The sequence below is a fragment of the Agromyces sp. NSFZ genome, assembly GCF_056156205.1.
On the sequence record NZ_CM149585.1, the window covers coordinates 3,878,169 to 3,988,308 of the forward strand.

The window sequence follows — 110,140 nt, forward strand, 5'->3', positions numbered from 1 at the left end:
GGTGCGACTGCGCAAACGCGACTTCTCGATTGAGCGCGGGCGGAATGGGTGCCCGCAGGTCGCGGAGCTGCAGCGTGCCATAGCGACAAGTCGCGTTTACAGGGTCGCACCGTGCAGCTGCGACTTCTCGATTCTGCGGCAGGTGGAGTGGGCGACCGACGCGCAATGGGCACGCGCGACGGGCGAGCGCCCGGCCCCTCGAGGAGACCGGGCGCTCGGGACATCCGCGAGACCGGTTACGCGGCGGATGCCTCGGTGCCGACCTGTGCGCGCAGCGCAGCGCCGAGCTCGGCGTCGACGTTGGTCCAGTACTGGAAGAACCGCTCGCGGATCGCGTCGACCGTGATCGCGTTGCCCTGGCCGGTCAGGGTCGCGAGGAAGCGCGCCTTCGCCTCGGCCGTGAACACGTCGCGGTAGAGGGTGCCGGCCTGGCCGAAGTCGTCGTCCTCCGCGTGCAGGGTGGCCGCGGCCCGCGTGAGCGCACCGTCGGACTCCCAACCGCCCTCGCCGGCGCGGGCCGGGTCGGCGACGGGCCCGCCGAAGGAGTTCGGCGCGTACACCGGCACGTCGGGGTGGTTGAAGCCGTGGCGCTGGGCGCCGTCCTGCGAGTAGTTGTGCACCGGCGCGGCGTGCGGCGCGTTCACCGGGATCTGGTTGTAGTTCGTGCCGACGCGGTACCGCTGCGCGTCGGGGTAGCTGAACACGCGAGCCATGAGCATCTTGTCGGGGCTGATGTCGATGCCCGGCACGATGTTCGCGGGCGAGAAGGCGGCCTGCTCGATCTCGGCGAAGAAGTTCCGCGGGTTGCGGTTGAGCGTGAAGTGGCCGACCTTGATGCGCGGGTAGTCCTGCTTCGACCAGGTCTTCGTGAGGTCGAACGGGTTGAAGCGGTAGGTCTTCGCCTCCTCGTACGGCATGACCTGCACGTACACGTCCCACGTCGGGAACTCGCCGCGCTCGATCGCCTCGTACAGGTCGCGGCGGTAGTAGTCGGCGTCGGCCCCGGCGATCGCCTCGGCCTCGTCGGCGCCGAGGTGCAGGTCGCCCTGGCGGCTGAGGAAGTGGTACTGCACCCAGAACCGCTCGCCGTCGGCGTTGATCCACTGGTACGTGTGCGAGCCGTAGCCGTTCATGGTGCGCCACGACTGCGGCAGCCCGCGGTCGCCCATGAGGTAGGTCACCTGGTGCGCCGACTCGGGCGAGAGCGTCCAGAAGTCCCACTGCATGTCGGCGTCGCGCAGGCCCGAGCCCGGGAGGCGCTTCTGCGAGTGGATGAAGTCGGGGAACTTGATGCCGTCGCGGATGAAGAACACGGGCGTGTTGTTGCCGACGATGTCGTAGTTGCCCTCGGTGGTGTAGAACTTCAGCGCGTACCCGCGCACGTCGCGCCACGTGTCGGGCGAGCCCTGCTCGCCGGCGACCGACGAGAAGCGCAGCAGCATCTCGCTCGTCGCGCCGGGCTGGAACACGGCCGCACGCGTGTAGCGGGAGACATCCTCGGTCACGACGAACTCGCCGAACGCGCCGCCGCCCTTCGCGTGCACGATGCGCTCGGGGATGCGCTCGCGGTTGAACTGGGCGAGCTTCTCGACGAGGTAGCGGTCGTGCAGCACGGTGGCGCCGTCGGCGCCGGCCGTGAGGGAGTGCGCGTCGCTGGCGACCGGGGCGCCCGTCTGCGTGGTCGTATAGTCCGTCATGACTTCCTCTTCTCTCGTGGCCCGGCGGGGTTTCCGGGCACGTCGGGGCGACCGGGTCGACGGTGATCCGGTCAGGTCTTCGGGGGTGCGGATGCCGCAGCCGCGGGTTGACGTCGGCTACGTCGGCTCGGCGATGGCCGCGGCCGCCGCAGCCGCCGCCTCCGCGTCTTCGACGCAGGCGGGGCAGGTGCCCCAGAAGGTGACCTCGGCCTCGGCGACCCGGAACCCGCGCGTGCTGCTCGGGGTCAGGCAGGCGGTCTCGCCGACCACGCAGTCGACGTCCTCCACCCGGCCGCACTCGCGGCACACGAGATGGTGGTGGTTGTCGCCGACACGGCGTTCGTACCGAGCGGAGGACCCGGCCGGCTCGATACGGCGCACGAGCCCCGCGTCGGCGAAGGCGCCGAGCACACCGTAGACGGCCTGCAGCGACGTGGTCGGCAGCCCGGCGCGCACGACGCGGAACACCGTGTCGGCATCGGCGTGCGGATGCTCCGAGAGCGCGCGCAGCACGGCGACGCGCGGAACCGTGACCTTGAGGCCGGCGTCGCGGAGCGTCTGCGCGAGATCGTCGGCCGCGTCGGCCGGACCGGTGCCGGCGGCGCCGTCGACGGCGACCGTCGTGCGCGGCGCAGCCGCGGTGGCATCCGACCTCGTCATGGACTCACCGTAGCGCGAGTTTTGAATGACTCAAAACAACTGGGGAACGCTCAGGTCTGTCAGTAGCGGAGCAGCGAGAAGACCTCGTACCGGTCGCCGAGTGCGGCCCGACCCCCGAGCGCCTCGAGCTCGAGCACGACCGAGATGCCCGCGACCTGCCAGCCCGCGCGCTCCACGAGTCGTGCCGCCGCGCCGACCGTGCCGCCGGTCGCGAGCACGTCGTCGACGATGAGCACGCGCGATCCGGGCGGCAGCTCTCCCTCGTGCACCTCGAGCGCGGCCTCGCCGTACTCGAGCGCGTACTCCTCGCGCAGCACCGCACGCGGCAGCTTGCCCGCCTTGCGCACGGTGAGCACGCCCGCCCCGGTGAGCGCGGAGGCGGCGCCCGCGATGAGGAACCCGCGCGCCTCGACGCCGCCGATGTCGTCGAACCGGCCGGCGAACGGGTCGGTCAGGCTCGTGGCGAGGGCGTGCAGGGCCGGGCCGCTCGCGAACACCGGGGTGAGGTCGCGGAACGTGACACCCGGCTCGGGGAAGTCGGGAATGGAGACGATGAGGCGCTCGACGAGCTCGCGCGCGGATGGCTCGGTCACCGGCACAGGCTATCGCGCGGCCTCGGCCGCAGACGTGCCGCCGGCCGGTCAACCCTTCGTACGATGCGGCACCCAGGAGCCACCTGCGACGATGGACGGACCCCGACCTTGGAGCATCCGTGTCCCCGAAGCGCCTCTTCCGCACCCTCGCCTTCGCCGAAGCCGTCACCTGGACCGGCCTCATCATCGCCCTCATCCTGAAGTACGCCGCCGGATTCGACGGCGCCCTCTTCCCGGCCGGAGCGGTGCACGGCTTCGTCTTCCTCGGCTACGCGTTCACGGCGGTGCTCGTGGGCGTCAACCAGCGCTGGAGCATCGGCCTGATCGTGTTCGGCGCGCTCACCGCGATCGTGCCGTACGCGACCATCCCGTTCGAGCTGTGGCTCATCCGTCGAGGCCGGCTCGAGGGCGACTGGCGACGTGAGTCCACCGAGCATCCGGCCGACGGCAACTGGGTGAACCGGATGCTCCGCTGGTTCCTCGCCCGGCCGGTGCTGCTCTCCGTGGTCGCCGTGGTCGGCATCGCCGCGGTGTTCACGGTACTGCTCATCATCGGGCCGCCCGGGGGACGCGAGGCCTGAACCGCAAATGGCGGCCAAGCGGCGGGCGCTGCGGTGCCGCGCACGTTATGGGCGTGTCCGCCACTTGAGTTTGGCGTCCGGCCGCGGGAACGCATCCCTTGCGTTTCCGATCGCCCCGTCCACACCGCTGCCGAGTTGGCTCACGACACCGTCCCCTGAAGGACGAAGTTGCAGAGAGCGAATGATCGTCAATCGACATCAGTGATGCTACAGTGACCGATCACTGAACTACAGTGATCCCACTGCAGCGGAGGCGCAATGGAGACGAGCCAAGGAGAGCTGACCGAGATCGTCCAGCAGCTTCAAAGAGCGGGCACCGACCTCCGCCATATCGAAGCGAAGGCAGCGGTCGGCGGCCTACCGAAGAGCCTGTGGCCGACCATCAGCGCGTTCAGCAATCACGGGGGCGGCGTCGTTCTGCTGGGACTCGACGAGTCCAACGGTTTCGTGCCGGCCGAGGGCTTCGATGCGATCGCGATTCGGGATGCCGTCTCCGACGCCTTTCGGCCGCGCCGTTCCGCGGATGGCGCAGGCCCGGTCACGCCCCGACCCCTCGGGACCATCGACGTCGATGAAGTGGGCGGCTCGCCGGTGGTGGTCATCGACGTGGCCGAACTCCCCCCAAGTCAGAAGCCGTCTTTCGTTACTGCCCAAGGAAAGGAAGGGGGAACCTATGAACGCGTCGGCGACGGCGACCGACGAATGAGCACTTACGGCGCATTCCTCCTTTCCACCGATGGTGCGCAGCCGCACGAGGATTCGATGATGGTCGATGGTGCTTCCATCGACGACCTCGACCCTGGCCAGGTTTCACGATTCATCACACGAGTCCGACGAACACGCCCCAGGTCCGTCGCGGATCTGAGTCACGACGCCGACATACTGCATCGGCACAATGTGCTCGCCGCTGATCGGAGCACTCCCACGCTGGCGGGCCTCTTGGCGCTCGGGCGCTATCCCCAGCAGTTCTATCCGCAGGCGATCATCACCTTCGCGGTCTATCCCGGACGGACCAAGGCGGACGTGATCGGAGACGTACGCATGTTGGATCGGCGAATCATCGAAGGATCCATTCCCGTGATGGTCGATGATGCCGTCCTCGCCATCTTGGAGAACCTGAAGACGCGGCGGATCTCGCGTGGTGCCGGTGCCGTCGATGAACCTGAAGTACCCGTCGATGCACTTCGTGAGGCTGTGACCAATGCACTGACCCATCGCGACTACAGCGCGTGGGCGCTCGGTGAGCAAGTCAGAGTCGAGATGTTTCCGGACCGAATCGAAGTGTCCAATCCCGGAGGAATCTGGGGAGGCCGACGTGTCGTGGATCTCTATGATGGCAGCTCGCGTTCCCGTAACCAGGTCCTCGCCGCGCTGCTGACCGAAGTCCCTCTGCCTGGGCGGGACGAATCGGTTTCCGAGAATGCGGGGTCGGGAATTCCGCGCATGACAGGGGTTCTCGGCAGGGCCGGGCTCCCAGCGCCGAAGTTCCTTCCCACCGTGACGAGCATGACGGTCGTACTCGACCGGCATGGCCTCTTGAATCCCGACAGCTCGGATTGGCTGCGGTCCATCGGCGCCGACAGCCTCGAGCCGGACCTTCAACGCGCGCTCGTACTCGTTCACCGCGGAAATGCCGTGGACGATCAGATTCTGCGCGCCGCGCTCGTCATGGACAGCGAAGACGCAAAGCATGTACTGCGTCGCCTGGTCGACGAAGGCTGGCTCGCGTTTCCCCCGCGGATCGGGGAGGCGTACCGACCAGGACGAAGACTGATCGCCGGCGAGCTCAACGCACGCTCGCTCTTCGAAGGCTTTCCCGCGGAGGCCAACGAGCTACAGGCTGCGAGCCCGCTCGACGAGAGGATACTGAATGCCGTTCGCGAGCGTGGTGAGCTAGGTATCAACGAGCTGGCGCGCTATGCGCAGAGCACGCCGGGAGCCCTGCGTCCCCGGCTCCGGGTTCTCGTAGCGCAGGGTGCGCTCATCGCAACGGCGCCGGCACAAAGCAAACACCGCAGGTATCGCATCGGCGACTCGACCGCACTGTGACTGGCCACCGGGCCGAGGACGCCACGGCATCCGGCCTGCTCACGTGAGCGGCGCGGGTAGACTTGCACGGTCAGGCATCCGCCCGCGGCATCCGCCCGCCGCCGTTCTCTGGAGCTCGCCACTCGTGACCACCGAAACCTCCGCCACGACCGCTGCCCCGACGCCGGTGCTCGACACCGTCGAGGTCGCCGCATCCACTCCCGAGAAGGAGCAGCCCTACGCCGCGCTGGGCCTGAAGCCCGACGAGTACGAGCGCATCCGCAACATCCTCGGGCGGCGACCGACGAGCGCCGAACTCGCGATGTACTCGGTCATGTGGAGCGAGCACGCCTCCTACAAGTCGAGCAAGATCTACCTGCGCCAGTTCGGCAAGAAGGTCACGCCCGAGATGAAGCAGCATCTCATGGTCGGCATCGGCGAGAACGCCGGCGTGCTCGACATCGGCGAGGGCTGGGCGGTCACGTTCAAGATCGAGTCGCACAACCACCCGTCGTTCATCGAGCCGTTCCAAGGGGCGGCGACCGGGGTCGGCGGCATCGTGCGCGACATCATCTCGATGGGCGCGCGCCCCGTCGCCGTCATGGACGCGCTGCGCTTCGGCGCCATCGATCACCCCGACACCGCTCGCGTCGTGCACGGGGTCGTCTCGGGCATCAGCTTCTACGGCAACTGCCTCGGCCTGCCGAACATCGGCGGCGAGACGTGGTTCGACCCGACCTACCAGAAGAACCCGCTCGTCAACGCGCTCGCGGTGGGCGTGCTCCGGCACGAGGACCTGCACCTCGCCAACGCGAAGGGACCGGGCAACAAGGTCGTGCTCTTCGGCGCCCGCACGGGCGGCGACGGCATCGGCGGCACGTCGATCCTCGCGTCCGACACGTTCGCCGAGGGCGGGCCGACGAAGCGCCCGGCCGTGCAGGTGGGCGACCCGTTCGCCGAGAAGGTGCTCATCGAGTGCTGCCTCGAGCTGTTCGAGGGCGACCTCGTCGAGGGCATTCAAGACCTCGGGGCCGCGGGCATCTCGTGCGCCACCTCCGAACTCGCGGCGAACGGCGACGGCGGCATGTCGATCGTGCTCGACGACGTGCTGCTGCGCGACCCCTCGCTCACGCCCGAGGAGATCCTCATGAGCGAGAGCCAGGAGCGCATGATGGCGATCGTGCGACCCGAGAAGCTCGACGGCTTCATGGAGGTCGTGAAGAAGTGGGATGTCGAGACCAGCGTGCTCGGCGAGGTCAACGACTCGGGCCGCCTGTCCATCACGTGGCGCGGCCAGGAGATCGTGAACGTCGACCCGCGCACCGTCGCCGTAGACGGCCCCGTGTACGAGCGCCCGGTCGCCTACCCGTCGTACCAGGACGCGCTGCAGGCCGACGGGGCATCCGGCCTCGCCCGCCCGGCCGACGACGCGGGCGACGAGCTGCGCGCGCAGTTCCTGCAGCTGATCGGCTCGGCCAACCAGGCGGATGCCGCGTGGGTGACGAACCAGTACGACAAGTACGTCATGGGCAATACCGCGCTCAGCTACCCCGACGACGGCGGCATGATCCGCGTCGACGAGGAGTCGGGGCTCGGCGTCGCCCTCGCGACCGACGCGAACGGCCGCTACTCGCAGCTCGACCCGCGCGAGGGCGCGAAGCTCGCGCTCGCCGAGGCGTACCGCAACGTCGCCGTGACCGGCGCCAAGCCCATGGGCATCTCGGACTGCCTGAACTTCGGCTCCCCCGAGAACCCCGAGGTCATGTGGCAGTTCTCCGAGACGATCGAGGGGCTGAGCGACGGATGCCTCGAGCTCGGCATCCCCGTCACGGGCGGCAACGTGTCGTTCTACAACCAGACGGGTGACGTGCCGATCCACCCGACCCCTGTGATCGCCGTGCTCGGCGTGATCGACGACGTCGCGCGTCGCGTGCCGAGCGGCTGGCAGGACGACGGCCACAACATCTACCTCCTCGGCGACACCCGCGCCGAGCTCGACGGCTCCGCGTGGGCCGACGTCGTGCACGACCACCTCGGCGGACGCCCGCCGGCCGTCGACCTGCAGCGCGAGAAGGCGCTCGCCGAGCTGCTGCAGGCCGCGGCGCTCGAGGGACTCGTCGACTCGGCGCACGACCTCAGCGACGGCGGCCTCGCGGTCGCGCTCGCCGAAGCCGTCGGCCGCTTCGGCGTCGGCGCGCGCATCGTGCTCGACGAGGTGCGGGAGGACGCCGGCGTCGACGCGGCCACCGCGCTGTTCTCGGAGTCGACGGGCCGGGTCATCGTGTCGGTTCCCCGTGAGGACGACGTGAAGTTCCGCGGGCTCTGCGAGGGCCGCGGCTACCCGGTGCGCCGCATCGGCGTGACGGATGCCGCGTCGGGCGCGCTCGAGCTGCAGGGCCTGTTCACCGTGCCGCTCGACGAGCTGCGCACCGTGAACCGCGCTCCGCTCGCCGACGCGTTCGGCCCGATCGTCGGATACTGAGCGACCGGTGAGCGACCCGCGCACCGCCCGCCAGACGTACCCCGCGCTCTACGCGGCGGAGCACGGCGGGTTCAGCGTCGTGCCGGCCGCGTACGTGTTCCTCGTCGACGGCGGCCGCGTGCTCCTGCAGTTGCGGGCCGACACCGGCTACTACGACGACTGGTGGGCCGCGTCGGCCGCCGGCCACGTCGAAGCAGGCGAGCCGGTGACCCGGGCGATCGTGCGCGAGGCATCCGAGGAGCTCGGCGTCACGCTCGCCGAACGCGACCTCGAACCGCTCACCACGATGCATCGCACGGCCCCTACCGGACTCGCCGTCGACCAGCGCGTCGACTTCTTCTTCGCGTGCCGCGCGTGGAGCGGCACGCCCGCCCTGCAGGAGGAGAAGGCCGCCGACCTGCGCTGGTTCGATCTCGCCGCGCTGCCCGAGCGGACCGTGCACCACGAGCGGTTCGTGCTCGAGGGCTGGCGCGACGGCACGCTCCCCGCCATCACCGCGTTCGGGTTCTGAGCATGGAGCTCGTGCCGCCGATCCTCGCCGGGCTGTTCGCGGCGGCGCTCGCGGTGGGCACGACCGTGCGTGCGGTGCGAGCGCCGCACGGCCAGCGCCTGCGCGCCGCATTCGGCCCGATCATGGGCGCCGGCGAGGTCTACCAGGAGTTGCACACGGGTCAGCAGGGCCTGCAGGACTCGGTCATCGAGTCGATCCAGGAAGCCGAGGCGCGCCCGTCGCGCACCGACGGACGCGCCGACGACGACTGACGGGAGCATCGCGGCTCGTCCGGCCGGATTCGGTTTCCCCAGGGCTCGCGTCGAATCCCCTCACATGAGGCCGCTTCGACACGAGGGGGAAGCACAGCGGATCTCCCCACCTGCGACACTCCGGGTGATGCTCAGGCACCCTCTGGCGGGTGCGCGAGCAGGTCGGCGCGGTCGCGCAGGTACGCCTCGAGCGGCGTGAGGGCATCGGGCTGCGACGGGCTCCAGCGCACGCGCACCTCGCCCGTGGCGGCGTCGACCACGAGCGGGCCGGATGCCCCGGCGCGGCCGAGCTCGTCGAGGTCGACCGGCGCCGCATCGAAGCTCACGGTCTCGCCCTCGGGGATCCCGCCCTTCACGGCGGCCGCGCGGAAGGCCCTCTGCTGCGCCACGGACTCGGCGGTCACGCTCTTGCGGGCCGGTCGCTCGGCCCGCACGACACGTCCGGTCGCGTACAACGCGCCGCCGTCCTCGGCATCGAGGAGCAGCACGCCGAGCCGCCACACCCGGCCGGTCGGGGTCATCCGGGCGGCGCGCGGAATCCCGAGCACCCGCCGTTCGGGCACGAACTCGGCGAGGACCTCGGAACGGGCGCCGCTCGACCGCAGCTCCTCCGCGACCTGCGCGACGAGGTCGCGCACCCGGGCGACCGCCGGGCCCGCGGCATCCGGCCCCGCGGCATCCGGCCCCGCGGCATCCGTCATCGCGACCTCCCGACGAGCTCGAGGAGCGCCAGGCCGTAGGCCTCCGCGACATCCGGATGCTCGAACCGCAACTCGTCGCCGGCCACCTCGATGCGCACCTCGAACGCGTCCTCGAGCCGGCTGAGCGACCGGAACGTCGCCCGCAGCAACTCGCGAAGCTGGTCTTCGCGCGGCAGCCACACCGCATCGGCGAAGGCGACCGAGTCGAGCGCCCACTCGGTCGTGCCGTTGAACGCGAGGATGGTGCCGGTGGGATATCGCCGCGCCTCGATCGTCATCTCGCTCACCGTGAACACGTCGGCCTCGACCTCGGAGTCGACCTGGTCGGGCAGGTCGAGTTGGAAGCGGTCGCCGGACTCGGGATGCCACACGAGACCGGCATCGCGCAGTGCGAGCGCGAGGTCCCGGGAGATCATCACCCCATGGTCACACGGCGCGGCGTCCGGGCGCCACGCCCACCCGCACGTGGACGCCCGACGCCGCCTCGGCGACAGCCTGGTCGAGGTCGGCGAGCGGATGCGTCGAGCCGACGAGCTCGTCGAACGGGTACGAGCGCCACGACCGCTCGAGGAACGCCAACGCGTGCCGCAACTGCTCGCCCGTCGCATCCCGAACCGACTCGATCGTGACGAGCCGGCGCACGAGCGAATCGGCGTCGAGGCACACCTCGGACCCGCGTGGCACGCTGCCGACGAGCACCGCGACGCCGCCGGCACCGAGCACCTGCACGGCGGTGCGCACCGCCGAGGCGGCTCCGGAGGCCTCGATCGCCACGAGCACCTCGTCGCGTCCGCGCCGCTCGAATCCGACGAGGGCGGTGCCGAGGCTGTCGGGTGACGTGGGGCGCGCGCCGGGGTCCACGGGCACCGCACCGAACCGGCGGGCGAACTCGCGGCGCGAGGCATCCGGATCGGACACGATCACTTCGGCGCCCGCCTCGATCGCCATCGCCGCCGCCGTGAGTCCCGTCAGGCCGGCGCCCGTCACGAGCACGAGCGCGCCGGCGAGATCGACCCGCGCGGATGCCGCGTCGATGGCCGCCATCGCCGTCGCCGCCGTGCACGCGGCGGGCGCCAGCACACGGCTCGGCACGTCCTCGGGCGCGCGCACGATCGCGGTGCCCGGTCGCAGTTGCACATGGGTGGCGAATCCGCCCGAGAGCTCCCAGCCGCGGTGGACTCGTTCGTGGCCGTAGCGTCCGAGGGTGCGGCACGCCTGCGGAACCCCGCGCGTACAGCGATCGCACTCGCCGCAGCTCACGGTCGTCGACCAGACCACGCGGTCGCCGAGCTCGAGCGGCACGCCGTCGACGCGGCTCACGCCCTCGCCGACGGCGACGACACGCCCCACCTGCTCATGGCCGAGCACGAGGGGCGCGGGCGCGGGCTGCTCGCCGTGCACCACGCGCAGGTCGGCGCCGCAGATGGTGGCGAGTTCCACCTCGACGAGGGCCCCGCCCGGCGCGAGACGCACGCCCGGCGCGGCGAGGGCGTCGTGCGGCCGCCCCGGTTCGTTCCACACCATCGCGACGGGAGAGGGCTTCACGATGACGTCCAGGTCGCCGACCCGGGTGATGGTGTGCATGGGACGCTCCGGCTATCGGCGACGGCGGCGCAGGCCCGGCGCGAGCCCGAGCAGGTCGACCATGACGTCGACGTCGTGCTCGTCGACCTCGCCGGCCCCCCATCGCTCGAACAGGTCGACGATCGCGGCGTCCGCCGCACTGCGCTGTGTGGACATGCCGATCACCGTATGCAACCGGCGGCAACACCACCCGACGCAATGGTTGCCCGCAGGTGAACCGCGTGCGACCGTCGCGGGTCGCGGGCGGTCGTCCGAATGGAAAGGTCGCAGATGCACGGTGCGACCCTGCAAACGCGACTTCTCGATTCAGGTGCTGCCGTGCGACCCGTCGGAGCCACCGCGGATGCGCGCGGGCCCGAGCGCGGCGCCGAGCCCGACGACGATGACCCCGGCGAAGAGCAGGCCCCACCGGGCGGTGAGCACTCCGATCAGGCCGAGCACGACGCCGATCACCACGACGACGCGCGCGAGGACTCGCCGCACTCGCGGCGACGAGAACCATCCCCGACGCGTGCCCTGGGTCATCCGCCGACCGTGAACGCCCGGTCGGTCACCTCCTCGGCGAACGTCCAGACGCGCGCCCCGAGGTCGGCGTCGGTCGAGACCCGCGTGGGCCGCTGCAGCACCGGCGCGCCGCGCGTGAGGTACCGCGGCCCCCAGTACTGGCCGCCCGCGACGTCTGCGGCGGTGAGCGCGTACAGCGGCACCTCGGCGCCGCGATGCTTGCCCTGGGCGAACGGCGACTGCAGCGCATCGGCGAACCGGCTGCTGCGGCTCGGCTCGTTGACTCCGGGAACGTGCGGCGTGCGTCCGCTGATGGAGTAGCCGGGGTGTGCGACGACGCTCACGATCGAGGATCCCGCGGCCCGAAGCCGCCGGTCGAGCTCGAAGCCGAGCACCTGCGTCGCGATCTTCGACTGCGCATACGCACGCCAGGCGTCGTAGCCGCGCTCGAGCTGCAGGTCGTCGACGCGGAACGTCGACAGCCGCGTCGAGAGCGACCCGAGCGAGACGATGCGAGCGCCCGGCGTCAGGTGCGGGAGGAGCCGGCCGAGCAGCGCGAAGTGCCCGAGCACGTTGGTCGCGAGCACCAGCTCGTTGCCGTCGACCGACGCACGCCGGGTCATCGGCGTGTGCACCATGCCCGCGTTCGCGACCACGCCGTCGAGCCGAGGCTCGCGCAGGAGGCGTTCGGCACCCTCGGCGACCGAGTCGAGCGAAGCCAGGTCGATCACCACGGTCTCGACGGATGCCGCGGGCCGCACGCCGCGGATCGCGGCGGCCGCCGCCTCGAGCCGCTCGGCACTGCGCCCGCTCAGCAGCACGTGCGCACCCGCGCCGGCGAGCCGCGCCGCCGTGAAGAAGCCCAGACCGGCGTTCGCGCCGGTCACGAGCACCCGCCGCCCGGCCTGGGGCGGCAGGGCGACGGGGTACCAGCTCACAGTTCGCCGGTCGTGCCGTTGGCCAGTTCCTCGTGGTGCTGGATGACCTCGGCGACCACGAAGTTGAACCACTTCTCGGCGAACGCGGGATCGAGGTGCGCGTCGACGGCGAGCGCTCGGAGCCTCGCGATCTGGCGGCGCTCCCGTTCAGGATCGCTCGGGGGCAGGCCGTGCTCGGCCTTCAGCCGGCCCACCTGCTGGGTGAACTTGAAGCGCTCGGCGAGCAGGTGGATGAGGGCGGCGTCGATGTTGTCGATGCTCGACCGGATGCCGAGCAGTTCGGTCATCGCGGCATCCCGTTCGTCGATGGGTCCGTCGCTCATACCTCGACCCTACCTTCGCCGCACGCGACCGACTCCCCTGATGGGCCCGCGGATCAACCCGCAGCGGCGCGCGCCAGCAGCGGGCGTGTCGCGGCGAGCCCGAGCCACACCACGCCGATCCCGGTCGCGAGCACGGCCCCGATGACGAGCAGCGAGACCGGCGCCACGATCAGCGTGATCCCCGTGAGCGGCAGCATCACCACCGCGGCAGCGAGCGCGGCCCCGATCGCGGTGATGCGCAGCGGCGACATCACCGAACGTCGGCGCGCGGCATCGGCGGTGCTCAGGGGCATGCCGAGCTTGCCGAGCGCCTCGTGCAGGTCGCGACGGTCGAGGATGGCCGCCGCCTGGTTCACGCCCACCGAGCACGCGACCATGAGGAACGAGCCGATGACCGTGATCAGGATACCGGTGCGGATGTCGGCGAGCAGCAGTTCCGACTCCCGGTCGGGCACGCCTTCGCCGAGCGAGCTCACGACGGCGACGCCCGAGCCGGCGAACACCGCCATGAAGCTCGTCATCGCGACCCCCGAGACCTGCCGCCACGCGGCCTTCGGCGATTCGAGCACGGCCCGCGCGGCGAGGAGCTTCGCGGGCGTCTTCGCCGAGCGCGCCTGCGCCTGCGCGACCAGCCGGATGACCCAGGGCCCCACGAGGTTCTGCACGGCGAGCGCCCCGCCGAAGGCGACCGCGAGCATGCCGAGGATCATGATGGCGGATGCCGCGACCTGCAGCACGGCCATCAGGCCAGCGCCGACCGCGACCACCACGAGGGCCACGGCCGCGCGCAGCCAGTGCAACTTCGGGGCATCCTGCCGGGTGCGCACGCCCAGCGGCGAGATGACCACCAGCCGAAGCCCGAGCACCGCGCTCACCACGGCCAACAAGACGACCCCGACGGGCACTCCGACCAGCACGGCCCAGCCGAGCAGCACGCCCTCGACCCCGAGCGCCTCGCCGCGGAACGGGATGAGCGCGAGCGCCGGCACCAGCGCGCCGTACAGGACGACGCCGATGACCGAGCCGATCGCGGCGAGCGCCGCGAATTCGATCACGGCGAGCGCCGACACCATCGCGGGCGTCGCGCCGAGCAGCCGCAGGGTCGCGAGCCGATCGTCGCGACGCCGCGCCGAGAGCCGCGCCGCGGCGCCGCCGAGCGAGGCGAGCGGCACGACGAGCAGCACGAGCGCGATCACGGCGAGCGCTTGGTAGGTCACGGCCCACTCGTCGTTCCACGTCCAGAACGTCTGGGCGCCGCCGAGCACGGTGAGCAGCAGCGCCGTCACGATCGCGAACGCGGCGATCGGCAGTGCCGTGGCCGCCACCCCGGTGGTGCCGGGCCGCGCCAGCAGCCAGGCGACGCGGCCGACTCGGCCGACCCGGCCGACGCGACCGGTCCGGCCGATCACGCCGCCACCCGCTCGCCCACGATGCGGCCGTCGCGCATGTCGACCGTACGCGAGCAGCGCGCGGCGACGCCGGGGTCGTGCGTCACGAGCACGAGCGTGCGCCCCTGCCCGGTGGTCGAGTCGAGCAGCGCGCTCATCACGTCGGCCGACGTCACCGAGTCGAGCGCCCCGGTGGGCTCGTCGGCGAAGATGACGGATGCCCCGGTGACCTGCGCCCTGGCGATCGCCACGCGCTGCGCCTGGCCGCCCGAGAGCTGTCCGATGCGCCGGTCCTCGAGTCCGGCGAGCCCGAGGGCGGCGAGCCAGCCCCGGCCGTACTCCTCGGCCCTGGCACGGGGCATGCCGTTCAGCATGAGTGCGAGCGCGACGTTCTCGACCGCAGTGAGCTCCGGAATGAGGAGCCCCTGCTGGAAGACGAACCCGAACGCCTCCCGGCGCAGTCGGGAACGTTCGCGCTCGCCGAGTCCCGTGACCTCCACGCGACCCGTGCCCGACAGGAAGCCGACCGTGCCGGCGTCGGGCCGCGTGATCCCCGCGAGGCAGTGCAGCAGCGTCGTCTTGCCCGAACCCGATGCGCCCATGATGGCGAGCGACTCGCCGGTGCGCACCGTGAGGTCGACGCCCGCGAGCGCGCGCGCCTGACCGAATGACTTGCTGAGGCCGGATGCCTCGATCACGAAGGAACTCATGTCATCGAGACTGCCGGGGCGGGCCGTTCCGCCGCGTCGCACCGGAGGCGGATCCGAGGCGCGGCGCGTCATCCTCCGGAATGAGATGCGGCGCGGCATCCGACCCCCTGGGATGCCGCGCCGCGGCCTGTGCGCGCCGCCTCAGCGCGGCGTGGCGCGCCTGATCACCACGTACCCGACGGCGGCGAAGATCGCGGCGAATCCGAGCACGATCGTGAACCCACCCACGACGCCGATGCCCGCGAACCACGCGACCACGGCGGGCCAGCCGCCGGTGAGCGTCACCACCGCGAGCAGCGCGAGCGCCAGGGCGATGGCCGCGCCGGAGAGGATCATCAGGCCGCGCATGCGCCAGCGCAGGTACGCCGTGGTCACGCTCGCGCCGATGAACAGCACGAGCAGCTGGAGCGCGAGGGTCGTGTACGCGTCCACCAGCCAGCCGCTCTGCCCGTACCAGAGCGCGTCGAACATCGCGATACCGATCCACCAGCCCCCGGTCGCCTGCTCGATCTGCACGAGCGTGGCGATGGCCGCGGCGTTCAGCACTGAGACGATGGCGAACATGAGGCTCGTGCCGAGCCAGAAGTCGCGCCTCGTGGCACCGAATCCCAACGCGAAGGAGAAGGTCATCGCGACGGCCTGCACGCCGACGGCGACGAGATACCACTGGGGCGACAGCACCGCCCAGCTGTAGCGCATGCCCTCCATCACCTGCGCCTGGTCGGCACCGGCGCCCGACGTGATGAGCCCGATCGTGATCATCACGAGCAACGCGCCTCCCAGGATCAGCCAGGGGATGCCGAAGAAGACGGACGGCGTCACGGCGTGCAGGCGTACGATGCGCCAGATCTCCCCCGCGCGCGAGCGTGGCTCGGTACCGACGATCGACTGGTCGATGACGGCGGTCATGCGGCGACCTCCTCCTGGGTCGAATGGGCACGCAGGTCGGTGCCGGTCATGTGGATGATGAGCTGCTGCAGCGAGACGGGAGCGAGTTCGAGCCCCAGCTCGGCGGCGCGGATGCGGTCGGACTGGTCGAGGCGGCCGTCGACGGTCACCGAGGCGAGCCCCCCGAGCCCCTCCCGGCCGATGACCGCGCGGTCGGCGACGAACGATTCGACCGCCGCCTTCGCCCCCGCCACCGTGGTCGCCGACCCGCGCACCTCGTCGGCGTCGCGATCGAGCAGGATCCGGCCCTGGTCGATGACGACGACGTGCTCGAGGAGGTTCGCCACCTCGTCGATCAGGTGCGTCGACAGCACGATCGTGCGCGGGTGCTCGGCGTAGTCCTCGAGGAGGCGGTCGTAGAAGACGTGGCGCGCGACCGCGTCGAGCCCGAGGTAGGGCTCGTCGAAGAAGGTGAGCGGCGCCCGCGAGGCGAGGCCCACGATCACGCCGACGGCTGACAGCTGCCCGCGAGACAGCTTCTTCACGGGGCGCCTGGTCGGCAGCCGGAAGTCCTCGACGAGGCGCTCCGCGAACTCGGCGTCCCAGTGCTCGAAGAACCAGGGCGCCGCCCGCAGCACGTGCGAGGCGTGGAAGGCGTCGGGGTAGCGCTGCGCCTCGGCGATGAAGCAGATGCGGCGCAGCACGTCGGCATGCTCGGCCGGTGTTCGGCCGAACACCTCGAGCTCGCCGCCGTCGGGGAACAGCTGGCCGGTGAGGAGCTGCATGACGGTGGTCTTGCCGGCGCCGTTGCGCCCGAGGAGTCCGTAGATGCGGTTCTCCTCGAACGCGAAGTCGACGGCGTCCACCGCGGTGAACGAGCCGTAGCGCTTGGTGAGCCCGCTGGCGCGGACCACGGTGCGGGTCATGACTGGATCCTTTCCGCGCGGAGCAGCTCCGCGAGTTCGTCGATGTCGATGCCGAGCTTCTCGGCCTCGACGATGAGCGGCCGCAGGTACTCGGCGGCGAAGTCGCCGCGCCGACGCTCGATGAGCCGAGCACGCGCGCCCGGTGTCACGAACATGCCGATCCCCCGTCGCTTCGCCACGATGCCGTCGTCGACCAGACGATTCACCCCCTTCAACGCGGTCGCCGGGTTGATGCGGTGGAACGCGGCGAGCTCGTTCGTCGAGGGGATCTGCTCGTCCTCCTCGAGGACGCCCTCGATGATGTCGTTCTCGACCTGCTCCGCGATCTGCAGGAAGATCGGCCGCGATTCGTCCATGTCACCCGGTTCATTGGTTCATTACTTGTGTAACTAACCAACCATGCGAGCGTGATCGTGTCAAGCCCGGTTCCACACGCCGCTCAGCGCCACTTCGCCGCGCTCTGCGCCAGTTGAAGTGGCGCAGGAGTCGCAGAAGTGGCGCAGAGGCGGATGCCCGCGGGCGGGGGCGGGCGGCCGCCGGGCACGGGACGGTCAGGCGGTGTCGGATGCCGCGACGCGGCGCCGAGGCATCCGGAGCCGTCCCTGCGCCAGCAGGATGCCGAGCAGCACGAGGAGCGCACCCACCGGTTCGTGCCAGGAGAACCGCTCGCCGAGCAGGAGCACGCCCAGCGCGACGCCGACCACGGGCGTCACGTACGTGACCGTGGACACGCCCGTCGGACCCCACGCGCGCAGCACGTTGATGTTCCAGATGTACGCCAGCCCGGTGCCGAGCAGGCCGAGCGCGAGCAGGGAGCCGACGATCGTCCAGTCGAGCTCGACCGGGGCGAGGGCCACCCACGGGGTGAGCGCCAGCATGACCACCGCCGAGACGCCGATGGACAGGAACGCGAACGTCGCCGGCGCGATCGGCCGGTGGCTCAGGAACCGCCGCTGGTAGCCGAAGGTGAAGCCGTAGCAGAGGGTCGCCACGAGGCAGGCGAGTTGTCCGGCGAGGCTTCCGGTGAGCGCCTGGACCTGCCAGGGCCCGATGATGACGAGGACGCCGAGGATCCCGACGCCGACCCCGACCCACCGGCTGAGACCGAGCCGCTCCACTCGGAACACGAGCGTGGCCATGATGGCCGTCATGATCGGCGTCGTGGCGTTGTAGATGGACGCGAGGCTCGACGATACGTACTGCTCGGCCCAGGCGAACGCGAGGTACGGGATCACGCACGTCGTCAGCGAGACCACCAGGAAGTGCAGCCACACGACACGATCGCGCGGCAGGACGGGGCCGGGTGTGCCGTCGGCCCGAGGCACCCGCGGACGCGTGATGAGCACGATGGCACCGAGCGCGAACGCGCCGAGCAGCGTGCGCGACCACGCGATCTGTCCGAACGAGACCCCGTCGAGCGCGACCTTCATGAACAGGAAGCTGGCACCCCACACGGTTCCCATGGCGAGGAACTGCGCCCAGGTCGAGAGCCGGCCCGGTCGCTTCGGGGCGGATGCCGCGGCCGGAACGGCGGAGGAGCGAGGGGTCGTGGTGCTGGTCACGGGTCGAGGCTACGCCGCACGCCCACGAGCCGACGAGGGCCTCGGACAGCATGTCCGGAATCCGCCGAAGGTCGGCAGCGTGGAGTCCGCCGGCCCCCGGCCTGCCGCCGGTGCGCCTGCGACTTTCCGATGCGAGCGCGAACGCGCCTAGGCTGCTAGGCATGACCAGCCACTTCGATGTCGTCGTCCTCGGCGCCGGCCCCGGCGGGTACGTCGCCGCCGTCCGCGCCGCCCAGCTCGGTCTCCGCACCGCGGTGATCGAGGAACGCTACTGGGGCGGCGTCTGCCTCAACGTCGGATGCATCCCCTCGAAGGCGCTCCTGCGCAATGCCGAGCTCGCCCACATCTTCCACGCCCAGGCCGACACGTTCGGCATCTCGGGCGAGGCGACGTTCGACTACGGGGTCGCATTCGACCGCAGCCGCAAGGTCGCCGATGGCCGGGTCAAGGGCGTGCACTTCCTCATGAAGAAGAACGGCATCACCGAGTTCGACGGTCGCGGCACGTTCCGCGACGCGAACACCATCGACGTCGCCAAGGCCGACGGGTCGACCGAGACCGTCACGTTCGACAACGCGATCATCGCCACCGGTTCGCGGGTGCGTCTGCTGCCGGGCGTGCAGCTGTCCGACAACATCGTCACCTACGAGACGCAGATCCTGAGCCGCGACCTCCCCCGATCGATCGCGATCGTCGGCGCCGGCGCCATCGGCATGGAGTTCGCCTACGTGCTGCGCAACTACGGCGTCGAGGTGACGATCATCGAGTTCCTCGGCCGCGCGCTGCCCAACGAGGACCTCGACGTGTCGAAGGAGATCACCAAGCAGTACCGCAAGCTCGGCGTGCCGATCCTCACGTCGACGAAGGTGCAGACCGTCACCGACAACGGTTCGAGCGTGACGGTCACCTACGAGGGCGCAGACGGCCAGCCGGGCTCGCTCGAGGTCGACCGCGTGCTCATGGCCGTGGGCTTCGCGCCGAACGTCGAGGACTTCGGCCTCGAGAACACGGGTGTGCAGCTCACCGACCGCGGGGCGATCGCCATCGACGACGTCATGCGCACGAACGTGCCGCACATCTACGCCATCGGCGACGTCACCGCGAAGCTCATGCTCGCGCACGTCGCCGAGGCGATGGGCGTCGTCGCGGCCGAGACCATCGGCGGTGCCGAGACCATGGGATTCGACGACTACCGCATGATGCCGCGTGCGACGTTCTGCTCGCCGCAGGTCGCGAGCTTCGGCCTCACCGAGCAGCAGGCCCGCGACGAGGGCTACGACGTGAAGGTCGCGACGTTCCCGTTCTCGGCCAACGGCAAGGCGCACGGACTCGGCGACCCTGTCGGGTTCGTGAAGCTCGTCGCCGACGCGAAGTACCTCGAGCTCCTCGGCGGCCACATCATCGGTCCGGATGCCTCGGAGCTCCTGCCCGAGCTCACGCTCGCGCAGAAGTGGGACCTCGGCGCCCTCGAGCTCGCGCGCAACGTGCACACGCACCCGACCCTGTCGGAGGGTCTGCAGGAGGCGTTCCACGGACTCGTCGGCCACATGATCAACATGTAGCGGCCCTTCGATGGGCTCAGGGACCGGCTGGTCGCCGAGCCCGGCGAAGCGAGGGCCCGGTTCTCTCGTTGCGGGCTCCACCCGAACAGATCGAGAATCTGAACCGGGGGCATCATGGAGACCGAGCTGTTCGTGCACTTCGCCGAGATCGCCGGCGTCTTCGTCGGATTCGGGGCACTCATCGGCCTGCGCAGCACGCGCCCGTCCGACCTGCACGACGTGATCTACCTGAGAGCCGTGCTCATCCTGGGCGTGTGGGTGGTCATCGCCGCCCTGCTCCCGATCGCCGTGAACCGGTACGGCGTCGACGGCCACCCGCTCTGGCTGTCGTGCGCCACTGCGGTCGGCACGGTCTGGGTCGTCGGATTCTTCGCCCTGAACCTCAGCGCCGATATGCGCGCCTTCAACCGGACGACCGAACCCGTCGATCGGCTCTTCCCCGTCGTCGGCCTTCCGTTGCACCTCATCATCGCCGGCAGCATGATCCTCATCATCATCGGCGTCTGGCCCCACCTCGACGAGGCACTGTACGTGACGGCGCTCACCGCCTGCGTGATCTTCGCGGGCTACACCCTGCTCGCGAGCGTGCTCAGCCAGAGACACCTCTCGTCGTCGGATCGCGAGGGACGCTGACGGTGACGAGGTCGCCGAGCACGAGCAACGGGGGCGGATGCCACGACTCGCCGTCGTGGCATCCGCCCCCGTCTGTTCATTCGACGCGGCTCGGGCAGGCGTTCCCGCCGCGTCGAAGCCGTGCTCGCTAGTGGCTGACCGCCTTCTCGGCGCCGATGCCCGTGAGCGAGCGGACCTCCATCTCGGACTGCTTGGCGGCGTCTTCACGACGGTTGTCGATGACGCTCACGATCCAGCCGAGGAGGAACGCGAGCGGGATCGAGACGATGCCCGGGTTCGACAGCGGGAAGATCGCGAAGTTGATCGCCTCGGTCTTCAGCATCGAGGTCGCCGAACCCGACACCACCGGCGAGAACGCGATGAGCACGATCGCCGAGATGAGCCCGCCGTACATGCTCCAGAGGGCGCCACGGGTGGTGAAGCGCTTCCAGAAGAGCGAGTACACGATGGTCGGCAGGTTGGCGGATGCCGCGACGGCGAACGCCAGCGCCACGAGGAACGCGATGTTCTGGCCGTTGGCGCCGATGCCGCCGAGGATCGCGACGATGCCGATGATGACCACCGTACGACGGGCGACCTTCACCTCGGCACCCGGTTCGGGCTTGCCCTTCTTCACGACCGACGCGTAGATGTCGTGCGCGAACGAGGCCGCCGCCGTGATCGTGAGGCCCGCCACCACGGCGAGGATCGTGGCGAACGCGACCGCCGAGATGATGCCGAGCAGCAGCGGACCGCCGAGCGCGAACGCGAGCAGCGGGGCCGCCGAGTTCGGGCCGCCAGGAGCCGCCGCGATGACCTCGGGGCCGACGAGCGCCGCGGCGCCGTAGCCGAGCACCAGCGTGAACACGTAGAAGATGCCGATCAGCCAGATCGCCCAGACGACCGATTTGCGGGCCTCCTTCGCGGTGGGCACCGTGTAGAAGCGCATGAGCACGTGCGGGAGCGCCGCGGTGCCGAGCACGAGGGCGAGGCCGAGCGAGAGGAAGTCGACCTTCGCGAGCTCGGAGACGCCGTACTTCAGGCCCGGGTCGAGGATGGCGGGGTTCTCGGCGACCGCGACGGCACGGTCGAGCAGCGCCGAGAAGTCGAACCCGTTGAGCGCGAGCACCCAGACCGTCATGATGCCGGCACCGGCGATGAGCATCACGGCCTTGATGATCTGCACCCAGGTGGTGCCCTTCATGCCGCCGACGAGCACGTAGAGGATCATGAGGCCGCCGACCACGGTGATCACCACGGCCTGGCCGACGCCGTCGCCGATGCCGAGGAGCAGCGACACGAGGCCACCGGCGCCCGCCATCTGCGCGAGCAGGTAGAAGAACGACACCGCGAGCGTCGTGACGGCTGCCGCGATGCGGACTGGACGCTGCTTGAGCCGGAACGAGAGCACGTCGCCCATCGTGAACTTGCCCGTGTTGCGCAGCAGCTCGGCGACGAGGAGCAGCGCGACGAGCCAGGCGACGAGGAAGCCGATCGAGTAGAGGAATCCGTCGTAGCCGGTCATCGCGATGGCGCCGACGATACCGAGGAAGGATGCGGCAGACAGGTAGTCGCCCGCGATGGCCGAGCCGTTCTGGCCGCCGGTGAACGAGCGGCCGGCCGCGTAGTAGTCGGCCGCGGTCTTGTTGTTCCGGCTGGCGCGGAACACGATCACCATGGTGATCGCGACGAACGCGCCGAAGATACCGATGTTGAGCCAGGGATTGCCGGGCGAGGTGCTCGCCGCTTCGAGGTGCAGCATCAGCGCGTCACCCCCTCGTCGGCCTTGTCGAAGAACACGCCCGACTCGATCTCGTCGCGGATCTGCTCCGCCTTGGGGTCGAGGTGCGTGTTGGCCCAGCGCACGTACCACATGGTCACCGCGAAGGTCGTGACGACCTGCGCGAGACCGAGGAGCATGGCGACGTTGATGCTGCCGAACACGCGCGTCGACATGAAATCGACCGCGTACACCGCGAGCAGCACGTAGGCGAGGTACCAGACCAGGCACGCGGCGAGCACGGGGAAGACGAAGCTCCGGTGAGTCCGTCGGAGCTGTTGGAACTCTGGCGATTGCTGCACGGCGTGGTAGTCGACCTTGCTGAGGTCGACCTCCGCGCTCAGGGCGTCGTTGCCCATGGCGTCTCTCCTTCGAGGGGTTTCGGCGGGCCGTCGGACGCGCCGCCTGCGTTCGCAGTGGACCCATGCTCGCTTCCCCGCGCGGCGGCCGGGGGCGTCGACCGTTCGTCGTCGGTGAGCGGCGTCCACGGTGCGACGAACGGCGACCGGGCGACGACGAACGACGGCTACGCTGGCCTCCATGCCCGAGTCGATGCTGCTCGCCGCTGCCGCCGGCGTCGTCGCCGGGGCGCTCGCCGTCGGCGTCGTGCTGCTGCTCCGGCGGCTCGTGGTGACGTCGCGCGAGCTCGGCACCGACGTCGAGCGGGCGACGTACCAGACCCTGCACCTCGCGAGTCGTGCCGCGAAGCACCTGCGCGGCGGCATCGGCGAGACCGACGCGAATCGTGCGGGGCGGCACCTGCGGGCGCTCCTCGGCTGCGAGAGCCTCGCGCTCGTCGATCCTGCCGGCACGGTCACCGTCGAGGGCGACGACGCCGTGCGCGCGGTGGCCGGGCGGCTCGCCGCCGAGGCGAGCGCGTCGGGGAAGCCCCAGGTGCAGCGGCGCATCCGCATCGGCGACGAGGAGACGGATGCCGTCGCCGCACCGATCCGGGCGAGCGGCGTGCCGGCCGGGGCCATCGTGGCCTTCGCGGCGCCTGTGCGAGCTGGGCTCGTGCGCGCGACGGGCGAGGTCGCCGAGTGGGTCGCGGCGCAGGTCGAACTCGGCGAACTCGACGCCTCGCGAGCCGCGCTCGCGGAGGCCGAGGTGCGCGCCCTCCGCGCGCAGATCAGCCCGCACTTCATCTACAACTCGCTCAACGCGATCGCCTCGTTCATCAACACCGACCCCGCGAAGGCGCGCGAGCTCGTGCTCGAGTTCGCCGACTTCACGCGATACTCGTTCCGACGGCACGGCGACTTCACCACGGTCGCCGAGGAGCTGCGCTCGATCGACAGCTACCTGAAGCTCGAGCGGGCGCGGTTCGGCCAGCGGCTGCGCGTGTCGCTGCAGATCGCGCCAGAGGTGCTCTCGACGGTCGTGCCGTTCCTCTCGATCCAGCCCCTCGTCGAGAACGCGGTGCGGCACGGCCTCGAGTCGAAGGAGGGCGGCGGGCGCATCTCGATCACGGCCGCCGACTCCGGCGCGTTCGCCGAGATCAGCGTGGAGGACGACGGCGTCGGCATCGATCCCGCCGTGCTCGAGACGGTGCTCGCGGGCGGCGCACCCGGCGAGCACGTCGGCCTCCGCAACGTCGATGCACGGCTCCGGCAGGTCTACGGCGATGAGCACGGCCTCGTGGTGGAGACGAACGTGGGCGCGGGCACCCTCGTGCGCATGCGCATCCCGAAGAGCCAGCCGGGCCGTGTCGCGGACTCGCTCCCCGAGCCTGGCGGGTTCCCCGAGCCTGTCGAAGGGAGCGGCGCCCGCGGGACCGCTTCGACGAGGTCCGCTTCGACGGGGTCCGCTTCGACAGGCTCAGCGACCGGGAACACCGATGGGAGACTGGAACCGTGATCTCCGTGCTCATCGCCGACGACGAGCAGCCCGCGATCGACGAGCTGGCGTTCCTGCTCGGCCAGGATCCGCGCATCGGGGTGATCCACCAGGCGAGCTCGGGATCCGAGGCGATCCGGCTGCTCACGCGCGAGCCGGTCGACGCGGCGTTCCTCGACATCCACATGCCCGGACTCACGGGCTTCGACCTCGCGCGGGCGCTGCAGCGCTTCGAGCGCCGACCCGCGCTCGTCTTCGTCACGGCCGACGAGGAGGGCGCGCTCGAGGCGTTCGACCTCGCGGCCGTCGACTACCTGCTGAAGCCCGTGCGGGCCGAACGCCTGCACCGTTCGATCAGCCGTGTCGTCGAGGCCTTGAAGGCGTCGGCTGCGCCGGCACCGGATGCCCCGGGCGCCGCCCAACCCGAGATGATCGCCGTGTCCCTCGGCGGCACGACCCGCATGATCCGGCGCGACGAGGTGCGCTACGTGCAGGCGCAGGGGGACTACGCGCGGCTGCACACCGAGGAGGCGAGCTACCTCGTGCGCGTGCCGATGTCCGACCTCGAGCGCCAGTGGGCCGACACGTTCGTGCGGATCCATCGGTCGTACCTGGTGGCGATCCCGCATCTCACCCGCATCCGGCTGGGCGCCGACCACCCGAGCGTCACCGTCGGCGCGGCCGAGCTGCCCGTGAGCCGGCGGCTGCTGCCCGCGCTCCGGGAGCGGCTCGAGCAGGCCACGATCCGGCCGCGGCCATGAGCGACGAGAGGCGCCCTGAGCCCGTCGAAGGGGCCGGCGCTTCGACGGGCTCAGCGCACGCTGATGGCCCGCCCGCGCGCGTGCGGGTCACCGCGCCGCGAGCCGGGGCTGCGGCATCCGTCCGGCCGACGCCGCATGTCGGCACGGAGGCCCCGACGAGCGACATCACCGGGGTCTACGTGCGGTCGCTCATCCGATCGCAGCTCCGGCTCGGCGTCGTGATGGCGGTCGGGTTCGTGGCGGCGACGGCGCTCTTCGTGCTGGCCATCGCGTTCACGCCCGTGCTCGACGGGACGTTCGTCGCCGGCGTGCCCCTGTCGTGGCTGCTCCTCGGCGTCGGCGTGTATCCGCTCGCCATCACCGTCGGGGCGCTCTACGTGCGCGCCGCCGCCCGCAACGAGGCGCGGTACCGATCGCTGACGGAGGACGAGTGAACCCCGCGATCGGATACGCGGCGATCGTGGCCGTCGCCGTGGCATCCGCCCTCATCGGCTTCTACGGACTGCGGGTCTCGCGCACGACGAGCGACTTCTACGTCGCCTCGCGCACCGTGCGCCCGTGGTGGAACGCGTCGGCGATCGGCGGCGAGTACCTTTCCGCGGCGTCGTTCCTCGGCATCGCGGGGCTCATCCTGCTCACGGGCTCGGCCGGCCTGTGGTTCCCCATCGGCTACACGGCGGGATACCTCATGCTCCTGCTGTTCGTGGCGGCGCCGCTGCGCCGCTCGGGCGCGTACACGATCCCCGACTTCACCGAGGCCAGGCTCGAATCGGTGTGGGCGCGCCGCGTGACGAGCACGCTCGTCATCGTGATCGGCTGGTTCTACATCGTGCCGCAGCTGCAGGGCGCCGCGCTCACGGTGCGCATCACCACGGGCCTGCCCGCGTGGGCCGGCTCGCTCGCGGTCGCGGTGATCGTCGCGGTCGTGGTCGCCGCAGGCGGCATGCGCTCGATCACGTTCGTGCAGGCGTTCCAGTTCTGGCTGAAGCTCACGGCGCTCGCCGTGCCGGTCGTGGTGCTGCTCATCATGGTCGGTGGCGTGGAGCCCGAGCTGCCGCCCATCGAGGCGTTCCCGACGACGGCGGGGCCCGCCGACCTCGACGTCTACCGCACGATCTCGCTCATGGTCGCGCTGCTGCTCGGCACCCTCGGCCTGCCGCACGTGCTCGTGCGCTTCTACACGAACCCCGACGGCACGGCCGCCCGGCGAACGACCGTCATCGTGCTCGTGCTGCTCTCGGTGTTCTACCTGTTCCCCACCGCGTTCGGGTTCCTCGGACGGGCGTTCGCGCCCGACCTCGCGGCGTCGGGCGAGGCGGACGCGCTCGTGCTGCTGCTCCCCGGACGACTCGTCCCCGGCCCCCTCGGAGACCTGCTCACGGCGTTCGTCATCGCCGGGGCGTTCGCGGCGTTCCTCTCGACCTCGTCGGGACTCGTCGTGTCGCTCGCGGGCGTGATCAGCCAGGACCTCATCGGCGGCAGTGTGCGCGGCTTCCGCATCGCGGCCGTCGCGTCATCGTTCGTGCCGCTGCTCGTGGCGCTCGCGACCGAGTCGGCGGGCCTGGCGGGGAGTGTGGGGCTGGTGTTCGCGTTCACGGCGTCGACCCTGTGCCCCATGCTGCTGCTCGGCATCTGGTGGCGCGGCCTCACCGCGCGCGGCGCCATCGCGGGCATGCTGACCGGCGCCGTGCTCTCGGGGGCGGCGATCTTCGGCGGATCGCTGCTCGCGGCGTCGGCGGGCGGCATCCGCCCGTTCCTCGAGCAACCGGCCGCTTGGACGGTGCCGCTCGCCGTGCTCGTCACGGTGCTGGCGTCACGCGCCGATCGCCGGGGCGTGCCTCGCGGCGCGGATGCGTTCCTCACCCGGCTGCATGTGCCCGAACCGGCGCGCCGGCGGCGCGAGGCCTGATCGGAGAAGTCGCAGATGCAGGGTGCGACCCTGCAGACGCGACTTCTCGACCCTGCGCGATGGTGCGCTCCACGATCTGAGCCGCACCCCCACCCACCACCGGAACAAGAAGTCGCAGATGCACGGTGCGACCCTGCAGACGCGACTTCTCGAGATGCGAGGTTCGCGGCATCCGTCACCGCTCGCGAAAAGTCGCCGCTGCAGGGTGCGACCCTGCAAACCGGACTTCTCGAGATGCGAGACTCGGATGCCTCAGCCGGCGGATGAGGCCGCAGCCGCCCCGGCCCGCCGCTCACCCAGCACGACCGGCCGGTCGCCCCAGGCCGCCAACCGCGCCTCGAGCCCGGCTCGCACCGCTGGCCAGTCGTCGATGATCACGGAGTAGACCGCGGTGTCGCGCCACGACCCGTCGGCGCGCTGCCGATCGCGCCGCGCGATGCCCTCGAAGTGCGCCCCGAGCTTCGCGATCGCCGCGCGCGAGCGCGCGTTCACGGAATCGGCCTGGATCTTCACTCGACCGAAGCCGTGGTCGAAGGCGAGCCCCAGCAGCAGCAGCTTGGCCTCGGGGTTCACCGATGTGCCCCAGACGCGGGGATCGTAGCCGGTCCACCCGATGTGCCCGTACTCCTGCCGGAGGTCGAAGTCGGCGAACTTCGTGGCGCCGACGACGGTGCCGTGATCGGGTCCGCCTTCGAGGCGCAGCGTCCAGGGCATCGCGCCAGGACCGCCCGTGTACGACGTGATCGCGAATCGCTCGAACGCCTCGAGGTCTCGCGTGAAGCCGGCCGGCCCGCCGCCGTACCCGCCCGCGAACACCTCGGGGTGTCCGAGGGCCCGGTACAACTCGGGGATGTCGGCCTCGGTGAACGGCGTCAGGCTGATGAATCGGCCGATGAGGGGCTCGTCGGCGGGTCGGATGGCGGTCACGCCACGAGTCTTCCACGATCGGGCGACACCTTCGTGCGACACCTTCGTGCGACACCTTCGGGCGACACATTCGGGCGCCGCCTTTCGTCGCCGCTGCCACGCCCGTACGATGACGAGCGAGGACGACCGATTGGATGGTGGGGACATGGGAGCGCTTGACGATCTCACGGGCAAGGCGAAGGACTTCGTCGAGGAGAACAAGGACGCGATCGAGGAGGCACTGAACAGCGAGAAGGCCGAGGAGATCAGCGACAAGGTGCTCGGCGCCGTCGCCGACGCGGCCAAGAAGGTCGTCCCCGAGGAGCACCACGACAAGATCGACGACGTCCGGGCGAACATCGACACGTCGATCGGCACCGAGCCGTAGACCGGTCACGCGTCGCGAAGACGGGAGAGGGGTCGGATGTCGCGAAGCCGCGGCATCCGACCCCTTCTCGTTCCGAAGCGGAGCGTCCGGCGCTCAGTCGAGGAGGTCGTGCAGCTGCACGATCTCGTCGCGCCCCGGCCCGACGCCGATCGCCGAGATGCGCGACCCGCTCATGGCCTCGAGCTCGCGTACGTAGCTCTGCGCGTTCGCGGGCAGCTCGTCGAACGAGCGTGCCGCTGAGATGTCCTCGGTCCAACCGGGGAACTCCTCGTACACCGGCGTAGCATGGTGGAAGTCGGACTGCGAAACGGGCACCTCGTCGATGCGCTGCCCGTCGACCTCGTAGGCGACGGCCACCGGGATGCGCTCGAGGCCGGTGAGCACGTCGAGCTTCGTGAGCACGAAGTCGGTGACGCCGTTGATGCGCGCGGCGTACCGGGCGATGGGCGCGTCGTACCAGCCGGTGCGACGACGGCGGCCCGTGGTGGTGCCGTACTCGTGGCCCTTCTCGGAGAGGAACTCGCCCCACTCGTCGAACAGCTCCGTCGGGAAGGGACCCGCGCCCACCCGGGTGGTGTAGGCCTTCACCACGGCGATGACCCGGTCGATGCGGTTCGGTGCGATGCCCGATCCGGTGACGGCGCCGCCGCTCGTCGCGTTCGACGAGGTCACGAAGGGGTACGTGCCGTGGTCGACGTCGAGCATGGTCGCCTGGCCGCCCTCGAACAGCACGGTCTCGCCGCGCTCGAGCGCCTGGTGCAACAGCAGCGAGGTGTCGGTGACCATGGGACGCAGCCGCTCGACGTAGCTGAGCAACTCGTCGACGACCTCGTCGACGGAGATGGCCCGGCGGTTGTAGACCTTGAGGAGCAGGTGGTTCTTCTGGTCGAGCGCGCCCTCGACCTTCTGGCGCAGGATGTTCTCGTCGAAGAGGTCCTGCATGCGAAGGCCCACGCGGTTGATCTTGTCGGCGTACGCCGGGCCGATGCCGCGCCCGGTGGTGCCGATCTGGCGCTTGCCGAGGAATCGCTCGGTGACCTTGTCGAGCGTGCGGTGGTACTGGGTGATGAGGTGGGCGTTCGCCGAGACCCGCAGCTTCGAGACATCCACGCCCCGCGTCTCGAGTGCCTCGAGCTCCTCGAAGAGCACCTCGATGTCGACGACCACGCCGTTCGCGATGACGGGCGTGACGCCAGGGGTGAGGATGCCCGACGGCAGCAGGTGCAGGGCGTACTTCTCGTCGCCGACGACGACGGTGTGCCCGGCGTTGTTGCCGCCGTTGAACTTGACGACGTAGTCGAGGCGCGAGCCGAGCAGGTCGGTCGCCTTGCCCTTGCCCTCGTCGCCCCACTGTGCACCGATCAGTACGGCTGCGGGCATGGCTCAGTCCTCTCCTGCCGCATCCGCGGCGTGGGGTTCGTCGATCGGTTCGCCGATATGGGCGATGGTCTCGGCCGCGGGCACGAAGAGGCTCGCGGATGCCACGATCGGCATGAGCTGGGTCGGCGTGAACTCCGAGGCGATGCGCGCGGGGGCCTCCGCGTCGGCGGCCGCGAGCTCGTCGGCGAGCCGGGTCGCGTGGTCGTCGAGGCCGAGCTGCGTCGCCGCGCGTCGCTGTGCGTCGAGTGCCCGCAGGTACGCGCGGTTCGGCTCGTCGGACCACTGCACGGGGTCGCCGGGCGTCCACCCGGACGCGGCGAGCTGCTCGTGGGCGAGGTCGACGGCGACTGCGGCGAACGCGAACGCGCCGATGGAGTTGCCCTCGGAGTCGGCGAGGTCGGCGAGCTCCGCCCACGCGAGGGGCGATGACGGATGCTCCGCCACGACGGAGGCGACCGACGAGCGATCGGCTCCGGCGAGCGCCTGCCGCACCTCGGGCTCGTCGACGAGCGACGCGCCACTGCCAGGTGCTGATTCGTCTTGAGTCACACTCAACCTTATCGTGGGGGCCCTCCGCCGCCCCGGACGTCGACCGCGGCGGGGCATCCGTCGCCGTCGTCCTGCGCAGATGCGCACAAGTAGGCTTGAGGGCATGTCGAAAGTCCTCTCCAGCCTGCCCGTCGGCGAACGCGTCGGCATCGCCTTCTCCGGAGGTCTCGACACCTCCGTCGCGGTCGCCTGGATGCGCGAGAAGGGCGCCGTGCCGTGCACGTACACGGCGGACATCGGGCAGTACGACGAGCCGGACATCGCCGCGGTGCCCGGGCGGGCGAAGGAGTACGGCGCCGAGATCGCGCGCCACGTCGACGCGAAGGCGCCGCTCGTCGAGGAAGGGCTCGTCGCCCTGCAGTGCGGTGCGTTCCACATCCGTTCGGGCGGCAAGACGTACTTCAACACCACGCCGCTCGGCCGCGCGGTCACGGGCACGCTGCTCGTGCGCGCGATGAAGGAGGACGGCGTCGACATCTGGGGTGACGGCTCCACCTACAAGGGCAACGACATCGAGCGCTTCTACCGCTACGGGCTGATGGCGAACCCGCGACTGCGCATCTACAAGCCGTGGCTCGACGCCGCGTTCGTCACCGAGCTCGGCGGCCGCAAGGAGATGAGCGAGTGGCTCGTCGCACGAGGCTTCCCCTACCGCGACTCCACCGAGAAGGCGTACTCGACCGACGCGAACATCTGGGGCGCGACCCATGAGGCCAAGCGCCTCGAGGAGCTGAACGCCGGGCTCGACATCGTCGAGCCGATCATGGGCGTCGCCGCGTGGCGCGACGACGTGGAGGTGCGCACCGAGGAGGTGTCGATCCGCTTCGAGGCCGGCCGCCCCGTGGCGATCAACGGCGCGCACTTCTCCGACCCCGTCGCGCTCGTCTACGAGGCGAACGCCATCGGCGGTCGGCACGGCCTCGGCGTCTCCGACCAGATCGAGAACCGCATCATCGAGGCGAAGAGCCGCGGCATCTACGAGGCGCCCGGCATGGCCCTCCTGCACATCGCGTACGAACGCCTGCTCAACGCGATCCACAACGAGGACACCATCGCGAACTACCACGCCGAAGGCCGCCGACTCGGCCGCCTCATGTACGAGGGCCGCTGGCTCGACCCGCAGTCGCTCATGCTGCGCGAGTCGATCCAGCGCTGGGTCGGCTCGGCCGTGACCGGCGAGGTCTGGCTGCGACTCCGCCGCGGCGACGACTACACGATCCTCGACACGCAGGGCCCTGCCCTGAGCTACCACCCCGACAAGCTCTCGATGGAGCGCGTCGGCGACGCGGCGTTCGGCCCTGAGGACCGCATCGGCCAGCTCACGATGCGCAACCTCGACATCGCCGATTCGCGCGCCCGTCTCGAGCAGTACGCGGTGCAGGGCATCGTGGGCGGCGCGACGGCCGAACTGGTCGGCGACCTCCAGGCCGGTCAGGCGGCCGAGATCTCCGCGGGCGAGGCCGAGACCGATCTCGAGCTGGCGACGGATGCCGCGAACGAGGCCGCGGCGTTCGACCTCGGCACCGACTGATCGACTCCAGTTTGTGCGGGAGAAGTGGCCCCGTGCCCCTCCTGAGGGCAGGATTGGGCCTCTTCTGCTGCACGAGCTTTCGTAACGGAGCGGTCAGGGCGTCGCCTGCCCCGGCAGCTCGATGCCCTGCTCCGCCGCGTACTTCGCCATGTTCGGCATCATCACCGCGGTCTGCTGCTTCGCCTCCTCAGTCGGCGTGAACGAGACATACTCGGATCCGGCGTACATGATCGGCGTGTGCCCGGCCTCGACGACGAAGGCGTCACCGGCCTCGAACGTCTCCTCGACGCCATCCGATCCGCGGATTCCGAGCTTCCCCGCGAGGACGTAGCCGAAGTGGCTCGCCGGGCATTGGTCGTTCGGTCCGCCCTTGAAGAACGGCGCCATGTCCATGTCGATCAGGTTGCGTTCGATGGTGACGGTCCAGCCGCCGACCTCCTGTTCGTAGGCGTCGGTGTAACCCGGGACCACCGTATGCGTCGCGGTGGCTTTCGAGAGTTTCGACATGTTCTTCCCCCTTGGATGACATTCCGGTCTGAAGCCATCCTGATGCGAGGTGCATCCCTTCGGCGGGGCGTTGGTCCCACGGCCATAGCTGGTTTCGAGGCGGCGCCGCCGCGCCGCCTCGTCCCGCGGAGGGGTCAGGCCGGGGTCTGCTGGTGCGCGGCGACGCGCCAGGCGCCGTCGTCGTAGAGGTACGTCGTCGACATCCGCAGGTTCGCGGTGTCGTCGCCACGACGCGCTACCGCGCGGTAGACCAGGATGCCGGCGTGGTCGCCGAGCCGGATGACGGCGGGCTCGTGCAGCTCGTACGAGTCCCACGGCGGGGCGCTCCGGAACGCGGCCAGGATCTCGCCGCGGCCGAGCACCGCGCCCTCGACCACCATGAGTGCGTCGCGCGTCATCGCGCGTTGGTAGTGCTCGCCGCCGCGACCGTCGAGGATCGCCTTCCATCCGGCGTGCTCTTCGTGCAGCAGTCGAGCGGGCAGATCGTCGGTGATCGCGGTCATCCTCCAACGCTAACGGCGATCGGATGCCCCGTGAAGGCTCGGCTCCGGATCAGCGCGCGGGTCGACAGGAGATCAGCGCGCGGTCAGCCGGGGAACGCGAGGAAGCGCAACAGATCCGCGAGCTGCTCGCGCTGCGCCGCGGTGAGCCCCGCGTGCAGGCGACGCTGCGCCGACTGCGCCGCCTGGCGTGCGCGAGCATGGAGGGCGCGGCCGGCCTCCGTGGCGACGACGACGTTGGCGCGCCGGTCGGTCGGGTCGGGTTCGCGCGCCACGAGCCCACGACGCTGCAACTCGTCGACGAGGGCGACCACTTGGCTCGGGTCGAGGCGCAGGAACTCCGCCAGCTCGCGCTGCGACGGTCGCGTCTCCTCGACGGCGAGCGCGAGCACGGCGTACGAACGCACCTTGAGGCCGTGCTCGGCGAGCGCCTCGTTGCCCGCCGCGAGGGCGAGTGCGTTCGCGCGCGCGAGCAGGAAGCTCGCGTCGTCGGTGAGCGCGCTCTGCTCGAGCCGCCCCGAGGCGGGGACGGTGGTGCTCTTCGCGCTGGCAGGCATGCGCCGATGATAGCAAACAATGAGATCAACAATGATTGACAATTTCAATCATTCTGTGATGTCATGGAGCCAGACACGAAGGAGTTCCACATGTCCCTTGACGGCAAAGTCGCCATCGTCACCGGGTCCGGTCGCGGACTCGGGCTCGCCTACGCCCAAGAGCTCGCTCGCCGCGGGGCATCCGTCGTCGTCAACGACGTCGATGCCGACGCCGCGGCCGAGGCCGTGCGCAGCATCGAGACCGCCGGGGGCAGGGCCGTTGCCGTCGTCGCCCCGGTGGGCCCGACCGAGACCGCGAAGGAGCTCGTGCGCACGGCCGTCGACGCCTTCGGACGCCTCGACATCCTCGTCACCAACGCGGGCGTGCTCCGCGACACGGTGCTGTGGAAGATGAGCGACGACGACTTCGACACCGTCGTCAACGTGCACCTGCGCGGCACCTTCACCTGCGTCCGCGAGGCCGCCATCCACATGCGCGAGGCGGGCGTCGCCGGGCGCATCATCTGCATCGGCTCGCCCACCGGCCAGCGCGGCAACTTCGGCCAGACCAACTACGCGGCCGCCAAGGCCGGCATCGTCGGCATGGTGCGCACGTGGGCCCTCGAACTGAAGAAGGCCGGCATCACCGCCAACGCCGTCATCCCCGTCGCGGCCACCGCGATGACCGCCACCGTGCCCTACTTCGCGGCGGCCGTCGAGGCCGAGGCCAAGGGCGAGGCGATGCCGGCCTTCTTCCGGCACGACCTCGGCTTCGGCACCTCCGACGACGTGGCCGGACTCATCGCCTTCCTCGCCTCCGACGCCGCGGCCGGCGTGTCCGGCCAGGCGATCGGCGTCGGCGGCGACCGCCTGCAACTGTGGTCCCACCCCGAAGCCGTGCTCACCGCGTACCACGAGGGCGGCTGGTCGTACGACGCGCTCCAGGCCGAGTTCCCGGCCCTCGTCGGCGAGCAGCTCCGGTCGGTCGGCGAGAGCTTCCCCCCGCTGCCAGAGGAGCTGCAGCGCCCGATGCCCGCGGCCTGATCCCGACTCGACCCCGCCAGCCGACATGACCCGCTACGAACCCGCCATCGACGTCGACGCGATCCGCGCGATCGACGTGCACGTGCACATCGAGGTCGATGCGCACGGGCACTCGTCGCTGCCGCCCGACCTCGTCGAGGCGGCATCGAAGTACTTCGCGGCCGACGCGGCGCGCCCCGACCTCGACTCGATCGCGGCCTACTACCGCGAGCGGCAGATGGCCGCGGTGGTGTTCACCGTCGACGCGCAGACGCAGCTGGGGCATCCGCCGCTCTCGAACACCGAGATCGCCGAGGGGGCCGCACGCAACAACGACGTGCTGATCCCGTTCGGCTCGGTCGACCCGAATCGCGGCGGCGAAGCCGTCGACGAGGCGCGCCGCCTCATCGAGGAGCACGGCGTGCGGGGCTTCAAGTTCCACCCCACCGTGCAGGGCTTCGACCCGAGCGACGAGCGGCATCATGCGCTCTACGCGGTGCTCCAGGAGGCCGGCGTCGTCGCACTGTTCCACACCGGCCAGACGGGCATCGGCGCCGGCATGCCCGGCGGTCGCGGATTCCGCCTCGCGCTCTCGAACCCGATGCTGCTCGACGATGTCGCCGCTGAATTCCCCGGGCTCCAGATCATCATGGCGCACCCCTCGGTGCCGTGGCAGGACGAGGCGCTCTCGGTGGCGACCCACAAGCACAACACTTGGATCGACCTCTCGGGGTGGAGTCCCAAGTACTTCCCCGAGCCGCTCGTGCGCGCCGCGAACTCGTACCTCAAGACCCGCGTGCTGTTCGGCTCGGACTTCCCGTTGCTCACCCCCGACCGCTGGCTGCGCGACGTCGAGCAGACCGCGCTCAAGCCCGAGGTCATGCCGGGCATCCTGAAGGACAACGCCGTGCGGCTCCTCGGGCTCGGGGCCTGACATGCCGCCGATCACGACCGACACCACCTTCGGGATCGACCCGCTCGGGTTCGCCGAGACCCATCTCGGCGAATCCGCGCTTGCCGCGCTTGCGCGCCTGCAGGAGACGCTCGACCGCGACATCCGCCCGCTCATCGCCGAGGCCTGGGAGACGGCGACCATGCCCGACGCGGTGCTCGACGCGCTCGTGCCCCTCGACCTCATGCACCCCGCGGGCGTCGATGACGACGAGGCCGGATCGACCATGTTCGCCGGCTTCCGCAACTACGTGCTCGCGAGAACGGATGCCTCGGTCGCGACGCTCTACAACGCGCAGTCCGGCCTGTTCCGCACGACGGTCCTGCTCGGCGGATCGGAGGCGCAGGCCGCCGAGCTCGACCCGCGCGTCACCTCGTTCGAACTGAAGGGCGTGTTCGCCCTCACCGAGCCCGAGCACGGCTCCGACATCGCCGGCGGGCTCGCGACGACCGCCCGCCGCGACGGCGACGACTGGGTGCTCGACGGCGCGAAGCGCTGGATCGGCGGTGCGGCGTCGGCCGACGTCCTGGCCGTCTTCGCCCGCGACGTGGCCGACGGGCAGGTCAAGGTCTTCCTGGTGCCGCGCGACGCACCCGGCGTCTCGATCGACATCATCCGCGGCAAGGTGTCGCTGCGGCCCATGCAGAACGCGGTCATCACGCTCTCGGGCGTGCGCGTGGCCGAGGCATCCCGGTTGCAGGGCATCGCCGGCTGGCGCGACGTGGCCCGCATCCTGCGCGCGATGCGATCGGATGTCGCGTGGATCGCCACCGGGCTGCAGGCCGGCGCCCTCGACGCGGCCGTGCGCTACGTGCGCGAACGCGAGCAGTTCGGACGCCCGATCGCCGGGTTCCAGCTCGTGCAGGAGAAGCTCGCCCGGATGCTCGGCAACCTCACCGCCTCGCTCGGCCTGTGCGTGCAGCTCTCGCACCGCCAGGATGCGGGAGAGTTCGCCGATGAGAACTCGGCCCTCGCCAAGATGTGGACGGCCCTGCACGCCCGCGAGACCGTGGCGCTGGCACGAGAGGTCGCGGGCGGGAACGGCATCCTGCTCGAGCACGACGTCGCCCGGTTCTTCGCCGACGCCGAAGCCGTCTACTCCTACGAGGGCACGCACGAGATCAACGCGCTCATCGTGGGACGCGCTCTCACGGGCGAGTCCGCATTCGTCTGAGCCCCGAACCCCCACGTCGTCAGAATCCCCGAACGAAAGGCACACCATGACCACCACCGTCGCCTACGCCGATGTGGCCGGCCTCGCCGGCACCGACCTCGGTTGGTCGGACTGGCTCGAGGTCACCCAGGACCGCGTGCAGCTCTTCGCCGACGCCACCGACGACCAGCAGTGGATCCACGTCGACCCCGAGCGCGCCAAGGACGGCCCCTTCGGCGGACCGATCGCGCACGGTTTCCTGACCCTCTCGCTGGCGATCAAGTTCTGGTCGGAGCTGCTCGAGGTCGAGGGCGTGACCACCAAGGTCAACTACGGCCTCGAGAAGGTGCGCTTCATCTCGCCCGTGCAGGTGGGGGCGAAGGTCCGCATGAACGCCGTCATCGCCGAGGTCTCGGAAGTCCCCGGCGGGTACCAGCTCACCGTCGACCAGACCATCGAGATCGAGGGCGCACCGAAGCCCGCCGTCGTCTCTCGGGGGCTGTACCGGTTCTACGCCTGAGCCTCACGACCACCTGACCTCAACGAAGAGGACGCCATGCGCAACCACGGACTCGGCGGCTGGACCAGCAAGCGCCGCCTGAAGACCCCCGACCGGACCGCCCTCGTGTTCGACGGCCGGGAGATCACCTACCGGCAGTTCGCCGATGCGGTCGACAACATGTCCGCGCTGCTCTGGCAGCGCGGCATCCGCAAGTCCGACCGCGTCGCCTTCCTCGGCGAGAACTGCCCCGAGTTCCTCGACGTGCTGTTCGGCTGCGCGCAGCTCGGTGCGGTCTTCGTGCCGATCAACACGCGCCTGGCAACGCCCGAGATCGACCACGTGCTGCGCGACTCGGGTGCGCGCGTGCTCATCCACGACCCGGAGTTCGCCGGCGACGTGGCGGGCATCGTCGATCGCATCGGCATCACGCACGTGATCCAGACCGGCGAGCAGACGAGCGAGGGCGCGCGCGGACTCGCGGCGGCGCTCCGCGAGGAGCGTTCCGGGCACGCCGACGTCGAAGTCACCCTCGACGATCCCGCCGCGATCGTGTACACGTCGGGAACGACCGGCAAGGCGAAGGGCGCGGTGCTCACCCACGGCAACCTGACCTGGGTGGCGCTCAACTGCATCGTCGACTACGACGTCGTGTCGACGGATGTCGCGCTGATGATCTCCCCGCTCTTCCACGTGGCGTCGCTCGGCATGGGCGCACTGCCGGTCATCCTCAAGGGCGCCACCATGGTGCTCGAGCGCCGGTTCGAGCCCGGACGCGCGCTCGCGCTCATCGAGCAGCACGGCATCACGATGCTGAGCGGCGTGCCGACGACGTACCAGATGATGGCCGACCACCCCGACTGGGCGGCGACCGACCTGTCGACCCTGTCGAAGCTGACGTGCGGCGGTTCCGCCGTGCCGACGCGCATCCTGAACGCCTACGAGGAGCGCGGCCTCTCGTTCACCCAGGGCTACGGCATGACCGAGACCTCCCCTGGCGCCACGTCGCTCGCGCCCGGGATGACGCGCACGAAGCAGGGCAGCGTCGGCCTCCCGCACTTCTTCACCGAGGTGCGCATCGCCGACGAGCACGGCGACATGCTCCCTCGCGGCACGGTCGGCGAGATCCAGATCACGGGGCCGAACGTGTTCCCCGGCTATCACGGCCTGCCCGAGGCATCCGCCGCCGCCTTCACCGACGACGGCTGGTTCCGCTCCGGCGACCTCGGCTACCTCGACACCGACGGGTACCTCTTCATCTCCGACCGGCTCAAGGACATGATCATCTCGGGCGGCGAGAACATCTACCCCGCCGAGATCGAGAACCGCATCGCGGACCTCGAGGGCGTGAGCGGCGTGGCCGTGATCGGCGTGCCGGACGAGCAGTGGGGCGAGGTGCCGTGGGCGATCGTCACGCTGCGCGACGGCGCGGCGATCGACACCGACGCCGTGCGAGCGCACCTCGAGGGCACGCTCGCACGATACAAGCTGCCCAAGCGCGTGGTGGTCGTCGACGAACTGCCGCGTACCGCCTCGGGCAAGGTGCGGAAGGCCGACCTGCGGGCTCGGTTCTCGAGCGGCCGGTGAGCGGGCGCACGCTGAGCCGATGCCCGGCTCAGCGTGCGGCAGCTGCGCCGACGGCGCCGGTGCCGTCGGCCAATTGCGCGAACGACTCGCTCGCCCGCTCGGCCAGCTCCGCCCGTCGGGCGCGATACGCGGCGAGCGAGCGGGCCGCCGGCCAGTCATCGTCCATGAACTCGTCGGGCAGCCGCGGGTCGGACCGGAGCAGGGCGAGCCAGTCGGCCACCAGCATCGTGAGCGCCGAGAGCGGCGGCACCGACGCGGCGACCCGCTCGGGATCGGCCCACGTCGCGAGGAACCCCTCGTGGGCGGCGCGAATGGCGTCGAGGTCCCATGCGCCACGCACCGATTGTGCAACGGGGAACTCCGCCAGGTCCCGGGCGCGGAAGGCGATGACGGACTGTTCGGGCAGCTGGTCGTGCAGCGGCTCGAGCGCCCCGACGAGATCGACCTCGCCCGGCGCGAGCCAGAGCCCGTCGCGCAGCGGCGCGAACCCCTCCCACGTGAGGGCGGCCCGCAACCGGTGACGCAGGGTGCGCTGGTCTTCGGGAACCGTGAAGGTCACGAGCGTCCAGCCGCGGCCCTGCGGGGCGAACGGATGCTCCGAGTGCACGCGTTCCGCCGCCTCGCGCAGCACGTCGCGGGCGTGGTCGGTGATGGCGAACTCGATCTCGCGGCCGACCCGCGTGCGGGTGAGGAAGCCCCGCAGGGCCATGCGATCGAGCGTGGCGCGCGCGGTCGGACCGGCCACGCCGGCCCCGTCGAGCACCTCGATGTAGGCGGCCGCACGCAGCGGTCGATGCAGGCCTGCGTCGAGCTGCTCGCCGAGGAGCGCGAGCAGGAGCTGCTTCGGGTTGCGCCCGGCGACCGGGGACACGGCTGCAGGCACAGCCGCGCCGCCGTTCGAGCGAACGGTCGTGGCGCTCATCGCCGCCTCACGCGTTCGGCCCGACGGTCTCGCCGCGCTTGGCGCGCTGGATCTGCTCGTACACGTGCGTGCGGAGCTCGGTGAACCGGGGCAGCGCGCGCGTCGAGATCTGGTCGCGCTCGGGGGCGAGGTCGATCGCGAGGTCCTCCTGCACCCAGGTGGGCGACTTCGAGAGCACGATGACGCGTTCGCCGAGATACACCGACTCGTCGATGTCGTGCGTGACGAAGAGGATCGACATGCCGCGTTCGAGGTGCAACCGTCGCACGAGGTCTTCGAGGTCCGCGCGGGTCTGCGCGTCGACGGCCGCGAACGGCTCGTCCATGATGAGCACCTCGGGCTGGTAGGCGACCGCCCGCGCGATGGCGACGCGCTGCTGCATGCCGCCCGAGAGTTGCCACGGGTAGCTCTTGGCCGCGTGCTCGAGCCCGACGGCTTCGAGGGCGTCGTCGATGAGTCGGTCGCGCTGCTGCTTGGAGAGCTTCTTGTGCTTCAGCGGCAGCTCGACGTTGGCGCGCACCGTGAGCCACGGGTACAGGCTGCGGCCGTACTCCTGGAACACGAGCGCCATGTTCGGGGGCGGGCCCGTGACCGTCTTGCCGTCGAGGTGCACCGTGCCGTCGGTGCTGCGCAGCAGGCCGGCGATGCACTTCAGCAGCGTCGTCTTGCCGCAGCCCGAGGGCCCGACGATGCACACGAGTTCGCCGCGGCGCATCGAGAAGCTGATGTCGCGGATCGCCTCCACGGTGCCAGTCGACGACTCGTAGACCTTCTTGAGGTGATCGACCTCGAGGAGCGTTTCAGGCACGCCCGACCTCCTTGATTCCGTGGTACCAGCGAAGCACCCGCCGTTCGATGAACCCGAAGACGACCGCCAGCAGGACGCCGATCAGCCCGAGCAGCAGGATGCCGCTCCACATCTCCGCGATGAGGTAGTTGCGCTGGAAGTAGGCGATCTGCCACCCCAGCCCCGACGAAGAATAGAACATCTCCGAGATGACCATGAGGATCAGCGCCACCGACAGGCACTGCCGCACCCCCGCCATGATGCGCGGGCTCGCCGCCGGCAGCACCAGGTCGACCAGTCGCTCGCGCCGGGTGAGCGAGAACGACCGCGCCGTCTCGGTCATGACCGAGTCGGTCGAGCGCACGCCCTCGATGGTGTTGAGCAGCACGGGCCAGATGGCCCCCGCGACGATGACGAACACCTTCATGGTGTCGGTGAACCCGAGCAGCGCCGCGAAGACCGGGATGAGCACGGGCGGCGGCACCGCCCGGAAGAACTCGAGCATGGGCTCCAGGAGTTCACTCAGCCAGCGGTTGAGCCCGATGAGCGTGCCGGCGACGATGCCGACGACGATCGAGAGCACGATGCCGAGCGCCAGGCGGCTGAGGCTCGGCACGACGTCGGTGAAGAACGCGGGCCCGATCCACGTATCGACGAAGGCCTCGAAGATCGTGAGCGGTCCGGGGAAGAACTTCGCCGGAGCCAGCGTGCCCCAGATGCCCCAGATGACCAGCAGCACGATGGGCAGGCCGATGGCGTAGAGCGTGTTCTCGCCGATCTTCGCCCAGACGCGAGACGGCGGGCGTCGCACCCTGACGGTGCTCGTGTAGAGCGTCACAGGACTTCCTCCCCGCGCACGGACTGATGCCACGAGAGCGTGCGCCGCTCGATGAGGCGGAAGACGAGGTTGATGACGAGGCCGAGCAGGCCCGTCACGATGACGATCGCGTAGACGCCCGGGAGATCGCCGAAGCTGTACGCCAGCACGATCTCCCTGCCGAGGCCCGGGTTGCCGATGGTCATCTCGGCGGTGACGGCGAGGATCAGGGCCACGGATGCCGCGAGCCGGAGCCCGGTCATGAGATACGGCAGCATCGTCGGGAAAACGAGGCTCCGGATGCGGGCGGCCGGCGTCAGGCCGAAGCTGCGTGCCGTGTCACGGGCGACGGAGTCGACATCGGCGACGCCGTAGAGCACCTGAACGAAGACCTGCCAGAAGCTCGCGAAGACGATGATGACGAGCGCGGCGGGGAGCTGGATACCGTACATGAGGATGGCGAGCGGGATGAGCGCGACCGACGGGATGGGTCGGAGGAACTCGACCGTCGTGTGCGTCGCGCGACGGAGGAACGGCACCAGTCCGACGATCGTGCCGAGCACGGTGGCCGCCACGGTGGCGAGCGCGAGGCCGATGGCCCACGCGGTCATGGTGCGGCCGACGTTGCGCCAGAACTCGAGGTCGCGAAACTCCTCGGCCAGGCGCGCGATGGTGTCGGTCGCGAGCGGCAGGGACTGCGGATCGACCACCCCGGTGAGGGGCAGGAGCTGCCAGGTGACGAGGAACCCGGCGATGCCGGCGAGGCCGAGGAGGAGCTTGCGCGCGGTGCGCCGGCGCTCGGCCCGACGGCGGGTTCCGCCCGCGGCAGGGAGGACTGCGGTCATGGGTCTCTTCCGTGAGGGGGAGGACGTGGAGCTGACGAGGAGGAGCACGGGGATGCCCCGTCGGGAGGGCATCCCCGCACCCGGTCACTCCTGGAGCTGGATCATCCGGTCGTAGTCGGGCTCGGCGTCGATGACCCCGAACTCGACCGCGAGCGCAGCGAGCTCCTCGATGTCGTCGGTGTTCAGGTCGGCGGTGAACTCGGGCAGGACGATGCCGGCCGCGGCCTCAGCGGGGATCTTGAGGTTCGTGGCGATCGCCTCACGCACCGCGTCCTCGTTGTCGGCCGCCCAGGCGAGGGCCTCGGCCATGGCGGCGGCGTAGTTCTCCACCAGGTCGGGATCCGAGTCGATGAGCTCCTGGGTGGTGAAGTTCGTCAGCACCGTGAGGCCGGGGATCGTCGCCTGGTACGGCGCGACGACCGACACGCCGCCCGCGCCGAGGATCTGACCGCGGAACGGGTCGGGCACCCAACCGGCGTCGATCGTGCCGGCTTCGAGCTGGGCCTTCACGTCGGGGAACGCGACCTCGACGAACTGGATCGTCGACGGGTCTCCGCCGTCGTCCTGCACGGCCTTGCGGATCGTGACGTCGCCGGCGGCGCCCAGGCTGTTGACCGACACCTTCTTGCCGGCGAGGTCCTTCGGGCTCGTGATGCCCGAGTCGCCGAGGGCCACGACGGCGTTGACGTCGTCGCCCTCAGGCAGGCTCGACGCGTAGTTGCTGAAGATGACGATGCCGAGGTCCTGCAGGTCGGCGCGGATGGGACCGAACGGCTGCCCGATGGCGAACTGGATGTCGCCCGAGAGCAGGGCGGGGATCGCCTGCGCGCCGCCCTGGGCCGGCACGATCTCGAGCTCGAGGCCATGGTCCTCGAAGATGCCCGCGTCGATCGCACCCCAGAGCGCGCCGGTCTCGGCGATCGGGAGGGCGGCGACACGGACCTGGGTGAGTTCGCCTGCGGCGCCCTCGTCGGGGTCTGCGGTGGTGGTGCCGGAAGTCGCCCCGGAGTCCGTGCATCCGGCGAGCAGGAGTGCCGCCGCGCTGAGGGCTCCGAAGATGGCAAGACTCTTCTTCATTGAAATGCCTCTCGTAGATGGTGAGGCGTGTGGACGCGCCTCGCTGCACTGCATCGTGCACGAGCCATGCTGCGGCATCCGGGCGGCTAAGTCAAGGAATCTGTGACGCTCGTCACCAGACTGTTGAATTTGCGACGGACGTCTCTGGACTGTTGAGTGTGAGCATCGGCGTCACAGCCAGTTCCGACGTTTGAAGATGAAGTAGAGCGTGAGGCCGAAGCCCAGCATGAGCAACAGCGCGAACGTGTAGCCGTGCTCCCAGAAGAGCTCGGGCATGTTCTTGAAGTTCATGCCGTACACCGTGCCGATCAGCGTCGGCGCGAAGATGATCGCGGCCCAGCTCGAGATCTTCTTCACCTCCTCGCTCTGCGCGAGGTTCGTCTCGCTGAGCAGTCGCATCTCCTCGTTCTGGCGCTGCGCCACGAGCGTCGCGTGCACCTGGAGCGCGTTCTGCAGGAGCTGCCGGAACGCCTCGCCCCGCTCGATCGCCCGGATGGAGTGATCGAGCACGTCGCGCAGGTAGCGCTGCAGCTCCACGTCGACGCTGTACTTCTCGAACCCGTGCTCGAGAGCGCGGAACATGTCCACGAGCGGACCGGTCGCCCGCTGGAACTCCATCACCTCGCTCGCGAGGTCGTAGATGCGCCGGGTCACTTCGGGATCACCCGAGAACAGCTGCTCCTCGATCTCGTCGATGTCGTTCTCGAGCCCGGCGAGCACCGGCACGTAGCCGTCGACGACATGGTCGAGCACGGCGTAGAGCACGGCTTCGGCGCCCTTGTCGAGGAGCTCGGGCGTGGCCTCGAGGCGCCGTCGGACGGCGCCGAGGTCGGGCGACTCGGCGTGCCGCACCGTGATGGCGAAGTCGCGCCCGACGAACACGTGCAGCTCGCCGAACTCGACCTTCTCGACGTCGTCGAGGTACCGCGCCGGGCGGAGCACCACGAACAGCGCATCGCCGTACCGCTCGAGCTTCGCGCGCTGGTGACCCTTGCGGGCGTCCTCGATCGCGAGGTGGTGCAGGCCGAACTCGACGGCGATCGCGTCGAGCTCGGCATCGGTGGGTCGGTAGAGCCCGATCCACGCGAAGCCGCCGTGCTCCGAGAGCGTCTCGAAGGTCTCCTCGAGCGACGCCGGACTCGCCACTCGGCGGCCGTCGCGGTAGATCGCATTGTCGACGACGGGCATGACCTCAAGTCTCCCGGGCGCCGAGTGGCCCGAGCCGTCGACACGCGGCAGTGGGAGAGCGGATGCCGGTCAGCCCGCCCCGCCGGCGGCGGCCGACGCCCACTGCCCGCGGGCGGCGGTGGGGCGCGAACGCGCGAGGGTGCCGGGTTCGAGGCCGAGTCGGTCCTCGGCCGCCGCGAAGACCAGGCCGTCAGCCTCGGCCCGGTCGATGAGGCCGATGGCGTGGTGCTGCACGGCGACGCCGTCGACCAGGGCGGTGAGCATGCGGGCATCCGCCGCGGGGTCATCGCTCGCCCCGCGACCGGAGTCGGCGAGACGCTCGATGATGCGCGCGAGTCGCCGCTCGCAGTCGCGATGATGACGTGTGAGGGCCGCCAGCAACTCGGGGTTGCGATGCGCCTCGCTCCAGGCGTCGATCCACACGAAGTAGTGCTCGCGAGGCGTGGTGCTGAGCCAGTCGGCGAGCGCCTCGACGGGCTCGACGCGCTCGGCGACCTCCTCGTCGCCCTCGAGCTCGGCGAGCACGGCGGTGTCGAACGCCTCGGCCATGAGACGTTCGCGCGTCGGGAAGTAGTGCCGGATGAGCCCGTGCACGACGCCGACCTCGGCGGCGACGTCGCGGAGCGTCACGCGCGCGAAGCCGTCGCGGGCCACGAGCCGCAGAGTCGCGGCGAGGATCTGGTCCCGCCGCGCCGCGGGATCGAGTCGGGTCGCCATGCGTCCAATGGTACCGCTCTTGTCCACCTGGACAACGGCTGCTAGCGTGTTGTCCATGTGGACAAGAGGACGCCGGGGTGCCGCCGCGCTCGAGACATCCGAGGCCTACCGCCGTCGGCTGACGACCGGCGTGGTCACGGCCACCGTGCTCATGTCCTCTGGCGCCATGGTGCTCTTCCCGCTGCTGCCCGCACTGCAGGCGCAGCTCGGCATCTCGACGGCCGACATCGGCTTCGTCGCCGCCGCCGGATTCGCCGCCTCGCTCGCGGCCGAGCTCATCGTCGCGCCGTTCGCCGACCGCGGCCACACGCGCCTCATGGGGGTCGCCGGCGTCGTGCTCATGGCCGCCGCGCTCGCGGGCTCGGCGCTCGCGACCGAGAGCTGGCACCTCGTGGCAGGGCGGGCGGTCGGCGGATTCGGGTTCGGCGTGTTCATGGCGGCGGCGAGCGCGCTCCTCGTGCGTGCCGACCCGATCCGCGCCGGCGAGTCCCTCGGCCGCCTCGGCGCGGCCGAACTGGCCGGCGTGTCGCTCGGGCCGCTCGCATCGGGCCTCGCGATCGCGGTCGCGGCGCCCGGGCCGATCCTCGCGTGGTCGGCGGCGGCCGTGCTGCTCGGCGTCGTGCCCGTCGTGCTCGCCTTCCGCGAGCGCACCGCCGCCGTGTCGCGTGCACACCTGCCGGCCGCGGCATCCGCGGGCACCGCCGCCACCACGGCCGGCACCGCCGTCGCCGCGCCCCCGCGCGTGAGCTTCGGGCTGCTGCGCTCGCCCCGCGTCGTCGGCATCCTTCTGCTGTACGGCGCCGTCATGGTGCCCACCGGCGCCTACGACGGCATCTGGCCGCGATTCATGGCCGACATCGGAGCGAGCGAGCAGCTCACGGCACTCAGCTACACGCTGTTCGCGGTGCCCTATGCACTCCTCGCAGGCTGGGCCGGGCGTCTCGCCGACCGCCGCGGCGGCGTGTCGGCGTTCCTGCGCGGTGCCGTCGTGCTCGTGCCGATCGTGGCGCTCTACGGCGTCATCGGCAACCCGTGGGTCGCCACGGGCGTGGGCTTCGTCGAGTCGAGCGGCCAGGCGCTCGCCTTCATCGGCGCCGCGGCCGCGATGGCGCAGGCCGTGCCCGCCGAACGTGCGGGCGCCTCGCAGGGCCTCATGCGCGCGTTCGGGCTGCTCGCGGCCACGATCGCCGCGGCGCTGTCGGGCGTCGCCTACGAGGTCGGCGGGCCGCTCGCCCTGTTCGGCGGCACGGCCGTGGCCGTCGTGCTCATGATCGCGACCGGGCTCGCAGTGGTGCGCGCCGCACGCGTGCGGTCGGCGCATGCGTCGACGACCTCGGCCGACACCGCCGTCGAGCTCACCGACGTGCGTGCCTGCGCACCCACTCGTGCATGACGATGGCCGCGGCCGCACTCGCGTTGATCGAGCGCGTCGACCCGTACTGCGTGATCTCGACCACGAGGTCCGCCGCCGCGAGCGCCTCGTCGCTGAGGCCCGGGCCCTCCTGGCCGAACAGCAGTACGCACCGCTCGGGCAGGTCGGCCGCGTCGACCGGCCGCGAGCCCTCGACGTTGTCGACCGCGACGATGGGCAGGCCCTCGGCATGCGCCCATGCGACGAGGTCGGCGACATCCGGATGGTGCAGCAGGTGCTGGTACCGGTCGGTGACCATGGCGCCGCGGCGGTTCCAGCGCCGCCGGCCGATGATGTGCACCGTCTCGGCCGCGAAGGCGTTCGCGGTGCGCACGATCGAGCCGATGTTGAGGTCGTGCTGCCAGTTCTCGATCGCCACGTGGAACGGATGCCGCCGCTCGTCGAGGTCGGCGACGATGGCCTCCAGCCGCCAGTACCGGTAGCGGTCGACGACGTTGCGGCGGTCGCCGTGCTCGAGGAGCTCCGGGTCGTAGCGGTCGTCGGCGGGCCACGCCTTCGGGCCTCCGGGCCAGGGGCCGACGCCGTGCAGCGGCAGCTGCGGCTCGTCGTGTGCGGCGTCGGCGGTCGCGTCCGCGGCGCCCGCGGCATCCGTTCGCTCGTCGTCACTCACGCCCCAACGCTACCCGCGGCGCGCAGATCAGCGGCCCCGAGCGCACCGCATCACCCGCCGGCCGACGCCATGCCCCAGATCATCACCGAAGCCGGACTCGGCAACAGCCGGTGATCAGCGAAGTCTGGCGAGTCTTTTCGGTGTACCGAAAAGGCGCTACGATTTCGGCATGCCGAAAACCCCCACCGAGACGGCGGCGGCGATGACGCCGCCCGCGTCCGCTGCGCCCTCGCCCGACCCGGTGCTCGCCCCCTCCGGCCCGCCCGCCTCCGTCGGTCGCCTCGCCTGGCTGCTCGGTCCGGCACTGGTCGCGGGCGTGGCCTACCTCGACCCCGGTAACGTCGCGAGCAACATGACGGCCGGCGCGCGCTACGGGTACCTGCTCGTATGGGTCGTGGTCGTGGGCAACGTGATGGCCTGGCTCATCCAGTACCTCTCGGCGAAGCTCGGCATCGTCACCGGCGAGAGCCTGCCCGAGGTGCTCGGGCGCCGGCTCCGCAATCGCTGGGGCCGCCGCGCCTACTGGCTGCAGGCCGAGCTGGTCGCGATGGCCACCGACCTCGCCGAGGTCATCGGCGGCGCCGTCGCCCTGAACCTCCTCTTCGGCATCCCGCTGATCTGGGGCGGGCTCATCACCGGCGCGGTGTCGATCGCGCTGCTCGTAGTGCAGTCGCGTCGCGGCCCCCGCACCTTCGAGTTCGTCATCATGGGCCTGCTCGCCATCATCGCGATCGGGTTCTCGGTGGGCGTGTTCATCGCCCCGCCCGAACCTGGGGCGCTCGCCGCGGGCCTCGTGCCCCGATTCGAGGACGCCGGCTCGGTGCTCCTCGCCGCCTCGATCCTCGGCGCGACGATCATGCCGCACGCCATCTACGCCCACTCCGCGCTGAGCCGCGATCGGTTCGTGATGCGGCAGCCGCTCGGCATCGACGAGGCGGCCACGTCCCGCGCCGCCGGCCGCCCCCGCCGCCTGCTCGCGGGTCTCATCACCCGCGAAGGGTCCGACGACCTGCGACGCGAACGCGGCGGCGAGCCCGGGGCCGCCACGGTGCTGCCGACCGACCGCCTGGTCCGCGCGACGAGGTGGGACGTGACCATCGCGATGGCCATCGCCGGCACCGTCAACCTCTGCATCCTCCTGCTCGCCGCCGTGAACCTCGCGGGCGTCGAGGGCACCGACAGCCTCGAGGGGGCCCACGCCGCGCTCGAGGCGTCGCTCGGGCCCATCATCGCGACGATGTTCGCCGTCGGCCTGCTCGCCTCCGGGCTCGCGTCGACGTCGGTCGGCGCCTACGCGGGTGCCGAGATCATGCAAGGGCTCCTGCACGTGCGGATCCCGCTCATCGCCCGCCGGCTCATCACCCTCGTGCCGGCGCTCGTGATCCTCGGGCTCGGCTTCGACCCGACGCTCTCGCTCGTCATCAGTCAGGTCGTGCTGTCGTTCGGCATCCCGTTCGCGCTGGTGCCGCTCGTGGCGCTCACCGCCAAGGCCGAGATCCTGGGCCGGTGGCGCAACCGGTGGCTCACGACCGCCGCAGGCATCGCCTCCTCCGTCTTCCTGATCGCGCTGAACGGCGTGCTGCTCTGGCTGGTCTTCACCGGCGCGTGATCCGGCTCCCGTCGCACGGCACACCCCCCGGTCGCCGCGACGGGAACCGCCCCGGGTGCACGGCACGGAACGGCACCCGGGGCGGGGTCATCGGGTGGTGCCGAGCCATCCGCTCGCCGTCCGGGATCGCGGAGCTGCGATCCGACGCACCGGCGCGGCGACCGGATCGGCGGCGCGGCGGATCGACTATCCGCAGAAGTGGACGCGGGTAGGGTGGGGCCGATGCCCGCGACCCAGAGCCCAGCCATCGAGGACTACCTCAAGACGGTGTACGCCCACACCGAGTGGCAGCCCGAGCCGATCACGCCGTCGGGCCTCGCCGGGGCGCTCGGCGTCGCGCCTTCCTCGGTCACCGAGATGGTGAAGAAGATGGCGGCACAGGGTCTGGTGCAGCACGTGCCGTACGGCGCGATCCGCCTGACGGATGCCGGTCGAGCACGGGCCCTCGCGGTGGTGCGCAGGCACCGGCTCATCGAGACATGGCTCGTGCGCGAGATGGGCTACGCGTGGGACGAGGTGCACGACGAGGCCGAGGTCCTCGAGCACGCGCTGTCCGACCGCCTGCTCGAGGCGATCGATGCGCGCCTCGGCCGTCCCGAACGCGACCCGCACGGCGACGCCATCCCCGCCGCCGACGGCTCGCTCGTGTCGGAACCGTGGGTGCGGCTCGACGCCGCGCCCGCCGGACACGTCGGCCGCGTCATCCGCATCAGCGACCGCGACCCGGCCGTGCTGCGTGCGCTCGACGACGCCGGCGTCGGCCCGGGCAGCGAGCTCCGCGTCGACGACGCCGACGCCGACGCATCCGGCACCCTCGCCGTGACGGTCGCCGGCACCCGACGCGCCATCCCGAGTGCCGCCGCCGCCGACATCTGGGTCACCGCGTGACCGTCGCCCCCTGCCGCTGGCCGCCCCCGTGCGGCACGATGGGACGATGGGATCCTCGGAGACGAACATCTCGCCCACGCTGACCGACTCGCAGTGGGAACGCATCGTACGGTACGGCACGCCCGTCGCGGCGGACGTGGGCGACATCATGTTCCGGTCCGGCGAACGCTGGTACGACCTCATCCTCGTCCAGAGCGGCGCGGTCGAGGTGGTGCGCGACGCGCTCGCGTGGATCGAGGAGACGCACATCGCGACGCTCGGCCCGCGCTCGTTCGTGGGCGAACTGGGGCTGCTGAACGGCCAGCGCGCCTTTCTGACCGCGCGGGTCTCCGAGGCGGGGCGGATGCACCGTGTCGACCACCAGTCGCTGCAGCGCATGATGGCCGAGGACGACGAGCTCTGCGACCTCATGCTCCGCACCCTCTGGGCCCGCCGGGAGGAGCTGCGTCGCGGACCCGCCGCGTGGACGCTGAAGATCGTCGGATCGTCGCGTTCCGGCGAGGCCGCGGCGCTGCGCCGTTACGCCGAGCGCCTCGACCTCGTGCACACGTGGGTGGATGCCGACGACCCCGCCACGGCGAGCGCGCTCGAAAGCCACGGATTCGCGAACGAGGACCTGCCGGTGGCGATCGTGCAAGGTGAGAGCGTGCTCAGGGCCACCCCCGGTCGCCTCGCCGAGCTCATGGGCCTCGCCTTCGCAGCGGAGGACGACGCGTCCGTCGACCTCGCGGTCGTGGGCGCCGGGCCGGCCGGCCTCGCCGCGGCGATCTACGGGGCGTCCGAGGGACTCAGCACGCTGCTGCTGGATGCCGTCGCGCCCGGCGGGCAGTCGGCGGCGACGTCTCGCATCGAGAACTACCTGGGGTTCCCGTTCGGCGTGAGCGGCGACGACCTCACCGCCCAGGCGTCCCTGCAGGCGATCAAGTTCGGCGTTCGCGTCGTTGCGCCATGCGAGGCGGTGGCGTTGGAACGGCACGACGGCGAGCTCCGGCTCTCGCTCTCCGACGGCGCGACCGTCCGCGCCCGTGCGGTGGTCGTCACGACCGGCGTGGCGTATCGCGCGCTCGGCCTCGATCGATGGGACGACTTCGAGGGCGCGGGCATCCACTACGCCGCGTCGGCGCTCGAACTCCGGCAGGTGGCCGGCTCCGACGTCGTCGTCGTGGGCGGGGCCAACTCGGCGGGCCAGGCGGCCCTCGCGCTCGCCGCGAACGGATGCCGCGTGCGGCTGGTCGTGCGAGCCGACGACCTCGGGCGACAGATGTCGAGCTACCTCGTCGACCGGGTGCAGGAGGACGGCAGGATCGAGATCTGCACGGGCACGCAGGTCTCGGCGCTGCACGGCGCGGATGAGCTCGAGCGGGTGACCCTGGCGGGCGCGGTGACCGAGACCGTGGACTGCCGGGGCCTGTTCTGCTTCATCGGTGCCGAGCCCGCGACCGAGTGGCTCGCCGAGGTGGAGCGCGACGAGCACGGCTTCGTCCGTACGGGCGCCGACGTGATCGACCTCACCGAGGGGTGGCCCGAGCTCGGCCGCATGCCGCTGCCGTTCGAGACCTCGCTCCCGCGCGTGTTCGCGGCCGGCGACGTGCGCAGCGGCTCCATGAAGCGCGTTGCGGCGGCGGTCGGCGAGGGGTCGAGCGCAGTGGCCTCCGTGCACCGGGCGCTCGCGGCCGCGGAGGTGTACGCATGACCGCCGGTCCGCCGCCGCCGTCTGGAACCGGCTGCGTCGAATGCCTCGAGGGCGGCGGCTGGTGGTGGCACCTCCGGCGCTGCGTGGAGTGCGGGCACGTCGGATGCTGCGACGCCTCGCCCGAGCAGCATGCGCGCCGGCACTCCGAGCAACTCGGCCACCCCGTCGCCGCATCGTTCGAGCCCGGCGAGGACTGGTTCTGGGACTACCCCGCGGGCACCTCCGCGCGTCGCATTCCGCTGCCTCCGCCGCACAGCCGCCCAGAGGACCAGCCGGCCCCGGGGCCTGCGGGCCGGGTGCCCCCGAACTGGCGCGAACTGCTGCACTGAGGGTGCGTTCCGTGGCATCCGCCGTTCATCGGCCCGTGATCTGCGCGCCCTAGGCTTGGCGCATGGCGAAGCGTGAAGAGGTCGAGGCCTGGCTGACCGACATGGACGGCGTGCTCGTGCACGAGAGCCATGCGCTGCCGGGCGCCGCCGAGCTCCTGCAGCAGTGGGAGGACTCCGGCACCCCGTACCTCGTGCTCACCAACAACTCGATCTTCACGGCCCGCGACCTGTCGGCGCGACTGCGGGCGAGCGGCCTGAATGTGCCGGAGGACCGCATCTGGACCTCGGCGCTCGCGACGGCCGACTTCCTCAAGCAGCAGCAACCGGGCGGCACGGCGTTCGTCATCGGGGAGGCCGGCATCCTCACGGCACTGCATGAGGCGGGCTTCGTGATGACCGAGACGAACCCCGACTTCGTGGTCGTCGGGGAGACCCGCAACTACTCGTTCGAGGCGATCACCAAGGCGATCCGGCTCATCGGCAACGGCTCGCGGTTCATCGTGACGAATCCGGATGCCACGGGGCCGAGCGCCGAGGGTCCGCTGCCCGCGACCGGGGCCATCGCCGCGCTCATCACGAAGGCCACGGGCAAGGAGCCCTACGTCGTCGGCAAGCCGAACCCGATGATGTTCCGCTCGGCGCTCAACAAGATCGGCGCGCACTCCGAGACCACGGCCATGATCGGCGACCGCATGGACACCGATATCGTCGCGGGCATCGAGGCCGGCCTGCACACCGTGCTCGTGCTCACCGGCATCAGCGATCGCGCCGAGATGGAGAAGTACCCGTTCCGCCCCGACGAGGTGCTCTCGGGAGTCAGCGAGCTGATCGTGCGCGAGCCCGTGGAGACCGAGCTGTAACGATGCTCAGGGGACCCACCCCGAGCGGTACAGGCCTTGCCCCTTCTCGTCCTCGAGGTCCACGATCTCGTCGCCACGGCCGAGGTCGGGGCGAGAGCCTCGCGGCACGTCGTAGTGGCGTCGAAGCGCGACCGCACCTGCCGTCAGTCCCCCGACCACGACGATGACGGCGATGCCCATCCAGAAGGTCCAGTCCATGGGCGGCCTCCTCTCGTCAGGGCCAGCGTACGCCCGCGATTCGCGGTGTCGCGATACCCCTGGTAAGGCGGCCCGGTTCGTCGACCGAACACGTAAGCTCTCCCTCAATGCAGGTGCCGAAGTACCGAAGTACCCGAGTGCCGAAGTCCCGAGGTGCCGAAGTCCCGAGGTGCCGAAGTCCCGAGGTGCCGAAGTGCCGAAGTGCCGAAGTGCCCAAGTGCCCGAGTGCCGAAGTGCCCGAGTGCCCGAGTGCCGAAGTGCCCGAGTGCCCGAGTGCCGAAGTGCCCGAGTGCCCGAGTGCCGAAGTGCCCGAGTGCCCGAGTGCCGAAGTGCCGAAGTGCCCGAGTGCCCGAGTGCCCGAGTGCCCGAGTGCCCGAGTGCCCGAGTGCCGAAGTGCCGAAGTGCCGCGAGTCCGAGAACGGAACACTCGCTCCAGAGCGGGGTGGAACCGAGGCTCGCATGTCTCGGCCCCGGTCGCCTGACCGGCGAGGAGGCGCCTCAGGCCAGCCGCGCGATCGCCTGCTCGACGAGCCCCCAGAACCGCTCGACGTCGAGGCCCGTCGCGACCCAGGCGTTCGGCTCCCGACGGAGCATCCCGCCGAGATCGACACTCGTCGCTCCCACCGTCTCGGTGCCGGCGAGCTCGACGTCGAGCCGGGTGTGCGTGAGCTCGACCGTCTCGGGGTCGGCGAGCACCGCCACGGCGACCGGATCGTGCAGGGGGCCGTCGGGCATGCCGAAGACCTCATCGTTCGTGCGGCAGAAGAACTCGAGGAGCTCGTCGCCGAACACGGCAGTGCGCGTACCGCCCGCGGCGAGGCGCTGGCGCACTGCGGACGTCACCAGCGCAGTGTGCGTGACGTTGAGACCGACCATGGTGAAGCGCACACCGGAACCGAGCACGACCGAGAGCGCCTCGGGATCCACCCACGCGTTGAACTCGGCGTAGGGTGTGACGTTTCCGCGGTCGGTCGAGCCGCCCATCCAGACGATCTCGCGGATGCGCTCCGCGAGGTCCGGCCGCTCGCGCAGGAACACGGCGACGTTCGTGATCGGGCCGGTGGCGATGATGGCGACCGGCTCATCCGCGCCGAGCAGGGTGTCGGCGATGAGCGCGGTCGCGCCACGCTGATCGAGCGGCATGGCGGGCTCGGGCAGCTCGGGCCCGCCGAGTCCGTTCTCTCCGTGGATCCACTCCGCCGTCTCGAGCACCCGACTGAGCGGCCCCTCGGCGCCGGCGGCGACCGGCACGCCGGTCACGCCGGCGACCGTGAGCGCGACTCGCGCGTTCCGGCTGGTGTGCTCGAGCGGTACGTTGCCGCCCACCGTCGTCACGGCCCGGAGGTCGAGCGACGGATGCCCCGCCGCGAGCCACAGCGCGAAGACGTCGTCGTGCCCGGGGTCGCAGTCGACGATCACCGGGATGCTCATGCGGGCGCCGCCTCCGCCTCGGGCAGGTCGCGTTCGGCGGCGGCGAGCACGTCGGCGCGCGGCGCGTAGGAATCGACGGTGCCGCGAGCCTGCACCGCGAGGGCGCCGGCCGCGACCGCGATGCGCAGCGCCTCGTCGATCGGCCGCCCCTCGGCGAGGAACGCCGCGAGCGTTCCCGTGAACGCGTCACCCGCACCCGTGGTGTCCACCGCGTCGACCCGGGGCGCGGCGACCGACCAGGCTCCGTCGGCCGATGCGGCGACGGCGCCGGCCGCACCGAGCGTCACGACGATCGAACGCGCGACACGACCCGCAGCGGATGCCGCAGCCGTCCGCCACTCGTCGAGCGTCGCCGTCGCGACATCCGCGCCGACGCCCGCCGCTCGCGCCTCGTGCTCGTTCACGACCAGGGGATCGGCGAGCGCGAGCGTTTCGGCAGCGACCGCTGCCGGCGGCGCGAGGTTGAGCACGAAGCGGGCTCCAGCCTCGCGGGCGACGACGGCGAGCCGATCGATCGTCGGGACGGGCAGCTCGCCCTGCGTGAGCACGAGCCCGGCGGCCGCGATGCGCTCGCGCTCGTCATCGACGACGGCCGGCGTGAGCGCGAGATTCGCGCCCCCGGTGACGATGATCGTGTTCTCGCCCGAGTCGGCGACGGTGATCTGGGCGACCCCGGTCGGGGCATCCGGCGCACGTGCGATCGAGGCGGTCGGCAGGCCGAGTCGTTCGAGCGTGCCGATGGCGAAGTCGCCCGCGGCGTCGGAGCCGATACGTGCGACGAGTTCGACCGCAGCACCGGCCACCTGCGCCGCCGCCGCCTGGTTCGAGCCCTTGCCGCCCAGCGCGACCTGGAAGGCGCGGGAGCGGATCGTCTCACCGGGCGCCGGGAATGCGTCGACATAGCTCGTCGAGTCGACGTTGAGCGAGCCGAACACGACGACCCGAGTCGACGCCGCCACCCTAGGCCAAGGGCCCCGGGCCCTGGATCGAACCGGTGAGCGGCTCGCCGCCCGCGCGGTTCGCGAAGCAGTAGTACGTGCGCTCGCCGCTCGTCCACTGCTCCTCGGTCACCGGGAAGGCGGCCTGGACCTGGAGGTCGGGGATGCCGGCGACGAGGCCGACGTCGATGATTCCGGCTGCGCTGCAGAGCCCGCCCATCTGCGCGGCGATCGCCTCCTCACCGGGGAACGGCGCCGCCGCGTCATCGGGAAGCTCGCCGCGATACACGAGTTGGGCGGCGTGGGGCACGGCGCAGTCGACGACCGTGAACTCCTCGGCCCAGGCCGACTCGAACGGCTCGATGCACTCGCCGCCGAAGAGCGTGTTCCACGCGTGCACGCCGGCGGGCTGGGGCGCGGTCGGCTCGGCGACGGGCGTCTGGGTGTCCGTCGGCGCTGCCGACGGCGACTGCGCCTCGCCGCCACCGGCGGAGAGCCGGGTGCCGAGGTAGAACAGTCCGGCCAGGATCACGGCGAGGACGAGGCCACCGGCGATCCATGCGAGCGTGCGCACCGCGCGGTTGCCACGGGAGCCGCCCGAGCCACCCGACCCACCGGTCGGTCCGACGCCACGTCCGTCACCGGGGCCACCAGGAGCGGGCGCGACGGCGGGAGCGCGGGCCGGGAGCGCCGTTCCGGCCGGTGCGGCCGCGAAGGCGGTCGGGGCGGATGCCGCGGCGGGCGGCCATGGGGCACCGGCCGACGACCACGGGTCAGCGGTCGCCGGCTGGGCGGCCACCGCCCCGAAGAGCGAGGCGAGCGGATCGGCGTCGGCCGTGCCGTGGGCGTTGGGCTGAGCCGCGGTGGGGGCCACCGGCTCCGTCGGCTGAACCGGCCGCGCAGCCGACGAGAACATCTGGTCGAGATCATCGCCGAAGGGCCCTTGCGGCTGTTCCTGCGGCGCGGGCTCGGGCACCTGCACCGGTTCCGGCTGCGCAGGAGCAACTGCCGGTGGCCACTCCGTACTCGCGTCCGCCTCGACCGGCCAGGCCGGCGCGGGCTCCGAGATCGGCTCGGGCTCACCCGGCCACGCGGGCTCGGGCTCCCACGCGGGCTCGGGCTCCCACGCGGGCTCAGGCTCCGGTGCGACGTCGTGGTCGACGGCGAAGGGCGACGGCTGCGCGAAGGGCGACGGCACCGAGGCCTCGTCGGGCTGCTCGGCCTTCGGATCGGGCGCCGTGGGGTCGGGGGTGAGGTTCCAGAAGTAGCCGGTCTCGGCAAGTTCACGAGCGATGGGCGAGTCGGTCTCACCGCCGTGGCCATCATCGCTGCCGGAATCGTCGACCGTCGGGTCGACCTCGTCGAACCCGAATCCGAGCGCATCGAGGCCCGGCTCGTCGGGCGTCGGCGGTTCCCCGGGCGGCAACGCGCCGCGCTGCGGCGGCACCCCGCCACTGCCGCCCGTCGTCTCACCACTCCGGTCGGGCTCGGACCGGGCCGCGGCACCGCCCCCGAGCGCGGCGAGCAGGTCGTCGACCGGCTCGTCGGGTTGCGGCTCTCGGCGGTCGGGCCAGTCGCCACCGCCGCTCACGGCGAACGCCGGGAACGGGGCACGTCGATCGGCGCCGGACTCGGCAGCAGCGCCGAGGGTCGGAACCGGCCACCCTGCCTGCCCGCGCACCTCGATGAACGGGAATCCCTCGGGTTCGGGCTGCGCGGCGTCCTCGCGTGCTGCGGTCTCGGCGGGACGCAGCGGGACCCCGGATGGCGCGGAGGCCGGCGTGAGCGGAACCGCGGTCGTGGGTGGCTCGACCTCCGCCGGTCGCAGTGGCGGTGTCGCCATGGCGGGCGGCGTGAGCGGCGCGTCGGATGCCGCGACGGCCGGTTCCGGCGCGGCCGGCGGGTCGGCGGCGACGGGCTCATGCGGCGCCTCTGGTGCCGCGATCGGCGCGGGTGCCGCGATCGGCGGCGCGGGGGCGAGAGGCGGCGCGGGAGGGGGAGACGTGGCGGGTTCTTCGCTGAGCGCCGACCACAGCTCGTCGTCGAAGGTCGCGGCGGGCTGCTGCAGGGCCGCGGCGCGCTCCTCCCAGCTCGGCGGCGCCGTCGTCGGCGCGATGGGATGCTGCGGCGGAATCGGCGTCGGCCGGGTCACGGGCGTGAACGACTGGCGTGCCACCGGTGGAGGCGTGAAGTCGGCGAAGGGATCGGGCTCGGGCTCCGACGTGGCCGCGGCGTTCGGCACGACCGTGGCATCGGGAACCGATGGCTCGGCCGGCGCGGATTCGGACGCCGGTAAGGCAGACTCCGCACTGATAGGGGCAGCGGGCTCCGCGGGGGGCTCGGATGCGAGCCCCGAGGTGGAGAGGCTGCGGAAGGCGGCGCGGATCGCCTCCTCGGAGTCGAGATCGCCGTTGCCCCACGTGAGGGCGAACTGGGCCGGCGGCGTGACGGGGCCGGGCGGGGTCGGGTCGACCGCAGGGTCGGGCCGAATCGGCGCCGCCTGCTCGGGGGGAAGCACGGGTGATGCGGTCGGCACCGGTGCGACGGGCTCGGGCGTCGGCGGCGTCATCTCGCGCACGTCCGCTGCGGGACCGACCGGCGGCTCGACCGAGATCAGCGGCGACGGCATGGGCGGCATTGGCACCGGAGGGACCGGCGGTACGGCTGCCGCGGGGATGATCGGCGGCACCGCGACCGGGGGCACGGGTGGCGTCGGCGCGGCGGCCGGACGACCGACGGTGAACGGCGGATTCCACGCGGGAAGCCCGGCAGGCGCCGCGGGCTCGGCCGGCGGCAGCGGTGCCGGCACGGCGACGACCGGTTCGTCGCGCGGGGCCTGCGCACCGATCACGGGCAGCGCGCGCGTCACGGGGTCGGGTGCACCCTCGGGCTCGGCGAGCGAGAACCAGTCGAGCACCTCCTCGCTGCGCGGTGCGGGCGTCGGGGTGACCGCCGGTTGCGCCACGGGCGGCTGCAGCATCGGCGGGACGATGGGCTCGGCGCTCGGCTCGGCCGCAGGTGACGGCACGCCGGCGTCGGACATCGGCGGGGAAGCGACCGGCGGGTCCTGACGTGCGGGCCGACCGTTCGCGAGTTGCGCGAGCAGCCAGTCGGCGTCGTCGGTGTCTCGCGCGTCGCGATCCATCAGGCCAATCCCAGGTCGTCGAGTCCGATCGCGGCGCGGTACGGCACGCCCGCGGCCTCGATCACTTCACGTGCACCGGTCGCCCGGTCGACGACCACGGCGACCGCGACGACCTCGGCGCCCGCCGCGCGCAGCGCGTCGATCGCCTTGAGCGGTGACCCGCCCGTCGTCGAGGTGTCCTCGAGCACGATGACGCGCTTGCCCGCGACATCCGGCCCCTCGACCTGCTTGCCGCGGCCGTGGTCCTTGGGCTCCTTGCGCACCACGAAGGCGTCGTACGCGAGGCCGCGCGCAGCGCCCTGGTGCAGGACGGCGGCGGCGATCGGGTCGGCGCCCATGGTCATGCCCCCGACCGCGGCGACATCGGGGATGTCGGCGATGAGGTCGAGCATGACCTGTCCGATGAGCGGTGCGACGCGGTGGTCGAGGCTGACCTTGCGGAGGTCCACATAGTACGACGCCTTCTTCCCGCTGGTCAGCGTGAAGTCGCCGTGGAACACCGCGTCGGCCGCGATGTGCTCGATGAGCTGGCGGCGCGTGTCGGTGCTGCGGTCCTGGGGCGCAAGGGTCACCCGAATACTCTACGACTCCCCTGCCTGAGAGGAAGGTTCGGATGCCACGGGACTGCGCCCCGTTCGGGAGTCATGTGCGCGCCGACGACCCCAGAAGGACTTCGGCGTCCCGGGCACGAACCTCGCCCAGATCGGCGGGGCCGTCTCCTCGGTGAGCGCGGGGACCTCGATGTGGAACGCCGCGATCTCCTGCGCACCACGGTGCGCGACACGGTAGAAGGCCGTGCCGATGAGCACTCCGAGCGCGATGGACATGACCGAGGTGAGCGCGGTGACGAACTCCTCGACGCCCTGGCTGGTTCCGACGGCCTCGGTGAGCCCGGCGAGACCCGCGGCACCGGGCACGAGCAGCCAGAAGGCGGGGAGGAAGGTGAGCTGTGATGGTGCCCCGTGCCGCAGGCTCGCGATCCACAGCACGACGGGTGTCATCGCCACGGCGCCGATGAAACCGCTCACCGTCGGTCCGATCAGCGCGGACCCGAGCGACTGGCTCACGTACGCCACGACGAGGGTGAGCAGCACCCAGCCGAACGTCGCGGGCGGGGCGGAGAAATGCAGGTGGTTGCCGATCGCGAACAACAGCACGCCGAGGGCCGCGGTCCACCACGGAAGGGTCGCGGATGCCCCGAGCACCTCGTAGCTCGAGGCCGCCACCCCGACGACGGTGCCGGCGGCGAGGATTCCGAAGGCGAGCAGCGCCAGTTGCACGAGCCCGAAGACGAGACGCGACGCGCCGGCCAACATCTGGCCGGACGCGAGCTCGACGGTCGCCGTGGTGAGCGCACCGCCGGGAAGGAAGGTTGCGAGCGGAGCGATGAGCACCCGGATGGGATCGCCGATCTCCACGTACGGGGCGAGGAGGAACACGGCGAGCGCGCACGCGAATGCCGCGAAGACCGGGAAGACGAGTTGCAGGGTCGGCGACCGCACCAGCTTCGCGAGGCCGATGAACCAGCCGAGGCCGAGTGCGACGAGCGCGCCCTGCCAGGTCGGGGTCAGCAGCAAGGCGAGCCCCGCGGTCAGGAGCGCATGGCCGAGCGTGCGCACGAACCATCCGTACCTCGGTCGCATCGCCCCGATCTCGTTCAGCCGGCGGATGCCCTCGGCGGGATCGACGGCGGCCCGGCGGGCCTGCTCGATGAGCACGTACAGCGCGGCGATCTGGTCGAACCGGATCGAGGCGTTCACCGCGGACCGGATGGCGACCCTGCCCTCGGTGCCCGCGCCGGTCTCGACGATGATCGCGGTCGGCAGGACGAGGAAGTCGCTGTCCGCCCGCCCATAGGCCCGCGAGACCTGCGCCATGGTGACGCTGATGCGGTCGACCGACTCGGCGGCGGCGTTCATCCCTTCGGCGAGGCCGAGGAGGAAGCGCCGAAGCAGTCCGCGATCGACGGGATCCTGCGCCATCGCCTCGCCTCCCAGTCACGGATGCTGCGTCTCGGCACACGGTATCGCCGGTGATCTCGCACGGCAAGGCATCGGCGCGGCACAGGGCGGGGACGACGAAGGGCCGCTGCCCGGGGTATCCCTCCCCCGCGCAGCGGCCCTGAACCCGGAAGTCCGGGTCGACCGTGCTCAGACGGTGCGTGCGAACGTCTCGCGCGGCTGGCGACGGTAGCCGTCGCGCGCCGAGACGACGATGGAGCCGACGATGCCGGCGACGGAGACGATGCCGAGGATGCTGAGGAGCGTGAACACGATGGTTCCTTTCGAGAAGGTGGCGGGTTCGTCGAGCGACGGAGGCGCCGTTGCACGTGTTCGACGCTTCTCATTGTCACCGCCACGACGATTCAGCACAAGCGCACGATCCTTCACTGAGGATGTAGCGTGGCTACATGGACGTACGACGCCTCGACCTCCTGAGGGAACTCGCCGAACGCGGCAGCGTGACCGCGGTCGCCGAGGCCACCGGCCGCACCCCCTCGGCGGTCTCCCAGCAGTTGAAGGTGCTCGAGCGCGAAGCGGGAATGCCGCTCACGGCGCGGAGCGGGCGCGGCCTCGTGCTGACGAGCGCCGGGCAGGCGCTGGCACGCAGTGCGGCGGAGGTCGCCACCGCACTCGAGCGCGCGTCGGCCCTGTGGGACGAGTTCCGCAACCATCCGAGCGGCGAGGTCACTCTGCTCACGTTCCCGACCGTCGGCGCGACGCTGCTGCCGGCCGTGCTCACCGACCTCGCGCCGGTCGCCGGCCTCGTCGTGCACTGCACCGACCTCGACCCCGAGCTCGCCGAGTTCCCCGACCTCACCGCCGACTTCGACATCGTGCTCGCCCACACGATGCCCGGCGAGCTGCCGTGGGGCGGCCGCGGGCTGAAGGCCGTTCCGCTGCTCACGGAGCCGCTCGACGTCGGCCTGCCCGCCGATCATCGCCTGGCGAACCGGCCGTATGTGACCCCGGCGGAACTCGTCGACGAGACGTGGCTCGGCGTTCCACCCGGGTTCCCGTTCGAGCGCATCCTGCACGCGATCGAACAGGAGGGCGGCAAGCGGGTGCAGGTCGCGCAGCGCTTCAGCGACATGCGCATCGTCGAGGCGTTCATCGCGGCGCGATTCGGCATCGCGTTCGTGCCGCGGTTCACGTCGGGCACGCTGACGTCGGGCGTCGTCCTGAAGCCGATCCGGGGCGTCGCGTCGGCGCGCCAGATCGTCGCCCTGCTGCGTCCGGATGTCGCGGAACGCCTCGCCGTGCGCACGGTGCTCGACGTGCTCGTGGCCCGGGCCGCCCGCCTGGCGGAGGCGCACGCCGAATCCTGATCGCCGGCGGGAAGTAGACTCCACCTCCATGAGCGATGACGCGATCCTCTTCCACGTGAGCGATGGGCTCGCCCATGTCACCCTCAATCGGCCGGCTCGACTGAACGCCGTCGACCCCGACGCGATCACCCTCTGGCAGTCCATCGCGCACGAGGTCGCCGAGCGCGACGACGTCGGCGCCGTCCTCTTCGACGCGGTGGGGCGAGCGTTCTGCGCCGGCGGCGACGTGATCGCGATGTCCGGGCTCGCCTCGGGCGAGCCGGACGCCGGCCGGGTCATCCAGGACCTCGCCGATCGCATCCACGACGGCCACCGCACGCTCCGCGAGAGCACCAAGCCCATCGTCGCGGCCGTGCAGGGACCCGTTGCGGGCGGCGGACTCGGCTTCATGCTGGTCGCCGACCTGATCGTGGCATCCGACCGGGCCACCTTCGCGAGCCGGTACTCCGACATCGCGCTCACCCCCGACTGCGGCGTGAGCACCCTGCTTCCCGAGGCCGTCGGCACTCGACGTGCGCTCGAGCTGACGCTCACGTCCCGTACGCTCAGCGCGGCGGAGGCGCTCGACTGGGGGCTCGTGACCGAGGTCGTGCCGGCCGACGCGGTCGCCGACCGTGCCCGCGAGATCGCGATGTCGTGGCTCGAGCGGGCGACCGGCGCGTTCGGGCAGGCCAAGCGGCTCGTGCGTTCGGGGCTCGAACGGCCGTTCCAGGACGCCCTCGACGACGAGGCGCGCACGATCGGCGCGGCGTTCGAGACCGCCGAGGCCCAGGCGGCCATCGCCGCGTTCGCGGGTGCATCGCAGCGCGGCGCACGAGACTGAGCGAGACGACGGGGGACCGAATGCAGGATCCGGCAGACGAGTTCGAGGAGCTCGCGGCGGAGGTCGCCCGTCGCGCGAAGGCGGCAGGGCTCACGGTCGCGGCCGCGGAGTCGCTCACGAGCGGCGCGATCACCAATACGCTCGGCGCGGCACCGGATGCCTCCGGGTGGTTGCGCGGCGGCGTCATCGCGTACGCGGAAGCGGTCAAGCGCGAGGTGCTCGGCGTGACCGCCGACGACATCGCCTCGGCCGAGTGCGCCCGTGAGCTCGCCACCGGCGTCGCCGGACTGCTGCGAGCGGACGCCGCGGTGAGTGTCACCGGAGTCGGCGGCCCCGAGCCCGACGGCGGCGAGCCCGCGGGCAGCGTCTACGCCGCGGTCACGGTGCGGGGCGACCTCCGCGACGCGCACTTCCAGTTCGACGGCGACCCGTCGGAGGTCGTGCACGCGACGGTGCGCGCCGCGCTCGAACTGCTGCGCGACGCGCTCCCGCCGGTGAACCGAGCGCGCGGCCGGTGAGGATCAGCCCGGGACGATGATCTCGATGCCGTCGAACCGACGGAAGTCGCGGTCGAAGGTCGCGACCGGGCACGCGAGCGTACGGGCGATCGAGGCGAGGTACGAGTCCGGAACGAGATTCGCGGATGCATCGGCGTTGACGCAGAATTCGAAGAACGCCGCGATTCCATCGGGGTGGCCGGGCAGCGAACGCGAGCCGGGGGCAGCGTCGACCGCGAGCAGATCGCGCCCCACCGCCTCTTCGACATACTCGCCGAGACTCAGGTGCCGCGCGGCCGCTCGCCGCTTCGCCTGGATGAGCAGGTTCTCGTCGATGTCGACGGTGGTGCGCATGATGCGATCATCATCGCATCACGCGCATCACCGTTCAGACATCACGTGCATCGCTCAGTCGTGCTGCGGGAATCCGAGGTTGAGCCCGCCGTGGCTCGGGTCGAGCCAGCGCGACGTGATCGCCTTCTCCTGCGTGTAGAAGTCGAAGCCGCGCGAGCCGTACGCCTTGGCGTCGCCGAACAGCGAGTCCTTCCAGCCGCCGAACGAGTGGTAGGCCACGGGCACCGGGATCGGCACGTTGATGCCGACCATGCCCACCGTCACCTCGCGCTGGAAGCGACGCGCCGCACCGCCGTCGTTCGTGAAGATGGCCGTGCCGTTGCCGTACCGCGAGGAGTTGATGAGCTCGAGCCCCTCCTCGTATCCGTCGACGCGCACGACCGACAGCACGGGCCCGAAGATCTCGTCGCGGTAGACGGCCGACGAGGTCGGCACCTTGTCGACGAGCGTCGGCCCCATCCAGAAGCCGTCGGGCTCGCCGTCGACCTGCGGGTCGCGTCCGTCGACCACCACGCTGGCCCCGTCGGATGCCGCGACGTCGAGGTAGCCCGCGACCTTGTCGCGGTGCTCCCGCGTGATGAGCGGGCCCATGTCGCAGCCGCGCGTGCCGTCGCCGGTCTTCAGCCGCGACATCCGCTCGCTGATCTTCGAGACCAGTTCGTCGGCGATGGAGTCGACGGCGACCAGCGCCGAGATCGCCATGCAGCGCTCGCCCGCGGAGCCGAAGCCCGCGTTGACGGCCGCGTCGGCCGCGAGGTCGAGGTCGGCGTCGGGCAGCACGAGCATGTGGTTCTTCGCGCCGCCCAGCGCCTGCACGCGCTTGCCGTTCGCCGTGGCCGTCGTGTAGATGTACTGGGCGATCGGCGTCGAGCCGACGAACGAGATGGCGCGCACCGTGGGGTGGTGGAGCAGCGCGTCCACCGCGACCTTGTCGCCGTGCACGACGTTGAAGACGCCGTCGGGCAGGCCCGCCTCCTGCATCAGCTTCGCGAGCCACACCGCGGCCGACGGGTCCTTCTCCGACGGCTTCAGCACGACCGTGTTCCCGGTCGCGATCGCAAGCGGGAAGAACCACAGCGGCACCATGGCCGGGAAGTTGAACGGGCTGATGATGCCGACGACGCCGAGCGGCTGGCGGGTCGTGTAGACGTCGATGCCCGTCGAGGCGTTCTCGGAGTACTCGCCCTTCGTGTAGCCCGGCATCGCGCAGGCGAGCTCGACGACCTCGAGTCCGCGCGCGATCTCGCCCGCGGCATCCGACAGCACCTTGCCGTGCTCGCTGGTGAGGATCGCGGCGAGCTCGTCGCTCCGGGCGTTCAACAGCTCCCGGAACGCGAACATCACCTGCTGGCGTCTCGCGATCGAGGTGTCGCGCCACTTGGGGAACGCGCGGGCGGCCGCCTGCACGGCGACGTCGACGTCCTCGGTCGAGGCGAAGCGCACGCGCTTCTGCTCCACGCCCAGCGCGGGGTTGTAGACGGGGCCGGTGCGGTCGGAATCCCCGGCGACGGATGCCCCGTCGATCCAGTGCTCGACGGTCGCCGTCGTGGCGCCCGTCCCCTGGGTCTCGGTCAGTGTCTGGCTCATGAGTCAGCCCTCTCCTTCGAGTGCGGTGCCCAGTACTTCATCGTAGATCGCCATGGCCTCGGCGACCTCCTCTGCCGTGACGACGCACGGCGGCACCACGTGGATGCGGTTGTCCGCGATGAACGGCAGCAGTCCGCGCGCCACGAGCGCGGACTTGATCCGGCCCATTCCCGCCGCCGGAAGCGGTTCGCGCGTGCTCCGGTCGGCGACGAGCTCCATCGCCCAGAACACGCCCTCGCCGCGCACCTCGCCGATCACGGCGTGCCGTTCGGCCAGGTCGGCGAGGCCCGGCCCGATGGCCGTGTCGCCGACGTCGCGCGCGTTGTCGACGATGCCCTCGGAGGCCATCGCGTCGAGCGCCGCCACGATCGAGGCCATGGCGAGCGGATGCCCCGAATAGGTGAGCCCGCCCGGGAACACCCGATCATCGAACGTCGCCGCGATGGGATCGGAGATGATCACGCCGCCCACCGGGATGTACCCCGAGTTCACGCCCTTCGCGAACGTGATGAGGTCGGGGCGCACGTCGTACCCGTCGAACGCGAACCAACGGCCGGTGCGGCCGAAGCCCGCCATCACTTCGTCGAGGATGAGCAGGATGCCGTGCCGGTCGGCGAGCTCGCGCACCCCGGCGAGGTAGCCGGGCGGCGGCACGAGGATGCCGGCGGTGCCCGGGATGCTCTCGAGCAGGATCGCCGCGATCGACGACGGCCCCTCGGCCTCGATCACCCGGCGAAGGTGCTGCAGCGCCCGCTCCGACTCCTGCTCCGGCGTGGTGGCCCAGAACTCGGATCGGTAGAGGTACGGCCCGAAGAAGTGCACATGGGAGCGCGCGAACTCGTTCGGGATGCGACGCCAGTCGCCCGTCGCCACGATCGCCGCACCGGTGTTGCCGTGGTACGAGCGGTACGCCGAGAGGATCTTGTCGCGCCCCGAATGCAGCCGTGCCATCCGGATCGCGTTCTCGATCGCGTCCGCGCCGCCGTTCGTGAAGAACACCTTGTGGAAGCCGGGCGGCGCGTGGCCCACGATGCGCTTCGCGGCCTCACCGCGCGCGAGGTTCACGGTCGACGGCGCGACGGTGGTGAGGAGCTCGGCCTGCTCGCGGATCGCCTGCACGACCGCCGGATGCTGATGGCCGATGTTGACGTTCACGAGCTGGCTCGAGAAGTCGAGGTACTCGCGACCGGCGTGGTCCCAGACGCGGGATCCGCGGCCGCTCGCGACCACGAGCGTCGAGCGCTGCGCCTGTGCCGACCACGAGTGGAAGACATGGTCGGCGTCGAGGTCGCGCGCGAGCGCGTCGAGGTCCTCGGCGAGGTTCTCGGTCATGGCTACAGTGCCTTTCGTTCGGTGACGGTCCCTGGGCCCGTCGAGGGGCCGGTCCCTGAGCCCGTCGAAGGGCCGCTTCGACGGGCTCAGCGACCTCTTCGCTAGTTGCCGCCCTCCTCGAGGGTGACGTCGATGGGCTCGAAGCCCTCGCCCGTGAGGTCGAGGCCTTCACCCTCGAGCTCGGAGAGCGCCCGCTCGATCCACTCGTTCGACCACGCGGACGCGGGCGGCTCCTCGGTGATGAGGTGGTCGCCCGCCTCGTTCACCGCGGCGAGCGCGCCCGCGACGGTCTTGTCCCAGGCCGCCTCGTCGATGATGCCGATGCCGTCGGGCGAGGGCCAGATGAGCTTGTTGGTCTCGTTGACCATCCAGAGCTCGTGGCTCGGACCCCAGCCGGAACCGGCGGCGATGGTGATCTCGGACGCCTCCTCGGGGTTCTCGGCGGCGTACACCCAGCCCTTGATGACGGCTTTCAGGAACTTGACCGTCGTCTCCTTGTACTCCTCGTCGGTGTCGAGCCGCACGGTGTCGGCCCAGATCGCGTCCTGGAGCATGGCGCCCTCGGTGTCCTCGTAGCTGATGACGTTGAAGTCGTCCTCGGTGTAGAGCTCGCCGGTGTCGGGGTTCGCCGTCTCGAGCAGCTGTGCGTACTCGTTGTAGGTCATCGCCTGGGCCGCGTCGATGTCGCCCTGCAGGAAGGCGTTCATGTTGAAGTCCTGCGTGATGATCTGGACGGTCGTCGAGTCGAGGCCCTCGGCCGCCATGGCGGCGAAGATCTCCCACTCGTTGCCGAAGCCCCATGAGCCGATCTTCTTGCCCTCGAAGTCGGCGACCGAGTCGATGCCCGAATCGGCCCATGACACCTGCAGGGTGCCCGAGCGCTGGAAGATCTGCGCGATGTCGGTGAGGTTGGCGCCCTGCTCGATCGACCCGAGCACCTTCGGCACCCAGGCGATCGCGTAGTCCACGTCGCCGTTGGCGAGCGCGTCCTGCGGGACGATGTCGCCGCCCGACGGGATGATCTCGACGTCAAGGCCCTCCTCCTCGAAGAAGCCCTGATCGACGGCCGCGAAGTAGCCGGCGAACTGGCCCTGGGGCAGCCACTGGAGCTGGAGCTTCACGGGCGTGAGATCGTCGCCCCCTCCATCGGCGTCACCCGAACCGTCGCCGGATGCCGAACATGCGGTGAATGCGAGCGCGGCCGCGAGGGCGAGCCCGCCGACCGTCGCGACGCGACGTCTGCTGTGGTTCATGTCAGTCCTTTCGTGCTTCTCGGTGGTGCTTCTCGGTGCGGTGGTGCGGGTGGTGCGGTGTTCCCCCGGGGCGCATGGCCGCGGTGGCTCGGGTCAGGGGCGGCGTCGCACCTGGGGCGTGTGGCGTTGCAGCAGCCGCTCGAGGGCGAGCGTCGCGAGGTAGAAGGCGAGCCCGAGCGCGATGGATGCCACGACGTACGCCCAGGCTCGGGCGTACGCGCTCGACGCCGCGGAGGTGGAGATGAGCGAGCCGAGGCCGCCGCGAGGGCCGCCGAAGTACTCGGCGACGAGCGCCGAGATGACCGCGAGCGACGAGGCGATCCGGATGCCCGTGAGGATGAACGGACGCGCCGTCGGCAGCGTGAGCGTGCGCAGCACCTGACCGGGCGATGCGGCATACGCCTTCATGAGGTCGCGGTGCACGGGCACCGTCTGCCGGAAGCCGCGCAGCGTGTTCAGGAACACGGGCACGAACGACGCGAGCGTCGCGATCGCCTGCCGGCCGAACTGGCTGTCGGCGCCGAACATGGAGTTGAGCACGGGCGCGAGCGCGACGATCGGCACGACCGCGAGCATCGCGACGACCGGGGCGCTCATGCGGTCGACCGCTCGCCAGCGCGCCGCCAGCGCGGCGAGCAGGATGCCGAGGATCGACCCGAGCACGAGTCCGATGAGCGCGTTCGTGCCCGTGATGATCGTGGCCTGCACGATGGAGTCCCAGGACGCGACGAACGCCTCGATGATCGAGGCGGGACTCGGCAGCAGGTAGTCGGAGACGCCGACGACGCTCACGAGGAACTGCCAGATGCCGAGCACGATGAACCCCACCGCGACGGGGGCCACGATGCGGAGCGTCGTCTCGGTGCGCGGGCTCATGCCCTTCGGCCGCCCTCGGGCGGTCGAGGCGATGACGGCGCCGGCCGACATCAGCGCGTCTCCACTCCGCGCGCGCCGCTGCCGACGGGCGACCCGCCGTGCAGGGCCTCGCGCACCGCCGTGACCATGTCGAAGAACGCCCGCTCCTCGCGCAGCTCCTCGGTGCGCTCGGCGCGTTCCGCCTCCGCCCCGAGTCGCATCGGCACGATCTCCCGGATCCGCCCGGGGCGGGGGGACATCACCACGACCCGGTCGGAGAGGAACACGGCCTCGGGGATCGAGTGCGTGACGAACACCACGGCGGCACCCGTCTCGGCCGAGATGCGTACGAGCTCGGCCTGCATCTTCTCCCGGGTCATCTCGTCGAGCGCGCCGAACGGCTCGTCCATGAGGAGGAGCCGCGGCTGCTCGGCCAGCGCCCGTGCGATGGCGACGCGCTGCTGCATCCCGCCGGAGAGCTGGTCGGGGTAGCGGTCGGCGAAGTCGGCGAGGCCCACCATGTCGAGCAGCTCCTCGATTCGCGAGGCTCGGGCTGCGGATGCCACGCCGTGCAGTTCGAGGGGAAGCGCCACGTTGCCGGCGACCGTGCGCCAGGGCAGGAGTCCCGCCTGCTGGAACGCGATGCCGTAGTCCTGGTCGAGGCGTGCCTGGCGCGAGGGCTTGCCGAACACCTCGACACTGCCGGTCGTCGGCTCGTCGAGGTCGGCGACGAGCCGCATGAGCGTCGACTTGCCGCATCCGCTCGGTCCGATGAGCGAGACGAACTCGCCTGCGGCAACCGTGAGGTCGATCGACTCGAGCGCCTGCACGTGCCCCGACCGGGTGTCGAACACCTTGTCGACGCCGCGCACCTCGACCGCGGGTGCGTCGGTCTGCATGACGGGCTCGCTCATGCGGCCTCCTCCGTTCGTCGGTAGTTCCTGAGGATCACGCCGAGCAGCGCGACCGAGCCGGCGGCCACCAGGCCGAGCACGACGGCACCGAAGATCGGCCCCCACGGCTTCGCCGGGTCGCCGGAGGCCTGCCCGGCGAACTGGATGAGGATGCGCCCGATGCCGCCCTGCAGGCCCGTCGACACCTCGGCGACGACGGCGCCGACCACGGCGTTCGCCGCACCGAGCCGGAGCGCCGGCAGCAGGTAGGGCACCGCGGCCGGGAACCGCAGCTTCACGAGCGTCTGCCAGTAGCCCGCCGCGTAGGTCTGCATGAGTTCCTCGTGGATCACGTCGGGCGACTGCAGGCCCTTGAGCGCGCCGACGGCGATGGGGAAGAACGCGAGGTAGCTCGCGATGAGGGCGACCGACATCCAGTCCTGCCACTCGAACGCGCCGATCTCCACGCGCGAGCCCCAGCTCTTCACGACGGGGGCGAAGGCGATGAGCGGCACGGTCTGGCTGAGCACGATCCAGGGCAGGAGCCCCCACTCGGCGATGCGCCACCGCTGCATCACGAGGGCGAGTCCCACACCCACGACGAGCCCCACGAGCCATCCGGCCGCCGCGATCCCGAGCGTCGTGAGGGCGGCGAGCAGGATCACCAGCCACAGCGGCTGCGCCGACGGCGAGCGCGTCACCGGCTCGGCGAGACGCCCGATCATCTCCCACACGTGCGGCATCGCGAGATCGGTCGTGCGCGGCAGGATCCGCGCGCCGCCGACCACGACGCCGTCGGCGGGTCCGAGCAGCTTGTAGGCCTCCCAGACGAGCGCGATCACGACGACGCCCGCGAGGCCCCAGAGCCAGGTCGCGAGCCTCCGGCCGCCACGCGCGCGACGGGGCATCGCTCGCTGAGCCTGTCGAAGCGAGTCGTCGGCTGCGACGGCGACCGTTCCCTTCGACGGGCTCAGGGAACTCGCCGTCGTTCGTGAACCATCCGTCTCGCGCACGCGCGCCTCCGTCACGCCTTCGCCCGGATGTGCTCGGTGAGCGCCGGGATGACCGTCTCGCCGTAGACCCGGAGCGTCTCCTCCTTGTTGTCGTGCTGGAGGTACCCCGCGAACTGGTCGACGCCGAGGGCCTTGAGCTGCTCGAGCTTCTCGATGTGCTCGCTCGCCGAGCCGAGCACGCAGAACCGCTCCACGATCTCGTCTGGCACGAACGCGGTGTGCACGTTGCCGGCGCGGCCGTGCTGGTTGTAGTCGTAGCTCTCGCGGCCCTCGATGTAGTCGGTGAGGGCGCTCGGGACCTCGCCGGCCTTGCCGTACTTCTCGACGATGTCGGCGACGTGGTTGCCGACCATGCCGCCGAACCAGCGGCACTGGTCGCGCATGTGCTCCCAGTCGTCGCCGATGTACATGGGCGCGGCGACGCAGAACTTCACCTCTGCAGGGTCGCGTCCCGCGTCTTCCGCGGCACGGCGCACCGTCTGGATCATCCACGAGGCGATGTCGAGGTCGGCGAGCTGCAGGATGAATCCGTCGCCGACCTCGCCCGCGAGCTTCAGCGCCATCGGCCCGTACGCCGCGACCCACACCTCGAGCTCGGAGCCCCGGCTCCACGGGAACTGGATGCGCGAGCCGTGGAAGTCGACCGGCCGCGAGTTGCCGAGCTCGCGGATGACGTGGATCGACTCGCGCAGTTCGGCGATCGTCGTCGGCTTGCCGTTCGTCACTCGCACCGCGGAGTCGCCACGCCCGATGCCGCACACCGTGCGGTTGCCGAACATCTCGTTGAGCGTCGCGAAGACCGAGGCCGTCACGGTCCAGTCGCGCGTCGCCGGGTTCGTGACGAACGGGCCGACCTTGATGCGCTGGGTCTGCGCCAGGATCTGACTGTAGATGACGTACGGCTCCTGCCACAGGATGTGCGAGTCGAACGTCCACACGTGGCTGAACCCGTGCACCTCGGCGAGCTTCGCGAGCTGCACGGTTCGCGACGCCGGTGGGTTGGTCTGCAGGACCGCTCCGAATTCCATGAATGCTCCCTGAGCTCGTCGAAGGGTCAGATCAGGTACTGGCTCAGGCCGCGCTTGAGGTAGCGGCCGTCGCCCTTCGCGCCGACGTAGGTGTCGTGCTCCACGACGACCTTCCCGCGGCTCATCACCGTGTCGACGTGCCCGTCGATCTCGTAGCCCTCCCACGCCGAGTAGTCCATGTTCATGTGGTGGGTCTTGTCGAGGCCGATCGACGTGTGCCCCTCCGGGTCGTAGACCACGATGTCGGCGTCGGCACCCGGCTGGATGACGCCCTTCCGCCCGTAGAGGCCGAACATGCGCGCGGGCGTCGTGCTCGTGAGCTCCACCCACCGCTCGAGCGTGATCTCACCGGTGACGACGCCCTGGTACATGAGGTCCATGCGGTGCTCGATCGAGCCGATGCCGTTCGGGATCTTGCGGAAGTCGCCGAGTCCGAGCTCCTTCTGGTCCTTCATGCAGAACGGGCAGTGGTCGGTCGAGACCATCTGCAGGTCGTTCGTGCGCAGCGCCTGCCACATCGAGTCCTGGTGCCCGTCGGCGCGGCTGCGCAGCGGAGTGGAGCACACCCACTTCGCACCCTCGAACGCGCCCCATTCGTCGCTCTTCGCGCCGAGCTGGTCCTCGAGGCTCAGGTACAGGTACTGCGGGCACGTCTCGCCGTAGACGTTCTGGCCCCGGTCGCGCGCCCACGCCAGCTGCTCGACCGCCTGCTTCGCCGACACGTGCACGACGTAGAGCGGGGCGCCGGTGAGCTTCGCGAGCATGATCGCGCGGTGCGTGGCCTCCTCCTCCATCTCCCACGCGCGGGCGATGCCGTGGTAGTACGGGTCGGTCTTGCCCTGCTCGACGAGCTGCTGGGCGAGCACGTCGATCGCAGGACCGTTCTCGGCGTGCATCATCGTGAGCAGGCCGGTGTCTCGCGACACCTGCATGGCCTTCAGGATCTGCGCGTCATCCGAGTAGAAGACCCCCGGGTACGCCATGAACATCTTGAAGCTCGTGATGCCCTCGTCGGGGAGCCTGCGCATGGCCTCGAGCGAGGCCTCGTTGACATCGCCGACGATCTGGTGGAAGCCGTAGTCGATCGCGCAGTTGCCGGACGCCTTCTCGTGCCACGCGGCGAGTCCGTCCTCGATGCGCTGCCCGTAGGTCTGCACCGCGAAGTCGATGATCGAGGTCGTGCCGCCGTGCGCGGCGGCCCGGGTGCCGGACTCGAAGGTGTCGGATGCCTCGGTGCCGCCGAAGGGCAGCTGCATGTGCGTGTGCGCATCGATGCCGCCGGGGATGACGTACTTGCCGGTGGCGTCGATGACGCGGTCGACGGATGCCGCGACATCCGTGCCGAGCAATGCGCTGCCGGGCTGCAGCACGGCGACGATGGTCTCGCCGTCGACGAGGACGTCGGCGTCGGCGCGACCTGTCGCGCTCACCACGGTGCCGCCGGAGATGAGGGTGGTCGTCATGTCACTCGCTCCTTCGCGACTCGTCGGCTACGGCTTCGGGATGGCGGTGTACGACTCGGGCCGGCGGTCGCGGTAGAACTGCCAGGAGTTGCGCACCTCGCGGATGAGGTCGAGGTCGAGGTCGCGGATCACGACCTCCTCGTGCTCATCGGAGCCGTACTCGCCCACGAGGTTGCCGCGCGGGTCGACGAACTGGCTCTTGCCGTAGAACGTGACGGCCAGTTCGCCGTACTCGTTGTCCTCGGTGCCGACGCGGTTGGGCGCGCCGATGAAGTAGCCGTTCGCGGCCGCCGCAGCCGGCTGCTCGATCTCCCAGAGGCGGTTCGAGAGTGCGGGCTTGGTCGCGTTGGGGTTGAACACGATCTGCGCGCCGTTGAGGCCGAGCTCGCGCCATCCCTCGGGGAAGTGCCGGTCGTAGCAGATGTACACGCCGATCGGGCCGACGGCCGTGTTGAACACCGGATAGCCGAGGTTGCCGGGGCGGAAGTAGAACTTCTCCCAGAACTTGTCGAGGTTGGGGATGTGGTGCTTGCGGTACTTGCCGAGGATCGTGCCGTCGGCGTCGACGACGACCGCGGTGTTGTAGTAGACGCCCGGCTGCTCCTCCTCGTAGATCGGCAGGACCATGACCATGCCGAGCTCCTTGGCGAGGGTCGCGAAGCGCTGCACGATGGGTCCGTCGGCGGGCTCGGCGTAGTCGTAGTACTTGACGTCCTCGGTGATGCCGAAGTACGGACCGTAGAAGAGCTCCTGGAAGCAGATCACCTGCGCACCCTGCTCCTTCGCCTGACGGGCGAACTGCTCGTGCTTGTCGAGCATCGACTCCTTGTCGCCGGTCCACGTGGTCTGCGTGATGGCTGCTCGGACGATCGTCATATTGCCTCCTGAGTCGGTCGGCGCCGTTGCCGTCCGCTCGGTGTGTGCCTGGCGATGGTGCTTCGTGTCAGGTACTCACCGGGCGTTGCATGGCGCCGAGAGGGAAATGCCGAGTGGCTGCCCCCGGGGGAACCGCCGAACGAGCCTGCGACCCGTTCTGTTATTGTTCGGCGTGAACATTTCTCTTTTGTTTCACTCTGTGACGCTGTGGTTACTTATCCTGTCCCTTGCTTCGTGAGGAGGCAATGGTCGTGTCAGGTATTCATGTGAATCCTGTTCGAGTGGATGCCTCGGCGTTGACCGCGCTCGCGGACTTCCCCGATCCGTCCCCACGCGGCATCGCGGGCGTCATCGCCCGGCTGGTCAACACGGGCGAGCTCGCGAGCGGTGATCGACTGCCCACCGTGCGCGACCTCGCCGGCGCCCTCGGTGTCAGCCCGGCCACCGTGAGCCAGGCGTGGCAGGCGCTCGCCCGAGCCGGCATGATCGAGTCGCGCGGACGCGCCGGCAGCTTCGTCCGCCCGGTGTCTCCCAACCGACTCGCCCCGCGCTTCCGCGGCATGGCCGCCCCCGACGACCCGGTGCGCCTCGACCTCTCGCGCGGCACGCCCGACCCGTTGCTGCTGCCTCCGCTGGGGCCCGCGCTCTCGCGGGTGTCGGCGCGCGCCGAGACCGGCAGCTACCAGGACGTCCCCGTGATCCCCGGGCTCGCGACCGTGCTCGCCGACTCGTGGCCGTCGCCCGCCGAGTCGATCATGGTCGTCGACGGTGCCCTCGACGCGATCTCGCGCACGCTCGAGCAGCTCGTGCGGTTCGGCGACCGGGTCGTGGTGGAGCATCCGGGATTCCCGCCGTTCCTCGACCTGCTCGACATGCTCGGCGCCGAGGCCGTGCCGGTGCGGCTCGACGAGCACGGGATGGTACCCGAGGCCCTCGCTGCGGCGCTTCAGAGCCGGCCGGTCGCCGTGCTCCTGCAGCCGCGGGCGCAGAACCCCACCGGGGCGTCGATGACCGCCGCACGGGCCGAGGAGGTGGCCTGCGTCATCCGCTCGGCCCGCGACGTCGAGAACCTCATCGTCATCGAGGACGACCACTCGGGGCTCATCTCCACCGAGGGCGACGTCACCCTCGGCACCTGGCTTGCCGACCGCGTCGTGCACGTGCGGAGCTTCTCGAAGTCGCACGGCCCCGACCTGCGCATCGCGGCGGTCAGCGGACCGGCCGACCTCGTCGAGCGCATCGCCGCGCGCCGCATGCTCGGCCCCGGTTGGACCTCGCGCATGCTGCAGCGGATCCTCCTCGACCTGCTCACCGAGGGCTCGTCGATCGACGCGGTGGCCGAGGCGCGACGCCAGTACTACACGCGGCAGCGCGCCCTCGGCGACGCGCTGCGGGCGCGTGGCGTCGCCGTCGCCCACGCCGACGGCATCAACCTGTGGATGCCGGTGCTCAGCGAGCGCTCGGCCCTCGTGCAGCTCGCGGCGGCGGGCATCCGGGTGGCCGCCGGCTCGCCCTTCCTCGCCGCCTCCGAGGCGACGGATGCCGCGAACGGCCCGCGTGGGCGCCCCGGCGGCGACTTCGTGCGCGTGACCGTCGGCGTGCTGCGCGAGGGCACCGTGGAGGTGGCGGACGCGCTCGCCTCGGCCGCGACGCACCTCGCGGCGGGCGGGTACTGAGGGGCGTCGTTGTCATCGACGGTTGCCTCGGTCGGCGCCTCCTGCCGGCCATCCCCGGGACTGGGCGCCTGCACCACCGCCACTCCTCCGGTCTCGCGGCTCGCCCACACCTCCACTCGTCCTCCACAGGTCGGCTGGGCGCCAAGTTCTCCACAGGTATTTCCGCTGATCAACGCGGAGTTCGCCGCGATTCGACTGTCGGTGGGTGGGTGCAGGATCGAAGCATGGAACACTCCCTCACCTCCCTCGAGCGGGGCCTTGCGGCGCTCGGCAACGCTTGGGCCTGCGCGATGCCGGCACCGGGCGCGATCCGTGGCGGTCTGCAGGCGGAGGTCGAGCAGATGAGCGACGCAGGGCTCGTTCGGGTCACCGATCAGCTCGCACGGCTGCGGCGCGAGGTCGACGGGCTGCTCACCCGTGCCGCGGCCGAGGTCGCGCGACGATCCGGGCCCGAATTCGGCGACCAGGGGCTCGCCAAGGCGCAGGGGTTCCACAATCCCGTGCGCCTCATCGCCGCATCCACGGGCGGGTCTCGAGGCGATGCGGCCAAGCTCATCGCGGTCGGTTCGGCCACGGCCGAACGGGCGACGTTCCTCGGCGAACGGTCGCCGTCACGGCATCCGCATGTCGGCGCGGCGCTGGAGTCGGCCGCCATCAGCCTCGAGGCCGCATCGGCGATCACGGGCATGCTCGATCGCGTCGCGATGCGCGCCGAACCCGCGCTGGCCGGCGCGGCCGAGGCCGCTCTCGTGCAACTGGCTTCGCAGGTGCCGCTCGAGGTCGTGTTGCGAGGGGTCCGCGAGGCCGAGGCGCGGCTCGACGCCGATGGGGTCGAGCCGCGCGAGGAGCAGCTCCGAGCCGAGCGGTCGCTGACCATCCGCGAAGAGGGCAACGGCATGGTGCATCTCCATGCCCGGCTCGATCCCGTGAGCGCCGCACCCGTCAAGGCGGCCGTCGAGGCGCTCGTCAGCGACGTGCTGCGCCGGCGCCGCGACACCGACTCGGGCGACGGCGGCGCCGGCATCGCTCCGCCGATCCGAGACGACCGGTCGATCCCGCAGCTCCAGGCCGACGCGCTCGCCGATCTCGCTCGGCACGCGCTCGGCTGCGACCGTGGCCTCACGCCGCTCGCGAGCACGACCGTAGTGGTTCGGATGGATCTCGAGACCCTCCTCACCGGCCTCGGGCATGCCCGCATCGATGGCATCGACCTACGCATCTCCGCGGCGAGCGCCCGGCGCATGGCCGCCGATGCCGAGCTGATCCCGGCCGTGTTCGGCGGCGACAGCCTGCCGCTCGACCTCGGTCGCAGCGCGCGACTCTTCACCAGGGCCCAACGCCTCGCCCTCGGCGAGCGCGACGGCGGCTGCGCCTCGTGCGGGCAGAACATCGGCTACGTCGAGGCGCACCACATCGCCTGGTGGGAACGCGACACCGGCCCGACCGACCTCGAGAACGGCGTGCTTCTGTGCAGCTTCTGTCATCACTCGGTGCATCGCGAGGGCTGGGGCATCCGCGTCGCCGACGGCAGGGTGTGGTTCATCCCGCCACCGCATGTCGATCCGGGGCAGGTTCCGAGGCTCGGCGGGAGGGCGCGGTTCGAGGTGGCGGCGACGGATGCCGCGGCATGGACGACATCGCCGCGAACGCACCGGGAAAGCCGCCGGAGCGTCGTGCCGCGTGCGCCGAGGGTGCGGTGCCGCGTGCGTGTGGCGTGCCGGAGGTGCGCGGCGTTGAGGGTGCCTCGACGCGCAGGGTCAATCGAGGTGCTTGCGGTGGATGAAGTCCGCCATCCCGGGCACCGTGAAGGCGACGTATCCGCGGTCCGGTGCGTAGATGTGCCCGTTCTTGATGAGCTCGTTCCTCGAGACGGAGAGGTCGCTCGCGCGTGCCTTCCCGGTTCGGGAGACGAGGTCCTGGATCGCCGAAGGCTCACCGGAATCCGCCGCCATGGCCTTCATCATCTCGCGCTGCGCCGGAGTCGCACGGTCCCATCGCGACTGGTACAGGCCCCGGTCCACCTCGTCGCGCGCGAATTCGATTCCGACCCTCGCATCGTCCTCATCGATGCGGTCGGCGACCGACCGAGCGTCCCAGACGTGCTTCCCGCAGGCCTGCGCGAAATACGGGTACCCGCCGATCGCAGACCGCGCGATCTCGAGCGCCCGTTCGTCCCAATGGACACCGCGCGCCTCTGCAGGTCGGCGGAGGGCGTCAGTGGTCTCCGCATCGCTGAGCAGGCCCAAGCTGCGGAAGTCGTACAGTCGCTCGGCGTAGCTCGTGGCGTCGGCGAGCACGGCCGGAAGGGATGGGAGACCGGCTCCGATGAACACGATCGGCGCCGGTCGAGGCGCCTGGCCGAGGGTGTGGAGCGCGACATTGAGCCCGTTGAGGTCGTCCTTCGGGGCATCCTGCAACTCGTCGACGGCCACCAGCACCCCGAGGTCGAGCTCCCGCGCGGTCGCGCCGAGCTCCTCGAAGAGGTCGAGGATGTCTCGCTCGAAGTCCCCGGTGTCGGCTCGACCGGGCATCGCATCGATGTCGAAGCCGAACGAATACGTCCCACTCGGATCGACCTTCAACTGGAACGAACGGAACACCCTGAGCAGTCGCATGACCCGCTCGCGAACCTGGTCGGTGGGGCCGGCGAGCTTTCGCAGCTCCAAGTAGAGGGCTTGAGCGAGTGTCCGTCGTAGGCTGCCACCGCCAACCGCCTCGAGCTTCACCGCGATCCATCTTCGCGAGTCGTGCGCGGTGCGGACGAACTCGTTGAGCAGCACCGTCTTGCCGACGCCCCGAAGGCCCGAGATGATCATGGGGCGATCCCCCTCGGACTGTTCGACCACCTGATCCATCACCGAACCGACCTGGCGGAGGATCGCATCGCGGCCCGCGAGCTCAGGTGGGACCCGCCCCGCGCCCGGCCGGAAGGGGTTGGAGCCGAACGCGTCCATGTATCACCTTCGATCGCGGCGTCTATGGTGCCTGCTTATACGGGATGATACTTCCTGATACTGATCGGCGCCGCCATTCTGAGGGCAGGTCTGCGGGTTCACGCCCTGACCGAACTGGGCGCCTTCGCGTACCGATCGGGCGTGATGACGAGCTCGGCCTGGCCTCCGGTCATCGACCGCAGGTCGAGCACGTACCGGGTGAGCTCGGCGTCGGGCACGCTCGCGACCACGCGAGCACGACCGTCCTCGGCCGCCTCCGTGGCGCTCACTCGACCGCGACGGCCCGAGAGGTCGGTGAGCACCGTGCCCTGCAGGTCCGACGGCACGGTGACCGTCACGGTCGAGACGGGCTCGAGCAGCACGGTGCCGGCCTCGGCGAGTGCGGCCTTCACGCCCATCGACGCGGCCGTGCGGAAGGCCATCTCCGACGAGTCGACCGAGTGCGCCTTGCCGTCGTAGAGCTCGACGCGGACGTCGACCACCGGATGCCCCTGCGGTCCGCCGGTGGCGAGCGCATCACGCGCCCCTTTCTCGACGGCAGGGATGTACGTGCGGGGCACGGCGCCGCCGACGACCTTGTCGACGAACTCGAACCCCTGACCCGGAGGCAGCGGCGAGACCCGAAGCTGCACCACGGCGAACTGCCCGTGGCCTCCCGACTGCTTCTTGAGCTTGCCCTCGGCGTCGGCCGACCCGGCGATCGTCTCGCGGTAGGCCACCGGGGCGGGGCCGGTGTTCACATGGACGCCGAACACGCGAGCCAGGCGCTCGACCGCGACGGCGAGATGGGTGTCGCCGAGTCCGCGCAGGATGGTCGCGCCGCCCGCGCGATCGATGAGGAGCGTCGGGTCCTCTGCGACGAGCCGGGCCAGCGCACCCGAGAGCTTCTCGTCGTCGGACTGCGACGCGGGTTCCAGGCTGACCGCGAACACCGGCGCTCGCAGGGGCACCGGCGCGGGCCGGGCCGTGCCGCTGGTTCGCGTCCAGAGCAGCGACCGCGACGGCGACCCCGTGAGCTTGGCGACCGCACCCACCTCCCCGGCACCCAGAGCATCGGCGGGCAGGTGCTCCGCTCCGCGGAGCCGGAACAGGCCGTGGATGCGCTCGTCGGCACCGGTGGTGGCGTTGCGCAGGCGGTCGCTCGGCCGAAGCACGCCTGAGAGCACCTTGAGCATCGACACCTGTCCGACGAAGGGGTCGGCGACCGTGCGGAAGACGTGCACGAGCACCTCGCCGTCGGGGCTCGGCGCGACGGCGATCTCGGTGCCGGCGTCCCCCTCGCCCACGACGATGCTGCCGTCATGGTCGAGCGAAGCGGGTGCCAGCGCGCACAGCAGGTCGAGGACGCGGTCGACCCCGGTCTCCGTCACGCCCGAGCACACCACCACGGGGACCGCCTCGCCGGTGGCGACCTCGCGAGCGAACGTGCGCTCGAGGTCGCCGGCCGACGGCTCCGTGCCCTCGAGGTACGCCTCGAGCTGCTCGTCGTCGTGCGAGACGATCTCCTCAGTCACGTCGAGGTGCATCCGATGCTCTTCGGCCTCGGTCTCCGGCGGCAGCGGGCCTTCTCGATGGCGTCCCGACTCGTCGTACTCCAGCGCCTGCTCGCTCAGCACGTCGGCGACGCCGTGGAACGCCTGCTCCTCGCCGAGCGGCAGTTCGAGCGGCCAGAGATGCTCCCCGAATGCCGAACGAAGCTCCCCGAGCACGCGGTGGAAGTCGGCGCGGGCCTTGTCCTCCTGGGTGATGACGACGATGCGCGGCACCCCGGCCGTCTCCGCCGCCGCCCACACGAACCGGGTGCCCGCCGTGACGCCGTCGACCGCGCTGACGACGACGAGCGCGACATCCGCCACCGACAGTGCGGTGTCGACACCGCCGACGAAGTCGGGATGCCCCGGGGTGTCCGCGAGCGTCAAGGTGTGCTCCACGCCGTCCGGCGCCGTCCACTCGAGGTAGGCGAGCGAGAGCCCGAGGGTCGTGCCGCGCGCAACCTCCTCGGGCTCGTGATCGCACACGGTCGAACCCTGTTCGACCGTGCCGGCTCTCGTGATGGCGCCGGCGCGATGCAGCAGCGCTTCGGCGAGGGTGGTCTTGCCCGAACCTGCCCCACCCACGAGGGCGACGGTCCGATGCGTCGGGGTTGCTGCCGAGTTCATGTGGCCTCCCGCTCCGGTGCGGATCCTGCGTTCCATCGTGTACCCCTCGCGCGCGGAATGCCAGAGGCACGTCGCCATAGGCTGGCGGGATGCGGATCACGGTGCTCGCCGGCGGAGTCGGAGGATCGCGCTTCGTGCGCGGCGTTCGCGAGGAGTGCGCGCGGCGGCGGCCGGAGGAACGGCAGGCGTCCTCCGCCGACATCACGGTGGTCGTCAACACGGGCGACGACCTGTGGCTCGCAGGCGTGCGGCTCATGCCCGACTTCGACTCGTTGCTGTACTCGCTCGCGGGAGTCAACGACACCGAGCGCGGCTGGGGTCGAGCCGGCGAGACCGAGCGGGTCGCCGCCGAGTTGCGCGAGTGGGGCGTGGGCTGGCCGTGGTTCACGCTCGGCGACCTCGACCTGGGCACGCACCTCGCGCGCACGGCCTGGCTGCGCGAGGGAGCCACGCCGACGCAGGTGGCCGAGCGACTGCAGCGCCGCTGGCCGCTCGGGGTGCGGCTCCTGCCTGCGACCGACACCGAGGTCGACACGCATGTGCGCATCGATCCGTCGCTGCCCGACGCGGCGGGCCGCGTCGAACTGCACTTCCAGGAGTGGTGGACGCGGTACCGCGCCGCGATCCCAGCACTCGGCTTCGAGCAGCGCAACCTCGCCGAGGCCCGCCCCGCCCCCGGCGTCGTCGAGGCGATCGCCGACGCCGACGTCGTGCTGATCGCCCCGTCGAATCCGGTGGTGTCGATCGGCACGATCGTCGCCGTGCCGGGCATCCGGGAGGCGCTCGCCGCGACACCCGCACCCGTGGTCGGCGTCTCACCGATCATCGGCGGCGCGGTCGTGCGCGGCATGGCCGACGCGTGCCTCACGGCCATCGGCGTCGAGACGGATGCCGCGGCCGTCGCCCGCCACTACGGGGCACGTTCGGCGGGAGGCCTCCTCGACGGCTGGCTCGTCGACGAGACGGATGCCGCCGCGGTCCCGCCGCTCGAGGAGGCGGGTCTCGTCGCGGCATCCGTGCCGCTCTGGATGCGCGACCTCGACACATCGGCCGCACTCGCGGGCGCGGCCATCGACCTCGGCGCCCGGATGCGCTGACGCACCGACGGCGCCCTCGCGGACGAGGGCGCCCTCAGGACGGCTCGGCGGTGCCGACGCGTCAGCTCGACGCGGGCACCGGGATCACGGGGCACTCGAACGACGCCACGATGTCGCCGATGACGACGTCGCCCGCCGTGACGGCCGCCGAGAGCTCCTCGTCGGAGTCCAGCACGTCGTCGCCGTCGAGGTCGCCCGACGCGAGCGCCGCGTCGTAGCCGTTGGGCAGGCTCACCGAGTACACCTGCCAGCGACCGCCCTGGTAGTCGGCGTCACCCGGGGCTGCCGTGGTGATGTTGGGCTGCGTGCCCGCGGGGAACGCGTAGATCGGCTGGAACGTGCTGTCGGGCGCGCCGGTGACCGTGAAGTCCGTCGGCGTTCCGACGGTGCGGTACTGCACGCCGTCGACGTAGAAGCCGGGGCCGGTCACGCCCTCGGCGTTCGCCGCGGATGCTCCCGCGAGCACGGTGCCGACGGCGAACAACCCCGCGGTGAGGGCGCCGGTCATCAGGCGGATTCGGGTGGATGCCATATCTCTTCATCTCCTTCGCCGCCGGGTGCGGCGGCCTTCCAGCAGTCAAGCCGCGCCCGACGGCAGGCACCACGGCGGGGGCTTACGGTTCCCTGACGTCCTCGCGGCCGCTCGACGGGTCTACGATGGTGAACGACCCCTCGATCTGGATCTGATCGATGCGTGTGGCCCGGCATTGGGCTGCGAGTCGCCGACGTCTCGTCGGAGTCGACACTTGCACCTGCCATCGGAGACCCCATGCCGCTTCCCCGCCGTTCCGCACCCCTCTTCGCCCTGCCCGCCGCAGCCCTGCTGCTCGCCGGCTGTGCGGCCACGTCGACCGCCACAATCGGTGCCGACGATGCCGCCGAGGCCGACACCGTATCGTCCGGTTACCCGGTCACCGTCGATAACTGCGGCACCGAGGTGACCCTCGACGCCGCCCCCGAGCGCGTCGTGACCATCAAGTCCTCGACGCTCGAGCTCCTCCTCGCGCTCGGGCTCGAGGACCGCATCGTCGGCACCGCGTTCAGCGACGGACCCGTGCCGGCGGCGTACGCCGACGCGGCATCCGGTCTCGAGGTGCTCTCCGACAAGGTGCCTTCGCAGGAGGTCACGTTCGCCGCAGAGCCCGACCTCGTGTTCGCCGGGTGGGAGTCGAACCTCTCGGCAGAGGGTGCAGGCGACCGCGAGACCCTCGGGCAGCTCGGCGTCGCCACCTACGTCGCGCCCGCCGCGTGCAAGGCCGAGGGCTACATGCCGAACCCGCTGACCTTCGACGAGGTCTTCCGCGAGTTCGAGGAGGCGGGCGAGCTGTTCGGCGCTCCGGATGCCGCGGCCGACCTGGTGGCCCACCAGCGCGCCGAGCTCGACGCGATCGAGCCGAACGACGACGGACTCACCGCGCTCTGGTACTCGTCGGGGTCCGACACGCCCTACGTCGGCGCGGGCATCGGCGCACCGCAGATGATCATGGATGCCGCGGGCCTCGAGAACGTCGCCGCCGACGTCGAGGACACCTGGACGTCGATGAGCTGGGAGGCGATCGTCGCCGCGAATCCCGACGTCATCGTGCTCGTGGATGCCGCGTGGAACACCGCCGAGCAGAAGATCGCGCTGCTCGAGCAGAACGCAGCCACGGCCGCCCTGCCGGCGGTGCAGGAGGAGCGCTACCTGATCGTGGACTTCCCGGCGACCGAGGCGGGCGTGCGCAACGTCGGCGCGGTCGCGTCGCTCGTGGAGCAGCTCGGGAGCCTGGGGAACTGATGTCGGATTCCGTTGGTCGAGTAGCGGCGCAGCCGCGTATCGAGGCCAGCCGTTCGAGCAATGGCTCGCCGGGTCTCGACACGGACGCGGCGCGTCCTGCTCGACCATCGGGCTCAGGCGTGCGGGTCGCGGCGTGGGCCGTCGGTCTCAGCGTGCTGCTCGCGGCATCCGTCGTCGTCGCCGTCACCATCGGACCCGCGGGCCTCAGCCCCGCCGACGTGTGGGCGAGCGTGCTCGCGCACCTCGGCATCGGCGAACCGACCCTCAGCCCGCTGCGAGACGGCATCGTGTGGGAGCTGCGGATGCCGCGCGTGCTCAGCGCCGCGGCGGTCGGCGCGGGCCTCGCGCTCTGCGGTGCCGTCATGCAGGCACTCACCCGCAACCCGTTGGCCGACCCGTACCTGCTCGGCCTCTCCTCGGGCGCGTCGGTGGGCGCGGTCATCGTGATCGTGCTCGGGGTCGGCCTGCTCCTGCCGTTCGCGGCCTTCGCCGGAGCGCTCGTCGCGCTCGTCGCCACGCTCGCCCTCGCGAACGCGGCCGGCGCACTCACGCCGACCCGCACGGTGCTCGCGGGGCTCGCCGTATCGGCCGTGTTCGGAGCGATCACGAGCCTCGTCATCTTCTGGAGCGCGACGGGCGACAGCTACCGCGAGATCCTCAACTGGCTGCTCGGCTCGCTCGCCGGCACCGATTGGACCTCGGTCGCGATCGCGGGCGGCGCCGTGATCGTCATCGGCATCCCGCTCCTCGCGAGCGCGCGCACGCTCGACGCGTTCGCGTTCGGCGACACCGCGGCGGCGGCGCTCGGCGTGCACGTGGGCCGCAGCCGCGCGCTGCTCCTCACCGGCACGGCCCTGCTCACGGGTGCCCTCGTGGCGGTGAGCGGCTCGATCGGGTTCGTCGGCCTGATCCTCCCGCACGCCGTGCGGTTCCTCGTCGGAGCCAGGCATCGCTCGCTGCTGCCGCTCTCGGCGCTGGCGGGCGCACTGTTCCTCGTGTGGGCCGACACCGGCGCCCGCACGCTCTTCGACCCGCGCGAGCTGCCCGTCGGCATCCTCACCGCCCTCGTCGGCGGGCCCGTGTTCGCGGTGCTCATGCTCCGCAACCGGAGGCTCGCATGAACCGGAGGCTCGCATGAACCGGAGGCTCGCATGACCGATGCCCGCAACACCAACGGCCTCCGGGCCGACCGTGTGCGCTTCACCCGCGGCCGGCGCCTCATCATCGACGACGTCGACTGCACCGTGCCGGGCGGCCGGGTCGGCGCCCTCCTCGGCCCGAACGGGGCCGGCAAGTCGACGCTGCTCCACCTCATCGCCGGCGTCGAGCGGGCGGATGCCGGCGCCGCACGTCTCGGCGAGCGCGACCTCGCGGCCCTCCGTCGACGCGAGCGCGCCCGCGTCGTCGCCCTCGCCGAACAGGAGGTGACGGATGCCCCCGGCCTCCGCGTCGCCGAGGTCGTCGCGCTCGGGCGCACCCCGTACGTCGGTGCGTTCGCGGGCCCCGGCGAACTCGATCACGCGATCGTGCGTCGCTGCCTCGAGGACGCCGCGCTTGTCGAGCTCGCCGACCGCGAGTACGCGACCCTCTCAGGCGGCGAGCGCCAGCGGGTGAACCTCGCCCGCGCGCTCGCGCAAGAGCCCGAGCTGCTGCTCCTCGACGAGCCCACCAACCACCTCGACGTGCACGCCCAGCTCACGATGCTCGGCCTCCTGCGCGAGCTCGCGCACGGCGGGCTCACGGTGCTCGCCGCGCTGCACGACCTCTCGCTCGCCGCCGGGTACGCCGACCACGTCATCGTGCTCGCCGACGGACGGGTCGTCGCCGCGGGCGAGCCGGGACAGGTGCTCACGCCCGAGCTGATCCGGCGCGTGTGGGGCGTCGAGGCATCGGTGCTGGAGCATCCGGTCACCCGACGGCCCCTGATCGCCTTCTCGGAGGTCGCCCGCGGCCCGATGCCGCACGCCGACGCCCACGATGCCGCGGGTGCGGCCACGACCATCGCGGCGGGCGCGGCCCCGGCGTAGCCTATGCGGCATGGACGAGCCGACCGAAGCACGCCGGACCCTGCTCGACTCGATCGCCGACGAGTTCCTGCACAACTCCCCCCGAGCCCGCCGACTGCTCGCCGTCGAGAGCGAGACCGGCGAACGCGCCGCCCGCTTCGCCGACGACCTCGCCGCCGTGCTCGCCGGTCGCAGCCAGCCGACGCGGCGCGTGTCGCTCGGCGACGTCGACGAGGCGACGCTGCGACACGACACGGTCGAGCCGTTCCGGGCCGGCACGCTCACGGGCGCGACCGACCCCGACACCGTGCTCGTCGTCGACGGGCGTCGGCTCCTCAACCTCTCGGTACGCGGCATCTGGCACTTCTCGGTGTGGGTGCTCGCGGGCGACGAACTGCCGCACGGTTCCGTCAACGTGATCGTCGATGCGACCGACGAGTCCGCGCCGACCCGGTACTTCTACGACCTGTGCCGATTGCCGCCGAGCGTCGGCGAACGTGCAGGAGCGCCGGTCGAGGCGCCGTCGGCGTGACGGCCGCACGAGCCGTCCCCGAGCGCGTCCGCTGGGCGGTCGAGCACCTTGCGCCGCGGCCGGGCGAGCGCGTGCTGGACATCGGCTCGGGCACGGGTGCGTCGGTCGGGCTGTTGCTCGAGCACGTCGCACGACGGGATGCATCCGTCGAACGGCGGGATGCCGCGGTCCCGGCCCGCCCGGCCGTGGTCGCGATCGACCGCTCGGCGAAGGCGGTCGAGCGCATCCGGGGGCGCGTACCGCAGGCCGTCGCCGACGGCCTCGTCGACCTGCGGGTCTCCGACCTCGCGGGACTCGACCCCGAGGTCGGCCCGCTCGACGCGGCCATCGCCGTGAACATCAACGTCTTCTGGACCTCGGATGCCGCGGCCGAACTCGATGCGCTCGCGCGCGTGCTCCCGCCGGGCGGGCGCGTGCTCATCGCCTACGGCGACGGACCGGCTCCGGGCATGGACCACGGCCATCTCGACCTGGTCGAGGCATCCGTCGCCGCGTCGCCGCGGTTCGAGGTGAGCCGACGGCTCGACGGCGATCACGGGTCGGCGCTCCTGGCCTTCAGGACAGCACGTCCTTCGTGAGGAACCGGCCCACCGCGAGCGCCCCGAAGACCGCGACGTAGCCGGCCTGCAGCAGCGCGTTGTCGGCGAACGAGTCCCAGACGACGGGATCGCGCAGGAGGTCGCCGAACCCGAGCCAGTGCTCGGTGAAGAGCCAGGGGTGCAGCCATTCCAGCTGCGGCAGCGCACCCATGATCTGCGACACGACCGCGAGGATCGCCGTGGCCGCCATGGCGCCGACCGGCACGGTGGTGAGCGTGGAGAGGAACAGGCCGATGGCCGACATGCCGAGGAGCGACACCGTGACGTAGCCGGCGATCGCGAGGAACCGCAGGAGCGCCTCGCCGACGCTGACGGTCGCCCCGGAGAGGAGCGTGACCGGACCGACGGGGAAGAGCGCCCACCCGATCAGCGTGCCGACGACGACCACGGTGAGGGTCGCGGCCGCACAGAACGCGGCGGCGGCGGCGTACTTCACGACGAGCAGTCGGATGCGTCCCGCCGGCGCGATGAGCAGGTACCGCAGCGTGCCGTGACTGGCCTCTCCGGCGATGGAGTCGCCCGCCACGACGCCGATCGTGAGCGGGAGGAAGAGCGGGATCGCCACGGTCATGGCGGTCACGCCCACGAAGAGCCCGTTGCTGGCGACCTGGTCGAGGAACGCCGGGCCGCGCCCGGGCGAAGATCCGCCCGAGATGCGGATCGCCACGGCGATGAGGATGGGGATGAGCGCGAGGGCGGCGAGCATCGCCCACGTGCGACGACGCCGGAAGAGGGTCAGCAGCTCCGAGCCGAGGAGGTCACTGGACAACGTCGAACCCCTCACCGGTGAGCTCCACGAAGCGCTGCTCGAGGTTCGCGTGCACCGTCTCGAACCCCCGCACGCGCACGTCGGCCGCGACGAGGGCCGCGACGACGCGCTCGGGCGCCGTCGCCCCGAGACGCGCGGTCACGGCGGCGTCGGCCGGGGCATCCGTGCTCTCGGGCTCCACCTCCAGCCCGAGCCCCACCAGCACCCCCCGTGCACGCGCGATGTCGGGCGTGCGCACGAGCACGCGCGTCTCGCCCTCGGCGCGGAACTCGTCGAGCGTGCCCTGTGCCACGAGCCGTCCCGCGCTCATGACCCCAACATGCGTGCACACCTGTTCGACCTCGGCGAGCAGGTGGCTCGACACGAACACGGTCGTGCCGTCGTCGGCGAACGAGCGGATGAGCGCGCGCACCTCGCGCGTGCCCTGCGGGTCGAGGCCGTTCGTCGGCTCGTCGAGCACGAGCAGCTCGCGCGGCCGGAGCAGCGCGTTCGCGAGCCCGAGTCGCTGCTTCATGCCGAGCGAGTAGGCATGCACCTTCTTGCGGGCGGCGTGCGACAGCCCGACCCGATCGAGTGCCTCGGCGACGCGCGCCGCACGCGTGCGGCGCGGCGCCCGGCGATCGGCGGCGTCGAAGCGGCGCAGGTTCGCCTCGCCCGACAGGTACGGCGAGAACGCCGGCCCCTCCACGAGCGCCCCGACGCGTGGCAGCACGGTGTCGACGTGCCGCGGCATCTCGACGCCGAGCACTCGTGCGTCGCCCGCCGTCGCCGCGACGAGGCCGAGCAGCATCCGGATCGTCGTCGTCTTGCCCGAGCCGTTGGGGCCGAGGAATCCGAACACCGATCCGCGCGGCACCGCGAGGGCGAGCCCGTCGACGGCGAGCTGGGAACGGAAGCGCTTGGTGAGGTCGTGCGTCTCGATCGCGAGGTCGGCCACCGCGGCGCCCGTCAGCGAGCGGCGACGTCGACGAGGTGCTCCACGGTGACGGCGCCCGCGAGCACGCGTCCGTCATCGGTGAGCAGCACGTTCAGCAGCGAGGTCGAGAGCACGCGTCCGCCGTCGACGCGCTGCGTGAGCGTGTCGAGCATGGCGGATGCCTCAGGGTCGAGGCCTGCGGCGGCTCCCTCGCCGCCGGTCAGTTCGACCACGGTCGTCCAGCCCTCGCCGTGCACGACCGGCTGCGGCATCCGCGCACCGGTCGTGTCCGCTTCGGCCTCCGCCTCGGCCCTGCGCTGCTCGAGCTCGGCGAGCGTCGGCGCCGTCACGACGTGCTCGGTGACCTCGGTGCCCTCGGGCGGCGTGAACTCGAACACCGAGGCGTCGGGGGCCTCGAACGTGACGTCGGTGAAGGCGACGCTGAAGGCCGGCTCGGTCGCACCGCGGGCGGTGACGGATGCCGCGAGCGCCGCGCCGTTCTCACCGTCGATCGCGACCGCGATCTCGCCGACGAGCGTCTCGGCGTCACGGGGTGCGAGCACGAGTTCGTACACCTCGCGGCCGGCCACGCGGGCGTCGGTGCCGACCGAGACCTCGGTGGACTCGTCGAGCTTCGCGAGCGCCTGGTCGAGGAACTCCTCGGGCGTCGGCACCGGCTCACCGGCCTCGGCCTCGTACTGCTCGCGCAACTCGTCGGCGCGCGCCTCGGCATCGGCGCCGTAGGCGGGCTCGAGCTCCCGCTCGAGCGCGTCGAACGAGGCCTCGTCGACCGTCACGTGGGTCGCCGCCTGCTCGCGGGAGTCGTACACCCAGACGCCCTCCTCGCTCGCGTAGACGTCGCGCTCAGCGAGACGGTCGAGCACCTGCAGGCGCGCGTCGTCGCCGTCGACGTAGACCCGCGCCGTGTGCGTTCCGGTGGCGAGCGAGACGAGGTCGTCGAGGTCGGTCGCGGACGCTGACGCGGACGCTTCGCCGCCGCCGCCGGAGGGCTCGTCACCATCGCCGCCGGCGTCGGCGGCGCCGCCACCCATCGTGCCGCTGAGGCCGGAGAGGTCGGGGATCCCGAGCTCGGACGTCTGCTCGATCGTGCCCGAGAGGGCCTCGACCTCGCTCGACGCGGCGAACTCGAGGAGCCCGGCGGGGGTCAGGTCGGGCAGGTCGACCGCGGCGTTCGCCTGCATCGGCACGAGCACCACGCCGACGCCGATGACGATCGGCGCGGCGATGGCGGGGATCCAGCGAGTGAACCGGCGGGACGCCTCGGAGCTGCGGGCGCGCATGCCATCAGGCTACGCCGCGCCGCGGCATCCGGCCCCGAAACGAGGCGAACATTCAGGATCGGCGAGCGCGTGCAGATCCGACCAGCGCGTACGCGGACGCAGTTGCGTTCGACGGATCTGCACGCGCTCGGGACGCGAGGCAATGCGAGGCGCGGCGTCCGCGGCCATTGCCTCCGGACCGGCGGCGGCGCTAGGGTGAGCGGCATCGTGCTGTACCCAATTCGGGGGGTTCTCATGGTCAACGTCGTCCGCCGCCGCTCCGCCCTTCGCCGGGTCGGCATCGCACTGGCCGCCACGATGTCCGTCGCGGCCGCCGCCGTGGGCGCACCCGCCGCGGCGCTGCCCACTGCCGCACCGGGGTCGGCAACGGCGGTCGCGGCCGGGCGTCCGACACCGCCGGCGCCATCGACCTCGACGGGCTACGGCGGGGCCGTGTCCTCGGTCGACGCGGAGGCCAGCGCAGCCGGTCTCGAGGTGCTCCGCAAGGGCGGCAACGCCGCGGATGCCGCGGTCGCGACGGCTGCGGCGCTGGGCGTCACCGAGCCCTACAGCGCGGGCATCGGCGGCGGCGGGTACTTCGTCTACTTCGACGCCGCGACGGGCGAGGTCACCACGATCGACGGGCGCGAGACCGCGCCCGCCGGCATGGAGAGCGACGCGTTCATCGACCCCGCGACCGGCAGCCCGTACTCGTTCGCGTCGGCGGTGTCGTCGGGCCTCTCGGTCGGCGTACCCGGAACGCTCGCGACCTGGGAGGCCGCGCTCGACGAGTTCGGCACGGAGTCGCTGAAGGAGATGCTGAAGCCGGCCATCCTCCTCGCGACCCGCGGATTCACGGTGGACGAGACCTTCGTCGCGCAGACGGCGGCCAACCAGGCGCGGTTCGCGCAGTTCCCGGCCACCGCCGAGCTGTTCCTCCCCGATGGCGAGCTGCCCGAGGTCGGCTCGACCTTCACGAACCCCGACCTGGCCAAGACGCTCCGCGAGATCGCGCTGCGCGGCACGGATGCCTTCTACGAGGGCGCGATCGCCGACGAGATCGCGGCGCTCGTGCAGGACCCGATCACGACCGACGACGCGACGCTGCCGGCCTACCCGGGATTCATGACCGCCGACGACATCGCGGGCTACGAGGTGCTCTTCCAGGACCCGACGCACATCGAGTACCGCGGGCTCGACGTCTACGGCATGGCACCGTCGTCCTCGGGCGGCACGACGGTGGGCGAGTCGCTGAACATCCTCGAGAACTTCGAGCTGCCGGCGGATGACGCGGGCCAGACGCTTCACCTCTACTTCGAGGCGACCGCACACGCGTTCGCCGACCGCAACGCCTACGTCGGCGACCCCGCGTTCGTGGACGTGCCGACCGAGACGCTCCTCAGCCAGGAGTTCGCCGACGCCAGGGCGTGCGAGATCGACCCCGGGCAGGCGTCACCGCGGCCCGTCGCCGCGGGTGACCTCAGCGCGACCGGATGCGTCGCGGCTGCGGCATCCGACCCCGCCGACCTCGAGGGACCGTCGACCACGCACCTCTCGGTGGTGGACCAGTGGGGCAACGCCGTCGCCTACACGCTCACCATCGAGCAGACCGGCGGCTCGGGCATGACCGTGCCCGACCGGGGGTTCCTGCTCAACAACGAGCTGACCGACTTCAACTTCGTGCCGAACCCGGATGACCCGAACATCGTCGAGCCGGGCAAGCGGCCGCGCTCCTCGATGTCGCCGACGATCGTGCTCGACGACGGCGAGGTGCGCTACGTGGTCGGTTCGCCCGGCGGCTCGACGATCATCACGACCGTGGTGCAGATCCTCGTGAACCGCATCGACCTCGGCATGACCATGCCAGAGGCGGTCGCCGCACCGCGGGCCACCCAGCGCAACACGACCGCGACGCTCGCCGAGGCCGCGTTCATCTCCGAGTACCGGGACGACCTCCTGCCGTACGGCCAGGGGCTCACCGAGACCGGCGAGATCGGCGCGGCCGCAGCCATCGAGGTCGACGCCGACGGCCTGATGACCGCCGCGGCCGAGCCGGTTCGCCGCGGCGGCGGAACCGGGCTGGTGGTCGACCCGGCCGAGTAGCCGCGTCAGCGCGCGCGCAGCCGGGGTGCGAGGTCGCGTTCGAACAGGTCCAGGAAGCGGCGCTGGTCGTGCCCGGGGGCGTGGAACACGAGGTGGTTGAAGCCCCAGTCCACGTACCGGCCGATCTGCTCCACCACCTGGTCGGGGTCCGAACCCACGATCCACCGCTTCGCGATCTGCTCGATCGGCAACGCGTCCGCGGCCCGCTCCATCTCGACCGGGTCGGTGATGTCGTGCTTCTGCTCCTTCGACAACGACAACGGCGACCAGAACCGGGTGTTCTGCAACGCCGCGTCCTCGGTCTCCTCGTACGACAGCTTGATCTCGATCATCCGATCCAACCCGTCATACTCACGACCACCCGCGGCGGCGCCCTCCTTCACCGCGGGAATCAACTGATCGACGTACAGTTCCGGGCCCTTGCCCGACGTGCAGATGAACCCGTCCCCGGCCCGGCCGGCGTACTTCGCGACCGTCGGCCCGCCCGCCGCGATGTAGACCGGCACCGGCACCTCCGGCCGGTCGTAGATCGACGCGTCATGCGTCGAGTAGAACTCCCCCTCGAACGACACCTGGTCATCACCGGTCCACAGCGCCCGCATCAGCCGCACCGCCTCCCGCAGCCGCGCGAACCGCTCCCGGAACTCCGGCCAGTCCTGCTCGCCCGCACCCCGGAACCCGGTCGCGATCTCGTTCAACGCCTCACCCGTGCCGAACCCCGCGATCACCCGCCCCGGGTACAACACCCCGAGCGACGCGAACGCCTGCGCCAGCACCGCCGGGTTGTACCGGAACGTCGGCGTCATCACACTCGTCCCGATCCGCACCGTCGAGGTGCGCTCACCCACCGCCGCCATCCACGTCAACGAGAACGGCGCATGCCCACCCGTGTGCCGCCACGGCTGGAAATGATCACTCGCCCACACCGACTCCATCCCATGCCCCTCGGCCGCGACCGCGATCTCGACGAGCTCCCGCGGATCGAACTGCTCCGCCGAAGCCTTGTACCCGAATGTGAGCGTCATGCAATTCCCTTCCGATGGGCGAGGTGCGCCACGACATCGGCGGTGTGGTCGCCGACTCCATGGTGCAGCACGGTTTCGAGGCCGTCGACGGTGTCGACGTCCCTGGTGAGTCCGGGGGTTCCGGATGCCTCGAGCTCCACGAACCCGGCCGCGGCGTGCCGCGCCGCCGATCCCGGCCCGAACTGCGGGTCGAACGCGACGCCGGCCGCGGCGGTCGCGAGGGTCGTGCCCGTGCCGTCGGCGTCGCGGACGAAGGCGAGCGGATGCCGCGCCGCCGCGTCGAGGGCGGTGTCGAGCTCGTCCGGGGTGAGCGCCGGCAGGTCGCCCAGGAGCACGGCGACCGCCACATCCGATCCCTGAGCCTGTCGAAGGGAACCCCCGACAGCCTCCCCACCCTTCGACGAGCTCAGGGAGCGGAGCGCGTGCCGGATCGCCGGCAGCAGCCCGCGCTCGCCCTCCGTCGGCTCGGCCAGGAACTCAGCGCCGTCGGCGAGATCGGGGTCGTCGCCCACGACGATCACGCGTTGGACCGCACGCGCCGCGAGCGCCGCCGCGATGGTGTCGAGCGCGAACGCACGGGCCAGCGCCGCGCGCGCGGCATCCGTCACCCCCGGAACCAGCCGCGACTTCCCCGCGGCGGGCGACTTCACCGGGATCACGACCGTCCAGCTCATGGCCGCCGCCTCACGAGTCGATGCCGTCTGCACCGGTCGGCGACCCGGGCGGTGCGGATGGCATCGACACGAGTCATCCGCCCGCCACGACCGCTCATGGGTGGAGCCCCGGCAGCACGTCGCGGCCGAACACCTCGAGGAACTCCGCCTGGTTACGGCCGACGTTGTGCAGGTAGACGCGGTCGAAGCCGAGGTCGAGGTGGCGCTGGATGTCGGCGCGGTGCACGTCGGGATCGGCCGAGACGACCATGCGGCCCACGAAGTCCTCGGGCCGCACGGTGCGGGCGAGCTGGTCGAACTCGTACGGCGAGCGGATGTCGCTTCGCGGGAAGCGCATCCCCCCGTTGGGCCACTCGCGCAGTGCGTTGCGCATGGCCTCCTCGTCGGTCGCCGCCCATGACAGGTGCAGCTGCACGACCTTCGGCATGGTCGCCGGGTCGCGCCCGGCCTCGCGGGCGCCCTCGCCGAAGCGCGTGATGAGCGGCGCGAGCCGATCCGTGGGTCCGCCGAGGGTGATGAACCCGTCGACACTGCGTCCGGCCCGACGGGCGGTCACGGGGCCGGATGCCGCGACGAGGATCTCTGGTGCCACGGCGGGCATCGTCCACAGGCGTGTGGACTCGAGCCGGAAGTGCGGGCCGGCGTGCCGGACGTCGCGCCCCGCGATCGATCCGGCGAACAGCTTGCGGATGACGTCGACGGCCTCGAACATGCGGTTGATGCGCTCGTGCGCCTCGGGCCAGTACTGGCCGACGACGTGCTCGTTGAGCGCCTCGCCCGAGCCGATGCCGAGCCAGTGCCGCCCGGGGTAGAGGGCGCCGAGCGTCGCGCTCGCCTGGGCGACGACGGCCGGATGCATCCGGAACGTGGGGGTCGTGACGCCGGGGCCGAGGTCGCCCGTGGTGCGCTCGCCGATGGCGGCGAGCACGCTCCACACGAACGAGGATTCGCCCTGCGCGGGTACCCACGGCTGGAAATGGTCGGTCGCCATGACGCCCGTGAAGCCGTGCGACTCGGCGAGCGCGGCGAGCGCCACCGCCTCGGCGGGCGGGAATCGCTCGAGCATGGCGGCATAGCCGATGTGTGCGGGCACCCCTCCATCCTGCCGGAGGTTCAGGCCTCGGCGCCCTGGCCCTCGGCCTGTGCCTCGTCGAAGCCGTCGCGGTAGCCGTCGTTGTATGCCTCGTCGGCGCCGACGCGGAACAGGTCGCGTTCGGCGGGTCGCTGGATGCTGCGGGCGCCGGGCAGGTCGAGGTCGCCGACGTACCGGCCGAGTCCACGCACGACCGCGACCGGCACGCCCGCGGACTTGCCCTTCACGAGCTCGGCGGCGCCCGCGATCTCATCGGCGACGCACGGCATCGTGACGACGAGGGGCTTGCCCGAGGCATCCGTCCCACCGCGCAGGTCGTCGAACACGTGCACGCCGGCGGCCCCGATCGCGATGTCGGTCTGGCCCTCGCGCCACGGCCGGCCGAGGGTGTCCGAGAGGATGACGCCGACGGCGGCGCCGGTGAGGGCGCGGATGCCGGTGGCGAGCGCTCGGGCGGAGGCATCCGGCTCCAGCGGCAGCAGCAGGACGGTGCCGTCTGGTGCGTTCGACGCGTCGACGCCGGCGGCCGCCCCGACGATGCCCTGCCGGTTCTCGACGATCCGGGTGACTCCGCCTTCGTGCCGGCGCGTCGCGACGACGCGGACGGTCTCGGCGGCGATCGCGGCCTCCCGGTCGTCGGCCTGCACGATGCGCCCCTCGGACTTCGACACGATCTTCGAGGTGACGACCAGGATGTCGCCGTCGGCGAGGTCGACGGCGCCGACGATGAGCGCGGCCAGGTCGTCGCCCGGCTCGACCTCGGGCAGCCCCTCCACACCCTCGATGCTGAACTTCACGGCCACGCCCGCCCTCCCTGGTCCTCAGTCGATCCTTGCAGCATGGCGCGGCCCGCTGCGAGAATTCGGCATGGCGCGCCCGATCGGGCGGCAGCGGTGAGCGGGGGAACGCACATGATCGAGACATCCGCCCCGACGAAGCGGCCCGTGATCATGTGGGACCTCGTGCTCACGATCGTGCTGCTCGTCGTCATGGTCGGCACGGCGATCGTCGCGTTCTTCCTCTCGTTCTTCCTCGCCTTCGCGGGAGACCCGTGCGGGTCGGGCATCACGTGCGACTACGACCGCATGGGCACCGGCATGCTCGTCGCGATGATCGGCCCCCTCGCCGTCGGCATGCTCGCGCTCATCGCGGCCGTCGTCGTGCTCGTGCTGAAGCGCATCGCGTTCTGGATCCCGCTCGTCGGCACGGTGCTCGTCATCGGGGTGTTCATCGCGGGGGCCGCACTCACCATCTCGGGTGTTCCCGGCACGACGCTCTAGGCGAGAACGGCCGCTAGGCGAGACCGGCCTCGCCGCGCAAGGGCTTGAATCGGCGCGCCGTCGCGTGCCTACCATCGGGCATGAACGCGCCCCGCCACGCCGAAGCCGCCCACCACGACGGACCCACGGGCGGCCGCCGCGAGACCCCCGACGAACGCAGCGACCGCAACTGGAACGACATTCTGCAGGAGCTCCGGGTCTCGCTCACGGGCACGCAGCTCATCGGCGGCTTCCTGCTCGCGGTGGCCTTCCAGCCGCGATTCGTCGAGCTCGACGGCTACCAGCTCGGCCTCTACCTGATCCTCGTCGTCCTCGCGGGACTCGCGACGGTCGTCGGCCTTGCGCCCGTGACCCTGCACCGGGCCCTGTTCCGACGCCAGGCGAAGGAGCGGGTCGTGCGCACCGGCGATCGGCTGCTGATCGCGAACCTCGTGGTGGTCGCACTGCTGCTCGTCGGCGTCACGAGCCTCGTGTTCGATCTCGCCCTCGGCCGTGCTGCGGGGCTCATCGTGCTCGTCCTCGGCGCGATCGTGCTCATCGGCCTCTGGTTCGTGCTGCCACGACTGCATCTCGCCGGCCTCGACGGCGGTGGATCCGACCGCGGTGCGGACTCGGCATCGGGGGATGAGCAGGTGGCCGGCCACGCCGACGAGCCGTCGAGCACCGGCCGCTAGCGGAGTCGACCGACACACCCTCCCACGGACCGCGTCGCCGGCCTGCCATACGCTGTGATCCATGCGCATCGCCACTTGGAACGTCAATTCGATCCGCACCCGCGTCGACCGTGTCGTCGACTGGATGGTGCGCGAAGACGTCGACGTGCTCGCGATGCAGGAGATCAAGTGCAAGCCCGAGCAGTTCCCGGCCGAAGTGTTCGAATCGCAGGGCTACGAACTCGCGATCCACGGCTTCGACCAGTGGAACGGGGTCGCGATCGCCAGCCGGTCGGCCATCGAGGGCGTCGAGACGAGCTTCCCCGACATGCCGGGCTTCCTGAAGGGCGTCGAAGGACCCGACCAGCCGCAGGAGGCGCGTGCCATCGGGGCGGTGATCGACGGCGTGCGGCTCTGGAGCCTCTACGTCCCGAACGGGCGCGCGCTCGGCGATCCGCACTACGCGTACAAGCTCGACTGGCTCGCCGCGCTCGCCGAGTACGCGCGTGGTGAGACGACCGCCCACCCCGAGACGCCGTTCGCCCTCATGGGCGACTTCAACATCGCCCCGTTCGACCAGGACAACGGCGACCCGGCGGTCGTCGAGGGTATCTCCACGCACGTGTCGCCGGCCGAACGGCAGGCGTTCTTCGCGCTCGAGTCGGCGGGCGTGACGGATGTCGTGCGCCCGCGGGTGCCCGAGGGATACACGTACTGGGACTACAAGCAGCTGCGGTTCCCCCGCAACGAGGGCATGCGCATCGACTTCATCCTCGGCTCCCGCGCGTTCGCCGATGCGGTGACGGATGCCTCGATCCATCGCAACGAGCGCAAGGGCCAGGCCCCGTCCGACCACGTGCCGGTGCTCGTCGACCTCGATCTCGGCGGCGACGACGAGGACCTGCCGATGATCTTCGGCTGACTGCTGCTTCACCCCGATCCCGCGCCGTCAACCCCCGCCCCCGGCTGGGTGGCATTCAGGTGGGGCGACTACCCTCTCAAGCGTGACGACCACTCCAGACCGGGTCGCCGGCGACTCGTTCGTCGGCACGACACTCGGCGAGCGCTATCGCCTCGACGGCCTCATCGGCCGGGGCGGCATGGCCAGCGTGTACCGGGGAGAGGATCTCGCGCTGGGCCGCCAGGTGGCGGTCAAGGTGTTCGCCGAGGCCGCTGAGGGCATCGACGACGCCGAGCGCCGCCGATCCGAGACCGCGCTGCTCGCGAGCCTCGCCCACCGCGCGCTCGTACGGCTCTACGACGCGGCGAAGGACCCGGGCACCGACCGCGAGTTCCTCGTGATGGAGCTCGTCGAGGGGCGCGACCTGCGCCAGGCGCTCACGTTCGGCCCGCTCGGCGTCGCGGATGCCGCGGGCATGCTCGGCGACCTCGCCGAGGCGCTGCACGTCATCCACGAGCGCGGCATCGTGCACCGCGACGTCAAGCCCGCGAACGTCCTGCTCGAGCCCGCGCATCTGCCGAGCCGCACGTGGAATGCGAAGCTCGCCGACTTCGGCATCGCCCGCCTCATCGACGATGCGCGGATCACGCGCACCGGACTCCTCGTCGGCACGCCGGGGTACCTCAGTCCCGAGCAGGTCTCCGGCGTGGCTCCCGGGCCCCCGGCCGACGTGTACTCGCTCGGCCTCCTGGCGCTCGAGGCCCGGACCGGCGAGACCGCCTTCCCCGGTCCGGCGGTCGAGGCGGCGAGCGCCAGGCTCGTGCGGGACCCCGAGATCCCCGCCGCCCTGGGCCCGGATTGGGTGGACCTGCTCCGAGCCATGACGTCGCGGGAGCCCGGCGACCGGCCGAGCGCGCTCGACGTCGCGGTGGCCGCAGCCTCGCTCGACGTGTCGCCCACGCCCGCCGCTCCGCCCACGGCGCCGACCGTGGCGTTCGGCGACGTCATCGGCACCGCCACCCAGGCCGTCGGCACGACCGCCCCGGGCGTCGGCACGATCGTCCCGGCCGCGGGCGACGCTGATGACGCCACGGCCGCCACCCGCATCCTTCCGGTTCCCGACCGCTCGTTCTTCGGAGTGCCCGCGGCGGCAACACCGGCGAAGGCGCCCGAGCCGCGCACCCGGCGCGCCGCGCGGGCCGACGAGCAGCCGCGCCGCTGGGTGAGGCCCGCGATCGTGGTCGGCCTGCTCGCCGTGATCGCGACGGTCGTCGCGCTGGTCATCGGCTCGGCGTTGTCGGCGCAGCCGGCGGCCGAGACCACTCCGGAGCCGCTGCCCGCGGTTCCCGGGGAGCTCGGGGTGCACCTCGAGGAGCTCGAGGAGGCGGTCACCGAATGACCCGCCGCATTCCCCGCCGCGGCCGACGTGTGCTGTTGCCCGCTGCGGTGCTCGGCGTCGCGCTGACGATCGGGCTCTCAGGTTGCGGCACGTCGGCCGAGGCCACGACGGCGGCACTGCGCACGTCGGTCGTGCAGGTCGCCGAACGCTCGGCGCAGGGCGATTACGCCGGCGCGCTGGCCGAGCTCGCCCTGCTCGAGCGCGACCTCGTCGCCGCGGTCCAGGCCGGACGCGTCGACGCCGAGCGCGAACAGCGCATCCGCGCCGCCCTCGAGCTTGTACGTGCCGACCTCGAGGCCGCAGAGGTCGCGACGACACCCGTCCCCGAGCCCGAGCCAGAGCCCGCGCCCGCCGATGGCGGCGACGGCGGGGACGACGCACCGGGGAACAGCGGCAACAAGGGCAAGGGCAACAACAACGGCAAGGGCGACGACTGATGGCCGTCGCCTCGCCGTGCTTCGGGGTTGCGTAGTCTCGAAGCATGCCTCGACTGACGGTGCCTGGAGCCGAGCTCTCCTTCGAGACCGATGGCCGCGCGTCCGCCCCCGCCGTGCTGTTGCTGCCGACGGGCGTCGCCACCATGCGCATGTGGGACCCGCAGGTGCCCGAGCTCGCCGGCGGCCACTTCGTCGTGCGCATGGACCCGCGCGGGTCGGGCGCCACGACCTCCGACGACGTGCCGTACTCCGACCGCGATGACGTGCGCGCGGTGCTCGACCACCTCGGGGTCGAGCGGGCCACGGTCGTCGGCGCGGGCCGCGGCGGCACCATCGCGCTCGACCTCGCGCTCGAGACGCCCGAGCGCGTCGCGGGCCTCGTCCTCGTGGGCGGCGGCCCCAGCGGGTTCCCCGAGGCCGAGCTCACGAGCGAGGAGCACCGCCGCATCGACGAGCTCGACGCGGCCATCGGGGCATCCGACACCGCGCTCCTGATGCGCTTGGAGACCGCGCTGTGGGCCGCCGGTCCCCTGCGGCTCGAGAGCGACCTGGATCCCGGGTTCGTGGCGCTGGCCCGCGAGCTGAACGCACCCAACGCCGTCCACGCCGACCACCCGGCCCGCCCCGCGCCGCTCGATCCGCCCGCCTACGACCGGCTCGGCGACATCCGCGTTCCGGCCCTCGTCGTCGTCGGCGACTACGACCTCAGCGCCACGCGCGCGCAGTACGATTACCTCCTCGACGCACTGCCCGACGCGACGGGGTTCCGTCTCCGCGAGGCGGCGCACCTCGTGAGCGTCGAGCGGTCACGAGAGTTCACGCACGTGCTCCTCGACTGGCTCGGCGAGCGCGACCTCTAGCCTGCGGCCGTTCCGCGTCGGCCCGTGTGACGCTCCATCGAGCGGTACACGCCGAAGCCCTGCCCGACCACGCGGTCGAACACGCGCGTGGGCAGGATGCCGCGCAACGCACGCGAGACGCCCACGCTCCACGGCAGCTCGAGCAGCGGCCGCCCGGCGAGCATCGCACGCCAGACCCGGTCGACCACGTACTCGGGCTCGAGGATGGGCGTGAGCGCGGGCGCGCGAACGCCGTGGAACATGCCCGTCGAGATGTAGCTCGGCGTGACCGTGAGCACCTTCACGTTGGTGTGGTCGGCCTGCTCGAGTTCGAGCCGCAGCGACTCGCTCCAGCCGATGTGCGCGGCCTTCGAGGCGGCATAGACCGCCATGCGGGGGTTCGCGAGGGTGCCGGCCGCCGACGCGATGTTCACGATGCGGGCCGGGCGGTAGGCGGCGGCGATCATGCCGGGCAGGAACTCCCTGGTGACGTACATGGGCGCGAGCGCGTTGACGTGCATCGTCGCACGCGTGTCCTCGCCGTTGTCGGTCTCCCAGAAGTAGCGGTTGCCCCGCACGATGCCGGCGTTGTTGATGAGGATGTCGGGATTGCCGAGCTCCTTGCGCACGCGCTGGGCGGTCTTCGCGATGGCGCCGAGGTCGGCGACGTCGACGACGAACGAGTGCACCCTGGTCTCGCCGCGTGCGGTCCGGCCGAGCTCGTCGGCGGTGCGCGCGAGTGCGGGGGCGTCGCGGTCCCAGAGGATGACGGATGCCGCGCCTTCCGCCACGGCCCGTTCCGCGTACATGCGTCCCATGCCGCCGGCCGCACCCGTGATGAGCAGGTTCGCGCCCTGCACCGTTCTCGCCATGGGTCAATCCTCGCGCACTCGGTCGGGTGCGATCGCCGATGCGTCGAGCGCCGGGGTGGCATGGGAACATGGGCGGATGGCGACCCCCGACATCCGACTCGTTCCCAAGTCCGACGACGAGACCGCGCGGTGGCTTCCCGTGGCGATGGGCGCCTACGAGCGGGCCCGAGTGGCGGCCGGCGATTCCCCCGAGCAGGCGGCGGCCGCACGGCAGGCCTCGCAGGACCAGTTCTTCCCCGAGGGGCGAGCCGTCGAGGGCCACTTCCTCTTCACGATCCTCGTCGACGATGAGGACGCCGGCTGGCTCTGGGTCGGCCCGTCACCCGACGCCGGGAGCTGGTGGATCTGGGATGTCGCGGTGCACGAGGCGTATCGACGCCGGGGCATCGGCCGGGCCGCCATGATCCTCGCCGAGGACCTCGCGCGCTCGCAGGGGGCCACCGAGATGCGCCTCAACGTCTTCGCCTACAACGAGCCCGCGATCCGCCTCTACGACGAGCTCGGATACGAGACCGCGGCGGTGCACAAGCACAAGCGGCTCTGAATCCGCGGCGCGGGTCGTGCGCCGGTCCGGCGCCGTCCGCGTGTTACGCCGTGCGTCGGCGCGTGTTACGTCGCGGGTCGAGCCCGGCTGACACATCGACGGCCCGTGGGTAGCGTCGGGGTCACCCCACCCCCTGCACGCCCCGCGAGGAGCATCGATGACGGCGACATCCGTGACCGGCCGACAGCCGACCGTGCGCACGGCCGCGCGTGCCGACGCGACCGCCGCCGCGCCCATCGCGTTCCGCGGCGTCGGCCGCGCCTTCGGAGCTGGTGACGCGGCCCGGCCCGTGCTGCGCGACATCACGCTCGAGGTCGCCGCCGGCGAGATCCTCGCCATCCTCGGGCCGAGCGGATGCGGCAAGTCGACCCTCCTGCGCATCGCCGGGGGTCTCGACCGCCCGACGAGCGGCGAGGTGGCCATCGCCGAGACGACGGTCGCCCCGTACGACCGGCGCACCGGTGTGGGGTTCCAGGAACCGCGACTGCTGCCGTGGCGCTCGATCGCGAGGAACGTCGCCATCGGCCTGCCGCGGGGCACCCCGCGCGACACGGCTCGCGAGCAGGTCGCGCGCCTGCTCGGACTCGTCGGGCTCGCCGAGTTCGCCGGTCACCGGCCGCGCGAGGTCTCCGGCGGCATGGCGCAGCGCGCCTCGCTCGCCCGGGCGCTGGCCCGCAACCCGGGCGTGCTGCTGCTCGACGAGCCGTTCGGCGCCCTCGACGCGCTCACCCGGCTGAAGATGCAGGACCTGCTGCTCGACGTGCACCGCGCCGAGCCGACCACCGTGCTCCTCGTCACGCACGACGTCGACGAGGCGCTGCAGCTCGCCGACCGCGTGATCCTCCTCGGCGCCGAGGGCGACGAGCCGGGCGCCGTGATCCGCCAGACCGTCGTCGTGCCGGGCCGCCGCCCGCGCGACCGCGGCTCGGCCGAACTCGCCGAGCTGCGCGGCCGCCTCCTCGACGGCCTCGGCATCGACCGGCACGGCGCCGCGCGCGGCGTCGAGACCACGACCACCATTCCGCACTACCCGTACTGACGGCGCCGCACAGCACCCGGCACCGCCCGACCACCTGAGGAGTTCCATGTCCCGCACCCCGTACCTCACGTCCGCGCTCGTCGCGGGCGCCGCCGCCACCGCACTGCTGCTCTCGGGCTGCGTCGCCGGTGAGGGCCAGGCCGCGGAGCCTGCCCCCGCCGAGAGCGGCGAGGCCGTCTCGCTCGAGGGCCAGACCCTGAACATCGACTTCGCGACCTACAACCCGCTGAGCCTCATCATCAAGGACCAGGGGTGGCTCGAGGATGCCGGCCTCACCGTGAACTGGATCCAGTCGGCGGGCTCCAACAAGGCCAACGAGGCGCTCCGCGCCGGGGCCATCGACGTCGGGTCCACGGCCGGGTCAGCCGCCCTGCTCGCCCGCTCGAACGGCTCGCCCATCCAGGTCATCGACATCTACTCGCAGCCCGAGTGGGCGGCGCTCGTCGCTCCCGCCGGTTCCGCGATCGAGGAGGTCGAGGACCTGAAGGGCAAGCAGGTCGCCGCCACGAAGGGCACCGACCCGTACTTCTTCCTGCTGCAGGCGATCGAGTCCGAGGGACTCTCGCCCGACGACATCGTGCTCCAGAACCTGCAGCACGCCGACGGCTGGGCGGCCCTGCAGAACGGATCCGTCGACGCGTGGTCGGGCCTCGACCCGATCATGGCCGGCGCCGAGGAGCAGGGCGCGACGCTCTTCTTCCGCAACGTCGACTTCAACAGCTACGGGTTCCTCAACGCCACCGAGACCTTCCTCGCCGAGAAGCCCGAGGTCGCACAGGCGGTCGTCGACGCGTACGAGACCGCACGCGCCTGGGCCGCCGAGCACCCAGAGGAGACCGCGGAGATCCTCGCCGAGGTCGCCGGCCTCGATCTCGCGGTGGCCACGAAGGTCATCACCGAGCGCTCGAACCTCGACGTCGACCCGGTGCCCGGCGATGCACAGGTCGAGGTGCTCGAGAAGATCGGCCCGATCTTCGTCGAGCTCGGCGACGTCGCCTCGCAGCAGCAGGTCGACCAGGCCCTCGACACCCTCATCAACGACGAGTTCGTGACGAAGGCCGACGCCTCGCGCTTCAACTGAATCGCAGACGGGAAGAACCATGACTGACACGGATGCCGCGGCTGCGACGCTCCCGGCCGTCACCCGCACGGGAGCGCCGACCGCCGAACGCGGGCGGGATCGCGCCGCGGCATCCGTGCCCCTGACCCGACGGCGCTGGTTCGTCATCGTCGGCGGCGCGCTCATCCCGGCCCTGCTGCTCCTCACGTGGCAGTACGTGTCGACCAACGGACTCGTGCCGGTGTCGCAGCTGCCGAGCCCCGAGATGGTGTGGCTCGCCGCCGTCGACCTCGCGCAGCGGGGACTGCTCGGCCAGTACATCGCCATCTCGACGCAACGCGTGCTGCTCGGCTTCGCGGCGGGCGCGACGATCGGCCTCGCGTTCGGCGCCGTCGTCGGGTTGAGCCGCTTGGGCGACATCCTCCTCGCGCCGACGCTCGGCGCGATCCGCGCGGTGCCGTCGCTCGCGTGGGTGCCGCTGCTGATCCTGTGGTTCAAGATCGGCGAGGAGTCGAAGATCATCCTCATCGCGATCGGCGCGTTCTTCCCCGTGTACACGATCGTCGCGGCGGCACTGCGACACGTCGACCGTCAACTCCTCGAGGCCGGCCGCGCGTTCGGCCGTCACGGCCTCAGCCTGTTCACCACGGTGCAGCTGCCGGCGGTCGTGCCGTCGGTGCTCTCGGCGCTGCGGCTCGCGCTCGCGCAGGCCTGGCTCTTCCTCGTGGCGGCCGAGCTCATCGCGTCGTCGATGGGGCTCGGGTTCCTGCTCGTCGACTCCGGCAACAACGGTCGGATCGACCGCATCTTCCTCGCCATCATCACGCTCGCCGTGCTCGGCAAGCTGACCGACGCGATCGTCGGCCTGTTCGAACGGTGGGCGATCCGCCGCTGGGCGTAGCGACGCCGAGCGTCAGTCCGCCAGCGGCACGACCTCCACGTGGTCGCCGGGGCCCGCGAGCACGAGCACGCGCTTGCCCGTGAGGCCCTCGAGCGCGGCCACGACGGCCGCGGCATCCGCCAGCGCCTCGGGCGCGGCTTCGGTCAGCGCAGCCGGCTCCGGCACGGCCCGTCGCCAGGTCGTCACGGATGCTCCGGTCGCCTCGCGCACCGCTCGCTCGAGCGCCTCGGTGTCACCCGCGGCCACGAGGACCACCCGGCCGAGACGTCGACCGGTGGCGAGTCCCAGCTCGGCGACGACCGCACGATCGCGCCGCCAGACGGCGAAGTGGTAGCCGAACACGAGGGCCGTGGCCACGAGGAGGCCGAGCGGGGCGCGCACGCGGTCGATGAGGCTGCCGCCGGTGCCGGTCTGCCCCAGGCCGAACTCGAACAGCCGGAAGCCGATCACGAGCAGCGCGATCAGCGCGACGACGGCGCTCAGCCCGAACACCGCGACGAGGTACACACGTCGGCCGGTGTTCGCGACCTCGTCGGGCTCGACCCGCCGCGTGGGCCGCCAGCTCAGCCACCAGACGGGGCCGCCCACGACGAGCGCGCTGATTCCTCCGAGCAGCAGTCCCCGGCTGTCGGATGCCGCGAGCGGGCTCACCAGCTCGGCGAGCGTGGCGTTCAGGACGACGCCGATGCCCGACGCGGCCGCCGCGAGGCCGACACCCGACATCACGAGCGTCGCGGCGCGGCGCGTGCCGTCGGAGCGCTCGACCGCGATGCGGCGGTGATACCACCACACGAGCGCGCCGACGACGGCTGCGGCCACGGCCGTGCCGAGCGGTCGGAGGATCTCGCTCGCCGGGTCGCCCGGGTCGAACGCCAGCCGGAGTCCGACGTGCAGGGCCGTGCCGACGCCGCCGAGCATGAGCACGCCCGCGCCCATGACGCCGACCACGACGAGTGCGACCGCGGCCAGCCCGGTGCGCAGGCGACGGGCGTCCTCGCGGTACCAGTGCCACCACCAGATCGCCGCACCGACCACCGCCCAGATGAGGCCCTCGACGACGGCGCGCCACCACGGGCCGCCGGCGATGCTCTGCGCGGTCGCACCGCGGATGGCCGCGTCGAAGAGCGCTCCGAGCGCGTTCACCGCGCCCGTGACGCCCGCGACGAGTCCGAACACCGAACCCACGACCGCGGGTACCGTGGCCAGGCGCACCGGATGCTTCAGCCGGTGCCGCCACATCCACCGATGCCACGCCCAGACCGCCGCCCACACGACACCCGTGGCGAAGTCGCCGGGCGACCAGCGTCCCTCGACGAGGGAGGTCGCCGTGCCGACGAGCGCTCCGGTGGCGACGATGAGCGACACCGTGTACATGCCGGCGACGTAGAGGCCCCACGCGAGCGACATCCGCTCGGACTCCTCGCGAAGCCGACGCCAGGACACCCACCAGAGCACGGCGGCGAGCGGTCCGCCGATGAGGGCGAAGGCGAGCGAGAGCGCGAGGTCGGTGACGCCGCCGATGGCGGATCGGTCGCCGAGCTCGAGCACGCGCTCGAGCAGGCCCGCCACACCCGAGGCCGCGATGATCACGAGCGCGAAGAGGATCGTGTAGACGATGAGTCGCCGCACGGTGCCCTGCGCCGAACCGGGTGCCGCGGGCGCGGGAACCACCGCGGGCGGGCCCGCCGGGGGCAGGTTCTCCGACATCACTTCACCTCCTGCGGGGCGCAGATGCTGAGCGACCAGGGCGCCGACTCGATGAGCCAGGAGTCGCCGTCGGCGACGAGATCGAACACGGCCTCCTCCTCGTACTGGGAGGAGCCGAAGAGCCCGCCCTGGTACGACCACACGATGAGCACCCGGACGTCGGCGGAGTCCTCACGCCGGGTCGTGGACTCGAGCGTCACGCGCATGTCCTGCACCATGCTGGGCTCGATGCGCTGGCAGTCGTCGGCGAGCTCGGGCACCAGGTACTCCATGGCGGTGTCCTCATCGCTCGCGATGACGGCAGCCGCATACCGTTGCACGACGCCCTCGGGCGTCGACTCGTCGAACAGCTCGGGCTCGCCGCGCGTGAACACCACGATGAGCGCGATCACCACGAGGGCGCCGATCACGGAGAGGATGACGATGAGGGTGCGGTCGGGCCTCGCGGGGGGTGCGTCGGTCATGTCCCTCATCATGGCGCGGGCCGATCCTGCTTCGCTACGACGAAACGCCACCGAGCTCCCTGGCCGTCCTGGCCCGCCGTTCGAGGAGCGCCTGCTCGCTCGCGTTCGACGTCATCGCGGCGGCGCGCTCGAACTCGACCGCAGCGTCCTCGCCCCTGCCGAGCCGCTCGTAGAGGTCGCCGCGCACGCTCGGCACGAGGTGGTAGCCGCGGAGCGCCGGGAGATCGGCGAGCTGCTCGAGCAGCGCGAGCCCCGCCTCGGGCCCGCGCGCACGGCCGAGCGCCACTGCACGGTTCAGCTCCGCGACCGGCGAACCGGTGCGGCGGCCGAGCTGCTCGTAGAGTGCGGCGATGCGGCTCCAGTCGGTGTCGTCGACGGATGCCGCACGCGCATGCTCGGCGGCGATCGCGGCCTGCAGCAGGTACGGGCCGGGTTCCGCGGCCCCGGCGCCGGCCACCACCAGCGCCTCGGCACGGGCGAGCGCGTCGGTGCCGCGGCGGATGCGCGAGGCATCCCACCGGGTGCGGTCCTGTGCGTCGAGCAGGATCGGTGCACCGTCGGCGTCCGCCCGGGCGGCGAGGCGCGACGACTGGAACTCCATGAGCGCCGAGAGCCCGAGGACCTCGGCGTCGTCGGGCACGAGCGCGGTGAGGATGCGGCCGAGGCGCACCGCCTCGTCGCAGAGCGCGGGCCGCATCCAGTCCGCGCCCTCGGTCGCCGAGTACCCCTCGTTGAAGAGCAGGTACACGACGCCGAGCACCGTCTCGAGCCGCTCGGCCCGTTCCTGGCCGCTCGGCTCCTCGATGGCCGCACCGGCCTCGGCGAGCGTGCGCTTGGCGCGCGAGACGCGCTGCGCCACGGTCGCCTCGGGCGCGAGGTACGAGCGCGCGATCTCCCGCGTGCTGAGGCCGGCGACGAGCTTCAACGTGAGCGTGGTCTGCGCCTCCGGCGTGAGCGCCGGGTGGCAGCAGATGAACATGAGGCGGAGCACGTCGTCCTCGACGTGATCGATGCCGGCCGCCGGATCGTCGTCGACGGTCTCCGACAGTTCGTGCGCGAGCCGGGCCGCCGCCTGGTCGTGCCGGGCGCGCGCGCGGAACACGTCGATGGCGCGCCGCTTCGCCGTGGTCATCAGCCACGCGCCGGGGTTGTCGGGCACGCCCGACACCGGCCACTGCGCGAGCGCGGCGACCACGGCGTCCTGCGCGACGTCCTCGGCGAGCGCGACGTCGCGCACGATGCGCACGAGTGCGGCGATCAGGCGCGTCGATTCGAGCCGCCAGATCGCCTCGATCGCGGCGCGCGTCGTCTCGTCGCCCACGCGAGCATGAGACCACGCGCGCCGCGAGCGCGCAACCCGCGAGTCGCGCAGGTCGGCTCGGGGCGCGCGGACCGGATCAGAACTCGGCGATCTGCCGGATCTCGACCGTGCCGCGCCAGTTCGGGATGTGCTCGAGGTGCAGCTGCACGAGTCGGCGGCCGAGCTCGACGGCCTCCTCGCGCGTGTGCACCTCGACGATCGCGTATCCGCCGACGAGCTCCTTCGCCTCGGCGAACGGTCCGTCGACGGCCTTCATGCGTCCATCGGCGGCCGAGATGATCGCCCCGGCGTCGCTCGGCAGCAGCCCCTGGCTCTCGACGAGCGTGCCGTTCATCCTGCCCTCCTGGTCGTAGGCCGCCATCGCCTCGTACAGCGAGCCGGGCACCTCCCACGGCGGGTTCTCCTCGGTCTGCACCATGCACAGGAATCGCATCGTGTCGTCCTCCTTCTGGTTCCGGCACGCCCCGTCGGCGTGCCCTCACCATAGCGACGCCGCTGCACGCCGGTTCTCGACATGGACTTCCGAATCTTCTCGGCGGTCCATGTCGAGAACGGCTTCCTCCCCGCGTCGTCTTGGTGAGCGAACCGATCACCCCGATCGGATCGACCGAACGGGAAGGACCCATCATGGACACCGAAACCACCGGCCGCACTCCCGCAGCGACGCCGGAGGCCCCCGACCGCAGACCGGCGCACGCCACGGACCGATCCACTCGTCGGCTCGTCACGGCGGGTGCCGTGGCCGGTCCGCTCTTCGTCGTGGTCGCCGCCGTGCAGATCGTCACGCGCGAGGGATTCGACCTGGCGAGGCATCCGATCAGCCTGCTGTCCCTGGGCGACGCCGGCTGGGTGCAGATCGCGAACTTCATCGTCGCGGGCGTGCTCATGCTCGCGTTCGCCGTTGGAACGCGGCGAAGCCTCGGTGCAGGACCCGGACGACGCTGGGCGCCGGTGCTCTTCGGGGTGTACGCGGCCGGGCTCATCCTCGGCGGCGCCTTCACGGCCGACCCGGCGCTCGGCTTCCCGGAGGGCGCGCCGGCCGGCTACCCGGCCGAGTGGACCTTCCATGGCACGGTGCACGCCGTCGCCCCGCCGCTCGCGTTCCTCGCCCTCGTGGCGGTGACGTTCGTGGTGGCGAAGCGCCTCTCGTGGGAGGGACGCCGACGTGCGGCCGTCTGGACCCGGGTCGTCGGCATCGCCTGCTTCGTGCTCACCCTGCCCTTCGAGGCCGGGATGAGCGTGCGCCTGTTCGTCGGCATCGCCCTCGCGTTCGCGTGGATCACGGCCTACGCGGTCTCGCTGCTCAGGGTCCCTGCCGCGGCGTGATCACCAGGGCTCGTCGGCCGCCGGCATCAGGTCGCGCACGCGGTTCACGGCGTCGGGGAAGCACGAGTCGAGCACTTCGGTGACGGATGTCTCGGTGCCGTAGGCACCCACGAGCCGGAGGCCCACGATGGCGTTGATGAGCATGCCGTTGGCCATGAAGTCGCGGGTCTCCTGCTCGCTGAACCCGGCCTCGTCCCGCACGAAGCGCCAGACCGAGTTGAAGCCCGCCCGCGCGACGGGGCCGAGTTCGGAATCGCCGCCGAGCGCGGTGGAGTTGGCGATGACGGGCAACATGCCGCGTTCGGCGAGCAGCCCGGCGTAGGCGGCGGCCATGCGGTTCAGGCGTTCGTCGACGGGACCGGGCAGCGCCCGTCGGAACTCCTCGATGATGCGGGCGTAGGCGCGTTCGATCACGGCGATGTAGAGCTTTGCCTTGGTGCCGAAGAGCCGCACGACGTACGGCTGGCTCACGCCGGCCGCGCGCGCCACCTCGTCGGTCGTCGTGCCGACATAGCTCTTCGCGCCGAACACGGCGGTCGCCGCGGCGAGGATCAGTTCTCGCCGGTCGGCCGCCTTCATCCGCGGAGCCGTCTGGACCGGTTCGACATTCATGGTTGACATGTTATCAGTCGATTACTACTCTCCAAGTAATCATTCGATAACAACCGAGGAGTACCCCGTGTCAGCCACCGCCCTCGACGCCGTCGTCTCGGCGCGCGTCCCGAAGCCGAGCCCCCTGTGGCTCGTGCTCCTGGCCACCGCGCTCCCGATGTTCATGGCGAACCTCGACAACCTGGTCATGACGAATGCCCTGCCCGTCCTCCACGCGGAGTTCGGGGCATCCGTCGAGGAGCTGCAGTGGTTCATGAACGCGTACACGCTCGCATTCGCGTCGACGATCCTCATGGCCGTGGCTCTCGGCGACCGCTTCGGCCGGCGAACGGTCTTCGTCGTCGGCATCCTCGTGTTCACCGTGAGCTCGGCACTGGCTGCGCTCGCGACCGATCCGGGCCAGCTCATCGCCGCCCGTGCCGCGCAGGGGTTCGGCGCCGCCGCGATCCTGCCGCTCTCGCTCACCCTGCTCGCCGGAGCCGTGCCCATCTCGCGTCGGCCACTCGCGATCGGCATCTGGGGCGGCGTGGCGGGTCTCGGCGTTGCGACGGGCCCGCTCATCGGCGGCGCCGTCATCGAGGGATGGGCGTGGCAGGCGATCTTCTGGCTCAACGTGCCGCTCGGAGCCGTGTCCGTCGGGGTCGCCCTCCTGGCGCTGACGAACAGCTTCGGGGCGCGTCTGCGTGCCGACGTCGTGGGACTCGTGCTCTCGGGCGTCGGGCTCCTCGGCCTCGTCTACGGCATCGTGCGGGGCAACGACGCCGGCTGGGACAGCTTCGAGGTGCTCGGCAGCCTCGTCGGCGGCGCGGTGCTGCTCCTCGCATTCACGATCTGGGAGACCCGTGCCGCCGCACCGCTCCTGCCGCTGCGCCTCTTCCGCGATCGCAGTTTCACGGTCGCCAACCTTGCGGGCTTCGGCTTCGCCTTCGGATCCTTCGGCGCGATCTTCATCCTCATCCAGTTCCTGCAGGTCGTGCAGGGCGCGTCCCCGCTCGAGTCCGCGTGGCAGACGTCCCCCTGGACGCTCGCGCCGATGGTC

At 71.3% G+C, this 110,140-nt stretch carries 112 protein-coding genes and 1 pseudogene (1 of these 113 running past the window's edge); 48 read left to right on the forward strand and 65 right to left on the reverse strand.

The genetic code is table 11. The annotated features are described in order from the left end of the window. Positions 1-236: 236 nt before the first annotated feature. From ACVFI9_RS18410 to ACVFI9_RS18420, 3 genes are all read right to left on the reverse strand, one after another. Positions 237-1,697, reverse strand: coding sequence for a catalase (locus ACVFI9_RS18410; protein ID WP_474763622.1), 1,461 nt, complete (start codon positions 1,695-1,697; stop codon positions 237-239). 117 nt (positions 1,698-1,814) lie between these two features. Next, complete coding sequence (locus ACVFI9_RS18415) at positions 1,815-2,357, reverse strand: Fur family transcriptional regulator (RefSeq protein WP_474763623.1); 543 nt, start codon at positions 2,355-2,357, stop codon at positions 1,815-1,817. A gap of 59 nt (positions 2,358-2,416) precedes the next feature. Continuing rightward, entirely contained in the window at positions 2,417-2,950 is a 534-nt protein-coding gene (locus ACVFI9_RS18420) for an adenine phosphoribosyltransferase (RefSeq protein ID WP_474763624.1), read from the reverse strand. Between the two features lie 119 nt (positions 2,951-3,069). Between ACVFI9_RS18420 and ACVFI9_RS18425 the strand changes: the two genes are divergently transcribed. From ACVFI9_RS18425 to ACVFI9_RS18445, 5 genes are all read left to right on the forward strand, one after another. After that, positions 3,070-3,531, forward strand: a complete 462-nt coding sequence (locus ACVFI9_RS18425) for a DUF3817 domain-containing protein (RefSeq protein ID WP_474763625.1) — start codon at positions 3,070-3,072, stop codon at positions 3,529-3,531. 258 nt (positions 3,532-3,789) lie between these two features. Then, positions 3,790-5,580: an ATP-binding protein gene (locus ACVFI9_RS18430; protein WP_474763626.1), complete on the forward strand. Its 1,791-nt coding sequence runs from the start codon at positions 3,790-3,792 to the stop codon at positions 5,578-5,580. 124 nt (positions 5,581-5,704) lie between these two features. Further along, positions 5,705-8,041, forward strand: coding sequence for a phosphoribosylformylglycinamidine synthase subunit PurL (purL, locus tag ACVFI9_RS18435; protein ID WP_474763627.1), 2,337 nt, complete (start codon positions 5,705-5,707; stop codon positions 8,039-8,041). 7 nt (positions 8,042-8,048) lie between these two features. Continuing rightward, positions 8,049-8,552, forward strand: a complete 504-nt coding sequence (locus ACVFI9_RS18440) for an NUDIX hydrolase (RefSeq protein WP_474763628.1) — start codon at positions 8,049-8,051, stop codon at positions 8,550-8,552. 2 nt (positions 8,553-8,554) lie between these two features. Beyond that, positions 8,555-8,803: a hypothetical protein gene (locus ACVFI9_RS18445; protein WP_474763629.1), complete on the forward strand. Its 249-nt coding sequence runs from the start codon at positions 8,555-8,557 to the stop codon at positions 8,801-8,803. Between the two features lie 131 nt (positions 8,804-8,934). On the opposite strand, the gene ACVFI9_RS18450 is transcribed toward ACVFI9_RS18445, so the two are convergent. The 13 genes from ACVFI9_RS18450 to ACVFI9_RS18510 form a co-directional block, all read right to left on the reverse strand. Next, the gene (locus tag ACVFI9_RS18450) at positions 8,935-9,504 is read right to left on the reverse strand and encodes a hypothetical protein (protein ID WP_474763630.1); all 570 of its coding nucleotides are present in this window, start codon (positions 9,502-9,504) and stop codon (positions 8,935-8,937) included. Beyond that, positions 9,501-9,920 carry a pilus assembly protein CpaE gene (locus tag ACVFI9_RS18455; RefSeq protein WP_474763631.1) on the reverse strand — a complete coding sequence of 140 codons (420 nt, stop codon included), beginning with the start codon at positions 9,918-9,920 and terminating at the stop codon, positions 9,501-9,503. The genes ACVFI9_RS18450 and ACVFI9_RS18455 overlap by 4 nt, the downstream gene beginning before the upstream one ends. Positions 9,921-9,930: 10 nt before the next feature. Beyond that, positions 9,931-11,088, reverse strand: a complete 1,158-nt coding sequence (locus ACVFI9_RS18460) for an alcohol dehydrogenase catalytic domain-containing protein (RefSeq protein WP_474763632.1) — start codon at positions 11,086-11,088, stop codon at positions 9,931-9,933. A gap of 12 nt (positions 11,089-11,100) precedes the next feature. Next, positions 11,101-11,244: a hypothetical protein gene (locus ACVFI9_RS18465; protein ID WP_474763633.1), complete on the reverse strand. Its 144-nt coding sequence runs from the start codon at positions 11,242-11,244 to the stop codon at positions 11,101-11,103. Between the two features lie 150 nt (positions 11,245-11,394). Next, a complete protein-coding gene (locus ACVFI9_RS18470; RefSeq protein WP_474763634.1) occupies positions 11,395-11,613 on the reverse strand; it encodes a hypothetical protein in 219 nt (72 codons plus the stop codon). Further along, entirely contained in the window at positions 11,610-12,530 is a 921-nt protein-coding gene (locus ACVFI9_RS18475) for an SDR family NAD(P)-dependent oxidoreductase (protein ID WP_474763635.1), read from the reverse strand. The genes ACVFI9_RS18470 and ACVFI9_RS18475 overlap by 4 nt, the downstream gene beginning before the upstream one ends. Continuing rightward, positions 12,527-12,853 carry a chorismate mutase gene (locus ACVFI9_RS18480; RefSeq protein WP_474763636.1) on the reverse strand — a complete coding sequence of 109 codons (327 nt, stop codon included), beginning with the start codon at positions 12,851-12,853 and terminating at the stop codon, positions 12,527-12,529. The genes ACVFI9_RS18475 and ACVFI9_RS18480 overlap by 4 nt, the downstream gene beginning before the upstream one ends. A 53-nt stretch (positions 12,854-12,906) precedes the next feature. Further along, positions 12,907-14,262 carry an FtsX-like permease family protein gene (locus ACVFI9_RS18485; protein ID WP_474763637.1) on the reverse strand — a complete coding sequence of 452 codons (1,356 nt, stop codon included), beginning with the start codon at positions 14,260-14,262 and terminating at the stop codon, positions 12,907-12,909. Further along, on the reverse strand, positions 14,259-14,951 hold the full coding sequence (locus ACVFI9_RS18490) for an ABC transporter ATP-binding protein (protein WP_474763638.1): 693 nt from the start codon (positions 14,949-14,951) through the stop codon (positions 14,259-14,261). Before ACVFI9_RS18490 ends, ACVFI9_RS18485 begins: the two co-directional genes overlap by 4 nt. Positions 14,952-15,092: 141 nt before the next feature. Further along, the gene (locus tag ACVFI9_RS18495) at positions 15,093-15,860 is read right to left on the reverse strand and encodes a hypothetical protein (protein ID WP_474763639.1); all 768 of its coding nucleotides are present in this window, start codon (positions 15,858-15,860) and stop codon (positions 15,093-15,095) included. Next, a complete protein-coding gene (locus ACVFI9_RS18500) occupies positions 15,857-16,765 on the reverse strand; it encodes an ABC transporter ATP-binding protein (RefSeq protein ID WP_474763640.1) in 909 nt (302 codons plus the stop codon). Before ACVFI9_RS18500 ends, ACVFI9_RS18495 begins: the two co-directional genes overlap by 4 nt. Then, on the reverse strand, positions 16,762-17,121 hold the full coding sequence (locus ACVFI9_RS18505) for a GntR family transcriptional regulator (protein ID WP_474763641.1): 360 nt from the start codon (positions 17,119-17,121) through the stop codon (positions 16,762-16,764). Before ACVFI9_RS18505 ends, ACVFI9_RS18500 begins: the two co-directional genes overlap by 4 nt. Before the next feature lie 195 nt (positions 17,122-17,316). Then, the gene (locus ACVFI9_RS18510) at positions 17,317-18,327 is read right to left on the reverse strand and encodes a DMT family transporter (protein WP_474763642.1); all 1,011 of its coding nucleotides are present in this window, start codon (positions 18,325-18,327) and stop codon (positions 17,317-17,319) included. A 161-nt stretch (positions 18,328-18,488) separates the two neighbouring features. Between ACVFI9_RS18510 and lpdA the strand changes: the two genes are divergently transcribed. Further along, the gene (lpdA, locus tag ACVFI9_RS18515) at positions 18,489-19,889 is read left to right on the forward strand and encodes a dihydrolipoyl dehydrogenase (RefSeq protein ID WP_474763643.1); all 1,401 of its coding nucleotides are present in this window, start codon (positions 18,489-18,491) and stop codon (positions 19,887-19,889) included. A gap of 114 nt (positions 19,890-20,003) precedes the next feature. Then, positions 20,004-20,522 carry a hypothetical protein gene (locus tag ACVFI9_RS18520; protein WP_474763644.1) on the forward strand — a complete coding sequence of 173 codons (519 nt, stop codon included), beginning with the start codon at positions 20,004-20,006 and terminating at the stop codon, positions 20,520-20,522. A gap of 127 nt (positions 20,523-20,649) precedes the next feature. Here the strand turns inward: ACVFI9_RS18520 and ACVFI9_RS18525 are convergent, their stop codons facing one another. Continuing rightward, on the reverse strand, positions 20,650-22,263 hold the full coding sequence (locus ACVFI9_RS18525) for a solute symporter family protein (protein ID WP_474763645.1): 1,614 nt from the start codon (positions 22,261-22,263) through the stop codon (positions 20,650-20,652). Then, entirely contained in the window at positions 22,263-22,640 is a 378-nt protein-coding gene (locus ACVFI9_RS18530) for a DUF485 domain-containing protein (protein ID WP_474763646.1), read from the reverse strand. The genes ACVFI9_RS18525 and ACVFI9_RS18530 overlap by 1 nt, the downstream gene beginning before the upstream one ends. A 181-nt stretch (positions 22,641-22,821) precedes the next feature. Here ACVFI9_RS18530 and ACVFI9_RS18535 point away from each other — a divergent pair, with 181 nt between their 5' ends. From ACVFI9_RS18535 to ACVFI9_RS18550, 4 genes are read left to right on the forward strand one after another with little or no spacing between them, the layout of a single operon-like run. Further along, positions 22,822-24,138, forward strand: a complete 1,317-nt coding sequence (locus ACVFI9_RS18535; RefSeq protein WP_474763647.1) for a sensor histidine kinase — start codon at positions 22,822-22,824, stop codon at positions 24,136-24,138. Next, positions 24,135-24,878, forward strand: a complete 744-nt coding sequence (locus tag ACVFI9_RS18540; protein ID WP_474763648.1) for a LytR/AlgR family response regulator transcription factor — start codon at positions 24,135-24,137, stop codon at positions 24,876-24,878. The genes ACVFI9_RS18535 and ACVFI9_RS18540 overlap by 4 nt, the downstream gene beginning before the upstream one ends. Continuing rightward, positions 24,875-25,312 carry a DUF485 domain-containing protein gene (locus tag ACVFI9_RS18545; RefSeq protein ID WP_474763649.1) on the forward strand — a complete coding sequence of 146 codons (438 nt, stop codon included), beginning with the start codon at positions 24,875-24,877 and terminating at the stop codon, positions 25,310-25,312. Before ACVFI9_RS18540 ends, ACVFI9_RS18545 begins: the two co-directional genes overlap by 4 nt. Continuing rightward, positions 25,309-26,787 carry a sodium/solute symporter gene (locus ACVFI9_RS18550; protein WP_474763650.1) on the forward strand — a complete coding sequence of 493 codons (1,479 nt, stop codon included), beginning with the start codon at positions 25,309-25,311 and terminating at the stop codon, positions 26,785-26,787. The genes ACVFI9_RS18545 and ACVFI9_RS18550 overlap by 4 nt, the downstream gene beginning before the upstream one ends. A 252-nt stretch (positions 26,788-27,039) precedes the next feature. Here ACVFI9_RS18550 and ACVFI9_RS18555 read toward each other — a convergent pair whose 3' ends face one another. Next, a complete protein-coding gene (locus tag ACVFI9_RS18555) occupies positions 27,040-27,714 on the reverse strand; it encodes a GNAT family N-acetyltransferase (protein WP_474763651.1) in 675 nt (224 codons plus the stop codon). 145 nt (positions 27,715-27,859) lie between these two features. Between ACVFI9_RS18555 and ACVFI9_RS18560 the strand changes: the two genes are divergently transcribed. Then, positions 27,860-28,081: a hypothetical protein gene (locus tag ACVFI9_RS18560; protein ID WP_474763652.1), complete on the forward strand. Its 222-nt coding sequence runs from the start codon at positions 27,860-27,862 to the stop codon at positions 28,079-28,081. Between the two features lie 93 nt (positions 28,082-28,174). Here the strand turns inward: ACVFI9_RS18560 and ACVFI9_RS18565 are convergent, their stop codons facing one another. Next, a complete protein-coding gene (locus ACVFI9_RS18565; protein WP_474763653.1) occupies positions 28,175-29,461 on the reverse strand; it encodes an adenylosuccinate synthase in 1,287 nt (428 codons plus the stop codon). Positions 29,462-29,464: 3 nt separating this feature from the next. After that, complete coding sequence (locus ACVFI9_RS18570) at positions 29,465-30,010, reverse strand: DUF3151 family protein (protein WP_474763654.1); 546 nt, start codon at positions 30,008-30,010, stop codon at positions 29,465-29,467. A 103-nt stretch (positions 30,011-30,113) separates the two neighbouring features. Between ACVFI9_RS18570 and argG the strand changes: the two genes are divergently transcribed. After that, positions 30,114-31,541, forward strand: coding sequence for an argininosuccinate synthase (gene argG / locus ACVFI9_RS18575; protein WP_474763655.1), 1,428 nt, complete (start codon positions 30,114-30,116; stop codon positions 31,539-31,541). 93 nt (positions 31,542-31,634) lie between these two features. Here argG and ACVFI9_RS18580 read toward each other — a convergent pair whose 3' ends face one another. The 3 genes from ACVFI9_RS18580 to ACVFI9_RS18590 form a co-directional block, all read right to left on the reverse strand. Further along, positions 31,635-32,048 (reverse strand): cupin domain-containing protein, encoded by a 414-nt coding sequence (locus ACVFI9_RS18580; RefSeq protein ID WP_474763656.1) that lies wholly within the window; start codon positions 32,046-32,048, stop codon positions 31,635-31,637. Positions 32,049-32,182: 134 nt separating this feature from the next. Next, a complete protein-coding gene (locus ACVFI9_RS18585) occupies positions 32,183-32,551 on the reverse strand; it encodes a nuclear transport factor 2 family protein (protein WP_474763657.1) in 369 nt (122 codons plus the stop codon). A gap of 83 nt (positions 32,552-32,634) precedes the next feature. Further along, positions 32,635-33,105: a MarR family winged helix-turn-helix transcriptional regulator gene (locus tag ACVFI9_RS18590; RefSeq protein WP_474763658.1), complete on the reverse strand. Its 471-nt coding sequence runs from the start codon at positions 33,103-33,105 to the stop codon at positions 32,635-32,637. 90 nt (positions 33,106-33,195) lie between these two features. Between ACVFI9_RS18590 and ACVFI9_RS18595 the strand changes: the two genes are divergently transcribed. The 5 genes from ACVFI9_RS18595 to ACVFI9_RS18615 are packed head-to-tail and all read left to right on the forward strand — an operon-like array spanning position 33,196 to position 38,298. After that, positions 33,196-34,128, forward strand: coding sequence for an SDR family oxidoreductase (locus tag ACVFI9_RS18595; RefSeq protein WP_474763659.1), 933 nt, complete (start codon positions 33,196-33,198; stop codon positions 34,126-34,128). A 25-nt stretch (positions 34,129-34,153) separates the two neighbouring features. Continuing rightward, complete coding sequence (locus ACVFI9_RS18600; RefSeq protein ID WP_474763660.1) at positions 34,154-35,041, forward strand: amidohydrolase family protein; 888 nt, start codon at positions 34,154-34,156, stop codon at positions 35,039-35,041. A 1-nt stretch (position 35,042) separates the two neighbouring features. After that, on the forward strand, positions 35,043-36,233 hold the full coding sequence (locus tag ACVFI9_RS18605; protein WP_474763661.1) for an acyl-CoA dehydrogenase family protein: 1,191 nt from the start codon (positions 35,043-35,045) through the stop codon (positions 36,231-36,233). Between the two features lie 46 nt (positions 36,234-36,279). Further along, positions 36,280-36,732 (forward strand): MaoC family dehydratase, encoded by a 453-nt coding sequence (locus ACVFI9_RS18610; RefSeq protein ID WP_474763662.1) that lies wholly within the window; start codon positions 36,280-36,282, stop codon positions 36,730-36,732. A 36-nt stretch (positions 36,733-36,768) separates the two neighbouring features. Next, complete coding sequence (locus tag ACVFI9_RS18615; protein WP_474763663.1) at positions 36,769-38,298, forward strand: acyl-CoA synthetase; 1,530 nt, start codon at positions 36,769-36,771, stop codon at positions 38,296-38,298. A 28-nt stretch (positions 38,299-38,326) separates the two neighbouring features. On the opposite strand, the gene ACVFI9_RS18620 is transcribed toward ACVFI9_RS18615, so the two are convergent. From ACVFI9_RS18620 to ACVFI9_RS18650, 7 genes are all read right to left on the reverse strand, one after another. Beyond that, on the reverse strand, positions 38,327-39,220 hold the full coding sequence (locus ACVFI9_RS18620; RefSeq protein ID WP_474763664.1) for a PaaX family transcriptional regulator: 894 nt from the start codon (positions 39,218-39,220) through the stop codon (positions 38,327-38,329). 7 nt (positions 39,221-39,227) lie between these two features. Continuing rightward, the gene (locus ACVFI9_RS18625; RefSeq protein ID WP_474763665.1) at positions 39,228-40,028 is read right to left on the reverse strand and encodes an ABC transporter ATP-binding protein; all 801 of its coding nucleotides are present in this window, start codon (positions 40,026-40,028) and stop codon (positions 39,228-39,230) included. Continuing rightward, complete coding sequence (locus ACVFI9_RS18630; RefSeq protein WP_474763666.1) at positions 40,021-40,845, reverse strand: ABC transporter permease; 825 nt, start codon at positions 40,843-40,845, stop codon at positions 40,021-40,023. The genes ACVFI9_RS18625 and ACVFI9_RS18630 overlap by 8 nt, the downstream gene beginning before the upstream one ends. Next, positions 40,842-41,669 carry an ABC transporter permease gene (locus tag ACVFI9_RS18635; protein WP_474763667.1) on the reverse strand — a complete coding sequence of 276 codons (828 nt, stop codon included), beginning with the start codon at positions 41,667-41,669 and terminating at the stop codon, positions 40,842-40,844. Before ACVFI9_RS18635 ends, ACVFI9_RS18630 begins: the two co-directional genes overlap by 4 nt. An 84-nt stretch (positions 41,670-41,753) precedes the next feature. Then, positions 41,754-42,746 carry an ABC transporter substrate-binding protein gene (locus tag ACVFI9_RS18640; RefSeq protein ID WP_474763668.1) on the reverse strand — a complete coding sequence of 331 codons (993 nt, stop codon included), beginning with the start codon at positions 42,744-42,746 and terminating at the stop codon, positions 41,754-41,756. 171 nt (positions 42,747-42,917) lie between these two features. Beyond that, positions 42,918-43,934, reverse strand: a complete 1,017-nt coding sequence (locus ACVFI9_RS18645) for a magnesium and cobalt transport protein CorA (protein ID WP_474763669.1) — start codon at positions 43,932-43,934, stop codon at positions 42,918-42,920. A gap of 69 nt (positions 43,935-44,003) precedes the next feature. Continuing rightward, positions 44,004-44,651, reverse strand: a complete 648-nt coding sequence (locus tag ACVFI9_RS18650; protein ID WP_474763670.1) for a TetR/AcrR family transcriptional regulator — start codon at positions 44,649-44,651, stop codon at positions 44,004-44,006. A gap of 55 nt (positions 44,652-44,706) precedes the next feature. Between ACVFI9_RS18650 and ACVFI9_RS18655 the strand changes: the two genes are divergently transcribed. After that, positions 44,707-46,044 carry an MFS transporter gene (locus ACVFI9_RS18655; protein WP_474763671.1) on the forward strand — a complete coding sequence of 446 codons (1,338 nt, stop codon included), beginning with the start codon at positions 44,707-44,709 and terminating at the stop codon, positions 46,042-46,044. Here ACVFI9_RS18655 and ACVFI9_RS18660 read toward each other — a convergent pair. After that, on the reverse strand, positions 46,007-46,618 hold the full coding sequence (locus ACVFI9_RS18660) for a TrmH family RNA methyltransferase (RefSeq protein ID WP_474766315.1): 612 nt from the start codon (positions 46,616-46,618) through the stop codon (positions 46,007-46,009). The two genes, ACVFI9_RS18655 and ACVFI9_RS18660, sit on opposite strands and share 38 nt — an antisense overlap. A gap of 277 nt (positions 46,619-46,895) precedes the next feature. Here ACVFI9_RS18660 and ACVFI9_RS18665 point away from each other — a divergent pair, with 277 nt between their 5' ends. From ACVFI9_RS18665 to ACVFI9_RS18685, 5 genes are all read left to right on the forward strand, one after another. After that, positions 46,896-48,302 carry an Nramp family divalent metal transporter gene (locus tag ACVFI9_RS18665; protein ID WP_474766317.1) on the forward strand — a complete coding sequence of 469 codons (1,407 nt, stop codon included), beginning with the start codon at positions 46,896-46,898 and terminating at the stop codon, positions 48,300-48,302. A 222-nt stretch (positions 48,303-48,524) separates the two neighbouring features. Next, a complete protein-coding gene (locus ACVFI9_RS18670) occupies positions 48,525-49,190 on the forward strand; it encodes a metal-dependent transcriptional regulator (protein WP_474763672.1) in 666 nt (221 codons plus the stop codon). A gap of 46 nt (positions 49,191-49,236) precedes the next feature. After that, positions 49,237-50,883, forward strand: a complete 1,647-nt coding sequence (locus ACVFI9_RS18675) for an FAD-dependent oxidoreductase (RefSeq protein ID WP_474763673.1) — start codon at positions 49,237-49,239, stop codon at positions 50,881-50,883. Next, entirely contained in the window at positions 50,880-51,212 is a 333-nt protein-coding gene (locus tag ACVFI9_RS18680; RefSeq protein ID WP_474763674.1) for a UBP-type zinc finger domain-containing protein, read from the forward strand. The genes ACVFI9_RS18675 and ACVFI9_RS18680 overlap by 4 nt, the downstream gene beginning before the upstream one ends. A 62-nt stretch (positions 51,213-51,274) precedes the next feature. Beyond that, entirely contained in the window at positions 51,275-52,072 is a 798-nt protein-coding gene (locus ACVFI9_RS18685) for an HAD-IIA family hydrolase (RefSeq protein WP_474763675.1), read from the forward strand. 6 nt (positions 52,073-52,078) lie between these two features. On the opposite strand, the gene ACVFI9_RS18690 is transcribed toward ACVFI9_RS18685, so the two are convergent. The 7 genes from ACVFI9_RS18690 to ACVFI9_RS18720 form a co-directional block, all read right to left on the reverse strand. Next, a complete protein-coding gene (locus ACVFI9_RS18690; RefSeq protein ID WP_474763676.1) occupies positions 52,079-52,270 on the reverse strand; it encodes a hypothetical protein in 192 nt (63 codons plus the stop codon). A gap of 498 nt (positions 52,271-52,768) precedes the next feature. Beyond that, positions 52,769-53,701: a nucleoside hydrolase gene (locus ACVFI9_RS18695; protein WP_474763677.1), complete on the reverse strand. Its 933-nt coding sequence runs from the start codon at positions 53,699-53,701 to the stop codon at positions 52,769-52,771. Next, positions 53,698-54,660 carry a ribokinase gene (locus ACVFI9_RS18700; protein ID WP_474763678.1) on the reverse strand — a complete coding sequence of 321 codons (963 nt, stop codon included), beginning with the start codon at positions 54,658-54,660 and terminating at the stop codon, positions 53,698-53,700. The genes ACVFI9_RS18695 and ACVFI9_RS18700 overlap by 4 nt, the downstream gene beginning before the upstream one ends. A gap of 1 nt (position 54,661) precedes the next feature. Then, on the reverse strand, positions 54,662-57,784 hold the full coding sequence (locus ACVFI9_RS18705; RefSeq protein ID WP_474763679.1) for a hypothetical protein: 3,123 nt from the start codon (positions 57,782-57,784) through the stop codon (positions 54,662-54,664). Then, entirely contained in the window at positions 57,784-58,356 is a 573-nt protein-coding gene (gene pyrE / locus ACVFI9_RS18710; protein ID WP_474763680.1) for an orotate phosphoribosyltransferase, read from the reverse strand. Before pyrE ends, ACVFI9_RS18705 begins: the two co-directional genes overlap by 1 nt. Before the next feature lie 9 nt (positions 58,357-58,365). After that, complete coding sequence (locus ACVFI9_RS18715) at positions 58,366-59,766, reverse strand: threonine/serine exporter family protein (RefSeq protein WP_474763681.1); 1,401 nt, start codon at positions 59,764-59,766, stop codon at positions 58,366-58,368. A 168-nt stretch (positions 59,767-59,934) separates the two neighbouring features. After that, a complete protein-coding gene (locus ACVFI9_RS18720) occupies positions 59,935-60,057 on the reverse strand; it encodes a hypothetical protein (RefSeq protein ID WP_474763682.1) in 123 nt (40 codons plus the stop codon). Between the two features lie 137 nt (positions 60,058-60,194). Between ACVFI9_RS18720 and ACVFI9_RS18725 the strand changes: the two genes are divergently transcribed. The 3 genes from ACVFI9_RS18725 to ACVFI9_RS18735 are packed head-to-tail and all read left to right on the forward strand — an operon-like array spanning position 60,195 to position 62,453. Further along, a complete protein-coding gene (locus ACVFI9_RS18725) occupies positions 60,195-61,112 on the forward strand; it encodes a LysR family transcriptional regulator (protein WP_474763683.1) in 918 nt (305 codons plus the stop codon). A 28-nt stretch (positions 61,113-61,140) separates the two neighbouring features. Continuing rightward, on the forward strand, positions 61,141-61,935 hold the full coding sequence (locus ACVFI9_RS18730) for an enoyl-CoA hydratase/isomerase family protein (protein WP_474763684.1): 795 nt from the start codon (positions 61,141-61,143) through the stop codon (positions 61,933-61,935). 20 nt (positions 61,936-61,955) lie between these two features. Further along, complete coding sequence (locus ACVFI9_RS18735; RefSeq protein ID WP_474763685.1) at positions 61,956-62,453, forward strand: CinA family protein; 498 nt, start codon at positions 61,956-61,958, stop codon at positions 62,451-62,453. Between the two features lie 3 nt (positions 62,454-62,456). Here the strand turns inward: ACVFI9_RS18735 and ACVFI9_RS18740 are convergent, their stop codons facing one another. The 10 genes from ACVFI9_RS18740 to ACVFI9_RS18785 form a co-directional block, all read right to left on the reverse strand. Continuing rightward, the gene (locus ACVFI9_RS18740) at positions 62,457-62,786 is read right to left on the reverse strand and encodes a hypothetical protein (protein ID WP_474763686.1); all 330 of its coding nucleotides are present in this window, start codon (positions 62,784-62,786) and stop codon (positions 62,457-62,459) included. Positions 62,787-62,840: 54 nt separating this feature from the next. Beyond that, on the reverse strand, positions 62,841-64,373 hold the full coding sequence (locus ACVFI9_RS18745) for a CoA-acylating methylmalonate-semialdehyde dehydrogenase (protein WP_474763687.1): 1,533 nt from the start codon (positions 64,371-64,373) through the stop codon (positions 62,841-62,843). Positions 64,374-64,376: 3 nt separating this feature from the next. After that, the gene (locus tag ACVFI9_RS18750) at positions 64,377-65,705 is read right to left on the reverse strand and encodes an aminotransferase class III-fold pyridoxal phosphate-dependent enzyme (RefSeq protein ID WP_474763688.1); all 1,329 of its coding nucleotides are present in this window, start codon (positions 65,703-65,705) and stop codon (positions 64,377-64,379) included. A gap of 101 nt (positions 65,706-65,806) precedes the next feature. Then, complete coding sequence (locus ACVFI9_RS18755) at positions 65,807-66,958, reverse strand: ABC transporter substrate-binding protein (protein ID WP_474763689.1); 1,152 nt, start codon at positions 66,956-66,958, stop codon at positions 65,807-65,809. Between the two features lie 93 nt (positions 66,959-67,051). Then, positions 67,052-67,885, reverse strand: a complete 834-nt coding sequence (locus ACVFI9_RS18760; RefSeq protein WP_474763690.1) for an ABC transporter permease — start codon at positions 67,883-67,885, stop codon at positions 67,052-67,054. Continuing rightward, positions 67,885-68,727 (reverse strand): ABC transporter ATP-binding protein, encoded by an 843-nt coding sequence (locus ACVFI9_RS18765; RefSeq protein ID WP_474763691.1) that lies wholly within the window; start codon positions 68,725-68,727, stop codon positions 67,885-67,887. The genes ACVFI9_RS18760 and ACVFI9_RS18765 overlap by 1 nt, the downstream gene beginning before the upstream one ends. Continuing rightward, the gene (locus ACVFI9_RS18770) at positions 68,724-69,614 is read right to left on the reverse strand and encodes an ABC transporter permease (protein WP_474763692.1); all 891 of its coding nucleotides are present in this window, start codon (positions 69,612-69,614) and stop codon (positions 68,724-68,726) included. Before ACVFI9_RS18770 ends, ACVFI9_RS18765 begins: the two co-directional genes overlap by 4 nt. A gap of 116 nt (positions 69,615-69,730) precedes the next feature. After that, entirely contained in the window at positions 69,731-70,747 is a 1,017-nt protein-coding gene (locus ACVFI9_RS18775; protein ID WP_474763693.1) for a TIGR03842 family LLM class F420-dependent oxidoreductase, read from the reverse strand. Between the two features lie 26 nt (positions 70,748-70,773). After that, positions 70,774-72,210, reverse strand: coding sequence for a dihydropyrimidinase (gene hydA / locus ACVFI9_RS18780; protein ID WP_474763694.1), 1,437 nt, complete (start codon positions 72,208-72,210; stop codon positions 70,774-70,776). Between the two features lie 27 nt (positions 72,211-72,237). Beyond that, positions 72,238-73,086: a nitrilase-related carbon-nitrogen hydrolase gene (locus ACVFI9_RS18785; protein ID WP_474763695.1), complete on the reverse strand. Its 849-nt coding sequence runs from the start codon at positions 73,084-73,086 to the stop codon at positions 72,238-72,240. Between the two features lie 281 nt (positions 73,087-73,367). Between ACVFI9_RS18785 and ACVFI9_RS18790 the strand changes: the two genes are divergently transcribed. Both ACVFI9_RS18790 and ACVFI9_RS18795 read left to right on the forward strand, forming a co-directional pair. Next, positions 73,368-74,762, forward strand: coding sequence for an aminotransferase-like domain-containing protein (locus ACVFI9_RS18790; protein ID WP_474763696.1), 1,395 nt, complete (start codon positions 73,368-73,370; stop codon positions 74,760-74,762). Positions 74,763-75,103: 341 nt separating this feature from the next. Then, positions 75,104-76,201, forward strand: a pseudogene (locus tag ACVFI9_RS18795) (DUF222 domain-containing protein); the annotation flags it as partial. A 318-nt stretch (positions 76,202-76,519) separates the two neighbouring features. On the opposite strand, the gene ACVFI9_RS18800 reads toward ACVFI9_RS18795, so the two are convergent. Together ACVFI9_RS18800 and ACVFI9_RS18805 are read right to left on the reverse strand one after the other, a co-directional pair. Next, positions 76,520-77,716: an ATP-binding protein gene (locus ACVFI9_RS18800; protein WP_474766319.1), complete on the reverse strand. Its 1,197-nt coding sequence runs from the start codon at positions 77,714-77,716 to the stop codon at positions 76,520-76,522. Between the two features lie 98 nt (positions 77,717-77,814). Beyond that, positions 77,815-79,875, reverse strand: a complete 2,061-nt coding sequence (locus ACVFI9_RS18805; RefSeq protein WP_474763697.1) for an elongation factor G — start codon at positions 79,873-79,875, stop codon at positions 77,815-77,817. An 89-nt stretch (positions 79,876-79,964) separates the two neighbouring features. On the opposite strand from ACVFI9_RS18805, the gene cofD reads away from it, so the two are divergent. After that, the gene (cofD, locus tag ACVFI9_RS18810) at positions 79,965-80,972 is read left to right on the forward strand and encodes a 2-phospho-L-lactate transferase (protein WP_474763698.1); all 1,008 of its coding nucleotides are present in this window, start codon (positions 79,965-79,967) and stop codon (positions 80,970-80,972) included. 61 nt (positions 80,973-81,033) lie between these two features. On the opposite strand, the gene ACVFI9_RS18815 is transcribed toward cofD, so the two are convergent. After that, complete coding sequence (locus ACVFI9_RS18815) at positions 81,034-81,504, reverse strand: hypothetical protein (RefSeq protein ID WP_474763699.1); 471 nt, start codon at positions 81,502-81,504, stop codon at positions 81,034-81,036. Between the two features lie 237 nt (positions 81,505-81,741). Here ACVFI9_RS18815 and ACVFI9_RS18820 point away from each other — a divergent pair, with 237 nt between their 5' ends. The 5 genes from ACVFI9_RS18820 to ACVFI9_RS18840 all read left to right on the forward strand — a co-directional run bounded on the left by ACVFI9_RS18820 (position 81,742) and on the right by ACVFI9_RS18840 (position 85,865). Continuing rightward, positions 81,742-82,749 (forward strand): putative F420-0 ABC transporter substrate-binding protein, encoded by a 1,008-nt coding sequence (locus tag ACVFI9_RS18820; RefSeq protein ID WP_474763700.1) that lies wholly within the window; start codon positions 81,742-81,744, stop codon positions 82,747-82,749. Between the two features lie 119 nt (positions 82,750-82,868). Further along, positions 82,869-83,870, forward strand: a complete 1,002-nt coding sequence (locus ACVFI9_RS18825; RefSeq protein ID WP_474763701.1) for a putative F420-0 ABC transporter permease subunit — start codon at positions 82,869-82,871, stop codon at positions 83,868-83,870. Between the two features lie 30 nt (positions 83,871-83,900). Next, on the forward strand, positions 83,901-84,776 hold the full coding sequence (locus tag ACVFI9_RS18830; RefSeq protein WP_474763702.1) for an ATP-binding cassette domain-containing protein: 876 nt from the start codon (positions 83,901-83,903) through the stop codon (positions 84,774-84,776). Positions 84,777-84,786: 10 nt separating this feature from the next. Next, on the forward strand, positions 84,787-85,287 hold the full coding sequence (locus ACVFI9_RS18835; RefSeq protein WP_474763703.1) for a nucleoside/nucleotide kinase family protein: 501 nt from the start codon (positions 84,787-84,789) through the stop codon (positions 85,285-85,287). Next, positions 85,284-85,865, forward strand: a complete 582-nt coding sequence (locus ACVFI9_RS18840) for an SAM-dependent methyltransferase (protein WP_474763704.1) — start codon at positions 85,284-85,286, stop codon at positions 85,863-85,865. The genes ACVFI9_RS18835 and ACVFI9_RS18840 overlap by 4 nt, the downstream gene beginning before the upstream one ends. On the opposite strand, the gene ACVFI9_RS18845 is transcribed toward ACVFI9_RS18840, so the two are convergent. From ACVFI9_RS18845 to ACVFI9_RS18855, 3 genes are read right to left on the reverse strand one after another with little or no spacing between them, the layout of a single operon-like run. Then, entirely contained in the window at positions 85,843-86,592 is a 750-nt protein-coding gene (locus ACVFI9_RS18845; RefSeq protein WP_474766321.1) for an ABC transporter permease, read from the reverse strand. The genes ACVFI9_RS18840 and ACVFI9_RS18845 overlap by 23 nt on opposite strands. A gap of 52 nt (positions 86,593-86,644) precedes the next feature. Beyond that, on the reverse strand, positions 86,645-87,592 hold the full coding sequence (locus ACVFI9_RS18850) for an ABC transporter ATP-binding protein (RefSeq protein ID WP_474763705.1): 948 nt from the start codon (positions 87,590-87,592) through the stop codon (positions 86,645-86,647). Between the two features lie 11 nt (positions 87,593-87,603). Beyond that, positions 87,604-88,872: a LolA family protein gene (locus tag ACVFI9_RS18855; RefSeq protein WP_474763706.1), complete on the reverse strand. Its 1,269-nt coding sequence runs from the start codon at positions 88,870-88,872 to the stop codon at positions 87,604-87,606. Between the two features lie 234 nt (positions 88,873-89,106). Here ACVFI9_RS18855 and ggt point away from each other — a divergent pair, with 234 nt between their 5' ends. Continuing rightward, entirely contained in the window at positions 89,107-90,954 is a 1,848-nt protein-coding gene (gene ggt, locus ACVFI9_RS18860) for a gamma-glutamyltransferase (protein WP_474763707.1), read from the forward strand. Between the two features lie 5 nt (positions 90,955-90,959). Here ggt and fgd read toward each other — a convergent pair whose 3' ends face one another. The 4 genes from fgd to cofE form a co-directional block, all read right to left on the reverse strand. Then, entirely contained in the window at positions 90,960-91,979 is a 1,020-nt protein-coding gene (gene fgd, locus ACVFI9_RS18865) for a glucose-6-phosphate dehydrogenase (coenzyme-F420) (protein WP_474763708.1), read from the reverse strand. Then, positions 91,976-92,653 carry a 2-phospho-L-lactate guanylyltransferase gene (gene cofC / locus ACVFI9_RS18870; RefSeq protein ID WP_474763709.1) on the reverse strand — a complete coding sequence of 226 codons (678 nt, stop codon included), beginning with the start codon at positions 92,651-92,653 and terminating at the stop codon, positions 91,976-91,978. The genes fgd and cofC overlap by 4 nt, the downstream gene beginning before the upstream one ends. 94 nt (positions 92,654-92,747) lie before the next feature. Next, positions 92,748-93,719, reverse strand: coding sequence for a TIGR03557 family F420-dependent LLM class oxidoreductase (locus ACVFI9_RS18875; RefSeq protein ID WP_474766323.1), 972 nt, complete (start codon positions 93,717-93,719; stop codon positions 92,748-92,750). A 47-nt stretch (positions 93,720-93,766) separates the two neighbouring features. Continuing rightward, positions 93,767-94,549: a coenzyme F420-0:L-glutamate ligase gene (gene cofE / locus ACVFI9_RS18880; RefSeq protein WP_474763710.1), complete on the reverse strand. Its 783-nt coding sequence runs from the start codon at positions 94,547-94,549 to the stop codon at positions 93,767-93,769. A 108-nt stretch (positions 94,550-94,657) separates the two neighbouring features. Between cofE and ACVFI9_RS18885 the strand changes: the two genes are divergently transcribed. From ACVFI9_RS18885 to ACVFI9_RS18910, 6 genes are all read left to right on the forward strand, one after another. Beyond that, positions 94,658-95,026 (forward strand): hypothetical protein, encoded by a 369-nt coding sequence (locus ACVFI9_RS18885; protein WP_474763711.1) that lies wholly within the window; start codon positions 94,658-94,660, stop codon positions 95,024-95,026. Positions 95,027-95,106: 80 nt separating this feature from the next. Continuing rightward, positions 95,107-95,700, forward strand: a complete 594-nt coding sequence (locus ACVFI9_RS18890; RefSeq protein ID WP_474763712.1) for a DUF6328 family protein — start codon at positions 95,107-95,109, stop codon at positions 95,698-95,700. Positions 95,701-95,761: 61 nt separating this feature from the next. Beyond that, on the forward strand, positions 95,762-96,601 hold the full coding sequence (locus ACVFI9_RS18895) for an exodeoxyribonuclease III (RefSeq protein ID WP_474763713.1): 840 nt from the start codon (positions 95,762-95,764) through the stop codon (positions 96,599-96,601). Between the two features lie 82 nt (positions 96,602-96,683). Next, the gene (locus ACVFI9_RS18900; RefSeq protein WP_474763714.1) at positions 96,684-97,979 is read left to right on the forward strand and encodes a serine/threonine-protein kinase; all 1,296 of its coding nucleotides are present in this window, start codon (positions 96,684-96,686) and stop codon (positions 97,977-97,979) included. Further along, positions 97,976-98,416 (forward strand): hypothetical protein, encoded by a 441-nt coding sequence (locus ACVFI9_RS18905; RefSeq protein WP_474763715.1) that lies wholly within the window; start codon positions 97,976-97,978, stop codon positions 98,414-98,416. Before ACVFI9_RS18900 ends, ACVFI9_RS18905 begins: the two co-directional genes overlap by 4 nt. 44 nt (positions 98,417-98,460) lie before the next feature. Further along, on the forward strand, positions 98,461-99,276 hold the full coding sequence (locus ACVFI9_RS18910) for an alpha/beta fold hydrolase (protein ID WP_474763716.1): 816 nt from the start codon (positions 98,461-98,463) through the stop codon (positions 99,274-99,276). Here ACVFI9_RS18910 and ACVFI9_RS18915 read toward each other — a convergent pair. Continuing rightward, the gene (locus ACVFI9_RS18915; RefSeq protein ID WP_474763717.1) at positions 99,273-100,127 is read right to left on the reverse strand and encodes an SDR family oxidoreductase; all 855 of its coding nucleotides are present in this window, start codon (positions 100,125-100,127) and stop codon (positions 99,273-99,275) included. The genes ACVFI9_RS18910 and ACVFI9_RS18915 overlap by 4 nt on opposite strands. Positions 100,128-100,203: 76 nt before the next feature. Between ACVFI9_RS18915 and ACVFI9_RS18920 the strand changes: the two genes are divergently transcribed. The 4 genes from ACVFI9_RS18920 (at position 100,204) to ACVFI9_RS18935 (ending at position 103,671) form a co-directional block, all read left to right on the forward strand. Beyond that, entirely contained in the window at positions 100,204-100,671 is a 468-nt protein-coding gene (locus tag ACVFI9_RS18920) for a GNAT family N-acetyltransferase (protein ID WP_474763718.1), read from the forward strand. Between the two features lie 157 nt (positions 100,672-100,828). Next, positions 100,829-101,710, forward strand: a complete 882-nt coding sequence (locus ACVFI9_RS18925) for an ABC transporter ATP-binding protein (protein ID WP_474763719.1) — start codon at positions 100,829-100,831, stop codon at positions 101,708-101,710. A gap of 46 nt (positions 101,711-101,756) precedes the next feature. After that, the gene (locus ACVFI9_RS18930; RefSeq protein WP_474763720.1) at positions 101,757-102,791 is read left to right on the forward strand and encodes an aliphatic sulfonate ABC transporter substrate-binding protein; all 1,035 of its coding nucleotides are present in this window, start codon (positions 101,757-101,759) and stop codon (positions 102,789-102,791) included. Positions 102,792-102,810: 19 nt separating this feature from the next. Continuing rightward, on the forward strand, positions 102,811-103,671 hold the full coding sequence (locus ACVFI9_RS18935) for an ABC transporter permease (protein ID WP_474763721.1): 861 nt from the start codon (positions 102,811-102,813) through the stop codon (positions 103,669-103,671). Positions 103,672-103,683: 12 nt separating this feature from the next. Here the strand turns inward: ACVFI9_RS18935 and ACVFI9_RS18940 are convergent, their stop codons facing one another. From ACVFI9_RS18940 to ACVFI9_RS18955, 4 genes are all read right to left on the reverse strand, one after another. Beyond that, entirely contained in the window at positions 103,684-105,378 is a 1,695-nt protein-coding gene (locus ACVFI9_RS18940; protein ID WP_474763722.1) for a DUF5671 domain-containing protein, read from the reverse strand. Next, entirely contained in the window at positions 105,378-105,842 is a 465-nt protein-coding gene (locus ACVFI9_RS18945) for an LpqB family beta-propeller domain-containing protein (protein WP_474763723.1), read from the reverse strand. Before ACVFI9_RS18945 ends, ACVFI9_RS18940 begins: the two co-directional genes overlap by 1 nt. Positions 105,843-105,876: 34 nt before the next feature. Continuing rightward, on the reverse strand, positions 105,877-107,163 hold the full coding sequence (locus ACVFI9_RS18950; RefSeq protein ID WP_474763724.1) for an RNA polymerase sigma factor: 1,287 nt from the start codon (positions 107,161-107,163) through the stop codon (positions 105,877-105,879). Between the two features lie 76 nt (positions 107,164-107,239). After that, the gene (locus tag ACVFI9_RS18955) at positions 107,240-107,596 is read right to left on the reverse strand and encodes a YciI family protein (RefSeq protein WP_474763725.1); all 357 of its coding nucleotides are present in this window, start codon (positions 107,594-107,596) and stop codon (positions 107,240-107,242) included. Between the two features lie 194 nt (positions 107,597-107,790). Here ACVFI9_RS18955 and ACVFI9_RS18960 point away from each other — a divergent pair, with 194 nt between their 5' ends. After that, on the forward strand, positions 107,791-108,489 hold the full coding sequence (locus ACVFI9_RS18960) for a DUF998 domain-containing protein (protein ID WP_474763726.1): 699 nt from the start codon (positions 107,791-107,793) through the stop codon (positions 108,487-108,489). On the opposite strand, the gene ACVFI9_RS18965 is transcribed toward ACVFI9_RS18960, so the two are convergent. Next, complete coding sequence (locus ACVFI9_RS18965; RefSeq protein WP_474763727.1) at positions 108,490-109,110, reverse strand: TetR/AcrR family transcriptional regulator; 621 nt, start codon at positions 109,108-109,110, stop codon at positions 108,490-108,492. A gap of 58 nt (positions 109,111-109,168) precedes the next feature. On the opposite strand from ACVFI9_RS18965, the gene ACVFI9_RS18970 reads away from it, so the two are divergent. Continuing rightward, on the forward strand, positions 109,169-110,140 hold the 5' portion of the coding sequence (locus ACVFI9_RS18970) for a DHA2 family efflux MFS transporter permease subunit (RefSeq protein ID WP_474763728.1). Its footprint extends 531 nt past the window's final position; only the first 972 of its 1,503 coding nucleotides appear in the window; the start codon lies at positions 109,169-109,171; the stop codon falls past the right edge of the window.

Excerpts from the sequence above, each read along its gene's own strand:
- lpdA (WP_474763643.1), top strand. The coding sequence starts at position 18,489 with ATGACCAGCCACTTCGATGTCGTCGTCCTCGGCGCCGGCCCCGGCGGG.
- ACVFI9_RS18620 (WP_474763664.1), bottom strand. The coding sequence starts at position 39,220 with ATGAGCGCCACGACCGTTCGCTCGAACGGCGGCGCGGCTGTGCCTGCA.
- ACVFI9_RS18770 (WP_474763692.1), bottom strand. The coding sequence starts at position 69,614 with ATGCCCCGTCGCGCGCGTGGCGGCCGGAGGCTCGCGACCTGGCTCTGG.
- ACVFI9_RS18685 (WP_474763675.1), top strand. The coding sequence starts at position 51,275 with ATGGCGAAGCGTGAAGAGGTCGAGGCCTGGCTGACCGACATGGACGGC.
- ACVFI9_RS18480 (WP_474763636.1), bottom strand. The coding sequence starts at position 12,853 with ATGAGCGACGGACCCATCGACGAACGGGATGCCGCGATGACCGAACTG.
- ACVFI9_RS18845 (WP_474766321.1), bottom strand. The coding sequence starts at position 86,592 with ATGCTCGCCGCCCTCGCGCTCATCCCCATCCTCATCGCCGTGGCGATC.
- ACVFI9_RS18855 (WP_474763706.1), bottom strand. The coding sequence starts at position 88,872 with ATGCGCGCCCGCAGCTCCGAGGCGTCCCGCCGGTTCACTCGCTGGATC.
- ACVFI9_RS18430 (WP_474763626.1), top strand. The coding sequence starts at position 3,790 with ATGGAGACGAGCCAAGGAGAGCTGACCGAGATCGTCCAGCAGCTTCAA.
- ACVFI9_RS18965 (WP_474763727.1), bottom strand. The coding sequence starts at position 109,110 with ATGTCAACCATGAATGTCGAACCGGTCCAGACGGCTCCGCGGATGAAG.
- hydA (WP_474763694.1), bottom strand. The coding sequence starts at position 72,210 with ATGACGACCACCCTCATCTCCGGCGGCACCGTGGTGAGCGCGACAGGT.
- cofC (WP_474763709.1), bottom strand. The coding sequence starts at position 92,653 with ATGAGCTGGACGGTCGTGATCCCGGTGAAGTCGCCCGCCGCGGGGAAG.
- ACVFI9_RS18445 (WP_474763629.1), top strand. The coding sequence starts at position 8,555 with ATGGAGCTCGTGCCGCCGATCCTCGCCGGGCTGTTCGCGGCGGCGCTC.
- ACVFI9_RS18600 (WP_474763660.1), top strand. The coding sequence starts at position 34,154 with ATGACCCGCTACGAACCCGCCATCGACGTCGACGCGATCCGCGCGATC.
- ACVFI9_RS18955 (WP_474763725.1), bottom strand. The coding sequence starts at position 107,596 with ATGCGATTCCTGTGCATGGTGCAGACCGAGGAGAACCCGCCGTGGGAG.
- ACVFI9_RS18560 (WP_474763652.1), top strand. The coding sequence starts at position 27,860 with ATGGGAGCGCTTGACGATCTCACGGGCAAGGCGAAGGACTTCGTCGAG.
- ACVFI9_RS18605 (WP_474763661.1), top strand. The coding sequence starts at position 35,043 with ATGCCGCCGATCACGACCGACACCACCTTCGGGATCGACCCGCTCGGG.
- ACVFI9_RS18875 (WP_474766323.1), bottom strand. The coding sequence starts at position 93,719 with ATGCTCGAGCGATTCCCGCCCGCCGAGGCGGTGGCGCTCGCCGCGCTC.
- ACVFI9_RS18565 (WP_474763653.1), bottom strand. The coding sequence starts at position 29,461 with ATGCCCGCAGCCGTACTGATCGGTGCACAGTGGGGCGACGAGGGCAAG.
- ACVFI9_RS18910 (WP_474763716.1), top strand. The coding sequence starts at position 98,461 with ATGCCTCGACTGACGGTGCCTGGAGCCGAGCTCTCCTTCGAGACCGAT.
- ACVFI9_RS18675 (WP_474763673.1), top strand. The coding sequence starts at position 49,237 with ATGGGATCCTCGGAGACGAACATCTCGCCCACGCTGACCGACTCGCAG.
- ACVFI9_RS18450 (WP_474763630.1), bottom strand. The coding sequence starts at position 9,504 with ATGACGGATGCCGCGGGGCCGGATGCCGCGGGGCCGGATGCCGCGGGC.
- ACVFI9_RS18415 (WP_474763623.1), bottom strand. The coding sequence starts at position 2,357 with ATGACGAGGTCGGATGCCACCGCGGCTGCGCCGCGCACGACGGTCGCC.
- ACVFI9_RS18775 (WP_474763693.1), bottom strand. The coding sequence starts at position 70,747 with ATGGAATTCGGAGCGGTCCTGCAGACCAACCCACCGGCGTCGCGAACC.
- ACVFI9_RS18615 (WP_474763663.1), top strand. The coding sequence starts at position 36,769 with ATGCGCAACCACGGACTCGGCGGCTGGACCAGCAAGCGCCGCCTGAAG.
- ACVFI9_RS18925 (WP_474763719.1), top strand. The coding sequence starts at position 100,829 with ATGACGGCGACATCCGTGACCGGCCGACAGCCGACCGTGCGCACGGCC.
- ACVFI9_RS18705 (WP_474763679.1), bottom strand. The coding sequence starts at position 57,784 with ATGGATCGCGACGCGCGAGACACCGACGACGCCGACTGGCTGCTCGCG.
- ACVFI9_RS18830 (WP_474763702.1), top strand. The coding sequence starts at position 83,901 with ATGACCGATGCCCGCAACACCAACGGCCTCCGGGCCGACCGTGTGCGC.
- ACVFI9_RS18665 (WP_474766317.1), top strand. The coding sequence starts at position 46,896 with ATGACGCCGCCCGCGTCCGCTGCGCCCTCGCCCGACCCGGTGCTCGCC.
- ACVFI9_RS18800 (WP_474766319.1), bottom strand. The coding sequence starts at position 77,716 with ATGGACGCGTTCGGCTCCAACCCCTTCCGGCCGGGCGCGGGGCGGGTC.
- ACVFI9_RS18785 (WP_474763695.1), bottom strand. The coding sequence starts at position 73,086 with ATGACGATCGTCCGAGCAGCCATCACGCAGACCACGTGGACCGGCGAC.
- ACVFI9_RS18585 (WP_474763657.1), bottom strand. The coding sequence starts at position 32,551 with ATGACCGCGATCACCGACGATCTGCCCGCTCGACTGCTGCACGAAGAG.
- ACVFI9_RS18745 (WP_474763687.1), bottom strand. The coding sequence starts at position 64,373 with ATGAGCCAGACACTGACCGAGACCCAGGGGACGGGCGCCACGACGGCG.
- ACVFI9_RS18765 (WP_474763691.1), bottom strand. The coding sequence starts at position 68,727 with ATGAGCGAGCCCGTCATGCAGACCGACGCACCCGCGGTCGAGGTGCGC.
- ACVFI9_RS18805 (WP_474763697.1), bottom strand. The coding sequence starts at position 79,875 with ATGAACTCGGCAGCAACCCCGACGCATCGGACCGTCGCCCTCGTGGGT.
- ACVFI9_RS18520 (WP_474763644.1), top strand. The coding sequence starts at position 20,004 with ATGGAGACCGAGCTGTTCGTGCACTTCGCCGAGATCGCCGGCGTCTTC.
- ACVFI9_RS18920 (WP_474763718.1), top strand. The coding sequence starts at position 100,204 with ATGGCGACCCCCGACATCCGACTCGTTCCCAAGTCCGACGACGAGACC.
- ACVFI9_RS18465 (WP_474763633.1), bottom strand. The coding sequence starts at position 11,244 with ATGTCCACACAGCGCAGTGCGGCGGACGCCGCGATCGTCGACCTGTTC.
- ACVFI9_RS18960 (WP_474763726.1), top strand. The coding sequence starts at position 107,791 with ATGGACACCGAAACCACCGGCCGCACTCCCGCAGCGACGCCGGAGGCC.
- ACVFI9_RS18645 (WP_474763669.1), bottom strand. The coding sequence starts at position 43,934 with ATGCCCGTCGTCGACAATGCGATCTACCGCGACGGCCGCCGAGTGGCG.
- ACVFI9_RS18535 (WP_474763647.1), top strand. The coding sequence starts at position 22,822 with ATGCCCGAGTCGATGCTGCTCGCCGCTGCCGCCGGCGTCGTCGCCGGG.
- ACVFI9_RS18635 (WP_474763667.1), bottom strand. The coding sequence starts at position 41,669 with ATGACCGCAGTCCTCCCTGCCGCGGGCGGAACCCGCCGTCGGGCCGAG.
- ACVFI9_RS18690 (WP_474763676.1), bottom strand. The coding sequence starts at position 52,270 with ATGGACTGGACCTTCTGGATGGGCATCGCCGTCATCGTCGTGGTCGGG.
- ACVFI9_RS18595 (WP_474763659.1), top strand. The coding sequence starts at position 33,196 with ATGTCCCTTGACGGCAAAGTCGCCATCGTCACCGGGTCCGGTCGCGGA.
- ACVFI9_RS18655 (WP_474763671.1), top strand. The coding sequence starts at position 44,707 with ATGTGGACAAGAGGACGCCGGGGTGCCGCCGCGCTCGAGACATCCGAG.
- ACVFI9_RS18935 (WP_474763721.1), top strand. The coding sequence starts at position 102,811 with ATGACTGACACGGATGCCGCGGCTGCGACGCTCCCGGCCGTCACCCGC.
- ACVFI9_RS18760 (WP_474763690.1), bottom strand. The coding sequence starts at position 67,885 with ATGTCGGCCGGCGCCGTCATCGCCTCGACCGCCCGAGGGCGGCCGAAG.
- ACVFI9_RS18735 (WP_474763685.1), top strand. The coding sequence starts at position 61,956 with ATGCAGGATCCGGCAGACGAGTTCGAGGAGCTCGCGGCGGAGGTCGCC.
- ACVFI9_RS18755 (WP_474763689.1), bottom strand. The coding sequence starts at position 66,958 with ATGAACCACAGCAGACGTCGCGTCGCGACGGTCGGCGGGCTCGCCCTC.
- ACVFI9_RS18500 (WP_474763640.1), bottom strand. The coding sequence starts at position 16,765 with ATGACCCGCACCGTGGTCCGCGCCAGCGGGCTCACCAAGCGCTACGGC.
- ACVFI9_RS18695 (WP_474763677.1), bottom strand. The coding sequence starts at position 53,701 with ATGAGCATCCCGGTGATCGTCGACTGCGACCCCGGGCACGACGACGTC.
- cofD (WP_474763698.1), top strand. The coding sequence starts at position 79,965 with ATGCGGATCACGGTGCTCGCCGGCGGAGTCGGAGGATCGCGCTTCGTG.
- ACVFI9_RS18490 (WP_474763638.1), bottom strand. The coding sequence starts at position 14,951 with ATGAGTTCCTTCGTGATCGAGGCATCCGGCCTCAGCAAGTCATTCGGT.
- ACVFI9_RS18580 (WP_474763656.1), bottom strand. The coding sequence starts at position 32,048 with ATGTCGAAACTCTCGAAAGCCACCGCGACGCATACGGTGGTCCCGGGT.
- ACVFI9_RS18895 (WP_474763713.1), top strand. The coding sequence starts at position 95,762 with ATGCGCATCGCCACTTGGAACGTCAATTCGATCCGCACCCGCGTCGAC.
- ACVFI9_RS18730 (WP_474763684.1), top strand. The coding sequence starts at position 61,141 with ATGAGCGATGACGCGATCCTCTTCCACGTGAGCGATGGGCTCGCCCAT.
- fgd (WP_474763708.1), bottom strand. The coding sequence starts at position 91,979 with ATGACGCTCACATTCGGGTACAAGGCTTCGGCGGAGCAGTTCGATCCG.
- ACVFI9_RS18495 (WP_474763639.1), bottom strand. The coding sequence starts at position 15,860 with ATGACCGCCGTCATCGACCAGTCGATCGTCGGTACCGAGCCACGCTCG.
- ACVFI9_RS18750 (WP_474763688.1), bottom strand. The coding sequence starts at position 65,705 with ATGACCGAGAACCTCGCCGAGGACCTCGACGCGCTCGCGCGCGACCTC.
- ACVFI9_RS18610 (WP_474763662.1), top strand. The coding sequence starts at position 36,280 with ATGACCACCACCGTCGCCTACGCCGATGTGGCCGGCCTCGCCGGCACC.
- ACVFI9_RS18815 (WP_474763699.1), bottom strand. The coding sequence starts at position 81,504 with ATGGCATCCACCCGAATCCGCCTGATGACCGGCGCCCTCACCGCGGGG.
- ACVFI9_RS18835 (WP_474763703.1), top strand. The coding sequence starts at position 84,787 with ATGGACGAGCCGACCGAAGCACGCCGGACCCTGCTCGACTCGATCGCC.
- ACVFI9_RS18885 (WP_474763711.1), top strand. The coding sequence starts at position 94,658 with ATGATCGAGACATCCGCCCCGACGAAGCGGCCCGTGATCATGTGGGAC.
- ACVFI9_RS18940 (WP_474763722.1), bottom strand. The coding sequence starts at position 105,378 with ATGTCGGAGAACCTGCCCCCGGCGGGCCCGCCCGCGGTGGTTCCCGCG.
- ACVFI9_RS18905 (WP_474763715.1), top strand. The coding sequence starts at position 97,976 with ATGACCCGCCGCATTCCCCGCCGCGGCCGACGTGTGCTGTTGCCCGCT.
- ACVFI9_RS18590 (WP_474763658.1), bottom strand. The coding sequence starts at position 33,105 with ATGCCTGCCAGCGCGAAGAGCACCACCGTCCCCGCCTCGGGGCGGCTC.
- ACVFI9_RS18640 (WP_474763668.1), bottom strand. The coding sequence starts at position 42,746 with ATGAAGAAGAGTCTTGCCATCTTCGGAGCCCTCAGCGCGGCGGCACTC.
- ACVFI9_RS18410 (WP_474763622.1), bottom strand. The coding sequence starts at position 1,697 with ATGACGGACTATACGACCACGCAGACGGGCGCCCCGGTCGCCAGCGAC.
- ACVFI9_RS18455 (WP_474763631.1), bottom strand. The coding sequence starts at position 9,920 with ATGATCTCCCGGGACCTCGCGCTCGCACTGCGCGATGCCGGTCTCGTG.
- ACVFI9_RS18740 (WP_474763686.1), bottom strand. The coding sequence starts at position 62,786 with ATGCGCACCACCGTCGACATCGACGAGAACCTGCTCATCCAGGCGAAG.
- argG (WP_474763655.1), top strand. The coding sequence starts at position 30,114 with ATGTCGAAAGTCCTCTCCAGCCTGCCCGTCGGCGAACGCGTCGGCATC.
- ACVFI9_RS18820 (WP_474763700.1), top strand. The coding sequence starts at position 81,742 with ATGCCGCTTCCCCGCCGTTCCGCACCCCTCTTCGCCCTGCCCGCCGCA.
- ACVFI9_RS18890 (WP_474763712.1), top strand. The coding sequence starts at position 95,107 with ATGAACGCGCCCCGCCACGCCGAAGCCGCCCACCACGACGGACCCACG.
- ACVFI9_RS18945 (WP_474763723.1), bottom strand. The coding sequence starts at position 105,842 with ATGACCGACGCACCCCCCGCGAGGCCCGACCGCACCCTCATCGTCATC.
- ggt (WP_474763707.1), top strand. The coding sequence starts at position 89,107 with ATGGTCAACGTCGTCCGCCGCCGCTCCGCCCTTCGCCGGGTCGGCATC.
- ACVFI9_RS18460 (WP_474763632.1), bottom strand. The coding sequence starts at position 11,088 with ATGCACACCATCACCCGGGTCGGCGACCTGGACGTCATCGTGAAGCCC.
- ACVFI9_RS18470 (WP_474763634.1), bottom strand. The coding sequence starts at position 11,613 with ATGACCCAGGGCACGCGTCGGGGATGGTTCTCGTCGCCGCGAGTGCGG.
- ACVFI9_RS18545 (WP_474763649.1), top strand. The coding sequence starts at position 24,875 with ATGAGCGACGAGAGGCGCCCTGAGCCCGTCGAAGGGGCCGGCGCTTCG.
- ACVFI9_RS18915 (WP_474763717.1), bottom strand. The coding sequence starts at position 100,127 with ATGGCGAGAACGGTGCAGGGCGCGAACCTGCTCATCACGGGTGCGGCC.
- ACVFI9_RS18650 (WP_474763670.1), bottom strand. The coding sequence starts at position 44,651 with ATGGCGACCCGACTCGATCCCGCGGCGCGGCGGGACCAGATCCTCGCC.
- ACVFI9_RS18525 (WP_474763645.1), bottom strand. The coding sequence starts at position 22,263 with ATGCTGCACCTCGAAGCGGCGAGCACCTCGCCCGGCAATCCCTGGCTC.
- ACVFI9_RS18715 (WP_474763681.1), bottom strand. The coding sequence starts at position 59,766 with ATGGCGCAGGATCCCGTCGATCGCGGACTGCTTCGGCGCTTCCTCCTC.
- ACVFI9_RS18505 (WP_474763641.1), bottom strand. The coding sequence starts at position 17,121 with ATGGACGAATCGCGGCCGATCTTCCTGCAGATCGCGGAGCAGGTCGAG.
- ACVFI9_RS18530 (WP_474763646.1), bottom strand. The coding sequence starts at position 22,640 with ATGGGCAACGACGCCCTGAGCGCGGAGGTCGACCTCAGCAAGGTCGAC.
- ACVFI9_RS18930 (WP_474763720.1), top strand. The coding sequence starts at position 101,757 with ATGTCCCGCACCCCGTACCTCACGTCCGCGCTCGTCGCGGGCGCCGCC.
- ACVFI9_RS18670 (WP_474763672.1), top strand. The coding sequence starts at position 48,525 with ATGCCCGCGACCCAGAGCCCAGCCATCGAGGACTACCTCAAGACGGTG.
- ACVFI9_RS18680 (WP_474763674.1), top strand. The coding sequence starts at position 50,880 with ATGACCGCCGGTCCGCCGCCGCCGTCTGGAACCGGCTGCGTCGAATGC.
- ACVFI9_RS18725 (WP_474763683.1), top strand. The coding sequence starts at position 60,195 with ATGGACGTACGACGCCTCGACCTCCTGAGGGAACTCGCCGAACGCGGC.